Here is a 111,608-nt window from a genome sequence, read left to right as displayed (position 1 = left end):
CATGCCCCTGGTACGCATCGACATCAAAAGACACCCAGACCCCACTCACCTGCAAACCCTCGGCAAGGTGGTCTACGCTGCCCTGCGTCAAACCATCGATGTCCCGGAACACGACAACTTCCAGGTCCTGACCGAGCACGACGCCGACCGCCTGGTGAACGATCCCCAATACCTCGGCATCCAGCGCACCGATGGCCAGGTGTTCATCCAGATCACCCTCAGCGAAGGCCGCACCGTGGAGAAGAAGAAGGCGCTGTACCAGGCCATCGCCCAAGGGCTCGCCCGCGAGGCCGGGGTGCGCCCGGAAGATGTCTTCATCAACCTGGTCGAGGTGCGCAAGGAGAACTGGTCGTTCGGCAATGGGATCGCTCAATACGCGACCTGAGCCTGTCGCGGGGCACGGCGGTAGCAGGCAGGATCGACTACGCTTGAGCACCAGCAAGCACGGACTCACTGCCCGCCCGATGAGCATGCCAAATCGCCAATTCCTCGGCCTGCGTGGCCTGACCCTGATCTTCGTCCTACTGGCCGTGCTGGCCACGCTCGCCATCTGCCTGATCGTGGCCTACAGCGTGCAACGGGATGCCCTGATCAGTTCGACCCTGGAATCGAACCGGGTCTACGCCTCCAAGGTCGCTTCGAGCATTGGCGAGTTCCTGCGTTCGGCGCAGGATCGCCTGCAGTTCAGCAGCCAGCGCGTGGCCAGCCACTTCGACGAGCCGGCTGTGCTCAAGGACGAGGTCATACGTTTGCAGGCCCAGGACGCCGAACTCGATGTGGTGATGATCCTCGACCGTCAGGGCAAGGTCATGGCCATGAACCCCGAAGTACCCGGCATGGTCGGTAGCACGCTGATAGCGAGCGAGGTCAAGCAAGCACTGACACTGCATCAGCCCTTGGTGAGCCATGCCTACACCAGCGCAACAGGGCAACTGATCGTGTTCATCTCAAGGCCCGTAGTCGGCCCGGACGGGCAGTTTCTCGGATTGATGGGCGGGTCGGTCCATCTGCAGGAACACGGCGTGATGCACGGTTTGATCAGCGACCATGCGTACAACGACGGCACTTATGCCTTCATCGCCGACAGCAACCACCGCTTGCTGTATCACCCCGACCACGCACAAATCGGCCAGGTCATCACCAACAGCCCGACGATGAACACGGCACTGCAAGGGCAATCGGGCATGCTCGCCGCCCCCAACTACCAGGGCATCCCCATGCTTGCCGGCTATGCCTATGTACCCGAAGCCGGTTGGGCGGTGGTGGCCCAGCAGCCTGAGGCCCAGGCACTGGCACCGCTGCGCCGGCTGATGCGCGAGATGCTGCTCAAGATCGTGCCCGCGGGGGTGTTGGGCTTGCTGCTGATTCTGGCAGGCACCTTCCTGATCACCCGGCCGCTGCGTCAACTGGCCCGGATCGCCTCCGACCTTTCGGCACCGGAAACGCCAAGACAGCTGGCGGCAGTACGCGGCTGGTACGCCGAGGCTGGGGCGATTCGCCAGGCACTGCTCAAAGGTGTGCAACTGCTGCACAAACAGATGGGCCACCTCCATCAGGTGGCCCTGAGCGACCCGTTGACAGGCCTTGCCAATCGTCGGGCCATGGATGCGGCGCTGGCCGATTTCGAGCAGAGCGGCCAGCCGTATGCGGCCCTGGCACTGGATATCGACCATTTCAAGCGGGTCAACGATGTGCACGGCCATGATGCCGGCGACCGAGCTTTGCAACAGATCGCGCAGCTAATCCAGAACGCCTCCAGGGCTATCGACCTAGCCTGCCGCGCCGGCGGTGAGGAGTTCGTCCTGCTGTTGCCGGACACCGGCCTGGAAACCGCCACGCAAGTGGCCGAGCGCATACGGCAAAGCATCGCCAATACGCCGGTGGAAGGTGTCGGTGCCTTGACGATATCCATCGGTGTCGCCTGCAAGGATGCCGATACAGTCACCAGCGCGGACATGCTCAAACGTGCCGATGAGCGCCTGTACGTGGCAAAACAGACGGGCCGTAATCGGGTGGTGGCAGCGAGCCCGGCATAGGGTTTACTGCAACCCCACCTTGACTGCCGTGGGCAACTGGCGCGAATCCTGAGCATCGCGCGCCGCCTCGATCAACTGCAGGTTGCGGTTACGCAACGCGGTGTTGCGGCCCACGCGCAGGTTGGAGCGCGTAGCCAGCACCTGCGCCTGCTCGTACTGCCCCTGTTGCAGGCGCAGCACGCCCAGGTAATGCAAGGTAGCCGGATTGCTCGGCTGAATCTGCAATGCCCGTTCCAGCGTTGCGGCGGCCTGGTCCAGCTTGCCTTCTGCATACTGCTCGGAGGCCGTTTCAATCAACTGGGTCGAGGCGTTGTTGCTGTGTACCTGCACGGCCCGTTCTCGGGCGAAGGTCAGTGAACTCGTGGCAGCGCAGAGCAACAGGATAAGCGCCGGGAAACTACGCATGCTCGTCATCAGGTAAGCACTCGACCGATCCAGGACATGTCTGGTTTGAAGGAAGAGGCTATCGACCGCAAGTGCGTGGTGAAGTTCCCCGGCTGGGCATCAGGCTTGCGGGGCAGGATCCGCTTCGAGGGCGGCTTGCTCGGCCATTTTCAAGCGATCGGCCTTGCAGATGTACTTGGGTTTGCTGCGCGGCGCCAGTTTGGCACTGGCCTTCTTGGCATGGGCTTTGAGCAGCTGATTGATTTTCTTGCGGCGATTCATGGTGGGCTCGGTAAAAAAAGAGATACGCTTGCAGCCTACACTGTTAACGCTGGCTGTTGGAGCGCCCGCCGTGACTTATGCAAATGCCGCGACGTTCTTGCAGAGCCTGGACGACGAATGGGCACGCCACATCGCCGCCATCGGCCCGTGCCGCCATGAAACGAAACCGGCCCGTGAACCTTACGAGGCGCTGATTCGCGCCATTGCCTACCAGCAACTGCACGTCAAGGCGGGCGACGCGATCGTGGCGCGTTTTCTGGCGCTGTATCCGGGTCTGGCATTCCCGGCCCCTGAGCAATTGCTGGCCACGGACGCCGATCTGCAAAAGGCTTGCGGCTTCTCCGCGAACAAACTGGCGACCATCCGTGCCATCGCCCAGGCGCGCCTGGATGATGTGGTGCCCACCCTGGCTGACGCGAAGACCATGACTGATGCCGAACTCATCGAACGCCTGGTCTCGTTGCGCGGGGTGGGCCGCTGGACGGTGGAGATGTTCCTGATCTACAGCCTGGAGCGCGCGGATATCCTGCCGGTCGATGACCTTGGCGTGCGTGAGGGCTACCGCCGGCTGAAAGGGCTGGAAAAAGCGCCGACACCGCGACAGATGCGCGAGATCGGTGAGCGCTGGAGCCCTTATCGCACCACCGCGGCCTGGTACCTGTGGCGCGTGCCGCAATCCAGGTGAATTCAAGCGCAAGAACCGGAGTGCTTGCACTGGCAGGGGGTTTCTACACTGGCTCCACTTCGACCTTAGCGAGATCGCGCCATGAACCAGCTCAAGCCGTCGAGCGCTTGCTTCGGCACAGATGAACAACGCTGGGCTGCCGTGCAGGCCCGCGATCCCGCCGCGGATGGGCACTTCGTCTATGCCGTGCGTACTACTGGCGTGTACTGCCGGCCCAGTGCGTCGTCTCGCCGCCCCAAGCGCGAGAACGTGGTGTTCTTCGCCAGTGCGCAGCAGGCGGAGGCGGCCGGTTTTCGGCCTAGCCAACGTCCGTCACGGGACCAGACACGCGCCCGTGAACAGCGTGCAGCGCTGGTGGCCAAGGCCTGTCGCCTGATGGACAGCGCGCCCACACCGCCAACTCTCGACGAACTGGCCGCTCAACTGGGCCTGAGTGCCTTCCACTTCCACCGTGTGTTCAAGGCCGAAACGGGCCTGACGCCAAAGGCCTATGCCTCGGCCACCCGTGCCCACAAGCTGCGCGAGGAACTGGGCCAGGGCGACACCTCGGTGACGGACGCCATCTACGGCGCCGGCTTCAACTCCAACAGCCGCTTCTACGCCACTTCCGAGCAACTGCTGGGCATGCATCCCCGGGCCTATCGTGATGGTGGCGTGGGTAGCACGATACGCTTTGCCGTTGGCGAATGCTCCCTGGGGCCGATTCTGGTAGCCCAGAGCCAGCGTGGCATCTGCGCGATCCTTTTGGGGCAAGACCCCGATGCCTTGGTGACCGACTTGCAGGACCGGTTCCCCAAAGCCCAGCTCATCGGTGGCGATCGCTCGTTCGAAGCCTTGGTCGCCCAGGTGGTGGGTTTCATCGAAGCGCCCTCGTTGGGCCTGAACTTGCCCCTCGACGTCAGGGGCACCGCGTTTCAACAACGTGTCTGGCAGGCACTGCGGGAGATCCCCCCCGGCACGACGGCAAGCTACAGCGAAATCGCCGAGCGCATCGGCGCGCCAAAAGCCGTGCGGGCCGTGGCCCAGGCCTGCGCGGCCAACCACATCGCGGTGGCGATCCCCTGCCACCGGGTAGTGCGCCGCGATGGCGACATTTCGGGTTATCGCTGGGGTGTCGAGCGCAAGCGCGAGTTGCTCGAACGCGAATCCGGCAACTGAATGCCCCTCATGGCCAAGCAGCGAATCTGGATATTGCTGGGCAGCGACGGAAAGCGCCTGGCCAGCACCCAACCGGGCACCCTGGGCGGCCACCGACGCGGCAAGCGCTATGGCAGGCTCGATTGCCGGGCTGCACTGCAGGCCATTGCGCGCGGCGGGTATGTGAAAGACCGGGTGTTCTTTCTCGACGAGGCTTGCGCCGTTGCTGCAGGATATCGACCTTGCGCGGTCTGCATGCCTGAGGCGTATCGGCAGTTCAAGCGCGCCGCGAAGCAAACATCAGGGAAGGTAGACGATGCAGGCACTTAGCAACGAACGTTTGCTGGCGATCATTCAGGAGAACTCAATCAACCGGGCGTTATTGGCGATATTGCCGACCTTGCAGATACCCCACTGCATGCTGACGGCCGGCTGTCTTTTCCAGACCTTCTGGAATCATCGGTCGGGGCAACCGGCTGAGTGGGGCATCAAGGACTATGACATCGCCTACTTCGATGAAGACCTTTCCTGGGAGGCCGAAGACCGGATCATCGCCCGCGTTCACCAGGCCTGTGCTCATCTTGGGGCCAATATCGAAGTGCGCAATCAGGCCCGCGTCCACTTGTGGTACGAGGCGAAATTCGGTGCCCATTACCCGCCGTTGCAAAAGGTGACTGATGGCATAGATCGCTATCTCATCAGATCGACATGCTTGGGCGTTGATGTCGATACGGGTGAGCTGTACAGCACCCATGGGCTGGACGAACTTCAGAACGACCGCCTCAGGCTGAACGAGTTGAACCCGCAGCCTGAGTTGTTCAGGGTGAAGGCCGCCAGCTACCGAGCGCGCTGGCCCTGGTTGATTCTTGGCGAGTAAAATCGAGCAGGGTTTGCAATGCCAGTCTGGCGGCGTGGAAAAGCGCCTGTTCCAGAGCTTTCCCATTCATCATTCAGGTCCTTGCTGACAAGTGTGTTCAGCCGAGAAGATCGAGCATCCCCTCAGGGTGTTTTCCAGACGGGCTAATTCAATGCGCGTGCTATCGCTCGGGGTCGCCTGAACTGGGTAGCGACCGTCTGGAGACAAGGACAGTACTTTAATGTCGCTCATGAGTGTGCCTGCGCAAAGGGTCGAAAATGGTCACTGCAAAGCAATGGATTTGGCCATTTCCGCCGTTCCAGCCCAACCGCTTTGCTCATAGACCGGTTTGCCCGTCTCGGTAGCGTGCAGGACAGCGAATGTGATCCCTCGGCGAGCGAACTCGGCGTCAGCCGCTTGCATCAAGGCTGAAGCCAGGCCTCGGCGGCGGTAGGCCGGCTGGACGTACACATTCAACACGTACCCACGCTTGTCCAGGGTTGGGTGCGAGGGATGGGGAGGCCAATCAATGCTCATCAGACCAATGGCGGCAACCGGTTGCTCGCCATCCAGGAGTTTGAATCCGTAATACCGACCGTCCCCGAGCCGCTCCTCCAGCCATGGGCGAAAGTGTTCAGTCATGACGCGCAGTGCTTCAGGATTCCCACCCGCCTCAAGAAACATTTGCTCGCGATGCGAGCAGATCATTTCTGTGTCAGAGGGCCCAACTGGCCGGCACTCCAGATTGGAAAATCCTGCACATCCTTGTGATTCGATCATCGTTTCTCCAGCGTCAATAGCGTCGGCTAATAGAGAGGCATGGGATTCAGCTATCACAATCGATCGCTCAGTTCAAGCTGGGACGCACCGCATGCTCACCACTCTTGCCATCGGCAACTACCGCCCGATCAACCATCTTGTATTGCCGCTAGGCTAGCGTATTCGAGCACAGCGCAAGTGGACATGCTTCAATCGGTGGGCGTCGCCATTTCTGGTTGCTCATGCGCTGCCGAAATCTGGCTTTGCCCTGTGACCATCATAGTCGTTTCTGCCTGCGGCAACGCCAAGGCGGGCAGTACTGAAGGCAAATTCAACTGCCGCAATAGCGGCGTGTCATAGCCATAAATGTCGGGCTTGAACGTCACCCGCCCCTCGGTGCTCAAGTCGACTGTCCAGTAGGCCAACAACACCGGTACCTTGACCGGAAGCTTGATGTTCTTGGTCCTGCCATTGGCCAACTGCTTTTGAATCCCCTCGCTGTTCCAGCGCACCGGATCGTTGAACAACAACTCGACCAACTGCAGTGGATTCTCCACCCGAATACATCCGGAGCTGGTGGTGCGCACGGGCTTGGCGAACAACTCGCGATGCGGCGTGTCGTGCAGGTAAATCGCATAGTCGTTGGGGAAACGAATGACCACCTGCCCTAACGAGTTGGTAGGGCCGGCGTCCTGGCGCAGCCTGAGGCCGCGCGCGTTGTTCCAGTCGACGTTCGCTGGATCGAGTTCGTTGCCAGCACGATCAAGGACCCTGATCCGGCTGGCCGCAAGGTAACCCGGGTTCTGCTGAATCTTGGGCAGCATATCCTTGGCCAGAATCGTCGGCGGCACAGTCCAGGTGGGGTTGAAGGTGATGTAGGTGATCTCGGACTGAAACACCGGGGTGCTGCGCACAGGCTTGCCGACCTGCACCCGGGAACGCCAGATGGGTTCGCCGTCGCGGTAGAACGCCACTTTGTAGCCGGCGATATCGACTACGACAAAAGTGCCATGGAGTTTGTAGAGCAGCCAGCGCGCCCGTTCCATGTTCACCCGGACCTGATCAATCCGTGCCTCGACAGGCACATTCAGCGCCGCCAGCGTCGCCGGCCCAGCCACGCCATCCACGCCAAGATACTGATCGACCTGATACTTCTTCACCGCAGCAATGACTTTATCGTCGTAAGCACTGCGCTTGCCCTTATGCGGTTCCAGATAACCACCGGCCACCAGACGGGCACGCAACTGTGCGACCACAGCGCCGTCCATCCCCGGCTTGAGTGACTGCCCTTCGGCGACTTTCGGCCAACCACCGGCATCGCGAACCTGACGCAACTGCGCCAATGCCTCACGCATGCTGCTATAAACCGCCTCTTGCGGCGGCGCCTGGGCGAACGCACGGGCCACATCGTGAGCATCCAGGGCAGCAAAGAAACTGTTCACATCTTCACGGGGATCAACACCGATCGGGTCGAAGTTCCAATGAAAATCCAGCCGCGACGGATTGACCTTGCCGCGCCGCAATTGCAGGAGCGCAGTGATGTAGGTGCGAGTCAGCGCAATATCAAAAGCCGCCGTTTGCGCTGGCGTCGGCGCGGAGGCCTGCAGAAACGATTGAGCCGCGGCCAACTCGTCGCCCCGGAAGTCTGCGGGGTTCAGGCCGTCAGCGTGTATGTCATTCAGGCTCTTGAGCAACTGGGTGATATCGCGCCCGTCTGTCCAGGCGGCGCGATAGTTGCGATGGGAATAGAAATCGAGAACGACGCGATTGATGTCCGCGCGTTGATGCTTGCGAGAGGTAATCAAGGGAGGAAATGACGATACCAGGGGTTCAAGCGCGGCCTGGATCCCTTGTCCAACGATGTCGTCAGGCGCTGCAGTCGCCGGACTGACCTGCGCAGATACCGACAACACGATCTGCGACGTTTCACCCAGCGCAGTGCCGCTGATCAGAAAGACCATAAATAAAGCACGGCTTATGACGAATACCCTTGATGACTGCACCTTGGATAATCCTTAAATCTCTCGCAAATCAGAAAGCTAGCGTCCAAACCGCTGCTAGACTCGACATATTCTTGATGCGATCTACATAGGGCGCTACATAGCTTTGGCTTTCGACGTCGGCCTTCATACCCACAGCCTACGCCGATTCGCTTGAAGTTGCGCTTACCAAAGCTGCTCCCAATGCCAATGCCAAGGTCATCGCCCTGGCGGTTCGTGCCACCCAATGTATCGCGCCCAAGGCGCTGCTCCGGCACAGAGACTTGCAGTGATCGATTATTCCCTGCCCTCAACCGAACAACGGTTGTGGGTATTCGATCTGAAAATGCGCAGCCTCAGCATGCCGCCTTGTCGCGCACGCCCCTGAGCCCTCCCCCCAGGCAGGTAACGGCAAAGGCAACCACCAGCGCGCCCGTCCCCAACAGGAAGATCAGTTGCTGATTGGACCCCTCCACCAGCATGGCGATCAGCGCCGGCGTCACCGCCGCAGCGCCCATCAAGGTGATGCTCACCAGGGGGGTGAGCTTGCCCGTCGGGTCGTTGGTGGTGATCAGCGCCATGTAGTACGACAGCGACAGCACCCAGCCGAAGTTGATCAGCAGCAGCGCCACGAACAGCTGCATCGGCGTGCGGGTATGACCGGTGAGCATGGCGATGGAGATGAATACCGCGACCAACCCCACGGCGATCATCAGCTGGCGATTCACGCGCGCCCCCAGCAAGCTCGGCAGCCCTGCACCCGGCAGGCCGCCAAGGGCCGACAAGCCGAATGCCCAGCCGATATCGACCCCATCGATACCCTGGTCACGCGCCAACTGGTCGATGAAGCCCCAGACACAGTAGATGGCGATCTGCATGAACAGCATGCCCACCAGCGCGCTGCGCCCTGTACGCGCCGAGCCACCCTGGGCGGGCGAGCCCTCGCCGCTGGCCAGCAAGGCCGCCGGGCGACGTGGCAGCGCCAGGCTGGCACCGCAAATCAACAGGTACCACAGGCCGAACGAACACAGGGCAGTCACAGCCCCGCTCTGGGCGGCAAGCACTGGCAACGCGGCGGAAAACAACGAGTACTCCGGCGTCTGCAGCAACAGCATCAGCCCGAAAGAACGGTCCTGGTTGGGCATTCGGCCCAGGGTGGACACCGCGTAGGCATAGACCAGCCCGGCGCAGGTGCCAGCCGCCAGGCGCACGGCCAGCAACAGGGCGTGGGTCGTGGCGAAGGCGGTGGCAATGCTCAAGGCCACGCACAGCATGCCGACGAACAGGCACAGGCTACGCCCGCCATGGCGCTTCATCATTACCGGGCACAACAGGGTGCCCAGGGTCATGCCGATCATCTCGACCGAGACGACCCAGCCCTGCAGGTCGAGTGGCAGACTCAGTCGCTCGGTCAACAATCCCATGAAGATGGGTTGCACGCCACAGACAATGAATGACGTGCAGGCGATGAAAATGAGGGCGGCACGCAGTCGCTTGGAATCATTGATCATGAGTAGATCCCCGAACACAGCTGTTGTTTTTATTGTGGGTGGTGACCGTACCAGAAGCGCCGTGGCAGACAGCTTGCAGGCCCGGTAGCGAACACGGCCGGACCGTGTTCGCGCTCAATCCTGAGCCCTGCTCGAAGGCTTTGAAAGTTAAAAATCGGAATCAACTTCAGTGGGCTTTTTAATGCAGCCAACGTGGCGATGGCTGCATCCAGAAACGCACTGCGGTCGATCCTGATAATTAATTTGTGAGGCCCCTGCTTCTTCCCTACCGTGTAGCGCTACTAACAACCAGAAGGGCCATCGCTCGCCTGCGCGCGTCCTGTCGATCCGGCCCTGCTCCAGAAAGGCCTCCCATGAACGACCGTGAGTTCATCAATGCCATCGACGCCGATGGCCTGCCGCTGCACATCGCCGTGAAGAACGGGCGCATCAGCCACCTCCGCGCGCAACCTGCCCTCGAGGCGGCCCGCGAAACCATCGACCTCGAAGGCCTGCTGGTGCTGCCGGGGTTCGTCGACGGCCATATTCACCTGGACAAGAGCTTCGTCGGTGACCGTTGGCGCCCGCACCAGCCCGTGGCCACCTTGCGTGAACGCCTGGCCGTGGAAAAGCGTGAGCTGGCCAGCGCCCCGCCCATCGTCGAGCGCGCGCAAGCACTGATTCGCCAGGCCGCCTCGTTCGGCACCGTGGCCATGCGCTGCCATGTGGACGTGGACGCCACCACGGGCCTGGACAACCTGCGCGCCATCCTCGAAGCCCGGGAAGCCTGCAAGGACCTGGTCGACATCGAGCTGGTGGCCTTCCCCCAGGCCGGGGTGGTGACCTGCCCCGGCACCGCCGAGGTCATGGAAGCGGCGGTGCGCGAAGGCGTCCAGGTCGTCGGCGGCATCGACCCAACGACCCTGGATGGCGACGCCGAGGCCCAGCTCGACATCGTCTTCGGCATCGCCGACCGGCATGGCGTGAAGGTCGATATCCACCTGCACGAACCTGGTGACATCTGCATCGCCCAACTCGAACGCATCGCTGCACGTACCCAGGCGCTGGGCATGCAAGGCCTGGTGGCGGTCAGCCACGCCTACGGCCTGGGCGACGTGACCGACAGCGTGGTCGACCGCACGGCCCAGGTGCTGGCCAAGGCCGGCGTGTCGATCATGACCAATGCCCCCGGCGAGCATGCCTTCCCGCCGGTGCTGCGCCTGCGGGCCGGTGGCGTGCGGGTGTTCACCGGCAACGACAACATCCAGGACGCCTGGTGGCCGTACGGCAACGGCGACATGCTGCAACGGGCCATGCTGGTCAGCTACCGCTCGGGCTTCAACACCGACGAGGAACTGCGCGTGGCGTTGCACATGGCGACCGAGGCCAGTGCCGGGGTGATGGGTAAGCAGGACTACGGCTTGAAGGTCGGCAACGAAGCGAGTTTCGTCTTGTTCAAGGCGCCCAATGCAGCCGCGGCAGTGGCGGCAGCGCTCCATGAACGGGTGATCGTGCGCCGCGGCGCATTCTGGGGTGGGCCTGCGGTGCTGCAGTTGAAGGCTGCGCAGTTCGCCCACGAACTGCATCGCTGACAACCTGACGGGGGGCGCGTTGCCCCCCGCTTACTCAGCCTCTGCCCTGAGGATACCGATCAGGACATCGGCCAGCTCCTTGACCACCGGGTCTGCGGTGGGCCCATGGAAGATGGCCGCCTCGAACACCTTGATCGACTTGAACCCTTCCTTGGCCCCCAGTATCCGATGTTCCGGCGTCACCACGCGCAACGGCAGCAGGCTGACGCCCAACCCATTGGCCACCGCCTCCTGGATACCCGCCAGGCTGGAACTGGTGAAGCCGATGCGCCAGCTGCGGCCCATCGCCTCGATGGCGTTGATCATGTCGTCGCGGTACAAACCGCGCGGCGGGAAGGTCACCAGCGGGATCGGGTCCTGGGCGAAACACGGATACTGGGCGCTGTCGAACCACTCGATGCGTTCTGGCTGGCAGGCATTGGCTTCGCGGCTGTGGCGCCGCTGCTTGACCAGCACCAGGTCCAGTTCGCCACGGTCGTAGGCACTCATCAGGTCGCGGCTCAGGCCGCCGGTAATCTCCAGCTTGACCTTGGGGTTCCAGCGGTTGAAAGCCGCCAGCGCCTGCACCGTCTTGCCCGCGACAAAGTCATCGGGCAGCCCGATACGCACCGTGACCGTCACCCCACCCGACAATGCCTCGCTCAACTGGTTGCTCACCGCCAGCAGGTGCCGCGCATAGCCCAGCAGGGTCTCGCCGGCATCGGTCGGGTGCACTTCGCGGTTGCTGCGGTCGAGCAACTGGTGCCCGACCATTTCCTCAAGGCGACGGACCTTCTGGCTGACCGTTGACTGGGTCGAATGCAAGCGGGCGGCGGCGGCGGTGAAGCTGCCACAGTCGGCCACCATCACCACGGCCCGGAGCATGTCCAGGTCATAGATCGCGCGATTGGGTTTTGCACTGTCTGTCATGGTTCAGGCCGTCTGCCTGCGCATGGCGAGGATCCCCGCCGCAAACCCGATGAACGTTATCCCTACCCCCCGGTTCACCCAGCGGGACCACTCGGGCCGTAGCAGCATGCCCTTGGCACGCGAGGCCAGCGCGGCATACAGGCTCAGCGACGACACCGAGAGCGCCATGAAAATCGCGGTCAGGATCAAAAATTGAGGGAACAAGGCTGCGCCCTGATCGATGAACTGCGGGAACAGCGCGGTAAAGAACAGCGTCGCCTTAGGGTTGGAAAGCGCGGTGAAAAACGCCGACCTGTACAATTTGCGGCGCGTGGGCCTGCGGCTCTCGCCCTCCTGGATACTCTCGGCCAGCAGCGGCCGCTTGTTGAGCAACTGCTTCACGCCCAGGTAGAACAGGTAACCGGCACCCGCGAGCTTCACCAGGTTGAACAGCATTTCGGAGCTGGCCAGCAAAGCACCCAACCCCAGCATCGCTGCCGCCGAGAGACAGAACAGGCCACTGGCATTGCCCAGCGAGGACCAGATCGTGCTGCGTTGGCCATGGGCAAGGCTGTTGTTGATCGCCATCAGTGTCGCAGGCCCGGGGCTTGCGATGGCAATCGCTGCGACCAGGGTAAAAGCCAGCAAAGTATTCGGGTCCATGGTTCCGGGCTCGTTTCAGCGTTCGAAAAAGGGCTGACGCATGATGCCAGAAACGGGCTGCCATTGATGACTTGCGCTTTCATGCACGCACGTAGCGCAGGTGCGTGGCTTCTGGCGTATTGAGTACAGTGTCGATGCGAAACAGCGGCGCCGGATCGTGCAGGTTTTCGAACAGGCGCCGTCCACTGCCAAAGAGTACCGAGGCCAGGGCAATTTCCAGTTCGTCAATGGCGCCCAGATTCAAGTACTGCTGTATCACCTCCGCTCCACCCGAGATGCGAATGTCCCGGCTACCTGCAAGCGCCCGGGCTTTCTCTAGCGCTTTGGCTGGCCCATCGTTGAAGAAGTGGAACGTCGTCCCGCCCGGGCGCACCCACGGCTCGCGCTGCTCGTGGGTGAGTACCAACACCGGTGCATGAAAAGGTGCTTCTTCCGGCCAGCTTCGCTCGCCGGCGTCGAACATGCGCTTGCCCATGATGTAGGCCCCCGAACGCTCCATGGTGCTGCGCAGCCTATCGTTGACCGGGCCGGTCTCTCCTCCCGAACCGAACAGCAGGTTTTCACGGAAATACTGCTGCTTGAGAATCCAGCTCATCAGGGCGCCCCACTTGGCACCCCAATTGTTGTACTCGGGGTGGTCCCAATGCTCGATGCTCATGCCTTCCGGGGCCATGTAACCGTCAAGGCTAAGCCCGATGTTCACGAATACCTTGCTCATGATTGCCCCTCTGACACTGTGCGGTATCAAGGATAGACCGTGCCGGAAGAGCACAGAAGCTCCTGTGGGAGCCGGCTGCGCGGGCGCGGCGCGCTTGGCCAGCGAAGAACTGCGCTGCGAGGATGAATTGTTCCTGCCCCTGCACAGCGCCCCCTTCGTGCTGGCGATGCTCTGCAGGAAAAATTGTACAAAACAATTTTGCTGTATAGATTTATCCGGGCACCTGCACTATACCTTGTACAGTGACTAATTTTTGTACAGGTATTGTGCATGTCCACTTTCCTGCAACGCTTCGCCGACCGCTTTGCCACGCTGGATACACACAACCTCGCCCTGCTGGGCGACCTGTACAGCGCGGACGTAACGTTCCGCGACCCTCTGCACGAGATCAGCGGCCTCCCGGCGCTGCGCGCCTACTTCACGCAGTTGTATGCCAACGTGCCCGATGTTCACTATCGCTTCGAGGGCACAGACGAACTGGAGCCCGGCCACGGCTACATCCGCTGGACCCTGCACTACCGTCACCCGCGCCTGGCCCGTGGCGAGCTGATCAGCCTGCAGGGCTGCAGCCACCTGCGCTGGCACGAGCGGGTGCACTTCCACCAGGACTACTTCGACGCAGGCGCCCTGCTCTACGAGCATGTGCCGGTGATGGGCGGCGCGATCCGCTGGCTCAAGGGCTGGCGGGCATCGAGTTGCCGTTGGGGCCGCTGTACACCGGGCTGATCCTCGCGCCGATCTGGGCGCTGGTACTGCCGCTGGCCTTGCGCTTCGCGGCGAGATGTTGAGGATTCAAAGCGCTTTTGTCAGTGCCGGCCTCATCGCCGGCAAGCCGGCTCCCACAGGAGTATCACCAGCCTCCAGGCTTGCGCATTGCCAGTGGGAGCCGCGCTTGCCGGCGATGGGCCGCGAAGCGGCCCCACCCTTCAGATGCCTACTTTGGGTCGGTCACTGCCGTTCGACCGAAGCCGCAATCAGTCTCGAGCAATCTTGTCATTTCCCAAGGCTTGGGACAGGGTCTATACCACTGACATCCCTGCCAAAGGAACCACCCCATGTCAAAGCTATATCCCAGTATTGATCCTGAGGGGCTGGTCGAGTACTCGGTGGTCTACACCGACCGCTCGCTCAACCACATGTCGCAGTCATTCCAAAGCGTGATGAACAACATTTCCGCGACCCTGAAACAGGTCTACAACGCCCAGGCCGTTGCGGTAGTCCCGGGCAGCGGCACATTCGGCATGGAAGCGGTAGCGCGCCAGTTTGCCACCGACCAGCAATGCCTGGTGATACGAAACGGCTGGTTCAGTTATCGCTGGAGCCAGATCCTTGAGATGGGCAACATCCCGGCGGCCACCACGGTGCTGAAAGCCCGCCCGATCGACACGGGTCGCCAGGCTGCTTTCGCACCCCCCCCTCTGGACGAAGTGCTGGCAGCCATTGAGGCGCAGAAGCCGCAGATTGTCTTTGTCCCCCACGTTGAAACCTCATCAGGGATCATCCTGCCCGATGACTACCTGCGGGCCGTCGGCGACGCCGTGCATGCGGTGGGTGGCCTGTTCGTGCTGGACTGTATCGCTTCAGGCGCGCTTTGGGTTGATATGCACAAGTGCGCGGTCGACCTGCTGATCAGCGCGCCGCAGAAAGGCTGGAGCGCCTCCCCGTGTTGCGCCCTGGTGATGCTCAGTGCTTTGGCCCTGGAGCGCATCGAGCAGACGCAAAGCAGCAGCTTTGCCTGCGACCTGAAAAAGTGGCTTCAGATCATGCAGGCCTACGAACAGGGCGGACATGCCTACCATGCAACGATGCCCAGCGATTCCCTCGCGCGCTTCAACGAAGTGATGAAAGAGATGCAAGCCTACGGTTTCGAAAAGCTCCGCGGCGAACAACAGCGCTTGGGCGATCGGGTGCGTGCCATGTTGACCAGCAAAGGCTTCAAGAGCGTGGCCGCAGCCGGCTTTCAAGCCCCTGGCGTAGTGGTGAGCTACACCGATGATGCCGGCATCAGGAGCGGCAAGAAATTTGCCGAACACGGCCTGCAGATCGCCGCCGGCGTGCCGTTGCAATGCGACGAGCCGGCCGATTTCCAGACTTTCCGCATCGGTCTGTTCGGACTCGAAAAGCTGCACAATATCGAGCGCACGGTCAGCACCCTCGAGCAGGCTCTGGACGAGGTGATGGCAAAAAAAGTTTTGCCAACCTAGTGAAAGAGGCAGAAGGAACCCTGGACGTGGGAGCGGCTTTACGCCGCAAACGGCAAAAAGCGGCCCCGACGATAGCTGCATTCTCGCAGGCTTCGTGGAGCCGCTGCATAGCCTGTAGCGCCACAAGGCCGCTCCCGCAGAAGCACACGCGCATTCGCGGCAAGTGGTTTACCAGTTGTAGGTAACGGTCCCGTACACTGTACGCTGCTGCCCATATTGGCAACCCATGTTGCTGAAGCATCCGGCCACGTAGTCCTCGTCGAACAGGTTGGTGGCGTTCAGCGAGACCTCCATGCCGTCCAGCGACTTGTCCACCTTGCCCAGACTGTATGCAACCAGTGCGTCGACGACGCTGTAGCTGTCGACCTTGAAGCTGTTGGCCGTGTCGCCGTAGGTGCTGCCCACATAGCGGGCACCTGCGCCCAGGCGCAAGCCGTCCATCAGACCGCCCTGAAAGGTGTAGTCACCCCAGATCGAGGCCATGTGCTCGGGGGTGCGAAACGGCGTGTTGCCCTTGTTGCCAGCCTCCGACTTGGTCACCTCGACATCGTTCCAGGTGTAGCTGCCAATCACATTGAAGCCCTTGGCAATCTCGGTCTTGCCCTCCAGCTCCACGCCCCGGGAGCGTACCTCGCCTTCCTGGCGGGAGAAACCGTTGATGTTCTCGGTGGCGTTCTGCTTGGTCAGGTCGAACACCGCCACGGTGTACAGGCTGTTGGAACCTGGGGGTTCGTACTTCACACCCACTTCGTACTGCTTGCCGATCTCGGGGTCGAGTTGCGAATTGTCGGCCGTTACGCCCATGACCGGCAGGAACGACTCGCTGTAGCTGGCATACGGGGCGATGCCGTTGTCGAACAGATAGACGATACCGGCGCGGCCGCTGAACTTCTCGTCCTTCTGGGTCTGCGGCTCACGGTCGTCCTTCTGGTTGCTGGCCCAGTCATAGCGGCCCCCAAGCAGGAATACCCACTTGTCCACCTTCAGTTGATCCTGCAGGTACAGGCCGGTCTGCGACAGCTTCTGCTCGTAGCTGGCCTGGCTGAACGGGATGAAGCTCAGCGGCTGGTTGTTGTTGGGGTTGAACACATCGAAGGTACCGTTGATCAGGCTCAGCGCCTGGTCCTGATCGAACTTCCCATTGTTGTAGTCCACGCCGGTCAGCAACGTATGCTCCACAGCGCCGGTGGCGAAGTTTGCCTGCACCTGGTTGTCCATGGTGAACAGGCGGCCGTCGCCCTTGCGCTCGTCTGCATAGCGCATGTATTCGTCGCCCACCGGCATGAGCAGGGCGATTTCTGCGCTGGACTGGCGGTAGTCGCTGTAGCGCACGTTCTGGCGCAGGGTCCAGACCTCGTCCAGATTGTGCTCGAATACATAGCCCAGCGAGGTTTTCTCGTTGGTCATGTAGTCGAAGGCGGTGTCGCCGACGTAGGTGTCACGGTCGAGGCGGCCGCGTGGGTCATGGAATACTGTGCCTTGAGCCGGCAACGGGTTGGCGAAGTTGCCGGTCTGCTTCTGGTATTCGGCCAGCACGGTCAGCTCAGTGTCGGCGCTGGGCCGGAAGCTGATGGCCGGGGCCAGGTACTCGCGGCGGTTGGTGATGTGGTCGGCCTGTGCATCGGCCTCGCGGAACAGGCCGGTCAGACGGTAGCTCCACACACCCTCCTCGTCCAGCGCGTCACCCAGGTCGAAGGCTGCCTGTTGGTAGTCGTGGTTGCCCGCCTGCAGTTGCACCTGGCGCAGTGGCTCGGTGGTCGGCCGCTTGCTCACCAGGTTGATCTGGCCGCCAGGATCGGAGGCGCCGTACAGTACCGAACTGGCCCCGCGCAGCACTTCGATGCGCTCCAGCCCATAAGGCTCGGGGGCATCCCAACCGAGGAAGTCCGGCAGAAAGGTACGCGTGCCGTCGCGCAGCATTCGTCCGGTGCCCTGCTGGAAGCCGCGGATGGTCAACTGGTCGGTAACGAACTGTGGACCGGCCAGCTCGGCGTTGATGCCTGGGGTGTAGCGCAGGGCCTGGGCCACGGTCTTGGGCTGCTGGGCCTGGATCTGTTCACGGGTCACCACTGACACCGAATAGGGCGTCTCAAGTATCGGCGTGTCGGTCTTGGTGCCGGCCGAGGCACGCTTGGCCACGTAGCCGTCGTCCGGAGACACCGAACTGTAGGCCTGGCCAGAGATGCTGGTGCTCGGCAGCATCATCGCCGCGTCCCCCCCGCCGCTGCCCAGCAAAGTCACGTGGTTGCCTTCGATGCGATAGGCGATCGAGGTGCCCTGCAGCAGTTGGCGCAGGGCCTCCTCAGGCTCCATCTGTCCCGACACCCCGCGGCTGCGCAGACCCGACACGGTGTCCTGGCTGTAGATGATCTGCAGGTTGGCCTGGTTGCCAAGGTCGTTCAGCGCCGAGGCCAGAGGTTTGGTCGGGATGTCGATGCGCAGAGGCTCTGCCTTGGCCGGCAACGCTGCGGTAATGACCAGCCCCAAGGTGGCGGCGGCGATGGAACGGCGCAGCCGGTGTGCCGGTTGATTCAACAAGAAGGCGCTCATGATGCTCCTGATCATTAGGGTTATGTTGGCATGTTGATGGGGGGCTGACGCCTGGCCAGGCCAGCCCACGCAGCGCTGCAGGAGCAACGGCAGCGCTCGCGCAGGCAACGGAGTTGGGCAGCGAAGCGACGGGTCAGGGCACACCTGACCTGGGGCAGATCATGCAGGCTGGATGTTCGGGAAGTGCTCATCGTCGCGGGTTCCAGGCGGATGTTGCCTAGATGACGAATGAGGTTTTTTTTTGTTCAGAAGATTATCTGAGATTGCTGTTAGCGATATGGCGCTGAGCAGAAAAGGCCCACAGGGCGACGTTTCGAAGATAGCGCCATGATTGGTTTGCAGGGGCCCGTCGCAATCTAGGGTCTCAGCGCGATGAAATCATGATCACGCCATCACCTCGGCGCAGCTTCACCGGCAATACCCGTGGTAGGGCATCAACCAGCTGGGCAAGGTCGCGGGTGTCGTAGATGCCGCCGAAGCGCAACTCGCCGGCCGCGCTGCTGGCGTCCAGCTGAAGCGGCACATCAAGGTAGCGATTGATCTGCGGCAGGGCGTCGCGCAGGCTGATGTCGTCAAGTACCAGCTTGCCGTTGCGCCAGGCCTGTGCCCGGGACGGATCGGTGCGACCCAACTGCGGCATGCCCCCATGACGCACCGACGCCTGCATGCCGGCGGTGAGCTCAGCGCCCTGATTGTGCCCCTCGCCGTCGTCAATGCGAGACACCAGCACGGTGCCCTCGGTAACGGTCACGGTAGTCTGCGCCTGCGCGGTCCACACGTTGAAATGAGTGCCAGTGACCCGCACGCGGGCATTGTCGGTGCTGATCAGGAAGGGCTTGTCGAGGTCACGGCGCACGTCGAAGTAGGCCTCTCCATCGTGCAGCAGCACCTCGCGTTGGTCGCGGTAACCCAGGTACAACAAGCCAGTGCGGCGGTTCAGCTCCACCTCGCTATGGTCCGGCAACTGCACCTGGCGCCGGTTTTCCTCTGCCATGTAGTAACGCACGCTGCCCGGCAGCACACCCCAGGACCAGCCTGCGGACCAGGCACCTGCCACAGCCAGCAGTAACACTGCGGCCCTCGCAAGCCACGCAGTCGGCCGGCGCCGACGGCCAGACAATGCCACTGGCGTGGCGATACGCGCAGGCAACTGTTCGCTGACCTGCCACACGCGACACATCTTCCGGTACTCCTGGGCATGCACCGGGTCGGCATCATACCAGCGCAGGAACTCGGCGCGGTCGGCATCGGTGCACTCATCAAGATGCAAGCGCACGCACCAGTCGGCGGCCATTTCGGCGGGTGTGTGCGGGGCTTGGGAAGGGATTGGCATGTACGGCTGGAAGTGAAGAAAATTTCGTCAAGCTTACTCCATGTCACTGCCTTGTTGTGACCTGCTTGCCCAATTCTGCGATTTTTAAGAATGAGCCGGATGGCGTGTGTCGCTTCGCCTGCCAAGCCGACATCGCAGGCCCAGCGCTCATCTGATGTCCTGTCCTTGGCGGTTGACAGCTTCTAGCACTGATGCCCGAGGGCGATTCTTGATACGACGATGAGTGCGAAATAACTTCCGTAGACCCGCTTCTGTCCGTTTATGGATGCAGTGCGTGATAAGCGGAGAGTTGTTGCAAACAATTCTTAGTAATACTAAATTCTCCAGCCTTGCTACCAGACCTCACGAATGGATCAGGTGCCTCATGCAGAAACACGGTGCAGCCCAAAATGGGCCCACTTTGCTAGACGTGTTCTTTGAGCAGCGTTCGCGCCTGATCGGGCTTGCCGCGAAGATCATCGGCTGCCGCAGCCATGCCGAAGACATTGTTCACGAGGCGTTCATCAAAGTGGACGATGCTGCCGAAGCGGAGCAGATCCACTCCCAGGCGTCCTACCTGACGCGAGTGGTCCGCAACCTGTCGATCGACCATTACCGCCGGCGCCAGTTCGAGGAGCGGCTGATGCGCCAAGACGTCGACAGCTGCGAGTCGCCGGTCATGCTCGGTGAAAGCCCTGAGGCGCTTGTATCGGATCAGCAAGTGCTGGAACGCGTCTCCGGAGCCCTTGCCGACCTACCCGAGCGCACCCGCGACGCTTTCGAGATGTGCCGGATCCATGGAATGACGCAGCGGGAGATCGCCAAGATCCTCGGCGTGTCACCATCGCTGGTAAATGCAATGATTCGCGATGCACTGCAGCATTGCCGGGAGAAGGCGCTGTAGTCATCACAGTATCAAGCGCGAGCACGAGGGCCGCTCATGGAACCCTCACGGCCGGATGCTAGAAGGGAGAGCGCTGTACTTGGGGCGCTTGATGCCTGAGGCGTTTTTGACGCCACACCCGGACTCCGCCCACAATAATCAGTGGCCCTCCCAGTGCGAGCCAAGACACGACGTCGTACAGCCCATCCCCCAGCAACGCCGACAACAATCCTGACGATGCCAACAGGCCGATCAGCACCGGCCAGCGAAAGATCATCCATAGCCCGCGCCTCATGCCCTTGCCCCCTGCTCTACTGCCGGCTCCGCTCCCGGAACCTGACGGCGGCGCCCCCACCACAGGTAGACGCCGCTGCCCAGGACCACGATGGCGATCACATCGAGCACCGCCCATATGATCTTCAAGGGCAAGCGTCCGTAATCACCGAAATGCAGCGGTTGCGAGATCAGCAGCGCGCGCACATACAGCGGCATGTCACGCATGTCGGTCAGTTGCCCGGTCTGGGCGTCGATCAAAGCTGGCTTGAGCAGCTTCGAGCTCACCGGGGTCTTGCCACGCATGAACACCGCATAATGGTGCTGGCTGCTGAACAGGGTACCGGGAAAAGCGACGAACACCGGCTCCAGTTCAGGTGCCGCGGCCCGCGCCGTTTCTAGTGCCGCGTGCAGCGAGCCGAGTGTTTTCAGCGGCGGCGCGCTCTTGTAGGGAGCGGTCATCTCGGCCAACTGGCCGTTCTGCCACAGTCCAACGATGGGCAGCGCCAAAGTGTTGACCACCCCAGTGACGCCAACCACCATCACCCAAACCAGCGTCACCATGCCCAGTACATTGTGCAGATCGAGCCATTGCAGCCGGCGGCTGCGCCCGGTGCGCACGGTGGCGAACTCCAGCTTGCGCATGAACGGCGTGTAGACCACCACGCCCGACACCAGTGAAGCCACCAGGAACAGTCCCATCGTACCCAGCAGCAAGTAGCCGGGCAGGCCGATGAAAAGATCGGTGTGCAGGCGCAGAACCACGTCCATGAAGCCGGTCTGGGGCGGCTCGGGGGCAAACAGTTGGCCATTGCGCTTGTCGAACAGGTGCACATGACCGTCCAGCGGCGGCGGTACCAAGGTCTTGCCGGTGAATACCGCGCCGTAGGGATCGTCCGGCTCAAGGCCGACAAAGCGCACGACCTCATCCGGACGCGCAGCGAGTGCCCCGGCGATGACCTGGTCGTAATTGATTACCGGAGCATCGGCAGTCAGCGCCTTGGGCGCCGGATGCGGATCGAATAGCGATTCGATTTCCTCGTGGAAGATCAGCGGCAGGCCGGTCAAGCACAACAGGAGCAGGAACACGGTACAGACCAGGCTGGTCCATTTGTGCACTAGATACCAGTATTTGAGGGCTTGCCGGGTCATGTGAAGTGATCCTTCAACAATCCATACGCGTCAACGAAGTGCGCAGGGTACCTGCCCGTCCGCAAAGAGCGCCAGTCGATCTGGATGCAATCGGTGATTAAGCTATCTTCCACCAACGGCAACTCTGGGTCCGAAAGCAGTCAGTCGAGAGTGGCTGATTTCGATCCTTTGGGCCGATAGTGGTCGGTCGCAATTGACCGCATTCGAACTGAAGCGCATTCGAATCATCATTGGAGCCGTGTATGGCGCTAAGAACATACATTGGTACTCAAGATGCCCTGCCCCATGCCGATACGGGACTGACCCTCAGGGCACCACGATCTCATCGGGAAACGGATCGCCCGCCCGGCGACTCGGACGCACGCCCAGCACCTGACTTTCCAGGCTCTGTACTACGGTGTTTCCACCCTCGATTTGCAACCCGCTACGCCGATCCTGGGCTTGCGTATCCAGTGGCAGGCTGAACAGTAATTGCCCGTGATAACGGCTGACCTGGGTGTTGGCGGGGTAGTAAACAGGGCCGAAGTCGAAGGGATGATTCGAATAGCCCTCCCACGAGTCTCCCTCTCCGTAAGGCCGGTCAAGGATCATGATGAATTCGCGCAGTTCGATACCCTGTACCGTTACCGGCGTTTCGTCGGACCTGGCAACCCACCCAGCGCCGTTGGCGATTACCCTTACCGGCCCAGGCCAGGTGATGCCACCCAGCCCGGTGCCAGGCGCCAGCATGCATTGATCCAACCGCCACTGCGAATGCTTGAAGCGCGCGCCAAACGGAAACTCGTACACGACCTGACCTGGTTCGCAGTGCCAGCCTTCCAGTTCATGTGCCGCCAATGTCTTGACCGTCGCTGAGCCATCCCACAATTCAAGACTCCTTACCTCAAGCCCCTTGATGGTGCCAAGCGTGCGGTCGAAATCGGCGTGCTTGAGGCTCTGCAGGCCATATGGAACGGGCTCGCCGGCCAAGTCGTCGAAAGGTTCCAGGTATTGCAAATGGACCTTCGTACCTGCCGGTAGCACCAGGTCGCCCACCACTTGCTGCTCCTTCAGCCGAGGGTGGTGGGCTCGCCAATCCTGCCAGAGCCTAAGGGTGGACTCGACGTATGGCAGGCTGCCGGCAGCTAAAAACATCATCAAGAAGCCGAACTTCCACCGCCGCGCCAGCATGTAACGACGGCTTGGCGGAAACAGCATGGCGATCAGACCAGCGGTGAAAAGCCAGAGAAAAACCTCGGAAAAAATGTAGATCATGTAGCCCAGCAACATGAGCGGCATATCGACAGGAATCATGGACGTCCTTGTAAGTCCTGATGCAGTCCGCGCAGAATAAATCAGCTCGCAGTGATGCCCCAAGCTTCATCATGGAAGGAAATCCCCCGGCATGATGCCCGACGACTCTTTACGTTTTACCCGCTGGCTTGCAGGCCTCTCGATCACCACCGTGATCCTGGGCTTGGTTTTGGCGCTCTATGTGCTGCAGTCGCCAATCACTTCTCCCATCAACATTTCGGGTGTCCTAGCGCTCGGCGTTCTGGGACTCACCAACCTGATTTCTATGGCGTTGAACGCGGTTTACTGGTTTATCCGCAGGTGGCCGAAATGGCTTCTGGTGACGCTCGTCATTCAGGCCACGCTGGCAGTGGCTGGGTTGCTTCCCTTCATTTGGCCAACCTGATTTTGTGGGACGAAACCACATCTACAAGGGAATGTATGCCTGCAAAAATTCTGTTGTTTGTCATCGTGTTGTCACTAGGTGGCTGTTTCAGCACCATCGGTCACATGAGTGGGGAGCGCTGCATTTATTACGGTACTCGCACATCCTGGGCCTGGGCGAATCACCCCGATACGCTGAGCAGTTGGCCAATCCTGATCGATACGCCGTTCTCGTTTGCGCTGGACACCCTTTTGCTGCCTTACGACCTCACAGCGTTCTTGCCTGAAAGCATGGGTGGGGACCGTAGCGAGTGCGTGATCAAGGGAGGGTTGAGCGTCATCATGTGATCAGCCCGTGGTGACGTACAGCCGAACCAGGTCATGCTCTAGTTGATCAGGCATAATCGGCCATCCACCCAGGACAGAGCCTTATGAATCCCTACTTGCAAGAAGTCATTGACCTGCACGAACAGATCGAAGCGCTCTTCCGCGCAGGTGAGGCCCAGGTAGAAGCGATGGTCGAGCGGTTCCATCCGGACTTCTCCATGATCACGCCTTCCGGTGTCGAGGTCGGGCTGCAGGATGTAGCCGTCCTGTTCGCCCAACGTGCAGGCAGCCAGCCTGGATTGAGCATTGAGCTCACCGAGCTGCAGGCCTTGGCACAGTGGCCGGACGGTGCGCTGATTCGCTACCGGGAGACGCATCGACTGCCTGGCCAGGACGCAACGACACGGATCTCGACTGCACTTTTCAGCCTTCAAGGCGACCAGGTGCTCTGGCGTCATCTCCATGAAACCTGGGCGGCGTGAGCCTTCGCACAGGCGGCTCCTTCCCTGGCCTGATCTGCCTGGATCAGGCGAGTGCCTTGCAGGCCTCGCCTATTGCGCCTACACGACGAACACGATGCGCTCTGCGGTACTGCGCTGCCAGGCCGCTTCGACCTCGCTCAAGGGCACGGCCTGCGCCTCGACCTTCATCCCGGCCGGCTTGATCGCATTCAGCAGTTGCCCGACCACCTTCACCAAACCTTCGTTGGAGACACTGCCCAGGCCACTGCCGAGCATCTCAAGGCCGGTGCCGCGCAATACGCTGGGGTTCATCGGCAGGGTCGCGCCAGCAATCGCGCCAATATTGACGAAGCGCACACGGGGCGCGGCCTCTCGGCGGGTATGACCGCCTAATGCATCGAGGATGCAGGCAGCCGGATGCCCCCACAGGTAATCCAGCACGATGTCGCAGCGCGAGTTGGCAGGATGCCTGGGCACACATGGTCATGGCCAGTGTTGGTTACGACCAGGCCACTTGCCAACGCAACGGGGCCTCATGCTCATCATTACCCTCCCAGCGCAATGATCCCGAACATCAGTGCCGTACCCAGGATCGCAAACGCCAACCCCGTCGCCATGGGGTAGCCACCCGAGTGACGGGCCAATAGCCAGCCGCAGATGAAGAGCAGCGCCAAGGCCACCAGATTGGAGGCGCGCAAGGCCAATGCGGCGTCATTGGTGAGCAAGAACGGAATCACCACAGGGAAGGTGGCCAGCACCACCAGCGAGAACACGCCCAGGCTGCCAAGCACATCGACAGGCCCCAAGCGAGGGCGGACCGGCTGGTCGGCGTACTCGACCAGACGCTGGCGTAGCATTTCCAGCACCTGCGGGTTCGCTATCACAGCGATGCGGGACGGTAGCGCATCGGCGATCAGCGCTCGCCCTTCCTCTTCGCTGGCGTCGTGCTTCAAGTAGCTCACGAAGTTGCGGTTGCGCGTACGCTCGGTCCAGGTACGCAGCAAGTACATGACCGCGTCGGCGAGCCCCCAGGCCAGGTTGCAACCCAAGGCGGCGTACAGCATGGTCCGCACTTCTTCACGGCCTGCCGTGGCGACGCTCAGCGTACCCACGAACGTCATCGCCATGAGCAGGCCGAAGATCACTTCGGTCACCCGGTCGACGGGGTCGAGGATTCGATTTCGTTTGTCTTCTCTGGGCTTGGCCATAGTACCCTCGCTGCCGCTCGTCACACGAAAGCCCGACCTTTTGCACCACTACTGACAACGTGCCGAATCAAGGATAGTCGGCGTTACCCGCCGGTGTTCAGCGATGCTTGGCATTCTTCTTGGCAATGGCCTTCATGCGCGTAGCGGCGCGCTGTACGGTGGCCATCTTCTCCGGGCGTTTCATGCCACGCCATTTGCGGATTTCCTCGCGCGTGCGGCCACAGCTGACGCACAGCTCGCTGTTGAGTTGGCACAGTGAAACGCAGGGGTTGTCGATGTCTTTGGCCATGGGCTGCTCCGGTGCGGGGCGCGGATCATAACCCTTTATCGCCTGTTCCGGCCCAATCGCCGGAAAGCCGGCGATGCAGGCGCCACGCTGCAAGCCAGCGCCCACAGACTCAAGCCACCGCCACGGCGCGCCTGCGCCGCCAAGCCAGGCGTGCCACGGTGATCGACCAGTTGGCCAGGGCGATCACCAGCAGCAGTTGCAGCAACGCAGCCATCCCTGCCTCGACAATGACCTTACCCGCCAGCAGCGGAAAGCCGAATACACCGATGAAGTACGCCAGGCTGAACAACAGCAACGCCTGCGCGGTCTGCCCGGCCGGTGCTTCGTTTGCCGCCAAACCGTTGATCACCGAATAGGTCAACCCATAGCCGACCCCCAGCACGATCGCCGCCAGCAAGTACCCGCCAGGGCTCGCCACCCAGTACATGAACATCAGCACCGACAGCACGATCAGCGCCGTGAGCACACATGCCATCACGTAAGGGTCGCGCTTGACGATAAAGCCCGCGACCAGCAGGCGGCACGCGATGACCGCGGACATGAAGCCGATGAAGAACAGCGAGTAGTCCAGGTCCAGGAGCGCGGCATAAGAGGTCTGGAAACTGGACAGCCCACCAAAGATCGCACCGCCCAACCCGACCATCAGGATGGCGAAGGCGGCCTTGGACGACAGCACCGAACGCGCCGCCACCGGGGTGATTCGGCTCACGGCAACAGCGCGCTGATGCTGTTGTATACGCGGCGCCATCAGCAGGAACATCACCCCCCCCAGCACACTGGCGCCGGCCGCGACCACGAAGGCCGCTTCGACCGGATAGCCCAGCGCCTGCGCCACCCGCCCCAACAATGGCCCGGTGCCGATGCCCGTCATCATGCAGCCCGAGAGCAGGGCAAAGTACTTCACCCGTCGTTCAGGCTCGATCAGCATCGCCACGATGATCGGCCCGAGGGTATAGAACACACCCCAGCCAAAACCGAGCAGCAGGCCGAACAGCATCATGGCAACGCCCAGGCCTGGCAGCGCGGCAAAACCCAGGCAGGCCACAGCGAGAAACACCGCGCCAACGGCCACCGACCTGGCGGCGCCGAGGTGGTCGCTCAGGTGCCCTGAAAAGATCACGGCGAGAAAGGTACTGAGCATGGCCGTGGAGATCACCGAGCCGGCGTCGGCCTCGCTGGCGCCGTGCGCGCGCAGGGTCATCGCCAGGAGAAAGGTGGTGCCATAGGACAGGGACAGCAGGTAGCTGCTCAGGCAGAAGGTGCCAAACAGGCGATTGGAAGACATCGTTGTTCCTTGACGTGCAAGCGGCGCGGGGCCGGCTTTCCGAGCATTGTTGTTGGAGGTTCGAGAGACGTTCTATCACGGGCTTGCGCAGGCTTGGATATGAAATCGGCGGAGTGAAGCGTGGCAGGCTCATACCTATCGGCCTGCTGCATCGACCCCAGCGTGGCTGCAGTTTATGCTCGGGTCATTTCCCGGAGACCGCCCACGTGCACCCAGCCCCTGCCCTGCGCCGCGCCACCCCTGCCGACGTCGAAGCCATCCGCGCATTGGTCCACGCCGCCTATTCGCCCTATATCGCCAGGATCGGCAAAGCCCCGGCGCCGATGCTGGACGACTACCACCAGGTGATCGAGGACAACGACGTGTTCGTGGCACTGGAGGCCGGGCGCGTGGCCGGCGTGCTGGTGCTGCACCAGGAAGGCAGCGAGATGCTGCTGGTCAATGTCGCGGTGCTACCCGCCTGCAAAGGCAAGGGTCTGGGCAAGGCCCTGATGCAGTTCGGCGAAGAACACGCAAGACAGGCCGGGTGTCGCGCCATCCGCCTGTATACCCATGAGCGCATGCGCGAAAACATCGAGATCTACCAGAAACTCGGTTATGGGGAGACCCACAGGGCGCACGAGCACGGTTTCGCCCGGGTGTTCATGCGCAAGCCTCTTTGACGCGGCGCAGCCACCGCCCGTCCCTCCCCCTCTTGCAATCGGCCGGCTCGCAAAATACTGTATGAATAATCAGTGTAACGAGATCGGCCCATGCAACTTATCGCCAAGCTAGGCATCCTCGCCGACGCCGCCAAGTACGACGCCTCCTGCGCCAGCAGCGGCGCCCCCAAGCGCAGCTCGCGCGGCAGCGACAGCCTGGGCGCCACCGATGGCATGGGCATCTGCCACAGCTACACCCCGGACGGCCGTTGCGTGTCCTTGCTCAAGGTGCTGCTCACCAACTTCTGCCTGTACGACTGCCAGTACTGCGTCAACCGCCGCTCCAGCAACGTGCCCCGGGCGCGCTTCACGCCTGAGGAAGTGGTACACCTGACCCTCGACTTCTACCGGCGCAACTGCATCAGCGGGCTGTTTTTGAGCTCAGGCATCATCCGCTCGGCCGACTACACCATGGAGCAGCTGATCCGGGTCGCCCGCCTGCTACGTGAGGAACACAACTTCCGCGGCTACATCCACCTCAAGACCATCCCCGATGCCGACCCGCTGCTGATCGAAGAAGCCGGGCGCCTGGCCGATCGCCTCAGCGTCAACATCGAGCTGCCCACCGAAGCCAGCCTCAAGCGCCTGGCCCCGGAGAAGCACGCGCACACCATTCGCCAGGCCATGGGCGTGATCCACCAGGGACAACAGGCCGTGGCCAACGAGCCGAAGGCGCCGCGCTTCACCCCGGCCGGGCAAAGCACCCAGGTGATCGTCGGTGCCGACGCCACCGACGACAGCACCCTGCTGCGCAACGCCGAATCGCTGTACCAGGGCTACGGCCTCAAGCGCGTGTATTACTCAGCCTTCAGCCCGATCCCCGACAGCCCCGGCAGCGTGCCGCTGGCCGCCCCGCCGCTGCTGCGCGAGCACCGGCTGTACCAGGCCGATTTCCTCTTGCGCGGCTACGGCTATAGCGCTCGCGAGCTGCTGGGCCAGGGCAGCAACCTGGCGCTGGACATCGACCCCAAGCTGGCCTGGGCCTTGGCCAACCGCGAGGTGTTTCCGCTGGATGTGAACCGGGCCGAACCGGCCTTGCTGGCGCGTATCCCCGGCATCGGCCTGCGCAGCGTGCAGCGCCTGGTGGCATTGCGTCGCGAACGGCGCGTGCGTTACGACGACTTGATCCAGTTGCGTTGTGTCCTGGAAAAGGCCAGGCCGTTCATCGTCACCAGCGACTATCGCCCGGCCCAGGCGGAGCTGCGCAGCGGCCTGTTGCGTGCCCGCCTGCGCGAGCCGCAAGCCCCTGTGCAGATGGGGTTGTGGGGATGATCGCGCTCGATTGCGGTGAGCGTTTCGACACCTGGCGCGAGCAGGCGCGCAGGTTGCTCGGGCACGGCATCGACCCGGCCGCGGTGACCTGGGCACAAGGCCCGATCGCTGACCTGCTGGCCGTGCCGGCAGCGCTGCCCGAGGGCCCCGGCCTTTTTCGCGCCAAGGTGCCGGCAGCGCTGTTGACCCAGCTGGAACAGGCGGCCCGCTACCGAGGTGAGCAACGCTGGAACCTGCTCTACGAAGTGCTCTGGCGTGTGGCCCATGGCGACCGCACGGCCATGCTCGCCGGTGACCGCCTGGGCAGCGAGCTGCACCGGCGCATCAAGCAGGTCAGTCGCGAAGCGCACCACCTGCATGCGTTCGTGCGCTTCGTGCCGTTGCCTGCAGCACTGGCCGAGCAGTTGCAGCTGGACCTGGTGGCCTACCACGACCCCGCCCACGACATTCTGCAAAGTGCCAGCGCGCATTTCGCCGACCGCCTGGGGCGTCAGCGTTGGCTGATCGCTACCCCTGTGGATGGCATTCGCTTCGACGGCGAGAAGTTCGACTATCGCCGCCAGTGCCCGCAAGCGTGGCGGCAATGGGCACGCAACGCCGAAGACCCAGGTGCGGAACTGTGGCGCACCTACTATCGCCACACCTTCAACCCGGCACGGCTCAACCCCGATGCCCTGCGCCTGCACATGCCCGGGCGTTTCTGGCGCCATCTGCCGGAAGGCATGTTGATTCCCCAGCTGGAAGGCTTGGCGCGACAGGGCAAGCAACGTGATGGCCAAGCGCTGGAAATCGCGGGGCAACGGGGCAAGAAAATCCTCCCGGGCGAGTGACGCTTACTGCAAATGTGAAAAATTCGTGATTTTTTTGGCATACCACGCTTTCAAGGTGCGACGAATCCTGACACACTTATTGCTAATCGTTCTCATACACAATAGCAATAGCAGTAAGGAAGCCAACCCATGCCGTCGTACCTTGCGCCCACGCGCTCACTCCCCGCTCGCAGTCTGCTCGCCATGGCCGTGTGCATGGCCATTGTTACTCCGGCCATTGCCGAGGACGAAAAGCCCATCACCCTGGAACTGGGCGCCACCGAGATCAACTCCCAGCAGCTCGGCAGCACCACCGAAGGTTCGGCGTCCTACACCACCGGCTCCATGTCTACCGCGACCAAGCTGCCGATGAGCCTGCGTGAAACCCCACAGGCGGTGACGGTGATTACCCGCCAGCGCATGGACGATCAGGCCATGACCAGCATCAACGATGTGGTCGCCGCCACCCCGGGGCTGTACCTGGACTATTCCAGCGGCCCGGGCCGGCAAACCTACTCGGCACGTGGCTTCGACATCGACAACCTGATGTATGACGGCATCCCCAGCGGTTATCAGGGCTGGACTGTCGGCGCTCAACCGAACCTGGCGATGTTCGACCGGGTCGAGATCGTGCGCGGTGCCACAGGTCTGGTCACCGGCTCCGGCAACCCGTCGGCGGCTATCAACCTGGTGCGCAAACGCCCGCTGGCGGAGCAGAAGGTCACCCTCACTGGTGCCGCCGGCAGCTGGGACAACTACCGCGGCGAACTCGACGCCTCCAGCCCGCTCAACGACAGCGGCACCGTGCGCGGGCGCGTGGTGGCTTCTTACCGCGACGCCAACAGCTTCATCGATGACGTGGAAGAAGACCACGGTCTGTTCTACGCCGTGACCGAGGCCGACCTCACCGACGACACCACCCTGACTGTCGGTTTCTCGCACCAGAAGGACAAGACCAACTACTTCTGGGGCGCCATGCCCACGGCGCTGGACGGCCACCACATGGACTTCTCGCGCTCCTACAACCCAGGCACCGACTGGGAGAACAAGGACCAGGAGATCAACACCGTGTTCGCCGAGGTGCGCCAGCGCCTGGCCAATGACTGGTCGCTGCAGGTCAACGCCAACTATTCCGAACAGGATGCGGTATTCACTGGCTCCTACCAGTCGCGCTGGGCCGGCCTGCAAGCGCCCCTGTCGCGCACCGTCTACCAGTCCAAGCACCAGGAAAACCAGGCCGGCGTGGACGGTTTCCTCAGCGGCCCGTTCCAGGCCTTCGGCCGCACGCACGAGCTGGTGGTCGGCGCCAGCAAGCGTATCTATGACATGGACACGCGCAACTACAGCCCGTATGACATGAACTGGCCGTTGAACGGCGGCAAGCCCAACTTCGTGCACACCGACAACACCCGCGAAGTCACCACCCAGGAAGGCGTGTACCTGACCACCCGCCTGAGCCTGGCCGACCCGCTCAAGCTGATCCTCGGCGGGCGCCTGGACTGGTACGACTACGACAACAAGGAAAGCGCCACTGCCGACTACAAGGTCACGCGAAACGTCACCCGCTATGCCGGCCTGATCTACGACCTCGACGAGCATCACTCGGTCTACGTCAGCTACAGCGACATCTTCAACCCGCAAAGCTACAAGGACGCCTCGGGGAGCCCGATCAAGCCGATCGACGGCAAGAACTACGAAATCGGGGTCAAGGGTGAATACTTCGACGGCGCGCTCAATGCCAGCATCGCGCTGTTCCGCATCGACCAGGAAAACCGCGCCGTCGCGCAGACCGACTTGAGCGGCTGCAGCGACCCGACCAACTGCTACGTCGCCTCCGGCGAAGTGCGCAGCCAGGGTATCGACCTGGAATTGCAAGGTGCGCTGACGCCGAACTGGCAGGTCGGTGCCGGCTACACCTACGCCCGCGTGCACACCCTCAAGGACGCCGCCAACCCGGCCAACGAGAACCAGCGCTTCGACACCGACACGCCGGAGCACATGTTCAAGCTGTCGACCACCTACCGCCTGCAGGGCCCGCTGGAAAAAGCTCGCATTGGCGGCAACGTCACCTGGCAGAGCCGCATCTACAACGACTTCACCGTCGCCGACGGCAGCGAGTACCGCCTGGTCCAGGGCTCCTACGCGATCACCAACCTGATGGCCGGCTACCAGGTCAACCAGAACCTCGACCTGCAGCTGAACGCCAACAACGTGTTCGACCGCAAGTACTACTCCGCCGTCGCAGGCTCCGTGGACTACGCCGGCGACACCTGGGGCACCCCTCGCAACCTGATGCTGACCGCCAAGTACAGCTTCTGAGCACTATCGCTTGACCGAGCGCAGGGACGCGCTATTTCGTCATGGCACACTGATCGCCGGCCTTCGCCAATCAGTCATCCAACCCTGGAAGCCGCCATGCTCATCCGCCCCGAAACACCCGCCGACTGCCCCACCATCAGCCACCTGACCTTGCAGGCCTTCACCGACCACCCTCATCACGCCCCCGGCCAGGCGCCTACCGAGCACCTGATCATCGAACGCTTGCGCGCCAATGGCGCACTGACGCTGTCGCTGGTGGCGGAAGATGAGGGTGGGATCGTTGGGCAGGTCAGTGTTTCGCCTGTCAGGATCGATGGGCAAGACCTCGGCTGGTATGGCCTGGGGCCGATTGCTGTAGCGCCGGACAGGCAGGGGCAAGGGATCGGCGCGGCCTTGATGCGTGAGGCGCTGGACAGCATGCGCGAGCAAGGTGCCGCAGGACTGGTGTTGCTCGGCGAGCCGGACTATTACCAGCGCTTTGGTTTCAAGGCGTATGCGCAGTTGAGTTACCCCGGTGTGCCGCCGGAGTACTTCATGGCGTTGCCATTTGCAGGGGATGTTCCTGCTGGCAGCGTGGCGTACGACCCAGCCTTTGGCTGAGCCTTCACCGGCCCTATCGCCGGCAAGCCGGCTCCCACAGGGATCTCTGCAAATCTTGAAGGTTGCGCAGTACCTGTGGGAGCCGGCTTGCCGGCGATAGGGCCGGTAAGCCAGGCCACAAGATTCCGCACTGTACCGTACCATGCGGTACAGTACAGAATCAGCCAAACAACTTCGCCAGATACCCCAGCTTCTTCTTGTACGACCGCCGCGCCTCCAGCGCCTGCTCCATGCTCACCGGCAAGAACCGCGCCTGCTGGTTCGGCTGCATCTGCCCGACCAGGTCCAGGTCGGCACTGATCACCGTGCCGATCATGGCATAGCCCCCACCCGACACCGCATCGCGGTGCAGAATGATGGGCTCGAGCCCGGCCGGCACCTGGATCGAGCCAATCGGGTAGCAGCTGTCGACGATGTTCGACGGATCCGACCCGGCCCCAAACGGCTGCTCGCGCGGCTGAAAGCTCAGCGCATCGCCGCCCTTGTAGCGGTAACCGATGCGGTCGGCTTCGGACCCGACCGTCCAGGCATCAGTGAAGAAACTCTGCGCCGCCGCCTCGCTCAGGCGGTGGAAGTACAACCCCGGCACCACCCGCAATACCACCTCCCCACCCAGTGCCTGGCGCAGCGCCATGGGCAGGCTGGCCCCTGCGCGGGTCTTGCCGCTGGGCTGGCCAACCGGCAGCACGTCACCTGCCATCAGCTTGCGCCCGTGATAGCCACCGAGTGCGCCCAACGCATAGGTCGACCGGCTGCCCAGCACCTCGGGCACATCGATGCCGCCGGCCACCGCCAGGTACGCCCGCGCCCCCGCCTTGGGGAAGCCGAAACGCAGCACCTGCCCTGCCCTCACCGCAAACGCGGTGTACGGGTGCTGCTCACGCCCATCGAGCAGCACCGGCATCTGCGCACCACACACCGCCACCAGAGCATCGTGCTGAAACTCCAGCTCCGGCCCCACCAACGCGCATTCCAGACCGGCAGCGCCTGGCGCGTTGCCCACCAGATGGTTGGCGGCGCGCAGGGCATACTGATCGAGTGCGCCGGAAGGGGGAATGCCCAGGTGATAGAAGCCTTCGCGGCCAAGGTCCTGCACCGAGGTGGCCAGGCCAGGTTTGAGCACCTTGATCATGCCAACGCCTCCTGCAACGACTTGGGATAGCCGACGGGGTCGGCGAGAAACGCATCCAGGGAAAACTCCACCGGGCGGATACGCAGGTCGAAGCGCCCGTCCTCGACGTCTGTCACCGCCTGGTCGTAGGTCCGGCGGTCGATGGGTTTGAACTGCACGATATCGCCCGGGCGGAAGAACACCATGTGGTCCTTCAGGTAGGCCAGGGTCTGCTGCGGGTCGTAGATCGGTGCTGGGGTGACGCCGAACATCTGGTAACCGCCCGCGCCCCGCACCGAGTAGATGCAGCCGAAACAGCCGCCATGGCCCAGGGTCAGCTTGGGTGTGTCGGTACGCGGGCGCAGGTACTTGGGCACCTGCAACTGGCGCTCGCGCTCGACCATCTGGAACATGAACGGCAAACCGGCGACGAAGCCGACCATCGACACGAACCACGGCGCCCCGCTGTGCGCGGCAATGAACGCGTCGACATCGGCCAGGCCGTTGACCCGCGCGGCGTATTCCAGGTCGGTGCTCTGCGGGTCCTGATGGCGGTCCCGAAACCGCATCAGGGTTTCATGGGTCCAGGGGTCGTTGTACAGCACCGGGATCTCGATGATCCGCGTGCTCAGCGAACGCTCGGCCACCGCTTGCGCCTCGGCGCCGCGCACGGCTTCAAGCAGGGCTTCGGGGGCGATACGGTCAGGGTCGAAACGAATCTGGAACGAGGCGTTGGCCAGGCACACGTCGAGCACGCCCTCCAGCGCCAGGCGCTCGACTGCGCGGGTGACCGCCAGCCCCTTGAAGAAGGCTTCCAGCGACATGCTTTCGCTGACCTCGGCGAACAGGTGCTCGTCGGCACCGAAGCTGTAGCGGATCGGGGTTGTGGCAAGCGGCTCGGCCATGTCTGCTCCTTTTCTTGGAATCTTTATCGGTATGGCAGGCAAAAACAATGCGGTGCAGCGGATGTCGCCTAACGCGGCGTGCGCACCTTGATGCCAGCGTTGTCCAGCGCCGTGCGCGTGGCCTCGACCAGATCGAGGGCGCCTGGCGTGTCGCTGTGCAGGCAGATGGAATCGAACTCGATTGCCAGGTCCTGCCCTTCGACAGTACGCACCACGCCTTCCTGGCAGGCCCGCAGCACCCGCTCGGCGACCCGTTGCGGCTCGTAGCCACGCACGTTGCGGGTGAACACGATGGAGCCGCTCAGGTCGTACTCGCGGTCCGCGTAGAACTCGCGGACCACCGGCTGGCCAAGTTCCTGGGCGATACGGCAGATCACCGAGCCCGGCATGCAGTACAACAGCAGCTCCGGTTCGATCACTCGCAGGTTTTCCACCAGCAGCCGCGCGGCCTCTTCATCGCGGGCCAGGTGCATGTACAGCGCGCCGTGCGGCTTGATGTGCTGCAGGCTGACGCCCTGGGCACGGGCGATTTCCCGCAGCGCCCCCAGTTGGTAGAGCATGTCGTCGACCAGCTCCTGGGCCGGCGCGTTGATGTGCCGGCGGCCGAAGCCGACCAGGTCACGAAAGCCAGGGTGCGCACCCACCGCCACGCCAAGCGCCTTGGCCCGCTCGACCGTGCGGCGCATGGTGCCGGGGTCGCCGGCGTGGAAGCCGGTGGCGATGTTGGCCGAGCTGATGAAGGCCATCAGTTCGTTGTCGACGCCATCACCGATGGTCCACGGGCCGAAGCCCTCGCCCATGTCCGAATTGAAATCCACCGCCTGCATGTCTATCTCCTGGTGCTTGTGGCTGCATGAAGGTCACGTTAGATTCTCCCCACCCCCTTGGGAAGATCTATAAACAGATAGGGTGTCTTCGGAAAAACAGATACCCAGGAGTTGCCCGTGTCATTGACCTTGCGCCAGGTTCGCTACTTCGTCGCCACTGCCGAGATCGGCCAGATCTCCCAGGCGGCGATCCACCTCAATATCTCCCAGTCGGCGGTGACCACTGCGATCAAGGAACTGGAAGCGATGCTGGGCGTGCTGCTGTTCCAGCGCTCCCCGCAGGGCATGAACCTGACCGATGCCGGCCGGCACTTTCTCAATCGCGCCTACGTGATTCTGCGCAGCGTCGACGATGCGCTGAACAGCCCGCTGCCGGACGTGCGCGCCAGTGGCCTGCTGCGCCTGGCGGCCAGCTACACGGTGATCGGCTACTTCCTGCCGCACCATTTACAGCGCCTGGAGCACTGGCACCCCGATGTGACCTTGCAGGTGCACGAACAGGAGCGCAGCGCCATCGAACAAGGTCTGCTGGACGGCCGCTTCGACATGGCGGTGGTGCTCACCGCCAACCTCACCCACCCGGACATCGTCTCGGAAACCCTGTTCAACTCCGAACGCCGCCTGTGGCTGCCAAGCCATCACCCGCTGTGCGAACGCTCGGCCGTGAGCCTCGCCGATGTCGCCCGCGAGCCCTTCATCCTGCTCACCGTGGACGAGGCCGAGCAAAGCGCCATGCGCTACTGGGAGCAGGCCGGCCAACGCCCCAGCGTGCGCGTGCGCACCAGCTCGGTGGAAGCGGTGCGCAGCATGGTCGCCAATGGCAGCGGCGTGGCGATCCTCTCGGACCTGGTGCACCGACCCTGGTCGCTGGAAGGCAAGCGCATCGAGACCGTGACCATCAGCGACCCGGTGACGCCGATGAGCGTGGGCCTGGCCTGGCACCGCGAGCGGGCCTTCAGCCCGGCCATGCAGGCGCTGCGCAACTACTTCCATGATGCGTTCCTGGCGCCGCAGCAGCTTTCTGCTCGGCGCTGAACCGATCACGCAGCTGGCAGGCCAGTGACCCACGGCAGCCGAGCCTTTAGACTTGCCGCTTTTTTCCTGCAAGAGAGCCAGCCATGCGCATTACCAGCCCCCGTGCCGCCACCACCTGCGGCTTGGCGGCGATCCTGTTGTGGAGTACCGCCAGCGGCCTGATCCGCAGTGTCAGCGAGCACTTCGGCCCGATTGGCGGCGCCGCGCTGATCTACACCCTGGGCGCTGCCCTGTTGGTGATGCTGCTGGGCCGCCCGCGCCTGCGCCATGCCTCGCGCTTCTACCTGCTCAGTGGTTCGGCGCTGTTCATTGCCTACGAGATCTGCCTGTGCCTGGCCCTGGGTTACGCCGTGAGCCGTACGCAGGCGATCCAGCTGGTGGTGGTCAACTACTTGTGGCCAAGCCTGACGGTACTGTTGGCGATCTTCATGAACCGCCAGCCGGCGCGCTGGCTGATCGTGCCCGGCACCGCCATTGCCCTGCTGGGCATCCTGTGGGTGGTGAGCACCGATGGGCTTTCGCTGGACAGCATCGCCAGCAAGGTTGCCTCCAACCCGCTGAGCTACAGCCTGGCGGCGGCGTGTGCGATCACCTTCGCGTTGTACTGCAACGTGACTCGGCGCTATGCCAATGGGCAAAGCCATGTGGTGCTGTTCTTTCTGCTGACTGCTGGTGTGCTGTGGGTGAAATACCTGTTCAGCAGCGAAGCGCTGCCGCCCTTCTCTTTGCCCCACAGCCTGCAGTTGCTGGCGGCAGCGGTGGGCATGGCGGGTGGGTATGCGCTGTGGAACATCGGCATTCTGCGCGGCAATCTGACGTTGCTGGCGACTGCTTCGTATGCGGCACCGGTGTTGTCGTCGGCATTTGCGGCTGCGTGGCTTGGGGCGCAGCTGGGGTTGCAGTTCTGGCAGGGGGCGGTGTTGGTGACTGCGGGATCGTTGTTGTGCTGGCAGGCGACTCGGGGTTGAAGGCCTGTCACCACATTTTTGGCGTCCGTGAGATCGAGCGCCGCCCGCGCGGCGCATCGCGGATGAATCCGCTCCTACATTTGTTGCAACGTACCTATGCCTGATAGGCCATGGTTGCCTGCTTTGTGGGTACGACACGATATCTCGGGGGGCGCCAAAAGGCGGACAACCATGGCCTGACAGACCGTGGCACGTTGCAACAAATGTAGGAGCGGATTCATCCGCGATGCGCCGCGCGGGCGGCGCTCGATCTCATAGGCAATGCAAAACCCCCTTCCTATCACGACAAACTTCGCCCCCAACCGAACATTCCACCCCCCGCGCCGTCATAACTTGAGCCAATGCCGACCCGCAGCGAGGACGCGAGATGACCCAGCCCGACCCGTCATACGTCAAATGGCTCGAAGACCGCTCCATGCTCAAGGCTTCCCAGGAGCGGGCGCGCTTGTACTCCGGTCAGTCACGCCTGTGGCAGAACCCCTACGCCGAAGCCCAGCCACGCCGCGCCACGGAAATCGCCTCGGTGTGGCTGACCGTCTACCCCGACGCGATCATTGCGCCTGAAGGCGACTCGGTGCTGTCTGCCTTGGGTCACGAATCTTTGTGGAAACGCCTGTCGGACATCGGCGTGCAAGGCATCCACACCGGCCCGATCAAGCAGTCCGGCGGCGTGCGCGGGCGCGATTTCACCCCCAGCGTGGACGGCAACTTCGACCGCATCAGTTTCGACATCGACCCGCTCTACGGCAGCGAGCAGGACTTGGTGCAGATGAGCCGCATGGCCGCCGCGCACAATGCCGTGACCATCGACGACCTGATCCCCTCGCACACCGGCAAGGGCGCCGACTTCCGCCTGGCCGAACTGGCCCACGGCGCCTACCCCGGGCTCTATCACATGGTCGAGATCCGCGAGGAGGACTGGCCGTTGCTGCCCGACGTGCCCCCTGGGCGCGATGCGGTCAACCTGCTGCCGGCCCAGTGCGACCAACTCAAGGCCCACCACTACATCGTCGGCCAGCTGCAACGGGTGATCTTCTTCGAGCCGGGGGTCAAGGAAACGGACTGGAGCGTGACAGCGCCGATCACCGGAGTCGATGGCAAGACCCGGCGCTGGGTCTACCTGCATTACTTCAAGGAGGGCCAGCCGTCGCTCAACTGGCTCGACCCCAGCTTCGCCGCCCAGCAGATGATCATCGGCGACGCCTTGCACGCGCTGGACTGCCTGGGCGCGCGCGGTCTGCGCCTGGATGCCAATGGTTTTCTCGGGGTGGAAACCCGCGCCAGTGGCACCGCCTGGTCGGAGAGCCATCCGCTGTCGATCGTCGGCAACCAACTGATCGGCGGCATGATCCGCAAGGCCGGCGGCTTCAGTTTCCAGGAGCTGAACCTGACCCTGGACGACATCGCGCAGATGTCCAAGGGTGGCGCCGATCTGTCCTACGACTTCATCACCCGCCCGGCCTACCAGCATGCCCTGCTGACCGGCGACACCGAGTTCCTGCGCCTGATGCTCAAGGAAATGCACAACTTTGGCATCGACCCGGCATCGTTGATCCATGCCCTGCAGAACCACGACGAACTGACCGTCGAGCTGGTGCATTTCTGGACCCTGCATGCCCACGACATGTACCTGTACAAGGGCCAGACCCTGCCCGGCGGCATCCTGCGCGAGCACATTCGCGAAGAGATCTACGAGCGGCTGTCCGGCGAGCATGCGCCGTACAACCTGCGCTTCGTCACCAACGGCATCGCCTGCACGACCGCCAGCCTGATCACCGCAGCGCTGGGCATCCGCGACCTGGAGCAGATTGGCGCGGCCGAGATCGAGCAGATCCAGAAGGTGCACCTGCTGCTGGTGATGTACAACGCCATGCAGCCTGGCGTGGTGGCGCTGTCCGGGTGGGACCTGGTCGGTGCCCTGCCGCTGCCGGCCGAGGCGGTGGCCGAGCGCATGCTCGATGGCGATACCCGCTGGATCCACCGCGGCGGCTACGACCTGGCCGGGCTCGCGCCGCAGGCCTCTGAATCGGTGCGCGGCATGCCGCGTGCCCGTGCGCTGTACGGCAGCCTCGACAGCCAGCTGGAAAACCCCGATTCGTTCGCCAGCAAGGTGAAGAGGCTGCTTGCCGTGCGCCAGGCCTATGGCATCGCCACCAGCCGCCAGGTGCTGGTGCCCGAGGTCAGCAGTGCGGGGTTGCTGGTGATGGTGCATGAGCTGCCGGCCGGGCGCGGCATACAGATCAGTGCGCTGAACTTTGGGCAGGCGGTGATTGCCGAGGAACTGCTGCTGACCGGGTTTACGCCGGGGACGGTGGTGGACATGGTCAATGAGACGGTCGAGGGGGACCTGACTGAAGATGGGCGCCTGATGATCAACCTGGAGCCTTTCGAGGCGCTGTGTTTGAGGATCGTCAGCAGCAGTGGGCATGTCTGAGACTGTACTGGCCCTATCGCCGGCAAGCCGGCTCCCACAGGTTTTGCAGCGCCGTGGACACTGTGGGAGCCGGCTTGCCGGCGATAGGACCGGTACAGTCAACTTGCTTTTAAAGCCCCAGGGGCATAGCTTTCCGGGCATTCATTTCCGTGCCCAGGAGCAACCCATGTACACCGGCATCGTCCAGGCCGTGCGCCCTCTTCTCGCTGTGACCACTCACCCGGGCCACAACGAATTCACCGTCGACCTCACCCCCGAGCTGCTCGACCAACTGAAGGTCGGGGCCAGCGTCAGTGTCGAAGGCACCTGCCTGTCGGTCACCGAAATCGACGGCACCCAGGTGAAGTTCGACGCCATGACCGCCACCCTGGAGCGCACCAACCTGCGCTTCTTCGAGGCCGGCCAAGGCGTGAACATCGAGCGCTCGGCGAAGATGAACGCCGAAGTCGGTGGCCACCTGATGGCCGGCCACATCGCCACCACCGCCGAAATCTTCGAGCTGTCGATCAAGGAGACCGGCGCCTTCATCACCTTCCGCATGCCGCCGGAGTGGGCCAAGTACGTGTTCCCGCGCGGCTTCCTCGGGGTCAATGGCTGCAGCCTGACCGTCGCCGATGTCGACGACACGCTGATCACCATCAACCTGATCCCGGAAACCCTGCGCCAGACCACCTTCGCCCACTACAAGGCTGGCGAGTTGATCAACATCGAAGTGGACCACCAGACCATGGTGCTGGTCGATGTGGTCGAGCGCACCCTGAAAAACACCCTGGCCCGCGAAAAGTTGTTGTCCTGAAGGGCCCTATCGCCGGCAAGCCGGCTCCCACAGATTTTTGCAGCGACGCGGACACTGTGGGAGCCGGCTTGCCGGCGATAGGGCCAGTACAGTCAACCTCAAACGCTGCGGGTAATCCCACCGTCGACGCGGATGTTCTGCCCAGTGATATACGCCCCGCCCTCGCTTGCCAGGAAGGCCACGGTCGCGGCGATTTCCTCGGCAGTGCCATAGCGCTTGAGCGGCACGCTGTCGCGGCGTGCGTCGGTGGCCGGCAGGCTGTCGATCCAGCCCGGCAACACGTTGTTGATACGGATGTTGTCGCCGGCATAGGTGTCGGCGAAGATCTTGCTGAACGACGCCAGCCCCGCACGGAATACCGCCGAGGTGGGGAACATCTCGCTCGGCTCGAAGGCCCAGGCGGTGGAGATGTTGATCACCACCCCGCCCTGCTGGCGTTGCATGATCGGCGTGACCAGACGGGTCGGGCGAATGACATTGAGCAGGTAGGTCTCCATGCCCTGGTGCCAGTCCTCGTCGCTGATTTCCAGGATCGGTGCGCGCGGGCCGTGGCCGGCGCTGTTGACCAGCACGTCGATCCGGCCCCATTGGGCGACCACCGCATCGACCAGGCGCTTGATGTCCTCATTGGACTGGTTGCTGCCGGTCACACCGATGCCACCCAGCTCCTGGGCCAGTGCCTCGCCCTTGCCGGACGACGACAGAATGCCAACCTTGAAGCCGTCGGCCGCCAGACGCCGGGCGGCTGCCGCGCCCATACCGCTGCCACCGGCGATCACGATTGCTACTTTTTCAACTGCCATGGGGACCCCTTGTCGAGTTCGTCTGCGTGAGTGATGGGGTTCAGCCTAGCAGCAGGCTTGAGGCTGCAGAGAGCCAGGCAAGCTTCAATCAATCGATAGAAAATCTACTGCCTGCTTGATCAGCCAGTCACGAACGGTAGCCAACGCGGGCGGCTGGTAGGCGTTGCGCGGCCACACCAGGTAGAACGCCTGGTCCAGACGCAATTGGTGGTCGAACGCCAAGGCCAGGCGCCCGGCGGCCAGGTCGCTCTGCACGAAGTAATAGCTGGCCAGGGCCAGGCCCTGGCCCGCAATCGCCGCGTCGATCGCCAACGCCGTCTGGTTGAAGCGCACGTTTCGCGCTGCGGGCTGCAGCGGCTGCTGGAACACCTCGCCAATGAAGTCGGGCCAGAAGTTGTGCGCGTCGTGCAGCAAGGTGTAGCGCTGCAACTGCTGCAGGTCGGCCGGCGCGCCATGTGCCTGCAACAACGCCGGGCTGCCCACGGCCACGATGCGCTGGGGCAGAAACAGCTCGGTATTGAGCGCCGGCCCAAAGGGCGGGCGCCCGTAGCGCACGGCAAGGTCCACACCCTCCGGGCGAAACTGCGAAAGACGGTCGGTGGCCAATACCTGCAGGTCGATATCCTGGTGCTGCTCGGTGAAGGATGCCAACCGCGGGATCAGCCACTTGGCGGCGAAGGTGGGGGTCACGCTGACGGTGAGCTGTGCGCCATCCGGCCGCAGCGCCTGGGTGGCGCTGGCGATCAGGGCGAAGGTGCTGCGAATGTCGCCGCTGTAGCGCTGGCCGGCCCCCGTCAGGCTCAGCCCTCTGGGCAGGCGGTCGAACAGCTTGAGCCCCAGGTTCGCCTCTAGGGCGCGAATCTGCTGCGCCACCGCCGCCTGGGTCACGCCCAGCTCGTCGGCCGCCAGGCGGAAATTGAGATGCCGCGCCACCACCTCGAACACCCGCAGGGCATTGAGGGGTGGCAGCGCCGAAAAGCCATCGGCCATGAAGTTTATCTACTGAGTTCAGACCCTCACACCTTACTCGATCCGTGGGTGCTGCTGCACCAGCAGCTTGCGCTTGGCCTCGAGCTCGGCGATCTGGGTATCGATGTCCTCGATCTTCTGTTCGATGGTGTCGTGGTGCTCCTGCAGCAGTTCGCGGGCCTCTTCGATGTCCGACGCGGCTGGCGCGGCGCCGCGCAGGGGCTTGTTGGCGGTTTCCTTCATGGTCAGGCCGGTGATCAGGCCGATGGCGGCGATCACCATCAGGTAGTAGGCCGGCATGTACAGGTCACCGGTGGTTTCCACCAGCCAGGCAGCAAGGGTCGGGGTGAGGCCGGCGATCAGCACCGAGATGTTGAAGGCGCTGGCCAGGGCGCTGTAGCGGATATGGGTGGGGAACATCGCCGGCAGGGTCGAGGCCATGACGCCGATGAAGAAGTTCAGCAGCACGGCAATGATCAGCAGGCCGGCGAAAATCACCCCGAGCACGCCACTGTTGATCAGCATGAAGGCCGGAATCGCCAGGGCGAACAGGCCGACGCTGCCGACGATGATGAACGGCCGACGCCCCCACTTGTCGCTGAGCAGGCCGATCACCGGCTGCACGAACAGCATGCCGACCATGATCGCGATGATGATCAGCACGCCGTGGTCTTCGCTGTAGTGCAGGTTGTGCGACAGGTAGCTGGGCATGTACGTGAGCAGCATGTAATAGGTGACGTTGGTGGCAATCACCACCCCGACGCAGGTCACCAGGCTGCGCCAATGCTGGGTCGCAACCTCCTTGAACGACACCTTCGGCCCGGATGCCAGGCCCTCGCGGTCACCTTGTTCGAGCTTTTCGACGTGCTGCTGGAAGGCCGGCGTCTCTTCCAGCGCGTGGCGCAGGTACAGGCCAATGAGACCCAACGGCAAGGCCAGGAAGAACGGCAGGCGCCAACCCCATTCGAGGAATTTTTCCTCGCCAAGAATGGTGGAAATCAGCACCACCACCCCTGCCCCCAGCACGAACCCGGCAATCGAGCCGAAGTCCAGCCAACTGCCCAAGAACCCTCGCTTGCGGTCCGGGGCGTATTCGGCGACGAAGATCGAGGCGCCGGTATACTCCCCGCCCACCGAGAAGCCCTGGGCCATTTTCGCCAACAGCAGCAGTATCGGCGCCCAGATGCCGATCGAGGCATAGGACGGTATCAGGCCGATGGCAAAGGTGCTGAGCGACATGATCACGATGGTGGCGGCAAGGATCTTCTGCCGGCCGAAGCGGTCGCCCAGGGCGCCGAAGAACAGCCCGCCCAACGGGCGGATCAGGAAGGGTACCGAAAAGGTCGCCAGCGCAGCGATCATCTGCACGCTGGGGTCGGCATTGGGGAAGAACACCTTGCCCAAGGCATAGGCGACGAAGCCATAGACGCCGAAGTCGAACCATTCCATGGCGTTGCCCAGTGCGGCGGCGGTGATAGCCTTGCGCATCTTGGCGTCGTCTACGATGGTGATGTCTTGCAAGCCGATTGGCTTGACGGTTTTCTTGCGTGATTTCATCCCAGTGTCCCTGTGGCTGAGCCTCTCTGGCATCAGAACCGCAGGGACACTAAATAATTCCACGCTCAGCGTTTTCTCGCCGTCAGGGTCAGATGCCCTCGCGCGCCAGGTCCATGGCGAAGTAGGTGAGGATCAGGTCGGCACCGGCACGCTTGATCGCGCCAATGCTCTCGCGCACCACCCGTCCTTCGTCGATGGCGCCGGCCAGGCCGCCGAACTTGATCATCGCGTATTCGCCACTGACCTGGTACGCCGCCAGCGGCAGGCGCGAGGCAGCGCGGATGTCGGCGATCACGTCGAGGTAGGCGCCCGCTGGCTTGACCATCAGCACATCGGCCCCTTCCTGCTCGTCGAGCAGCGACTCGCGCACGGCTTCGCGGCGGTTCATCGGGTTCATCTGGTAGGCCTTGCGGTCGCCCTTGAGGGTGGTGCCGCCGGCTTCACGGAACGGGCCGTAGAGCGACGAGGCGAACTTGGTCGAATAGGCCATGATCGCGGTGTCGTGGAAGCCTGCGGCATCCAGGGCGCCACGGATGGCCTGGACCTGGCCGTCCATCGCCGCCGACGGGGCGATGAAGTCGGCACCGGCAGCGGCGGCGATTACCGCCTGCTTGCCGAGGTTGGCCAGGGTGGCGTCGTTGTCCACGCCATGGTCGTGCAGCACGCCGCAATGGCCGTGGCTGGTGTACTCGCAGAAGCAGGTGTCGGACATCACCACCATTTCCGGCACGCTGTCCTTGCAGATGCGCGCCATGCGGGCGACCAGGCCGTTTTCGTTCCAGGTGTCGCTGCCGGTGGCATCGAGGTTGTGGGAAACGCCAAAGGTCATCACCGACTTGATGCCGGCGCGGGCGTAACGCTCGATTTCCTGGGCGAGCATTTTCTCGGGGATGCGGTTGACCCCCGGCATGCTGGTGATCGGCACGAAGTCATCGATGCCTTCCTCGACGAAGATCGGCAGGATCAGGTCTTCGAGGCGGAATTCCGTCTCCTGGAAGATGGTGCGCAGCGATTCGTTCTGGCGCAGACGGCGGGGGCGGACGGACGGGAAACGGTTGGACATGACAGCTCCAGGGAATATGGACGGCGTACACCATATGCCTGTTGGGCGCCAGTGAAAAGGGTGGATGAGGAGATTGTCTGTTGCGCTGGGTGCAGTAGGGGTATTTTGCAGTGGCTGGGCTGGCCCTATCGCCGGCAAGCCGGCTCCCACAGTGTCCGCGTCGCTGCAAAAACCTGTGGGAGCCGGCTTGCCGGCGATAGGGCCCGTCAGGCCACCCTCACTCCACCAACCTCGGCGCCCCCACCTCAGCCGCCTGTCGGTCCAACCCATGGGCCTCGAGAATCCGCGCGATCTCGCCACTGCCATGCAACGCCTGGATATTGGCATCCAGCGCCTTGCCCAGCTCGACGTTGCTCAGCATGTACGGAATCGCCGTCTGCCCCGGCTGCTCGGTGGCCTTCACCCGGGGATCGGGCACCGACACCTTGATGCTCGCCCCCTGGTACGCGCCCTTCTGCTGCGACACCACCGCCACCGCATGGCTGTCGATGCCGGCCTCGATCCGCCCGGACGCCAGGTCCTGGGCCATGGCCACCGGGTTGGGGTACAGCACCAGGTTGTCACCCAGCACCCGCTTCAGGTCATTGACCCACAGGTAACCCTGCACGGTACCCACGCGTTTGCCCTCCAGCGCCGCGACCGTGGCATAGCCCTGGGGCGAGATGATGCCCATCACGTCCAGGTACAACGGTGCCGAAAGGCCCAGCACCTTGCCGCGCTCGACCGTGCGGTACCAGTCGCCGATCACCACGTCGGCGCGGCGGGTGACCACCGACTGGATCGCCGCCCCCGGGTCGAGCACGCTGGCCTTGATCTCCAGGCATTCGCGGGCGGCGATCTGCTTGATGATCTCGCCGTCCACCCCGCCCAGGGTCTTGTCCGGCCCGGGAATGGAATACGGTGGGAACACATAGGCCGCCACCGTCAGCACCCCGGGCGTGAGGGTTTCGAAACTGTGGGTAGGCTTGCACTCGGCCAGGGCCTGCGCACTGCCGACAAGCGCCACGCAGACAGCCAGGCAACGGGTAACGCGTTTGATTGGTTTCATCTGGATACCTATGCAATGTCAGGGTCAAGGATCAGGCAGCAGGGTGCTGGCCGGGCGCCAGTCTTCTTTCAAGGGCCGCGACGCCCAGGCTCGCCGGTGCGCACACGGCCGCGTACATCAACCCGGCCAGCACCAGCACGGGCATGTACTGGAAGGTCGAGGAGCCGATGGCCGAGGCGCGGCTGACGATTTCGGGCAAGGCGATGGTGAAACACAGCGACGAGGCCTGGAACATCATGATCGAGAAGCCCAGCAGCGACGGCAGCGCCACCCGCAGGGCCTGGGGCAGGATCACGTAGCGCAGGGCATCGACACGGTCCAGGCCGATCACTTCGGCGGCTTCGTGCTGGCCACGGGCGACCGCCTCCAGGCCACCCCGGATGATCTCGCTGGTGTAGGCCGCCGTGCAGTAGGCCAGGGCCAGCACTGCGGCCCAGAACGAACTCAGCGTGAGGCTCACCGAGGGCAGGCCGAAGTAGAAATACTGCAGCAGGATCAGCGCCGGTGCCCCGCGCCCCAGCTCCACGATCACCAGCGACGGATAGCGCAGCGCCCTGCCCTTGGCACTCACCCCCAAAGCCAGCAACAAGCCCAGGACCACGCCGAGGGCCAGGCTGATCGCCGTCACTTGCAACGACAGCACGAAGCCCTTCCACAACTCCGGAAACCATTCGGCCCAAAGGGCCAGCAATGCGTTCATTGGCTGATCCTCCGCTGCAAGGTCGCCGACAGCCAGCGCGAAGCCAGCGCCACCGGCACGCTCAGCACCAGGTACACCAGCGCTGCAGCGCTGTAGACGCCCAGCCCCTGGAAGGTCTGTTGCGACACCTGGTAGGCCTGGAAGCTGATATCCGACACCCCAAGGGTGGAGGCCACCGCCGAGTCCTTGAGCAGGCCGATGGCATAGGTGGCCGCGGTGGGGATGGAGATGCGCGTCAGCTGCGGCAGCACCACGTCGAAGAAGCGCTGCGACGCCGACAGGTTGAGCACGTGCGCCGCTTCGTACTGGCCATCGGGGATGGCCGCGAAGGCGCCGCGATAAACCTCCGCCATCTGCGCGGCGGTGATCAGCCCCAAGCCCACCACCGCCGCGACGAACGGCGACAAGGTGAGGTAGCCGCCACCGATGCCGAAGAAGATGAAGAACAGCCAGACAATCGGCGGAATCGAGCGCACGGTCATCACGATGGCCGCCCCCAGCGCCGCCAGCAGCGGCGTGCGGGCCATGCGCAGGGCACACAGCGGAAAGCCCAGCACCACCCCGGCGGCGAAGGCGCACAAGGTCACACCGAGGGTCCACGGCACGCCCGCCAGCAACATCGACAGAATGTCGTTCATCAGCGGTCCCTCACGGCCTGGAGGAATTTCGCCACCCGCTCATGGCGCGGCTGGCGCATCACCTGGGCGCTGGGGCCGTGCTCGATGATGCGCCCGTCGGCCATCACCACCACCCGGTCGGAGACGGTTTCGGCAAAGTGCATCTCATGGGTGACCACGATCATCGACATGCCCTCGGCGGCCAGCTCCTTCATGACCGCCAGCACCTCCAGGCCCAGCTCGGGGTCAAGCGCCGAGGTCGGTTCGTCGAACAGCATCAGCTCCGGCTCCAGAGCCAACGCCCGGGCAATGGCGATGCGCTGTTGCTGGCCACCGGAGCAGCGCGCCGGATAGTGCCCGGCCTTGGCGGCCAGGCCCACCCGCTCCAGCAGCTGCATGGACCGCGCATCGGCCTCGCGCTGGCTGCGCCCGAGGGTACGCACCTGGGCCAGGCTGACATTGCGCAGCACGGTCATGTGCGGGAACAGGTTGAACGACTGGAACACCATGCCAATGCGCCGGCGCAGTTTCAGCAACTCGGCTCGCGGCAACGGTACGGCGGCGTCGATGTCCAGTTCATCCAGGCGGATGCGCCCACGGGTCGGCGGCTCCAGCTGGTTGATGCAACGCAGCAGGGTGCTCTTGCCCGAGCCACTGGGGCCGATGATGGCCACCACCTCGCCCTTGCTCATCTCGAAATTGACGTCGTGCAGCACTTCATACGGGCCGAACTGCTTGTGGATCGACTCCAGGCGCAGGAAGGCCGGCTTGGGTGCGGCCAGCGGGGGCACCTGGCGCAGCGCAATGCTCTTCGGATTCATCGGCTGACCCTCCCTCAAGACTGTTGGTCATCGACCAGCGGCGTGCTCGACAGCTTGATCGCGCCATGGGCAGTGATCAGCACCTGTTCCTCCAGCTTCACGCCTTCGCGCCCGCCGCGTTCGCCGATGTAGCTTTCCACCGAGACAACCATGTTTTCCTGGAACAATCCGTCATAGCCCCACTCGGCGAAGTCCACCGCGTAGGCCACGCTGGGGTATTCGTCGACCAGGCCGACGCCGTGCAGCATCATCATGTAGCGGTTGTGCTCGTACTTGCCGGGCACCGGCCAGCAGCGTTCGGCGAACTCGCGAAACGACAGGCCCGGGCGCAGCAGGTCGAGGTTGTGGCTGATCTGCTGCGAGGCGACGTCGAGCAGTTGGCGCTGGGCGGCGGTCACCGGCTTGCCGGGGCAGACGAAGCTGCGCGAGATGTCCGACAGGTAGCCACCGGGGCCGACCATGTCGGTGTCGAAGCAGACCATTTCCCCGGCTTCGATGACCTTGTCGGTGGCGTCCTGGAACCAGGGATTGGTGCGCGACCCGGAACTGAGCAGGCGGCTCTCGGCCCATTCGCCGCCCTGGGCCACGTTGGTGCCGTGGAGGATGCTCCACAACTGGTTCTCGGTGATGCCCGGCCGCAGGCTGGCACGCATGCGGGCAATGGCCAGATCGCAGACGGCCATCGACACCTGGTGGCTGGCGACCTCCTCGGCCGACTTGATCAGCCGCGCCTGCTCCATCAGCGGCTGGGCGTCGAACAGTTCGATGCCCTTGGCCTTGAGCTTCTCGGCGCCCCACGGGTCGCAACGGTCGACCGCCAGACGGCGGTTGCCACCACTGTGGCGAACCATCAGCTCGGCCACTTCGGCGGCCCACAACGCGGCTTTTTCTTCGACCCGGGGGCCGGCGAGGAAGTACAGCCAGGGCAGCGCCGGGCGGATCTCGTCGATGGTTTCGACGTGTTCGCTGTTGTGCCGGCTGCTGGTGAATTCGAACAGCACCACCGGGCCTTCGGTGGGCACGAACACGTAGCGGCTGGGCGAGTGCATCACCCACAGGCCGAGGTTGTTGGTGTCGGTGGCATAGCGGATGTTGATCGGGTCGGCGAGCAGGATGCCACCATAGTCGTGGGCGCGCAGCTGCTGGCGGATACGGTCGAGGCGGTAGCGGCGCAGGGCCTTGCGGTCGATGGCGGCCTGGGCGGCGAGCAACTGGCTGTCTACCGGGGCCAGGGCATGGTCGGTAACACTGGAATCGTCACGAAACTGCAGGGATGGCGCAGGGCTCGGTTGGATACCGATGTGCATGGTTACACTCTCCACTGGATATCGTTGTCGTTGTTGGAGCCAGGGCAGTAACAGCAAAAGGTGGTGCTGGTTTTAGTTCTTCTGGGGTATCGCTGGGCGCTCAGAGGTCCTTCACCAGGCGCAAGGCGTCATAGATGGCGGCGTGGGTATTGCGCGAGGCCACCGCGTCGCCGATACGGAACAGCTGGAAGCGGCCATCGTCACGGCGGGCCACCGCCTGGGGGCGGCCGGCGATCAGGTCCATGTACTCGACCGCGCCTTCGTTGCTCGACAGCGGCACCAGCTGGAAGTACAGGTCGTCCAGCGGCCGGGTGCCGTGGTTGACCACCACCTGGTCGACCAGGCGGGTCTGGCGCAGCTCGCTGTAGTCGGTGCCGATGGTCGCCAGCAGGCCGTCTGCGGTCTTGCTCACCGCTTTCAGGCGCCAGGTCACGGTAAAGGTCGTGTCCAGCTGCTGCAGCGCACGCATGTAGGGCACCAGGTTCATGCCCATGACCTCGGGCGAGAAGGTGCGGTCGGGGGTCATGATCTCGGTACGCGCGCCACTCTGGGCGATGAACTCGGCCGCCTGCAGGGCGGCATGGTCGCCGGCGTCGTCATAGACCAGCACAGTGCGCCCCGGCTTGACGTCGCCGGAGATGATGTCCCAGCTCGAGACCACCAGTTCGTTGCCCTGCTCCAGCACCTCGGTGTGCGGCAGGCCGCCTGTGGCGACTATGACTACGTCAGCGGCTTCGTCGAGGATGATCTGGCTGTCGGCCCAGACGTTGTAGTGGAACTTCACCCCCAGCCGCTCGCACTGGGCCAGGCGCCAGTCGACGATGCTGATCATCTCCTTGCGCCGCTCCGATTGCGCGGTCAGGCGGATCTGCCCGCCGGCCTTGTCGGCCACCTCGTACACCACCACTTCATGGCCACGCTCGCCGGCCACCCGTGCCGCCTCCAGCCCCGCGGGGCCGGCACCGACGATGACCACCTTGCGCCGCTGCGCAGCCTTGGGAATCTCGTGCGGCATGGTGGTTTCGCGGCCGGTGGCGGCGTTGTGGATGCAGTAGGCGGCGCCGCCGTGGTAGATGCGGTCCAGGCAGTAGTTGGCACCGACGCAGGGGCGAATCTCGTCTTCGCGGCCTTCGATGATCTTGCGCACGATATGCGGGTCGGTCATGTGCGCGCGGGTCATGCCGACCATGTCCACCTTGCCGGCGGCAATGGCATGGCGGGCGGTGGCGACGTCCGGAATCTTCGCCGCGTGGAAGGTCGGGAAGCCGGTCAATGAGCGGATTTCGCCGGCGAAGTCCAGGTGCGGCGCGTTGCGCATGCCCTGGATCGGGATGATGTCGGTGAGGCCGGCGTCGGTGGCGATGTTGCCGCGGATCACGTTGAGGAAGTCGATCATGCCGCTGTTCTTCAGCAGCTGCGAAATCTGCAGGCCCTCTGCCTTGCTCAGCCCGCCGGCCAGCACTTCGTCGCCGGTGTAGCGGATGCCGACGATGAACTGCTCGCCCACCCGTTTGCGTATGGCCGCGAGCACTTCGAAGGTAAAGCGCAGGCGGTTTTCAAGGGAGCCGCCATAGACGTTTTCCAGCTCGTTGGTCAGCGGCGACCAGAACTGGTCCATCAAGTGGCCGTATGCCTGCAGCTCGATGCCGTCCAGGCCTGCCGCCTGCATGCGTTCGGCGGCATCGGCGTAGTCCTTGACGATGCGCTCGATGTCCCAGATTTCCAGGCGTTTGGGGAAGGCCCGGTGCGCCGGTTCCTGATTGTGCGAGGGCGACACCACCGGCAGCCAGTCGCCTTTGTCCCAGCGGGTGCGGCGGCCCAGGTGGGTGAGCTGGATCATTACCGCCGCGCCGTGTTCGTGGCATTCGTCGGTCAAGTCCTTCATCCAGCCGACTACTTCATCCTTGTAGGCCAGCACGTTGTTGAACACCGGAGGGCTGTCGCGCGAGATGGCGGCGGAACCTGCGGTCATGGTCATGGCCACGCCGGCCTTGGCCCGCTCCACGTGGTAGGCGCGGTACAGCTGCTTGGGCATGCCGTCTTCAGGGTAGGCGGGTTCGTGGGAGGTGGTGATGATGCGGTTGCGCAAGGTGAGGTGCTTGAGTTGGTACGGCTGAAGCAACGGATCATTGGACATGGTCGTTCTCGCGTTCAGGTCATCAGGCAAAATCGACATTAGCCGCCATGTACACAGGTGTCAATTAATTCGACAGTGGTGTACATTGAGCTTGTCAGGCCCCCATGGATACGGAACAATGCGCCTATGAACATGACGTCGAACAACCCGGAAATCACCGCCCGCGGCTCGATCGAGAGCTGGCTCAACGCAGCCTTCGAAACCCTCAAGGAATCGGGGGTGGACGCCGTGCGCGTGCTGCCGCTGGCGAAAAAACTCAACCTGGCCCGCACCAGTTTCTACTGGTACTTCGAGGACCGCGAAGCGCTGCTGGCGGCGCTGATCGAGCAGTGGAAGAACAAGAACACCCACAACCTGGTGGCCCAGTCACAGGCCTATGCGGCGTCGATCACCGAAGCGATCCTCAATGTGTTCGATTGCTGGCTCAACACAGAGCTGTTCGACTCGCAGTGCGAGTTCGCCATGCGCAGCTGGGCGCTGCAGTCAGAGCAGGTAGCAAAAGAAATCCAGCAGGCCGACAAGGTGCGCATGGATGCCCTGAAGCAGATGTTCGACCGTTTCGGCTTCAGCGAGGACGCCGCCACCACCCGCGCCCGCTCCATCTACTTCACCCAGATCGGCTACATCAGCATGAAGACGTCCGAGCCGCTGACCTACCGCATGCACTTCATCCCCGAGTACCTGCGCATCTTCACCGGCCAGGAGCCTGCAGCGCACGAACTGGAGCGTTTCTACCAGCGCAATGACTTCGTGCCGCCTGCGGCCTGATCAGCCCTCGGTGGGCTGCAGCGGCGTGGCCAGGATCTTCTGGTAGAAGGCAAGGTCCAGCCAACGGCCGAACTTGTAGGCCGCCTCGCGAATGACGCCTGCCGGCTCGAAGCCCAGGCGCTCGTGCAGGGCGATGGAAGCTTCGTTGGCGAGATCGATACCCCCGACCATTACATGCACGTCACGTTGGCTCGCCAGCTCGATCAGCTCGCTGAGCAGGCGCTTGCCCAGGCCCATGCCGCGGCAGTCGTGGTGCACGTAGACCGAGTGCTCGACGCTGTACTTGTTGGCCGGGCGGTCGCGGAATGGACCGTAACTGGCAAAGCCCAGCAGCGTGCCCTGCTCGTCCTCGTAGCCGATCACCGGCAAATCGTTGCGGCGCTTGTTGGCGAACCACTCGACCATGGATGCGGGCTCACGCGGCTTGTAGTCGTACAAGGCGGTCGAGTTGAGGATGGCGTGGTTGAAAATGGCGAGAATGGCCTCGGCATGGCGTTCTTCGCTGCAATGGATGAGGCGCATGATTGGTTGTCTACTCGGGTCGATCACTATGAGATACGTTTTGTATCAGATAGTGGATTACCTGAGAAGCGCCTCTGCCCACTTGAGTGATGATCAGAAGATGTCGAACGGATATTCGGTTATCACCCGCACCTGGTCCTGCGCGCCCCCGGTGCTGTCATCGCCACGGTTCCAGGCCAATCGAAGGCGTACGGACAGATCCTTGGCAGGCCCGGCCTGCACGACATAGCGCGCCTCGGCATCCGTTTCGAATTCCTCGTCACCTTGACCGTACTTGTGCGCATAGGCGCCTTGGGTGCTGTGGGTGCCGTCGATGTCACGACCCCGCAGGTGGCGCAGCATGAACGTCAGCCCCGGCACGCCATAGCCTGCCATGTTCAAGTCGTAGCGCAGCTGCCAGGACTTTTCCCCAGGCCCGTTGAAGTCGGAGTACTGCACGGAATTGGGCAGCAATATCGAACCGCCGCTGCGCCCCGTATCGCCGAAGCCGACATAGTCGAAGGGTTGGTCACCTTGTACCTGTTGATACGCGGCGGTGAACGTGTGCGAAGCAACCTTGTAGGCGACTTGCATACCGGCTGCGGTGGTATCGATCGTCCCCGCCTTGGCACTGCCGGTGTCGAGTGTGCGGTACAGGTTGAAGTCGAACGTCAGTGATTGCGCCGGGGACAGCGGCATCACGTAGTTGGCGTTGCCGTAGTACTGATGCCAGATGTCTTCGAAACGGCTGGCGTAAGCCGCGAGGGTCATGCCATCGGCCAGTGTGTAGCGGGCGCCGGCGTAGTCGACTGCTGGCGTGGTGACCAACGCGTAGGTAGCCCACAGTTCGCCATCCCGGTTGGTATTGACTTGGTCGGTCCCGGAGGTGAAATGGCCGGCTTCCACGGCGAGCTGGTCGATCTCCCGACTCAGCACGTGAAAGCCGGTGGCGGTTTGCGGCATCAGTCGGCTGACGCTTTGTGCAAAGACCGGGGCGCTGGGCGACATCTGGCCGTAGCGCAGGACAGTTTCGGAAATTCGCGCCTTGACCGAGCCGCCTGCCCGGCCGTATTCAGCATCCGGATCGCCGTCATCCCCGACCGGCAAATTGCCGGTACCGGTACGCCCGCTGCCGGCATCGAGCTTGAGCCCCCAATAGCCGAAGAGATCCGCACCGAAACCCACCGTCCCTTGGGTAAAGCCGGAATCGAACCGCGCAATAAACGCCTGACTCCAGTCTTTTTGATTACTGCGCCCCTCTGCCCGGTCTGTGTTGAAGTAGTAGTTCCTGGCCAGAATCGAAAATTTACTGTCTTCGACAAAGCCATTGTTCTCGGCACTGGCGTAGCTGCTCATCACTGTAGCCATCAGCGCAATGTTGACGGTGTTGATAGACAGTATCGCGTGCCGCTCAACGCGAGCAGGAGAGAAATAAAACATCGGCCACACCTTCCTGTTATTGAATTCATGACGCCCCCGTTGTGCACAGGTGACGGTGTTGGTTGGCAATAGAAAGAGGCTCGGGCAGCGGCGCGGCACACATGAATGCCGCACTGCCGAAGCCGGCGGTGAATAGTCGACTGATGGCGAATCACGGCTGAATCAGCGATTCGACGTCCTGTATCAACGTTTCGCCAAATGCGGGCGCGATGCACTGGATCTGGGCCCCGAAGCGGGGCTATTGCTGAAGGCCGGAGGCGGCACGGCAGCGCCATGGCGAACTTTTGATAGTAGTCGTCGGGTTCGCGGGACGTGGCTGGGGCGCTTTGCCCTTATTGTGTTTGCAAGCCCACGGAATCACGCCGATGAATAACAACAACACGTTTATAGATAGCCATGTTCACTTCTTTACCGAAGCGCATCTCGATGCACTTGGCACTGACCTTCCCTATGCACTTCCAGCACCGAATTCGCTTTCAGATTATTTGCTGAATCTCGACCTTGAAGGTATTTCACCGACCCTGCTCAATAATGTGCACCTGAGCATTCTCCCAGACTCCGAGCATGTATTTGCGTCGTTCAACGAGCTTGAACAGCTGCAACGAATGCACCCTGGAAAGTTCGACCATGTGCGCCTGGTCGGCACCCTCAAGGCAGACCCTGACTACGCAGACGAAGCACGCCTGAACCACCCGCAAGTCGTCGGTATTCGCATCGTCTTGCACGATGCGCCCGAGGACAGTGTGGCGGCCGATGCCTACAGCACCCCTGCCTGGCAGGCGTTGTTCGCACGGCTGGCGGCGCACCAGCATGTCCATGTCTATGCCCAGTCGGCCGCCACCCATCTGCGCGTGCTTCGGCAGATGCCTGAAACGGTGCGCGTCGTGCTTGACCACCTTGGCACCTGCCACGCCAGCCTGGGCGCCGAGCACCCTGCGTTCACCCGCCTGCTGGATGAAGCGCACAGGCGCGGCAATGTCTGGTTCAAGGGCCCCGGCTATCGCACTTCGACCGACATCGAAGTGCTGACACCGTTCGTGCAACGCATCGTCGAAGCGCTTGGCGCCGACAAGCTTCTGCTGCAAGCAACCGACGCACCCCATGTAGGTGCCGACCCGAGCGGCATCGCCTACTGCAACCTGTTCCATCCCGCCAGCGCGTTCGGTTTCGTTCGCCGGTTGGCCAACGCCGCAGCAGAACGTTGTGGCGTATCCGCTGATGCACTGCTCAATGGCGCGACTTCCAGTGTTTTTCCCACCCCAACAAGCCAACAGGCCCCAGGTGAAATAATGAGTAATGTTACCTCCCGCGAAATCAAGTTCGACGTCGACTTCGGCGGCGAGACGCTCAGCCTCAACGGTACGGTCTTCGAGCCGGCCGCGCTCGATCGCAACCTGCCTCCAGTGGTGTTCAACTCGGGCTTCACGGGCGGCGTTTCGATGTATGGCCAACTGTTTGGCCGTGCGCTGGCGGCTCGCGGCTACCGCGTGATGACCTACGATGTGGCGGGCTTCTTCACCAACAAGGCGGTGCGCAACACCTCGCTGGTCGACGGCAAGACCGTGACCAACGTCAGCCTGGAAGACCAGAAAGACGAAGTGCTCGGCGCCGTGACCTGGGCACGCAATGAATTCGGCCAGATGCCGCTGGTTGCCTCCTGGGCGATGGGTTCGGTGGCCAGTCTGGCAGCGATTGCGCAACTGGCGCGCAACAAGGCCGAGCAGGTGAAGTTCTGGGTGCCGATGAGCTATACCAGCATTGGTGCACTGCAAGCCCTGCGTGAGGACGCCAAGGCTGCCGATGCCAGCATCGCCGCGCTGAACGCCGACGCCGCGATCCCGCCGTTCGATACCGGTACCGAGGCCACCCGCCTGGGTTACTACCCCCTCGACCCGGCCACTCAGCAGTATGTCGACGAGCAGTTGGGCGCCTACACCGAAGCAGGTGGTGCGGACCGCTGGCCGGGTTGCGCCTGGGTCAGCGCCAAATCCTACACCTCCTACGTCGCCTTCGACCCGGAGCAAGGCATTGAAGGTGCGGCCGGTTTCCCCCCTGCCCTGATCATCCACGGCGCGAAGAACTCTCTGCACATGCCGGCCGAGTCCGAGCGCCTGTACCAACGCTACCCGGGCGACGCAGGGGATGGCGTGCTGGTCATCTCCGACATGCAGCACGGGCAGCAGAACGAGGCCGACCATCCGGTGTTCAAAACCATCATCGAGAACATCGACCAAGCCGTCCGCCAGCACCTTTGAAATCCCCCGCCTGCAGCGCCCTCGCCGGGCGCCTGCAGGCGCGGTCATCCTGCCCCCGCCTCATCTACCCGCCACCACCTCCCGCAGCCGCTCCAGTATGCTGACAACATTACGGGCCCTGTACGGGCCTTAGTCATCGAATGCTCTGCGGAGTTCTGCACATGGTGCACGCTGCTCAACCCAACGAAGGCTGCAAGCGGATCGGTCTGCTGATCTTGCCGCAGTTTTCCATGATGGCCCTGGCCGGCGCCAGCGAGCCCCTGCGCGCCGCCAATCGGCTGGCGGGCAGGACGCTCTATGAATGGCAACTGTTGTCGGAAACCGGGGGTACCGTCAGCTCCAGCAGCGGCGTCGAGATCAGCACGCGCGGATTGAGCGATGTGAACGAGCTGGACCGCGTTTTCGTCCTCGCCAGCCTGGATATAGAGCACTTGCGCCCGCCGCAGATGCTGCGCTTCCTGCAGCGGGCAGCGGCGCAGGGCAAAACGGTCGGCGCGTTCAGCACCGGCACTTTCATTCTGGCCCGGGCCGGTTTGCTGGACGGTCGCAAATGCACCCTGCACTGGGAGTCGATCAATGAGTTCGCCGAAGAGTTTCCGGCCATCGAAGTGACCCGTGAGCTCTACGTGAACCACGACAACCGCTGGACCTGCGCCGGCGGCACCGCCGCCATCGACCTGATGCTGGCGCAAATTTCCCTGGACTACGGCGGCAAACTGGCTGCCGCGGTGGCAGAGCAGTTCCTGCATGCCCGAATTCGCGGCCCGGAAGAACACCAGCGCATGTCCATCCAATGGCGCTTCGGCATCCATGACCGACGGATCACGGCGGCCATCGGGCACATGGAGGACAACTTCGAACACGTCATCAGCATCGAGGACGTGGCTGACCGCTGCAATGTGTCGCAGCGGCAACTGGAACGGCTGTGGCACCAGCACTTTGGCATGACGCCGCAGCGCTTCTACCTGGAGTTGCGCCTGGCCGAAGCACGGCGGCTTCTGCGCGAAAGCAGCAAATCCATCGCCTCGGTGGCGTACTCCTGCGGATTCGTCTCTGCCTCGCACCTGGGCAGCGCCTATCGAAAGACCTGGGGCTGCAGTCCTGGTGAAGAACGTCGAAAGTTTGATAGTGAAACGGCGACGCAGTGAAGGTTCGAGTGTTTGTTTATAAAAGCGTCCTCGGCTATAGCAAAAGGTACGCTTGGCCTGTGCTCACCTTTGCCCGTGATCGGGGACAAATCCCATACAGGACACGGAGTTAGTACTGATCAACTGATCGAGCAGCGGTGTCCAAGGCTTGCTGTAGCGAATCTGCCCCCGGCACGCCAGGTCACTTGCACCTTCACTCGGACCTCCCCTCCTCGACCGATGCTTTGTCGAACTTATGACAAAGGTCGTCGATCCTTGAACCCGAACTTCGGCTCCTTCGGCGTTAATGTTTTCCCATACCGGCATTCTCTCCCTGATGAACCGGCGAACAACAATTTTGCGGAGAAAAGGCACAAGAACAATGGAAACGATCAGTTTCATCACCTCCAACCTCGGCTTGATCGCTCACTTGCTTGGGCAACACCTCTCTATCGTCTTCATGGCGGTCGGATTGGCCATCCTCACGGGCGTTCCGCTGGGGATCTTCGTCTCGCAGCATCCTCGGCCGGGTCGCTGGGTCCTGACGTTCGCCGCCATGTTGATGACGATTCCCTCTGCGGCCCTGTTCGGCCTGATGATCCCTCTGCTTTCGATCTGGGGCCAGGGTATCGGCATGGTGCCGGCAATCATCGCGCTGTTCCTGTACTCGCAGCTTCCCATCATCCGCAACACCCATACGGCCATCTCCAATGTCGAGCCTTCGCTGCGTGAAGCGGCGCGTGGCATGGGCATGTCATCGTGGCAACGGCTGTGGAAAGTCGAATTGCCGCTGGCGATGCCGCTGATCATGGCCGGTGTGCGCGTGGCGACGGTGATCAATATCGGCATTGCCGCCATCGCCGCCTACATCGGTGCCGGTGGGCTGGGCAGCCTGATCGTGCGTGGCATCGCGCAGTCCGACACCCGGCAACTGATTGCAGGCGCGATCCTGATCAGCGTGATCGCGGTGATCGCCGACTACGCCCTGGCCCTTCTCCAGCGTGCGTTGACCCCCAAAGGGGTCATCAAGCTCAACAACCTCAGCATGAAGGAAGCTACATCGTGATCCAGATTGATAATTTGAATAAAAAATTCGGCTCTATCACGGCAGTGGAAAACGTCTCCTTCACCGTACCGGAAGGCAAGATCTGCGTGCTGCTTGGCCCCTCGGGCTGTGGCAAGACCACCACGCTGAAGATGATCAATCGCCTGATCCCCCCGACCTCTGGCCGGGTGTTGATCGGTGGGCGGGATACCGCCGAGCTGGACACGGTCACCCTGCGTCGTTCGATCGGCTATGTGATTCAGCAGGTCGGCCTGTTCCCCAACATGACCGTCGAAGACAACATCTGCGTGGTCCCCGACCTGCTGGGCTGGGACAAGGGCAAAAGCCGCAAGCGCGCGGCAGAGCTGCTGGAAGTGGTGGCGCTGGAGCCGTCGAAGTTCGCCAAGCGCTACCCGTGCGAACTCTCCGGTGGGCAGCAACAGCGTATCGGCGTCGCCCGCGCGCTGGCTGCCGACCCACCCGTCATGCTGATGGACGAACCCTTCGGCGCTATCGACCCGATCAACCGCGACGCGATCCAGGACGAGTTCATGCGCATCCAGCGTCAGGTCGGCAAGACGGTCCTGTTCGTCAGCCATGACATCGACGAAGCGGTGAAAATGGCCGATTGCGTGGCCCTGTTCAATGCCGGCCAGGTCGAGCAGTTCGGCACACCGGACGATTTGCTGGCCCGCCCGGTGAGCGATTTCGTGGCCAACTTCATGGGCGGCGACCGCATCATGAAACGCCTGCGCTTGCTGCAAGCGGCGGATATCGCCTGCCCGACCCCGCCCCAGGAACTGCTCCAGGTGGTCGGCGATCAGCCGGGTGCAGCGTCATGGAACGCCATCACCGTGCTGCCCAGCGATGACCTGCGCCAGGTGCTTTGCCAACTGCTCGGCCAAGGCCGCGAATGGGCGGTATGCAAGGACTCGCACGGCCAGTTCATCGGCTATGTGCATCAGCGCGACATCCTCGCGCGCCTCATCGACAACACTGCGGCGGTGGCGTGATGGCGGCCTTCAACACGATGATCGAATGGCTTCAGGCCTACTGGAACGAGGTGGTGTACCTGTCGCTTCAGCACCTGCAGATCGTGGCCGTGAGCAGTGCACTGGCGATCGTCATTGCCCTGCCGATCGGTATCTGGATGAGCCGCCCAAACAACCGCCGCCGCGCCATGGCGGTCATGCAGGTGCTCAACATCGGCCAGGCGGTACCGAAACTGGCCTTGCTGACGCTGGCCATGACCTTGGTCGGGGTCGGTGCGCCTGCCGCGATTTTCGCCTTGTGGGTCGCGACCATCCTGCCGATCACCGTCAATACCTACGAAGGCCTTCGCGCGGTGCCCCGGCATCTGCTCGAAGCTGCAGAGGCCATTGGCATGACGCCGCGTGAAATCCTCTTCAAGGTCGAGATCCCCAACGCGCTGATCGTGATTTTCGCTGGCCTGCGCACAGCCCTGGCGATCAATGTCGGCACGGCGCCTCTGGCCTTCCTGGTGGGCGGTGGGGGCCTTGGCGAGCTCATCTTCACCGGTATCGACCTCAACGACTACGGCATGATGCTGGCCGGCGCCATTGCCACCGCAGGCCTCGCCATGCTGGTGGACATGCTCTGCGGGCTGCTGCAGCGCGCTTCGGTTTCCCGCGGCCTGCAACTGGCGGCACGCTAGGTCACAACCCACAACGACAAGAACAGGTGCTGTATGTTCGCACGCGCAATCGTCTACGCCTTGATGACCGTTTTCACAGGCGCCAGCTTCGCCGCACAATCGCCTGTGGTGGTGGGCGGCAAGAAATTCACCGAACAGCAGCTGGTCTCGGAGATGACCAGCCAACTGCTCACAAGCCATGCATTCACCGTGGACAAACGCTCGGACCTGGGCTCGACGGTATTGAGGGCCGCCCAGGAAAATGGCCAGGTCGACATCTATTGGGAATACACCGGTACCTCGCTGATCATCTACAACAAGGTCAAAGAGAAACTCAATGCCGAGCAGACCTATGAGCGGGTCAAGCAACTGGACGCTGCCAAAGGGCTTACCTGGCTGCAGCCTTCCAGGGCCAACAACACTTATGCGTTTGCAATGAGAAAGACCGAGGCGCAGGCCAAGGGTATCGTCACGATGTCGGACCTGGCTGCACAGGTCAGCGCCGGCAAGCACCTGAAATTTGCCTCCAACGCCGAGTTCTATTCGCGCCCTGACGGCCTGCGACCGCTGCAGGACCGCTACGGCTTCACATTTCAGCGCAGCGACGTGATGCGCATGGACGGCGGGCTTACCTACCTTGCGCTTCGCCAGGGGCAGGCAGATGTTGCCCTGGTGTTGTCCACGGATGGTCGCGTTTCAGCATTTGGCTTCGTCATCCTGGAGGACGACAAAGCCTACTTCCCCAGCTACGCCCTGACACCGGTAGTCAGGACTGCGTTCCTCGATAAGCATCCCAAGGTAGCGTCCCTGCTCAACAGTCTTTCCGCCACGCTGGACAGCGAGACCATCGCTGCCCTCAATGCCCGAGTGGATGTGGGTAGAGAGTCGATCGAAAAAGTGGCTGCCGAGCACCTGGCCCGGCACCACCTGATTGCCAGGTAGGCGTTGAAAGCAGTGGTTTCCCTGTGGGAGCCGGCTTGCCGGCGATAGGGCCCGATCAGACAATCCAGGTTGCCTGCCCCGGCCTCATCGCCGGCAAGCCGGCTCCCACTCGGATGTTGCCAAGCGCACCGTCCATGTCCAAATGCCCAGATTCGCCGCACTCTTTTTCACGATAAGCCGTAAGCTGTGGGCCATTTAGTACCCAGCCCAGTGACTACCCATGACCACACTCGACCAAGCCATTGCCCATCGTCTCGCCCACCTGCGCGGCCAACAGCGCCTGAGCCTGGCCCAACTGGCGGAACGCTCGGGGGTGAGCAAGGCGATGATTTCCAAGATCGAGCGTCAGGACAGCAGCCCTACGGCTGCGGTGCTGGGGCGACTGGCGTCGGGGTTGGGGGTTTCCTTGAGCCAGTTGCTGGCCGAGGACAAGGCGGTTGGGGGATCCGCGCTGCGCCGCAAGGCTGAGCAGGACACCTGGCGTGACCCGGCCAGCGGCTATGTACGTCGTCAAGTGGCGGAACTGGACTCAGCCAGTGGCAGTGAACTTGTGGAAATTGACCTGCCTCCAGGGCAGCGCATCGACTATCCATGCTGGCACTCGCAAGCCTATCGGCAGCGGTTGTGGGTAGTGGCAGGCACCTTGGTAGTGACCTATGGCGAGGACCGACACGTGATGGAGGCTGGTGACCAGCTGGATTTTGCGGTGGACAGGCCAGTTAGCTACCTGGCCCAAGGGACAAGATCCTGTCGCTATTTGCTGAATATCCTGCACAGGTCGGCGCTGGCGTAATCATCTTGAAACTCACGATAACGCCGGTACCGAATCTCATTGATGACCCATTATGCCGCAACGGCAATAGCTGATTCCCAGCGCTGAATGGGTACCTCGGAAATCAGTTTCGAACCGGCCGCTTCAGGAGCGAAGGCCGCCATGGCGTCCACCAGATTGGCGAGGCTCGGTATGGCCGAAAATGCCATGGGCAATGCATCTGCCGCTGCAAGTGGTGCAAAGATGAAGTCATCAGCAGTGACCTGCGCGACCTCCAGCGAATCCAGATAGAGCAGCTTGACGGCACTGCTCTGCCCCGCAACCGTCACACCGTGTATCTGGGCAAACCCATTCATCTGGAAACGCTCTTCCTTGATGATCTGCAAATCCGCTTTCATTGGCGATATTGGACAAGTTCTGGGTTTTCAAGCTTGCAGCGACATAAGCCGCCAGCTGCGTGTTCCAACGCCGCGTGACTTGCGGTTCAACGGCCATGGACTTCAGTGTGTCAATGCCATTGACCGCTTCAACGAGGAACGCCTGGTTTTCGGCGCCGCGCTGAAAGCTCTGGTCGATACGCGCGCGCAGTAGCGGTGTGACGAATAGTGAAACAAGGAAGTAAAGGGCAAACACACTCGCCCGGAAAAGGGCTCATTCGAACTCACGCCTACCAATGGTCAGTTCCTGGCGCGTCTCTGAAACTGCTATTCACCCTCACAACCTCTGAATCTGAGTCCGCAGGAGTCCAGGTGCTTGGTTCGGCTGCTATTGGTCAGTAAAATCGATCTTAGCTGTTGCCAGTACTGGCCTCATCGCCGGCAAGCCGGCTCCCACAGGAACTGCGTCGACTTTTAGAAATTGAGCAAGACAGTTGCTCCCACAGGGATGGCGCAAGCATTTGAATCTTGAGCAGGACAACCTCTCAACTGAACAGTGCAGATGTTGTAGGAGCGGGTCACCCGAGAAGAGCCTTTGGATGCAATGGCTTCCCTGTGGGAGCCGGCTTGCCGGCGATAGGGCCCTGACAGGCTATCCAAGGTTGCCTGCACCGGCCTCATCGCCGGCAAGCCGGCTCCTACAAGGGGTGGTGCAAGCCTTGAGATCACTGCAACCAGGGCGGCGGCGGTTCCTCGCCCTTGACCGGGCCATGTTCAGCTTCCGCCAGCGCCGCCTGGCGCCGGGCCTCATCCCGCTGAGCCGCCTCGATCTCGCGCATCACCCCGAACACGTCGGCAGCATGCTCATCTTCGGCGAACTCGCCAGTGAGCGGGCTGTCAGGTCGCAGCTCGCCCGCCTCGTACAGCGCCCACATCTCCTGGGCATAGCGGGTGCCTTTCAACTCCGGGGCAAAGCGCCCGAAATAGTGCGCCATGTTCGCCACATCCCGCTGCAGCATGCTGAACGCGTGGTTGTTACCCGCCGCATCCACCGCCTGCGGCAGGTCGATGATCACCGGGCCATCAGGACCCAGCAACACGTTGAACTCGGACAAGTCGCCATGCACCAGCCCGGTACACAGCATCAGCACGATCTGACGAATGACGAAGGCATGGTGCTCCCTCGCCTCCTCTGCCTCCAGGTGCACATCGTTCAGGCGCGGTGCAGCATCGCCGTCGGCGTCGGTCACCAGCTCCATCAACAGCACGCCATCCTGGAAATCGAACGGCTTGGGCACGCGCACGCCGGCATTGGCCAGGCGGAACAGCGCCGCCACTTCGGCGTTCTGCCAGGCATCCTCGGCTTCCTTGCGCCCGTACTTGCTGCCCTTGGCCATGGCCCGGGCCTGGCGGCTGTTACGCACCTTGCGGCCTTCCTGGTACTCGGCGGCCTGGCGGAAGCTGCGCTTGTTGGCTTCCTTGTAGACCTTGGCGCAACGTACCTGGGTGCCGCAGCGCACTACATAAACGGCGGCTTCCTTACCGCTCATCAGAGGTCGCAATACTTCATCGACCAGGCCGTCTTCAATCAGCGGTTCGATTCGTTTTGGTGTCTTCATCAGGCTGCATTCGGGGTCCTGGCTGTGGTGGCGGACATCCTCTCACAGCCAGGCACTTCCTGCTCATTTGTCTGCGACGGCCTCAGGCTATCGCCTCGCGGCTGTACTGGCCATCGACCAGGCGCAGCAAGCCCAATGGATTGGCGGCCTTCAGCGCATCCGGCAGCAACGCGTCCGGGTAATTCTGGTAGCACACCGGGCGCAAGAAGCGATCAATGGCCAATGTCCCTACCGACGTACCCCGCGCATCGGACGTCGCCGGATACGGTCCGCCATGCACCATCGCATCGCTGACCTCGACTCCTGTCGGGTAACCGTTGACCAACAGACGCCCAGCCTTGCGCTCCAGCAACGGCACCAGTGCGGCAAAGTGCTCAAGGTCTGCCGGCTCGGCAATCAGGGTCGCGGTCAGTTGGCCATGCAAGCCCTCCACGGCACGGCGCAACTGCGCCTCGTCAGCCACTTCCACCACCACGGTGGTCGGGCCGAACACTTCTTCCTGCAACAGCTCGTCACCTTCGAACAACACGCTGGCGTCTGCTTCGAACAGCTGCGCGTAGGCCTGGTCGCCGTCAAGCTCCGCCCCCGCAAGGTGACGCACCTGCGGATGACGCAGCAGGCGCTGCACCCCACTGATGTAGCTGCGCAAGGTGCCGGCATTGAGCATCGTCTGACCCGGCTGGTCATCCATGCGTGCGCTCAGCTCGGCCTTGAAGGCAGTGAACGCCGGGCCGGCGATACCGATGACCAACCCGGGGTTGGTACAGAACTGGCCGCAGCCAAGTACCACCGACGCCGCCAGTTCGCTGGCCACTTGCTCGCCACGGGCCTGCAACGCAGCCGGCAGCACCAGCACCGGGTTGATGCTGCTCATTTCGGCAAATACCGGAATCGGCTGCGAGCGCGCCGCAGCCAGGTCGCACAGCGCTCGGCCGCCCTTGAGCGAACCGGTGAAGCCGACCGCCTGGATCGCCGGGTGCTTGACCAGCGGCTCGCCGACACCCGCGCCGTAGATCATGTTGAACACCCCGGCTGGCATACCGGTGGCCGTGGCCGCACGTTCGATGGCCTCGCCCACGTACTCGGCGGTGGCCATGTGGCCGCTGTGCGCCTTGACCACCACCGGGCAGCCGGCGGCCAATGCGGCAGCGGTATCACCGCCGGCCGTGGAGAACGCCAACGGGAAGTTGCTGGCACCGAACACCGCCACCGGGCCGACGCCGGTGCGGTACTGGCGCAGGTCCGGGCGTGGCAGCGGCTGGCGCTCGGGCTGCGCGCGGTCGATACGCGCGCCCAGGTAATCGCCCCGACGCAGCACCTGGGCGAACAGCCGCAGCTGATTGCTGGTACGGCTGCGCTCGCCCTGAATGCGCGCGGCAGGCAGTGCGGTTTCGCGGCAGACCGTGGCGATGAATGCCTCACCGAGGCCATCCAGTTGCTCGGCGATCGCGTCGAGGAACTGCGCCCGGCGCTCGGGCGCCAGGCAGTTGTAGCTGACGAATGCGTGTTCGGCGGCGCGCGCAGCGGCATCCACCTCGTCCGCCGTGGCCTGGCTGAAGACTACCGGCAGGGCCTCGCCAGTGCGTGCATCGAAGCTTTGCAGACGCACGTTGCCGGCGGCGCTACGGGCGCCGCCAATGAAGTTGCTTCCAGACATGCTTGACTCCTTCAATTGCGTTCAGAGGCTCTTGACCAGGCCAGGACGGACGTCCCGCGGGGCAGCGGCGATACCGTTGCGCAGCGGCTGGCCGAAGGCATCCAGGCTGACCTCGAAGGTATCGCCGGGCCGGGCCTGGACGCCGTCGGCGAACGACAGCGTGGCGGTGCCGAAGTAATGCACATGGACATCGCCCGGGCGCAGGAACTGGGTGTATTTGAAATGGTGGAACTCTAGGTTCTCGAAGCTGTGGCACATGTTCTGCTCGCCCGACAAAAACGGCTTGCTCCACAGCTCCTGGCCATCACGCAGGATGCGGCTGGTGCCCTCCAGGTGCGCCGGCAGCGCGCCCAGGCGCAGCTCGGGGCCGAAACTGCAGGCGCGCAGCTTGGAATGCGCCAGGTACAAGTAGTTGCGCCGCTCCATCACGTGGTCGGAGAACTCGTTGCCCAGGGCGTAGCCCAGGCGGAACGGCGTACCGTCCTCGCCGATCAGGTACAGCCCGACCAGCTCCGGCTCCTCGCCAGCATCCTCGGCGAACGCCGGCAGCGGCAGCTCGGCACCGGGGCGCACGACGATCCCGCCATCGCCCTTGTAGAACCATTCCGGTTGCGCGCCCTCCTCACCCGCTGGCGGCCGGCCACCCTGCAGGCCCCACTGGAACATGCGCATGCTGTCGGTGACCGCACCCTCGGCCTGCTGCTGGTGCATCTTGTCGCGGGTGGCGGCACTGCCCAGGTGGGTCAGGCCGGTGCCGGTGACCAGGCAGTGCGCCGGGTCTTCATGGTCCAGCGGTGGCAGCACCCGGCCTTCGGCCAACAGCGCCAGGTAGTCATGGCCCTCGCCCAAACCGGCCAGTTGTACCTGGCGGGCCAGGTCACGCCCGCCTGCGATGGCCTGCAAGGCCAGCTCGCGGGTGCTGGTGACGCCGCGGATTTCCAGGGCGCGCTCGCCCTCCACCACGCCGACCCGGCGCTGGCCGGCGGCGGTTTCGAATTGGATCAGTCGCATGCTTGTGCTCGCTTGTCGGTTGCGGATTTCAGCGGGAGGCATCTGCCACCTGCGTGTTTGCCAGGCGCTGGCGGCGCTCCAGGCGGTTGTAGACGACGCCGGTCAGCACCAGCCCGAACAGCATCACCAGGGCCAGGAAGTACAAACCTGACGAAAGCTGGCCGGTGTGTTCCTTGAGTGCACCGATACCGAACGGGCCCAGGTAGCCACCGAGGTTGCCGATCGAGTTGATCAGGGCGATACCGGCCGCCGCGCTGGCCCCGGAGAAGAACCGCCCAGGCAAGGTCCAGAAGATCGCCGTGCAGGAGAACAACGCAAAGGCCACCAGGCACAGCGCCCCCAGCTGCAGCACCGGCGCGCTCAGCCAGGCACTGAGGAACAGGCCCAAGGCACCCAGGGCGTAGAGGAAGCCAAGGTGGCCATAGCGGTCGTTGAGGCGGTCGGAGCTGCGCGGGATGATCAGCAGGCCGATGATGCCGAACAGGTACGGCACCGCCGAGACGAAACCGGTCGTGAGGTCGCTGCCACCGAACTGGTGGATCAAGGTCGGCAACCAAAGGCCCAGGCCATAAATGCTCAAGGTCACCGGCAGGTAGAACAGCGCCAGCAGCAGCACTCGGCTGTCCTTCAAGGCATGCAGCGGGTTGCCGTGGCGGGTCTGGCCGAATTCGCGCAGGTCGTTGGCCAACTGCTCCTTGAGCCAGCTGCGCTGTTCGTCACTGAGCCAACGCACCTTGTCCGGGCCATCTGGCAGCAGGCGCAGGGTCGGCCATGCCAGCAGGACCGCCGGGGTGCCGATGCAGATGAATAGCCATTGCCAGCCATGCAGTCCAAGGTTGCCGTCCAGCCCCAGCAGCGCCCCTGACAGCGGGCCGGTCACCAGCATCGCCAGCGGCTGGGAAAGAATGAAGAAGCCGAGGATCTTGCCGCGATGGCGCACGGGATACCACTGGGTGATGTAGTACAGCACACCAGGGAAGAACCCGGCTTCGGCCGCCCCCAGCAGGAAGCGCATCACATAGAAGCCAGTAGGCCCGGTGATGAACGCCATGCCGACGGTGATCGCACCCCAGGTCAGCAGGATGCGGGCGAACCAGCGGCGTGCACCGAAGCGATCGAGCATCAGGTTGCTGGGCACTTCGAAGAAGAAGTAACCGATGAAGAACAGCCCGGCACCCAGCCCGTAGGCAGCATCGCCCAGGCCGATATCGGCACCCATGTGCAGCTTGGCAAAGCCCACCGCCGAGCGGTCGACGTAGGCCACCAGGTAAAGCAGGACCAGAAAGGGGATGAGTTTCAGCGTGATCAGGCGGACGAGCCGCTGCTCCTGAATCATGGCGAGGTCTCCAATTGTTTTTGTAATGGGGACAGCACACAGCCGGGGTTTTAGGGGCAGACCTCCAGCGAGTAGAAGGATCATATAGTATTACTATTTAAAACGACAAGCCTTCACATGCCGCGTTTTTATCGGTAGAGTCGCCAACATAACGACAAATAGTATTACTAATGAGGTGCCCGCAATGTCTGATAGCAAACGCCCCCTGCGCTCGGCCCAATGGTTCGGCAGCGCCGACAAGAACGGCTTCATGTACCGCAGCTGGATGAAGAACCAGGGCATCCCCGACCACGAATTCCAGGGCAAGCCGATCATCGGCATCTGCAACACCTGGTCCGAGCTGACCCCGTGCAACGCCCACTTCCGCAAGATTGCCGAGCATGTGAAGAAGGGGGTACTGGAAGCCGGCGGCTTCCCGGTGGAGTTCCCGGTGTTTTCCAGTGGCGAGTCCAACCTGCGCCCGACCGCGATGCTCACTCGCAACCTGGCGAGCATGGACGTGGAAGAATCGATCCGTGGCAACCCGGTGGACGCCGTGGTGCTGCTCACCGGCTGCGACAAGACCACCCCCGCCCTGCTGATGGGCGCTGCCAGCTGTGACGTGCCGGCCATCGTGGTCACCGGTGGGCCGATGCTCAATGGCAAGCACAAAGGTCGCGACATTGGAGCCGGGACCATCGTCTGGCAGATGCACGAGCAGTACAAGGCGGGGCAGATCGACCTCAATGAATTCCTCTCGGCCGAGGCCGGCATGTCGCGCTCGGCGGGCACCTGCAACACCATGGGCACGGCGTCGACCATGGCCTGCATGGCCGAAGCCCTGGGCACCTCGCTGCCGCACAACGCGGCGATCCCGGCGGTGGACTCACGCCGCTACGTACTCGCCCACCTGTCGGGCATGCGCATCGTCGACATGGTGCACGAAGACCTGCGCCTGTCGAAGATCCTCACCCGCGAAGCGTTCGAGAACGCCATCCGCGTCAACGCCGCGATCGGCGGCTCGACCAACGCGGTGATTCACCTCAAGGCCATTGCCGGGCGCATCGGTGTCGACCTGCAACTCGAAGACTGGACCCGCATCGGCCGCGGCACGCCGACCCTGGTCGACCTGCAGCCGTCCGGACGCTTCCTGATGGAGGAGTTCTACTACGCCGGCGGCCTGCCTGCGGTGATCCGCCGCCTGGGCGAACACGCCCTGCTGCCCAACCCCGACGCGCTGACCGCCAATGGCAAGAGCCTGTGGGACAACTGCCAGGGCGCACCTTTGTATGACGATGAAGTCATCCGCCCGATCGACCGGCCCTTGGTGGCCGAGGGTGGTATCTGCATCCTGCGCGGCAACCTGGCACCCAAGGGCGCGGTACTCAAGCCGTCGGCCGCCACCCCGGCGCTGATGCGCCATCGCGGCCGCGCCGTGGTGTTCGAGAACTTCGAGGATTACAAGGCGCGCATCAACGACCCTGAGCTGGACGTGGATGCCAGCTCGATCCTGGTGATGAAACACTGTGGGCCCAAGGGTTACCCGGGCATGGCCGAGGTCGGCAACATGGGCCTGCCGGCCAAGCTGCTGGCCCAGGGCGTCACCGACATGGTGCGCATCTCCGATGCCCGCATGAGTGGCACCGCGTATGGCACCGTGGTCTTGCACGTGGCGCCGGAAGCAGCGGCTGGCGGGCCTTTGGCGGCGGTGCGCGAGGGGGACTGGATCGAACTTGACTGCCATGAGGGGCGCCTGCACCTGGATGTTTCCGACGACGAACTGGCGGGGCGACTGGCGGACCTGCAGGCACCGCAGCAGCTGATCAGCGGCGGGTATGCGCGGTTGTACCTCGACCATGTGATGCAGGCGGATGAAGGGTGCGACTTCGACTTCCTGGTCGGGTGCCGGGGAGCGGCGGTGCCCAAGCATTCGCATTGATTCGCCTTGGGCGTGATGGTGTTGCGTAGCTCGAGCGCCGCCCGCGCGGCGCTCGATCTCATGAACAACACTCACCCAAGCCAGTGCTATGATGCCCAGCCCCGCCCGATGGATCGCCCCCGCCCCACATGAACTACCGCCAGCCCACCTCGCGCAAGAGCATGCACGCCACCCTGGTCCAGGACCTGGGCCTGCAGATCGTTTCCGGCCAACTCGCGCCCGGGCAGAAGCTGCCCGCCGAGGCCAGCCTGTGCGAAGCCTACGCGATCAGCCGGCCGGTGTTCCGTGAAGCGATGCGCGCCCTCACCGCCAAGGGCCTGGTCGAAGCCCGCCCCCGCGTAGGCACCCTGGTGCGTCCGCGCCACGATTGGCACATGCTCGACCCCGACGTGCTGCACTGGCTGATGCAAGCCACGCCGCAGCAGGAATTCTTCAACACCCTGTCCAGCGTGCGCTGGGTCATCGAACCCGCGGCCGCCGCGCTGGCCGCCACCAACGCCACCCCCGCCGACGTCGCCTCGATCAGCGAGGCCTACCAGCGCATGGAAGCCGCCCGCAGCCACGAAGAACGGCTGCAGCCCGACCTCGACTTCCATTCGCGCATCGCCGACGCGACCCACAATGACCTGTTGGCCTACCTGTGCAACATGCTGTCGATGGCGCTGCGCGAATCGGTGCGCTACTCCAACCAGCGCGCCAACTTCGACGAACTGGCCCTGCCGCGGCACAAGGCGATTCTCACTGCCATCCAGAACGGCGACGCCCTGGGCGCCCGGCATGCTTCACTGGTGCAACTGGAAGACGCACGGGTGGCCTTGAGCAAGGTGCTGGGGCAGGACCCGATCGGCTAAGGCCGCTTCAAGCCGCCAGACGGCGCTGCAGCACGAAGTACCGAGCCCGGTCGAACGCCCAGTTGTACAGCACGGTGTAGGGCAGGATGACGACGAAGAAGCCCAACTCGACCATGAACGCCTGCCACAGCGAGATCTCCAGCATCCACGCCGCTACCGGCAAGCACCACACCACAAGCCCAGCTTCGAAACCCAGGCCATGGATGAACCGCGTGGTGGCCTTCCAGTGGATACGTTCGGTCTTCACCACACGGTCCACCAGCGCGTTGTAGAGCATGTTCCACAGCATCGCGATCACCGACAAGGTGATGGCCAAGGCACCGGCGGTGGCCAGCGACTTGCCCATCACCCAGGACAACAGCGGCGCACAGAGCAGCACAGCGAACACTTCATAGCCAACGGCATGGACCAGGCGCTCGGTGAAAGAAGTCTTTTTCATTGCAGATTCCATCATGTGAATACGTCGTGATTCACATTTTCTTTGATGGAACTGATACCCGCGACATAGCTCCTATCGATTTTATCTATACCTGCGCGCTGCGCGTCCGCAGCCGTGGCTGCTGATTGGTACGTGCGCGCAAACGCAACAACGGGTACACCCAACGACAAGTCAGCGTTCTCCTTCCCCCGTAGCCTGTCACCACAGGTCGCCAGCCGCGGCCTCACCCAAAAACACAAGAAAAACCTCGGTGACCTATGAATTCAGTTGACCCGATTACCCTGGCGGTCGTGCGGGGTGCGCTGGAGACGGCGCAGCGCGAGATGACCCTGACCCTCGAAAAGACTGGCCGCTCCAGCGTGTTCAACCTGGCGCACGATTACTCCAACTCGCTGTTCGACCACCTGCCGGAGATGATCCTGCAAGGCCAGGACATCCCGATTCACCTGGGCTCGCTGATTCCGGCGATGAAATGCGTGGCCGGGTTTTTCGGCGACGACATCGCGCAAGGCGATGTGATCTACCACAACGACCCGGCCTACAAAGGCAGCCACATCCTCGACTGCTGCATGTACAAACCGGTGTTCTACCAGGGCGAGCTGGTGTTCTGGACCGTGTGCAAAGGCCACCTGACCGATATCGGCGGCCCGGTGCCGGCCGGCTACAACCCCGATGCCAAGGAGATCTACGCCGAAGGCCTGCGCATCCCGCCGGTCAAGCTGTGGGAGCGGGGCAAACGGCGTGAGGACGTGATCAACTTCATGCTCACCAACATGCGCGCCCGCCCCTATCAGGAAGGCGACCTCAACGCCCAGTACGGCGCCTGCAAGGTCGGCGAGCGGCACTTGCTGGATCTGCTGGACAAATACGGTGTGGCGCAGGTGCGTGCGTGCATCGCCGAGTTGAAGAACATGGCCGACCGGCATATGCGCGCACTGCTGCGCGATGTACCCGACGGGCACTACAGCGGCACTGCGGTACTGGAAGATTCCGGGCATGGACTGGGCGAGCTGGCGATTACCGCACACGTGGAAATCCGCGGCGAAACGGCGCACGTGCGCATCGAAAGCCCGCCCCAGGTGCCCTACTTCATCAATTCCTACGAAGGCAACTCGGTCTCGGGCGTGTACCTGGGCCTGATGATGTTCGCCCAGGTCGCGCCGCCCTATAACGAAGGCTTGTACCGCTGCGTGAGCGTGGATGTCGGCGCCAAGGGCACGTTGTGCAACGCGGCCGAACCCGCGCCCCACGTCAACTGCACCACCACCCCGATGGAAACCCTGGCCGATGCCGTGCGCACCGCGCTGGAACAGGCCTCGCCGCAGCGGGTCACCGCCTCCTGGGGGCACACCAGCGGCATCAACATCGCCGGCCATGACCCTCGCCATGGCAACAGCGAGTACGTGACCATGGTGCTGGCCTCGATCATCTCCGGCGCAGGCGCCAACCAGGTGATGGATGGCTGGCATGCCTGCGGGCCGCTGTGCTGCTTCGGCGCCTTGATGAGCGGCGACATCGAGCTGCTCGAACACGCCTATCCGATCCTGATCCACCGCTACAGCCTGATGGCCGACAGCGGAGGCGCCGGCGAATACCGCGGCGGCTCCGGCACGCGCCTGGAGATCGAACCCCTGGACCACGCCATGACCGTGGTCGGCTTCGGCGAAGGCCGCCAACTGCCCACCGCAGGTGCCGCGGGAGCACGCAATGGCCTGCTGCAACCCAAGCTCGGCCGGCTGATCCACCGCCATGCCGACGGCCAGGAAGACCATTACCTGCAGAACCCGATGCTGACCCTGCAACCCGGCGAGCGAATCATCAACATCAACCCGGGCGGCGGCGGTTACGGCGACCCGCTGCGCCGGCCGGTGACCTCCGTACTCGAAGACCTGCGCAATGGCCTGGTGTCCCCCCAGGGCGCGGCCCTGGACTACCGCGTGATCGTCGACGCCGACGGCCACCTCGACGAAACCGCCACCCACGCTGCCCGCGGCCAGCTCTGACCGGAGATCCAACATGCGCAACCAATATCGCCTGGGCATCGACGCCGGCGGCACCTTCACCGACTTCATCCTGGCCGACCGTGACGGCGGCGTGCAATTGTTCAAGGCGCCCTCCACCCCGCACGATGGCACCCTGGCGATCCGCGCCGGGCTGGCGCAGATCGCCGACGCCACCGGGCACAGTCCGGCCGAAGTGATCGCCAATTGCGACCTGTGCATCAACGGCACCACCGTGGCCCTCAACGCGCTGATCGAACGCACCGGCGTCAAGGTCGGCCTGCTGTGCACCGAAGGCCATGAGGACAGCCTGGAAATCCGCCTTGGCCACAAGGAAGAAGGCCACCGCTACGACGCCCACTACCCGCCGGCGTTCATGCTGGCGCCACGGCACCTGCGCCGGCCCATCGGCGGGCGGATCCTGGGCGATGGCCGCGAGCACAGCCCGCTGGACGAACAGGCCGTGCACCAGGCCATCGCGTATTTCCGCGCCGAGGGCGTCGAAGCGGTGGCCATTTCGTTCCTGTGGTCCGTGCGCAACCCCAGCCACGAGCAACGCGCCGCCGAGCTGGTGCGCGCCGCGCTGCCTGGCGTGTTCGTCTGTACCGGTGTCGAAGTGTTCCCGCAGATCCGCGAATACACCCGCACCTCCACCACCGTGGTCAACGCCTACCTGAGCCCGGTGATGGCCCGCTATGTGGCACGCATCGACGCGCTGTTCGAGGAACTCGGCGCGCATCAACCGGTGCGCTACTTCCAGTCCAACGGCGGGCTGGCCCCCGGCCACCTGATGCGCGAACGGGCGGTCAACGCGATCAACTCAGGCCCGGCCTCGGCACCCCAGGCCGGCCTGTCGGTGGCCAGGCCGTTCGGCATCGACAATGTCATTACCGTGGACATGGGCGGCACCTCGTTCGACATCACCTTGACCAACGCCGGGCGTACCAACTTCAGCAAGGACGTGGATTTTTTGCGCCAACGCATCGGCGTACCGATGATCCAGGTGGAAACCCTCGGTGCCGGTGGCGGCTCCATCGCCTCGCTGGACACCCTGGGCATGCTCCAGGTCGGCCCGCGCAGCGCCGGCGCCACGCCGGGGCCGGTGTGCTACGGCAAAGGCGGCACGGAGCCGACGGTGACCGATGCCAACCTGGTCCTGGGCTACCTGCCGGACGGGGCACTGCTGGGCGGCAGCATCCGCCTGAACCGCCAGGCCGCGCTGGAGGCCATTCGCAGCAAGATCGCCGAACCGCTGGGGATCAGCGTGGAGCGTGCCGCCTTCGGCATTACCACCCTGGTCAACCTGAACATGGTCAATGGCATTCGCCGCGTCTCCATCGAACGGGGTCACGACCCGCGTGACTTCGCCCTGATCGGTGCCGGTGGCGCGGCCGGGATGCACGTGGTGCGGCTGGCCGAGGAAATCGGCATGCGTACCGTGCTGATCCCCAAGGTCGCGTCGGGTTTGTGCGCCTTTGGCCAGATTCTTTCCGATGTGCGCTACGACCAGCTCACCAGCCTGTCGATGCGCCTGGACGCGGCGCATGCCGACCTGCCGTTGCTCAACCGCACGCTGGCCGATCTGCGCCAGCAGGGTATGGCGAACCTGCGCGAAGACGGTTTCGGCGATCAGGCCAGCAGTTGCCACTACACCCTGGAGATGCGCTACGCGGGGCAGATCCACGAGTGCAGCGTGGAGTGGGAGGCTGACGCGCTGGACAGCACCGGCCTGGGCGCGCTGATCGAGGCGTTCCACCAGCGCCACCAGACGCTGTACTCCTACAGTGAGCCGGGTAGCCCGGTTGAGCTGGTCAACCTGGAATGCTCAGTGATCGGCCACCTGCCACGCCCGCCCCAACCGCTGCTGCAAGGCCCGGCCGAAGTACCTGTGGCAGTACCGGACAGCCAGCGCCCGATGCGCTTCAGCGCCGAGGGTGAGTGGCAAGCCACGCCGGTGTTCAATGGCAATCGCCTGTTACCGGGACAAAGGGTGCACGGCCCCTGCGTGATCGAAGAGGACACCACCAACATCGTCGTACCGCCGGGCTGGCAGGCCTGCCTGGAACCGTCGGCGACCTACCGGCTGACACCCGTCGCCTGATACAGTGGTCGGCGCACAAAGCCGCCCGGCAGCCTCGCGCTGCCGGGCGGCTTGCACAATAACAAGAGCTGCTTGAGTAGCTTGCCTGCAGTTCCTTTTTTCAATGCTGCCTTCTTTGAAAAAGGACCGATGATGCCGACAGAAATCTCGACCCACAGCTGGGCCCTGCCCGAGCGCCAGGCGCGCTGGGCCGAAGCCGTCAGTGACACCTACTTTCCCTTGAGCCTGGCGTTCGCCGCCGAGCAACCCTTCGATGGCCATCTGCAGCGCTGGAGCACGCCCAGCACACCCTGCAGCCTGTCGCGCCTGCGCTCGAGCCGGCTTGGCTATTCGCGCAGCAAGGCGCAGATCGGCCAGGACCGCGAGGCGTTCTACCTGGTCACCGTGCCCAGCCGCAGCGAGGTGCACTTCGAGCAGGACGGCCACCAGCTCAGCTGCCGCCCGGGCGGCTTCATCGTCGAGCGCGGCGATGCACCCTACCGTTTCCAGTACGGCGCGGAAAATGACCTGTGGGTGCTCAAGCTTCCCGAAAGTGCCCTCAAGGGCCACCTGCGCGGGCACCGGCGTTACACCCGCCATTGTTTCGATGCCACCCAGGGCCTGGGGCTTATCTTCGTCGAGCAACTGGACCTGTGTGCCCGGCACTTCGACGCCAACCCGCAGGTTGCCCGCCACCTGTTGCTGGAGCAGGCCATGGCCACCTTGCTGCTGGCGCTGCAGCAGGACGAACGCGTGCTCGGCAGTGAAGGGTCCAACCTCAGCACCCTGCACCTGACCCGGGTCGAGCACTACGTGCTGCAGAACCTCGCCGACCCTGAGCTGTCGCCGCAGGCCATCGCCAACGCCTGCGGGCTTTCACTGCGCTACCTGCACAAGCTGTTTTCCAGCACCGCCTATACCCTCGGCGAATGGATACGCCAGCAGCGCCTGGAGGCGGTGCACCGGCAGCTGCGCGACCCGCAATGCCACCTGCCGATCGGCGAACTGGCGTTTCGTTGCGGTTTTGCCGACCAGGCGCAGTTCACCCGGGCGTTTCGCCAGTACTTCGGCTGCACCGCCCGCGAGGTGCGCGCAGCCTCCAGACACTAACGGCGAAAGGAGGCGCCAGCGCCCATCGGGTGCTTCCCATTTTCTTTGATGGAACTGATACTCATGGCCTAGCTCCTATCGGTTTTATCCATACCTATGCGCTACTCGCCCGAAGCCCTCGTCGCCTTTGTCGAAGCCGCCGCCCTCGGCTCGTTTTCCGCCGCTGCCCGCAAGCTGCGCAAAAGTCAGTCGACCATCAGCATCGCCATCGCCAACTTCGAGGCCGACGTGGGTTGCCCCCTGTTCGACCGCGCCGGCCGCCACCCCACGCTGAATGCGGCCGGGCGCCAGGTGCTGGGGCACGTTGAAGCGATACTCGACGCCAGCGCCCGCCTCGATGCCCTGGCGGTGCGCCTGGCCGGGCAGGTCGAGCCTTTGGTGTCGGTGGTGATGTCGGACAGTTACAGCGTGACGTCCCAAGGGGCTGCGATGAGCCTTTTCGCGCAACTGTACCCCCACACCGAACTGCGCTGGGGGCCTTCCGAAGACGCCGATGTGGTCGAACTGGTCCAGCAGGGCCTGGCGCAAATCGGCATCCTGGCCGCACAGCAGCACTACCCCGCCGATGTCAGGGTGGCGCGTTTGCCTGAACAGGCCGAGTTCAAGCTCTACGTGAGCTGCGATCACCCCTTGGCGAAACGGCCGATGCTGCAAGCGGAGGATCTGCAAGCCGAGCGCCAGCTGTACATGAAGACCTACGCCCCCAGCCTGCACCATGGCCGTGGCCAGGCCTGGTCGGCGCCGGACTACCTGACCCTGCTGGAGTTCGCGGTACGTGGCTTTGGTTGGGCAGAACTGCCCACCGCGCTGGTGGCGCGCTTTGGCAGTGGCCTTGTGGAGCTGCCGGTGGCGGGCTACCCGAGGCGGGTCGCCATGGACGTGGCCTGGTCACGGCAACGTGCACTGGGGCCCGCCGGGCAGTGGCTTTTGGGGCAATTGCTGGGGCGCTAGCGCGGCTCAATCGTTGCCGTCCTGGTTCACCTCTTTCCAGCTGTCGTCCGGGTCGAAGCGCTTCATGGCCTTGGCCAGCTTGTCACCTTGCGGACCCAGGTCTTTCTCGAACACCTGGCCGTCATGACTGATCATGAAGCTCATCACCCCGGTGTCGTTGTACTTGGCCGGCCAGGCGACCAGGGCAAAACCCCGGCTCATCTGGTTGCCGATCAGGTAGCTGTAGGCCCCCCCCGGGGCCGAGGGGCCTTGGCCATCGAGGATGCGGAAGTGGTAGCCGTACCAGTCGTCCCCCACCACGTCCTGGCCGAACAGCGGGCCCAGCGGGCTGACCTGGCCATCCGCTTCGTCTTCCCAGAACAAGCCGTCGTGCTTGCCGGGGGTGCTGAAGATCTGCTGGGCATACTCCAGCGCGCCGTTGCCGTTACGGTCCTGCGAGGCGTAGTCCATTTGTGCATCGTGGTAGGCCAGCACCGATTGCAGCGCACCCAGTTCGTTGCGGCCAATGCGCCGCGCGCGGATCTCGGCACTGCCGGCCTTGAGGTCGAAGTGCCAACCGTTGGCGGCCTTGGCCAGTGGAATGGGCAAGGTCCAATGTTCGCTGCCCACCGCCAGGATGGCCTTGGTATCGCCTTGATTTTCTATCTGATGCTGTTGGTGGTACTGCTGCAGGAATTCATCCACATCGCTGCGCTGCACGCCTTCGCGTGGAATGTAGGTGCGCCAGTCTTCACCGAACAACTGCGCCAGACGGGCCTCGTCGGCCTTCTCCGTACCCAAGGCGGCGACCAGGGATTCCACGGCTTTTTCGGGTGTCGGAAACGCCTCCTGGGTAGCGGCCCAACACGGCCACGCCATCGCCATGGCCAACATCAATGGGGCGAGCATGCTCATGCGTTTCATCGACGGCCTCCTCCCCCACCACCGCGGCGCGCGGGCGCGCTGGGCCTAGAAATGGTATGCCCTGCTGCACGCGAGGTATTCGGCCGCTGGGCGAGCGTCTGGCTGGTGCGGCCGCGATTGGCCTGGGCGTGGGTCCGCGCAGGCGAGCGCACGCCGTCGAAGGCATTGTTGCGGGCACTGCCGGCGCTGCTTCTGGGGCGGTCTTGCAGCTTCTGGCGCGCCTGGCCGTCACCTTGTCGGCGCGGGTTGACCTGGGGATTCTGGTTCCTGGCCTGCACGTTCTCGCGGGTGGGTCGGGTGTTCTGCTGGCGGTCCGTCGCGCGCGGTCTTTCGGTCTGGGTCTCACGCACCCGGTCGCGGGCTTCGCGATTGCTCGTGGCCGGCCGCTCGATACCGGCCCGGTCCATCGACTCACGGGCGCGTTCGCGCGCGTCGTTGTTGGCCGTGGCCGGCCGCTCGATGCCGGCCCGGTCCATCGAGGCACGGGCGCGGTCGCGCGCCTCGCTGTTGGTCGTGGCCGGCCGCTCGATGCCTGCCTGGTCCATCGAAGTCCGGGCGCGGTCGCGCGCCTGGGCACGCTGGGCATCGTCGCCACGGAAGGCCGCGCGCTGGCTGGCGCCGTCGAGCTGGCGACCATATTGCTGGCGGCTGAGGTTGTCGCGGTAGGGCACGCCATCGCGGTGTACCGCGTTGTGCTGCCACTTGCCCTGGTTGTTGCCGATGCGGTTGTTGGCATTGATGTTGTTGTAGCGGTTCACGTCCACGTCGATGTCGTGGTCATCCCAGTCACAGTCGCCCCAGAGCGAGTTGACGATCGCAACGCCGGTGCCGAAGGCCAGCCCCGCCATCAGCGCGGTGCCGGCGGTATACAACGGTGACGGCGGGTAGTAGGCCGGCGGCGACGAGGGGTAGGCCCAGGTGCCGTAGGTCGTGGTGGGGTTGTAGCTGGGCACGTACACCACCTGTGGGTTGGCGGGCTCGATGATGATGGTCGATGAACTGCTGGCCGGGGCACTCGTCGAACTCGCGCCGCCGGATGCAGCAGGAGCGGATGCCGGCGCGGCTTGAACCGTAACGTTCTGGTACTGGTTGCTCTGCAGGTTGCCGGCCGCCTTCGCCTGTTGCCGCAGGCGCTGCACCGAAGCCATCACATCGTCGGGCTGCGCCAGGAACGCGTCGCCCATCCGTTGCACCCAGACCGGGTCCTGGCCGAGCAGTACCAGCACCTGCGGGAACGCCACCAATGATTGCACGCTCGGGTCCCAGGTCTGCTGCGCCACTTGCTTGACCGCCTCATCGCCCTGGGCCTTGGGGTTGGCCTTGGACCAGGCCACGGCTTCGGTCACTTCGCCAGGATAGGTGGACGCCATCAGCACCTGGGCCAACAGCGAATCGGGGTACAGGGCAATGGGTGCCATCATCTGGTCCAGTTGCTCCTGGTTGAACACGGTCTGCTTGGGCGCTGGCGCCTCGGCAGCCGGGGCCGGGGCGGGAGCTGGGGGTGTGACTGGAGCTGCAGCTGCAGCTGGGGCTGCGGTTGTTGCGGGTGCTACAGGTGTCGCAGGGTCTCGCGCCAGGAAGTAGCTGGCAACGACACCCAGGCCAAGCACACCCGCCACGACGTAGAGCAATGGCTTGCGCATCACAGTTCCCCTCGGGGCCTTACCGCGTGGAATTTAAGGTTAGCAAAGGCTGAGCTTTCCACACGACGGCCATCACAGTTGTCGAAAGCCTCGCAGGGTGCACTATCATGGCCCGGGCCGGACTGCGCTACGTCAGTCCCCCAGCCTGAGGTTGCCAATGATCGATCACCTGGACCATCTGGTGCTCACCACCTGCGACGTGGAAGCCTGCACCGACTTCTACACCCGGGTACTGGGCATGCAACTGGAAACCTTCGGTGCCGGGCGGCTGGCACTGCGTTACGGCAACCAGAAGATCAACATCCATGTCCGCGGCCAGGAGTTCGAACCCAAGGCCCACCTGCCCGTGCCTGGCGCACTCGATCTGTGCTTCATCGCCAGCGTCGGCCTGGAACAGGTGATCGCCCATCTGCAGCACGCTCAATGGCCGATCCTGCAGGGGCCGATACAACGCACCGGTGCGACCGGGCCGATCCTCTCCGTCTATGTGCGCGACCCGGACCTCAACCTGATCGAAATCGCCCAACCGCTGTGAGCCACACCCCGCGGTTTGCCCTGCCGGCCAACCCAGGTATGCTGGACTGCTCAAGTGCAAGCCTTCCAGGACGGTGACCATGACCAGGCCCCTGCTGTTGCTGAGTGCAGCCCTGCTCTTCAGCCCGGCGCTGCTGGCCCAACAGATCCAGCGTCAATTGGGCGACTTCGATTTCAAGCTCGGCACCACCGCTTCGCGCACCATGGCCCAAGGGCTGATCTCGCCGAGCGCAGTCGGCGCCTTCCACGGCGGCCTCGACCTCAGCCACCCAAGCGGCTGGTACTTCGGCCAGTACGCGCCGAGCATGGGCGTGACGCCCGATTCCACCCTGCGCCTGGACAGCTACCTGGGCTACAAGCATCACTTCGACAGCACCCTGGGCTACGAGATGGGCCTGATCCACTACAGCCAGCCGAACATCGCAGGCGCCGACAGCTATGCCCTGTACGGCGGCATCTCGGTCCTGGGCAGCCGCTTTGGCGGGGCCTTGCGCGACACCCCCGACCACCGCACCGGCACCCTGTTCGCCGACCTCGGCCAGCTGCCGCTGTTCGACGTCGACCTCACCGTCAAGATGGCCCACCATCGCCTGGGCACCCCATTCACCATCGGCGACGGCAGCCAGGTCAGCGGGTTTTCCGACTGGTCGCTGGAACTCTCGCGGCCTTGGCTGGGGCTTGACCTCAACCTGATCTACAGCAACTCCGACCTCGATGGCGGTGGCTGCGAGGCCTATGCGGGCATGAATACCTATTGCCAGAGCATGGTGACGTTCAAGGCCCAGCGCAGTTTCTTCTAGCGGCCCAAATGCGTTTCAGGCCTGCGGCATCAGGGTCGCGATCAACGCCCGCACCGTGCCGGGCAAAGCCTCCAGCTCCCGCACCAGAATGCTCCGTTCCCGTACTGCCCAAGGCTCATCGAGGCTGATGGTGACCAGGTCCATGGTCTGGCTGTGCCGCAGCGCCGCCGATTCGGGAATGATGCCGATCCCCACCCCCGCCTCCACCAGCCGGCAGATAGCCTCGAAGCTCGACAACTGGATGCGCAGCGACAGGGTCATGCCCATGCGCTCGACATGGTCGCGCAGGAAACTCAACAAGGTGCTGCCGTCGTGCAGGCCGATATGCTGGAAATCCAGGGTCTGCTTGAAGGACACCCGTTGGCGTGACGCCAGTTCGTGCCCTACCGGAACGATCAGCACCAGGCGGTCGGTGCTGAAGTGCATCACCTGCAGGCCACTGGCTTCCACAGGCCCGGCGATGATGCCCATGTCGGTGCTGCCATCGAGCACGCCGCGCACGATATCCCTCGACAGTCGCTCCTGCAGGTCGACCGTGACCCCCGGGCGTTGGGCGAGAAAGCCGGCCAGCACTTCGGGGAGGAATTCGGTCACCGCCGTGGTGTTGGCGAAGATGCGGATATGCCCGGCCGAATCGGTGCCGAACTGGGTGAACTCGGCTTTCAGGTAGTCCACCTGGCGCATGATCAGGCGCGCATGGGTCAACAGCTTGTGCCCGGCCGGGGTCAGCTCGACGCCACGGCTGTCACGGTACAGCAGGCGCGTGTCGAGCTGCGCCTCCAGCGCCTTGATCCGCGCACTGGCGGCGGCCGGCGACAGAAACGCCCGGCGTGCGCCCTGGGTCAGGCTGGGTGACTCGCCGATATGAATGAAAAGCCGCAGGTCTGCCAGGTCGAAATGCATTGGGGCTCCGGTTGTGGCCGATGAGGCCCGTACAGGCGAAAACGGCGTTCAGCATACACGAACGCTGCTTCACACAAATGTAAATTCACAGAATGCCAAACAGCTCGCATGATCCATGCATAACAACAAATGCAGAGGCCAATGGTTATGACTGCCACGCAATCACCCACGGATTACCGTGCCTGGCTCGGCCGCACGGAAGAAGCCGTCGATGAGCTCAGCCGCAACCTGATCAAGCGTATCGCCGCCACCTTCGGCGAGACCGCGCCCGCCGTCGGGCAACCGTTGCCACCGTTGTGGATGTGGTGCTTCTTCCAGGAACCGGTGGCCGAAGCGCAACTGGGCAGTGACGGCCACCCGGCCCGCGGCGGCTTCCTGCCCCCGGCCGACAACCGCAACCGCATGTGGGCCGGGGGCCGGGTCGAGTTCATCGCCCCGCTCAAGGTCGGTGCCGAGGCCCATCGCCTGTCGACCATCGTGCACATCGAGGAAAAGCACGGCCGCACCGGCGCCTTGCTGTTCGTCACCGTGCGCCATGACTATTCGCAGCACGGTCAGTTGTGCGTGCGCGAAGAGCAGGACATCGTCTACCGCGAACCCAACCCGCCCAAGCGCAGCAGCGCGCAAGCCGCTGAGCCGGCTGACTGGAACGAGGCCGTGGCGCCGACGCCAACCTTGCTGCTGCGCTACTCCGCCGTGACCTTCAACGGACACCGCATCCATTACGACCAGCCCTACGTCACCGCCACCGAAGGCTATCCCGGCCTGGTCGTGCACGGTCCCCTGATCGCCACCCTCAACCTGCGCGCCTTCATTCGCGCCAACCCCGGCAAACAGGTGCGGCACTTCGCCTATCGCGGCGTGCGCCCGCTGACCTTGCCCACCCCCTTCGAAGTGGCCGGGCGTATCAGCGCGCCGGGCCAGGCCCAGCTGTGGGCCGGCAATGCCGATGGCGTGGCACAGAGCGCCGAAGTGCTTTTCGACTGAAACCCGACAGAGACTGCCTGCATGCATAAGTACGACAGCGAAGACCTCACTGCCATCCGTGAAGGCGTGCGCGCCTTGTGCGCCGAATTCGACGCCAGCTACTGGCGCAAGATCGACGAAGAAAAGGGCTTCCCGGAAGCGTTCGTCAAAGCCATGACCGACGCCGGCTGGCTGTCGGCGATGATCCCTGAGCAATACGGCGGCTCCGGCCTGGGCCTGGCGGAGGCCTCGGTGATCCTTGAAGAAGTGAACGCCTGCGGTGGCAACTCGGGCACCGTGCACGGCCAGATGTACAACATGTTCACCTTGCTGCGCCACGGCAGCGAGGAACAGAAGCGCCATTACCTGCCCAAGCTCGCCAACGGCGAACTGCGCCTGCAGTCGATGGGCGTGACCGAGCCCACCACCGGCACCGACACCACCAAGATCAAGACCACTGCCGTGCGCCAGGGCGACACCTATGTGATCAACGGCCAGAAGGTGTGGATCTCGCGCATCCAGCACTCCGACCTGATGATCCTGCTGGCCCGCACCACGCCATTGGCCGAAGTGAAGAAAAAGTCCGAAGGCATGTCGATCTTCCTGGTCGACCTGCGCGCGGCCATCGGCAACGGCCTCACCGTGCAACCGATCGCCAACATGGTCAACCACGAAACCAACGAGCTGTTCTTCGACAACCTGCAGATTCCGGCCAGCAGCCTGATTGGCGAAGAAGGCAAAGGCTTCAAGTACATCCTCGACGGCCTCAACGCCGAACGCACGCTGATCGCCGCCGAATGCATCGGTGACGGCCGCTGGTTCATCGAAAAGGCCAGCGCCTACGCCCGCGATCGCGTGGTGTTTGGCCGCCCGATCGGGCAGAACCAGGGCGTGCAGTTCCCGATTGCCGAGGCCCATATCGAAATCGAGGCGGCCGACCTGATGCGCTGGCGCGCCTGTGCCGAGTACGACAGCGGGCAGAACGCCGGGGCCAGCGCCAACATGGCCAAGTACCTGGCCGCCAAGGCGTCGTGGGAGGCCGCCAACGCCTGCCTGCAGACCCACGGCGGCTTTGGCTTCGCCTGCGAGTACGACGTCGAGCGCAAGTTCCGCGAAACCCGCCTGTACCAGGTGGCGCCGATCTCCACCAACCTGATCCTGTCCTACGTGGCCGAGCACCTGCTCGAACTGCCGCGCAGCTTCTGAGGGCCTGAACATGCAACATACCCAAGCCCTGGCGGGCTTTCTCGCCGACCTGCGTTACGCGCACATTCCAGGCCACGTGCTGGACCGCACCGAAGACCTGTTCCTCGACTGGCTGGGCTCAGCCCTGGCCAGCCAAGGTGCGCACCCGATCCCGCTGTTCGAGCGCTATGCCGAACGCATGGGGCCGGCGCAAGGCAGCGCGCGGGTGCTGACCAGCGGGCGCACGTCTTCGCCCTACTTCGCCGCGCTGGTCAATGGCGCCGCCTCGCACCTGGTCGAACAGGACGACCTGCACAACAGCTCGGTGCTGCACCCCGCCACCGTGGTGTTCTCCGCCGTGCTGGCGGCCGCCCAGGACCTCGGCAAATCCGGTCAGGACCTGCTGCTGGCGGCGCTGGCCGGTTATGAGGCGGGGATCCGCATCGGTGAGTTCCTTGGCCGTTCGCACTACCGCATCTTCCACACCACCGCCACCGTCGGCACCCTGGCCGCCGCGGTGGGCGTGGGCAAGCTGCTGGACTTCAACCAGGAGCAGTTCATCAACCTGCTGGGCAGCGCCGGCACCCAGGCCGCCGGCTTGTGGGAGTTCTTGCGCGACGCCGCCGATTCCAAGCAGCTGCACACGGCCAAGGCGGCCGCCGATGGCCTGCTGGCCGCCTACCTGACCGCCGATGGCCTGAGCGGTGCGCGCAACATCCTCGAAGGCGAGCAAGGCCTGGCGGCCGGCATGTCCCGCGACGCCGACCCGGCGCGCCTGAGCGACCGCCTGGGTGCACGCTGGGCGCTGGTGGAAACCTCGTTCAAGTTCCACGCCTCGTGCCGCCACACCCACCCCGCCGCCGATGCCCTGTTGCAGCTGATGACCCGCGAAGGGCTGGGCCATGCCGAGATCGCCCAGGTGGTCACCCACGTGCACCAGGGCGCGATCGACGTGCTGGGCCGGGTCACCACGCCCACCACCGTGCACCAAGCCAAGTTCTCCATGGGCACCGTGCTCGGCCTGATCGCCGTGCATGGCAGTGCGCAGCTGCTGGAGTTTCGCGACCTGGCGCTGACCGATCCGCACGTGGCGGCGTTTCGCGACAAGGTGCTGATGAAACTGGACCCTGAAGTGGACGCCGCCTACCCGGCCCGCTGGCTGGGCCGCGTCGAGGTCACCTGCAACGACGGCCGCCGTTTCCACGCGGCCATCGACGAACCCAAGGGCGATTCCGGCAATACCCTGTCGCGCCCTGAGCTGGAGGCCAAGTTCCAGCGCCTGCTGGCGTACTCCGGCGCGCGCACTCCGGCCCAGGGCCAGGTTCTGATCGAGCGCGTGTGGCAACTGCGCGATGCCCGCTCCCTGGCCGATCTGCACTGAGGTGACCCCATGACTCAAGCAACCCCTCGCCCACTGGACGGCATCACCGTCGTCAGCCTGGAGCACGCCATCGCGGCGCCGTTCTGCACCCGCCAGCTGGCCGACCTCGGGGCCCGCGTTATCAAGGTCGAACGCCCCGGCAGCGGCGACTTCGCCCGGGGCTACGACCAGCGCGTCGACGGCCTGGCCTCGCATTTCGTGTGGACCAACCGTTCCAAGGAAAGCCTCACCCTCGACCTCAAGCAGGACGCCGCGAGCGACATCCTCGACGCCTTGCTGGCCAAGGCCGACGTGCTGGTGCAAAACCTCGCACCGGGCGCGGCCGCGCGCATGGGCCTGTCGTTCGACGCCTTGCACGCGCGCTTCCCACGGCTGATCGTGTGCGACATCTCCGGCTATGGCGAAGGCGGACCGTACGAAAAGAAAAAGGCCTACGACCTGCTGATCCAGAGCGAAGGCGGCTTCCTGTCGGTGACCGGCGGGCCCGGCGACAACGAGATGGCCAAGGCCGGCTGCTCGATCGCCGACATCGCAGCGGGCATGTACGCCTACACCGGCGTGTTGTCGGCGCTGATGCTGCGCGACAAGACCGGGGTCGGCAGCCGCATCGACGTGTCGATGCTGGAAAGCCTGGTGGAGTGGATGGGCTACCCGATGTACTACGCCTACGACGGCGCACCGCCCCCCCCGCGGGCCGGCGCTTCGCACTCGACCATCTATCCCTACGGGCCATTCCCCACTGGCGGTGGCGGCACCATCATGCTCGGCCTGCAGAACGAACGGGAGTGGGCGCTGTTCTGCGAAAAGGTGCTGCTCGACCCGGCGCTGGTCAGCGATGATCGCTTCAGCGCCAACTTCAAGCGCTCGGAAAACCGCGAGGTGCTGCGCCAGATCATCATCGATGGCTTTGCCGACCTGGCGCTGGACGAGGTGGTCGCACGCCTGGAGCAGGCGCAGATCGCCAACGCCCGGGTCAACGACATGCACGGGGTCTGGCAACATCCGCAGTTGCAGGCCCGCGACGGCTGGCGCGAGGTGGACAGCCCGGTCGGCAAGCTGCCGTCGCTGCTGCCTCCGGGGCGCAATGCGGCCTTCACCCCGCGCATGGATGCCGTACCCGCGCTGGGTCAGCACACCCAGGACATCCTCGCCGAGCTTGGCTTCAACGCGCACGAACAGGCCAGCCTGGCTGCCGGCGGTGCGGTATGAACAGCGTGCGCTCCGCCCTGTTCGTGCCGGGCAGTCGGCCCGAGCGTTTTGCCAAGGCCCTGGCGGCAGGTGCCGATGCGGTCATCGTCGATTTCGAGGATGCCGTGGAAGAACCATTGAAACAGCAGGCCCGCGAGCACCTGGCGGCGTTTCTGCAGGCCACGCCGCAGGCTGCCGTCTGGGTACGGGTCAATGCGCCGCACCATCCCCAACACAGCGCCGACCTTAGGTTCTGCGCGCAGCACGCGGGCGTTGTCGGGCTGCTGCTGCCCAAGGTCGAGAACGCTGCCCAGGTCGCAGTCGCCCGCCACATCGGCAAGCCGGTGTGGCCGATCATCGAGAGTGCCAAGGGACTGCTGGCCTTGCAGCAGATCGCCCAGGCCGAAGGTGTCGAGCGCTTGTCGTTCGGCAGCCTGGACCTGGCGCTGGACCTTGACCTGAATACCGAAAGCACGGCGGCCCGGCAGTTCCTCGATCAGGCGCGCATGGCCGTGCAGCTGCATTCGCGCGGCGCGGGCCTGTTGCCGCCGTTGGATGGGGTGTTTCCGGCCATTGACGATGCCGACGGTTTGCAGCGGGCGATGCGGCATGCCTACGACATGGGCTATGGCGGGGCGCTGTGCATTCATCCGAGGCAGGTGGCGGTGATTCATGCGGCCTTGGCGCCGAGTGCTGACGAGCTGGTCTGGGCGCGCAAGGTGCTGGCGGCGAGCGAGGCGGCCGGTGGCGCCGGGGCGTTTCAGCTGGATGGGCAGATGGTGGATGCGCCGGTGGTGTTGCGCGCGCAGCGGTTGTTGGCCCAAAGCAAGAACTGAAGAGCGACGCTGCAGTCCTGTAGGAGCGGCCTTGTGTCGCGAAAGGGCTGCGCAGCAGCCCCGGGATATCGGCGACACCGCATACATTGCTGGGGCCGCCATGCGGCCCTTTCGCGACACAAGGCCGCTCCTACAAAGATTGCGTGCGCATATACCACCCATACAAAGATTGCGTGCGAGTGTTCGGCCCAGCCGAACGCCGCCTTACACAAATGCTGATTCTCCACACGCAGGTGATTGGTTCATCGTGACGCTCAATCCTCCTACAACAATAAATCAGAGGTGACATCGATGTTGAAGCTGACCCACGCGCTGTTCTGCGCCGCTGCTGTGTCCATGGCGAGCCTGGCCCAGGCCGCCGACCCGATCATCATCAAGTTCGCCCACGTAGTGGCCGACAGCACGCCCAAAGGCCAAGGCGCGCTGATGTTCCAGAAGCTGGTCGCCGCCGACCCGCAACTCAAGGACAAGGTCAAAGTCGAGGTCTACCCCAACTCGTCGCTGTTCGGTGACGGCAAGGAAATGGAAGCCCTGCTGCTGGGCGATGTGCAGATGCTGGCGCCGTCGCTGGCCAAGTTCGAGCACTACAACAAACAGGTGCAGATCTTCGACCTGCCGTTCCTGTTCGACGACCTGGCCGCCGTCGACCGCTTCCAGCAGGGTCCGCAAGGCAAGGCGCTGCTGACCTCGATGGAAGACAAGGGTATCCGCGGCCTGGCCTACTGGCACAACGGCCTCAAGCAGTTGTCGGCGAACAAGAAGGTGCTGCTGCCCAAGGATGCCCGTGGCCTGAAATTCCGCGTTCAGGCCTCCAGCGTGCTCGAAGAGCAGTTCAAGGCCATCCGCGCCAACCCGCGCAAGATGAGCTTCGCCGAGGTCTACCAAGGCCTGCAGACCGGCACGGTCAACGGCACCGAGAACACCTGGTCGAACTACGAAAGCCAGAAGGTCAACGAGGTGCAGCCGTTCTTCACCGAGACCAACCATGGCCTGATCGACTACATGGTCATCACCAACGCCAAGTTCTGGAACACCCTGCCTGAAGACGTGCGTGGCGAACTGCAGGTGATCATGGACGAGGTCACCCTCGAGGTGAACAAACAGGCCGAAGCCCTCAACCAGACCTCCCGGCAGAAGATCCTCGACGCCAAGACCAGCGAGATCGACCCGCTGACCGCCGAGCAGCGTCAGCAATGGCGCGAGTCGATGCGCCCGGTGTGGGACAAGTTCTCCGACCAGATCGGCGCCGACCTGATCAAGGCCGCCGACGACGCCAACAAGGCGTCCTGACCCGTCCTGTGCCCTGCCCCGGCCACCTGCCCTCCAGGTGGCCCGCCCTCTCTTAGTCTGGAGAATCCTTATGCAATCGCTCAGGCGTGCCTGGGAGCACTTCGAGGAAGGCATGATCGCCTTTCTCCTGGCGGCCATGACCTTGGTGACCTTCATCTACGTGGCGCTGAACAACCTGTACACGATGTTCTACACGCTCAGTGACCACTGGGCCTTCGCCAGCGAGTTGTTGCTGAGCATCGGCGACCACCTGATGGACTACGCCCAGGAGATGACCTGGAGCATCGCCCTGACCAAGGCCCTGTTCGGCTGGCTGATCTTCTTCGGCATCGCCTACGGCGTGCGCACCGCAGGCCATCTGGGTGTCGACGTGCTGGTCCGGCGCTTTCGCAAGCCCGTGCAACGGGTGTTGGCGATGATCGCCTGTGCCTGCTGCCTGGCCTATGCCGGGCTGTTCCTGATGGCGAGCATCAAGTGGGTGAGCGCGGTGCTGGTCGCCGGCATCGGCGCCGAAGACCTCGACCGTTACGGCATCAAGGTCGGCCATATCGCGCTGATCGTGCCGTTCGGTTTTGCCCTGGTGATCGTCCGCTACCTGGAAATCCTCTACCGCCTGTTCACCCACCGCCAGTATGGCCTGGGCCTGGCCGACGAGGCCGCCGAAGCCAGCAAGCTGGCCAACGCCGGTGAGGAGCACCACTGATGACGGTTATCTGCCTGTTCCTGCTGCTGTTCGTGTTCATGTTCCTGGGCGTGCCGATCGCGATTTCGCTGGGCCTGTCGGGGGCGCTGTCGATCCTGCTGTTCAGCCAGGATTCCTTGAGCTCGCTGGCGATCAAGCTGTTCGAAACGTCCGACAGCTACACCTTCCTGGCCATCCCGTTCTTCCTGCTGTCGGGCGCGTTCATGACCACCGGCGGCGTGGCCCAGCGGCTGATCGACTTCGCCAATGCCTGCGTCGGTCACATTCGAGGCGGCCTGGCGATTGCCGCCGTGCTGGCGTGCATGCTGTTCGCCGCGCTGTCGGGGTCGTCGCCGGCCACGGTGGCGGCGGTCGGCTCGATCGCAGTGGCCGGCATGGTGCGCTCCGGCTACCCCCGTGAATTCGGCGCCGGGATCATCTGCAACGCCGGTACCCTGGGCATCCTGATTCCGCCGTCGATCGTCATGGTGGTGTACTCGGCAGCCACCGAAACCTCGGTCGGCAAGCTGTTCATGGCCGGTGTGATCCCGGGCATCCTGCTGGGCGTGGCGCTGATGGTGACGATCTACATCGTCGCCCGGATCAAGAAACTGCCCGCGCAACCACGGGCCAGTTTCGCCGAATGGCTGCGCACGGCCAGGCGCGCGTTCTGGGGGCTGTTGCTGCTGGTGATCATCCTCGGCGGGATCTACAGCGGCATGTTCACCCCCACCGAAGCGGCGGCCGTGGCGGCGGTGTATTCGGCGTTCATCGCGCTGTTCGTGTACAAGGACATGCGCCTGCGCGACTGCCCGAAAGTGCTGCTGGAGTCTGGCCGGCTGACCATCATGCTGCTGTTCATCATCGCCAACGCCATGCTCTTCGCCCATGTACTGACCACCGAGCAGATCCCCCAGCAGATCACCCAGTGGGTGCTGTCCGAAGGGCTGACGCCGATCGGCTTCTTGATCATGGTCAACGTGGTGTTGCTGGTGGCGGGCAGCTTCATGGAGCCGTCGGCGATCATCCTGATCCTGGCGCCGATCTTCTTCCCGATCGCGATGAAGCTTGGCATCGACCCGATTCACCTGGGCATCGTGATGGTGGTGAACATGGAGATCGGCCTGGTGCATCCACCGGTGGGGCTGAACCTGTTCGTGACTTCGGCGGTGACCGGGTTGACCTTGGGGCAGACGATTCGCGCGGCGCTGCCGTGGCTGTCGATCCTGCTGCTGTTCCTGGTGCTGGTGACTTATGTGCCGTTCGTTTCGCTGGCACTGCCGCAGTGGTTGGGGATTCCCTGAGCTCTGCAGAGGCCCTATCGCCGGCTAGCCGGCGATAGGGCCAGCACAGACATTAGATCCCACCACCGGCGAGCAACTCGCTCATCACCTCGGCCAACGCCTTGACCATCACATCCGCCGTCGGCCGATGGACAATGACGATCTCGTAGCTGTCCACCTCCGGCAACCCCTGCCCCTCCCCCAGCACCCGATGCTCGCCGGTCGCCGCCCGTGGCGGCAGCAGGCTGATGCCCATGCCATCGGCCACCGCCGCCTGGATGCCACTGAGGCTTGAACTGGTAAAGCTGATGCGCCAACGCCGCCCCATCCCTTCGATGGCACTGATCATGTCCTCACGGTACAACCCGCGCGGCGGAAAGGTCACCAACGGGATCGGGTCGAGTTCGAAGGACGGCATGCGCGCGCTGTCGATCCACTGCAAACGCTCCGGCCAGCACGCCACCCCCTCGCGGGTGTTGCGCCGCTGCTTGAGCAGCACCAGGTCGAGCTCACCGTTGTCGTAGGCCTGGCTGAGGTCGCGGCACAGCCCGCTGGTGACCTCCAGCTTGACCTGCGGATGCAATCGGCTGAACGCCGACAGCGCATTGGTGGTGCGGCCGCCGACGAAGTCCTCGGGTACGCCTAAACGCACGGTGACGCCGACCATGGCCCCGGCCAGGGCTTCGAGCATCTGGTCATTGAGCGCCAGCATATGCCGGGCGTAACCCAGCAAGGTCTGCCCGGCGTCGGTCGGCAGCACGTCACGGTTGCCGCGCACCAGCAAGCGGTGGCCGACCATGTCCTCCAGGCGGCGCACCTTCTGGCTGATGGTCGACTGGGTCGAATGCAGGCGCGTGGCGGCCGTGGTGAAGCTGCCGCAATCGGCCACCACGACGATGGCGCGCAGCAAGTCGAGGTCGAACAAGGCTCTATTCGATTTCACGCTGATGGACATCTTGGTATTCAACTTCTGAATGACAAGACTGACTTCTACCACGCCTAGTCGCCCAGCGCCACGCCTTCGCGCCGCGGGTCGGCGCCACCCGCCCAGCCGTCGGCCGTGCGCTGGATGATCTGCATGCCGCTGGTCATGGTCAGCGGCGTGACCTCATGGCCCCAGGCCGCCAGTTGCCGGATCAGCGCCGGGCTGGCCAGCCCCGCCTCCACTTCGGTGCCAGCGTTGCGGCTGCCAAAGTTAGGCAAGTTGGCGGCCTGCTGCGGGTCGAGCTGCCAGTCCAGCAGGCCGACCAGGGCTTTGTTCACGTAGCCGATGATCTGCGAGCCACCGGGTGAACCGAGGCTGGCCACCAGCTCACCGGAGTCGCGAGCGAACACCAGGGTCGGTGCCATGGCCGACAGCGGCCGCTTGCCGGGTTCGACGCGGTTGGCCACTGGCCTGCCGTTTTCCTGCGGGATGAATGAAAAATCGGTGAGCTGATTGTTCAGCAGGAAGCCCTTGACCATCAGGTGCGAACCAAACGCTGCCTCCACCGAGGTGGTCATGGCCAGGGCCTGGCCGCTGCCGTCCACGGCAGAAAGGTGCGAGGTGGAAATGCGCAGCGGCGAACGATCCGCAGCCAGTGCCAGGTTCGCGCCCTGCGGCGTGCCCGGGCGGGCGTACTTCATGCTGTACTCGCCGATCAGCGTGGCGCGCCCGGCCAGGTAAGCCGGGTCGGTCAACGCCTTGACCGGCACCGGCACATAGTCGCTGTCGGCCAGGTACTGGGCACGGTCGGCAAAGGCCAGGCGTTCGGCTTCGGCAACCAGGTGCACCGCCAGCGGGGTGGGTTCCAACCCCGCGGGGGAGGCAACCTTGCGTGGCAGCTGGGTGGCCAGGTCGCGTTGGGGTGAAGCACGCTGTACGGCTTCGAGGATGCCCAAGGTCTGCAGCACGCCTACGCCACCCGAAGAAGGTGGCGGCATGCCGCAGATCTGCCAGGCCTTGTACGGACCGCATACCGGCGTGCGCGCCTTGGCCTGGTACTGGCGCAAGTCCTGTAGCGACAGCTGTCCGGCATTGGCATGGCTGCGCACCTGGGCAACCATCGCCTCGGCGATCGGGCCGGTGTAGAAGGCCTCGACGCCCTGCTCTGCCAGTTGCTCGAAGGTTTGCGCAAGCTCGGGGTTGCGCAGCAAGGTCCCTACCGCCAGCGGTTTGCCCTGGTCGTCCAGAAAGTACCGGGCCATGGCGGGTGAGCTTTGGATGAAGGGGTCTTCGGCCACCAGCGTATGCAGGCGTTGGGAAATCGGAAAACCTTCGCGCGCCAGGGCAATGGCCGGTTTGAACAGCTCACCCCACGGCAGTTTGCCATGCTGCTCGTGGGCCATTTTCAATGCTCGCAGCACACCGGGGACAGCCACCGAGCGACCGCCGATCTGCGCGGCCCTGAACGGCATCGGGCTACCGTCGGGTTGCAGGAACAACGTTTCGGTCACGGCTGCCGGCGCCGTCTCGCGGCCATCGTAGGCGTTCACCTGCTGGCCATCCCAGTACAGGATGAACCCGCCACCGCCAATGCCGCTGGACTGCGGCTCGACCAGGGTCAGCACCATCTGCATGGCGATCGCCGCATCGATGGCGCTGCCGCCGGCCCGCAACATCGCTCGCCCGGCCTCGCTGGCCAGCGGGTTGGCAGCCGCCACCATGTGCCGGCTGGCGTGCACCGGTTGCAGGCCGCTGCGGTAGCCGGACTGCACCTCCGGGGGCGCGGGCAGCAGTTGGTCGGCCCAGGCCCAACTGCTGGTGGCAGCCAGGCACAGGGCGGCGATCGCTAGCGTCGGAAATTTCATCGGTAGGCTTCCTGCTTAAGCTATTCAGCAGGGCACTGTGGGTCATGCACATTCTTGACTTCAACCCCTGCCGTCGATTTTCTAGGATTGAGGCAGCCATTCAGGAGCCTTTGCCATGCGCTTGTCACTTACCGTTCTAGCCTTCGCCTTGTTCACCAGCCTTGCTTTCGCCGAGACGCCCGCCATGCACAACGCCGCCGCGCACAATGAGACCGCCACCTTGCAACGCCTGCTCAAGCAAGGTGCCGAAGTGGACAAGCGCGATGACCAGGGGCGTACCGCGCTGATGGTCGCCACCCACGCCAACCAGGTCGCGGCGGCGAAAGCGTTGATCGAGGCCGGTGCGGATGTGAACGCCAAGGACAACATCGACGACAGCCCCTACCTGTATGCCGGTGCGCGGGGCTTGAACGACATCCTGCGCTTGACCCTTGCCCATGGCGCCGACCTCAAGAGCACCAACCGCTATGGCGGTACCGCCTTGATCCCGGCCGCCGAACGCGGGCATGTGGAAACCGTGCAGTTGCTGATCGATGCCGGCGTGGACGTCAACCACCTGAACCGGCTGCACTGGACCGCGCTGCTGGAGGCCGTGATCCTCGGTGATGGCGGGCCCCGGCATGTGGAGATCGTCCGGCGCCTGCTGGCGGCGGGTGCGGATCGCCAGATCGCCGACAAGGACGGGGTGACCGCGCTGGAACATGCGCGCCAGCGTGGGTATCGGGAGATGGAGGCGTTGCTCGCCCAATAAGTGACGTCAAACCTGGCGCCGCACCTGCACTGTTATTGGGGGAGCGGGCTTTTGTGGGAGCGGGCTTGTCCCGCGAAGAGGCCAGCCCAGTCGCCGGAGCAATCTGGCACGGGCTTCGCCCATGTTCGCGGGACAAGCCCGCTCCCACAAAAAAAAACGATCTGCCGTCAGGCTACTTCTTCGAACGGCAAGCCCACATAGTTCTCGGCAATGTTCACCAGCCCCGCTGTCGATGACAGGAAATACTCGCGGTCCGCCTCCTGCATCTTCTGGTCCCAGGCATCCTTGTGCTCGCCGAAATCATGCAGCAGCTGGGTCATGAACCAGCTGAAGCGCTCGCCCTTCCACACCCGGCGCAGCGCCAGCGGCGAGTACTGCTGCAACAGGTCGGTACGCCCCTCGCGGTAGACCTTGACCAGGATGCGGTACAGGTAATTCACATCCGAAGCCGCCAGGTTGAGGCCTTTGGCACCGGTGGGCGGGACGATATGTGCGGCGTCGCCAACCAGGAACAGGTGGCCGTACTGCATGGGCTCGACCACCAGGCTGCGCAACGGCGCGATGCTCTTCTCCAGAGCCGGGCCGGTCACCAGGCGCGCCGCCACATCGTCCGGCAGGCGGGCCTTGAGCTCGTTCCAGAAACGCTGGTCGGACCAGTCCTCGACGCGCTCCTGCAGCGGCACTTGCAGGTAGTAGCGGCTGCGCGTCAGCGAACGCTGGCTGCATAGCACGAAACCACGCTCATGGTGGGCGTAGATCAGCTCATGGTTGACCGGCGGGGTATCGGACAACATGCCTAGCCAGCCGAAGGGATACACCCGCTCGTAGTGCTTGAGCACACCCTCCGGGATGCTCTGCCGGGAGACCCCGTGAAAGCCGTCGCAGCCGGCGATGTAGTCACAGTCCAGGCGCTGCTGCTGGCCATCGTGGTCGAAGGTCACGTAGGGCCGCTGGCCCTTGAGCTCATGGAGCTGGACATTACTGACCGAATACAGGATTGGCGCGCCGCTGGCCGAGCGGGCTTCCATCAGATCGCGGGTGACTTCGGTCTGGCCATAGACCATCACCGTCTTGCCGCCGGTCAACCCTTTGAGGTCCAGGCGCTGGCGACGACCACCGACCAGCAGCTCGACGCCGTCATGCACCAACCCTTCACGGTCCATGCGCTCGGCGACGCCCGCCTCGCGCAGCAGGTCGACGGTGCCCTGCTCGAGCACCCCGGCGCGGATGCGGCCGAGCACGTAGTCAGGGGTCTGGCGTTCGAGGATGACGGTATCGATGCCGGCCTTGTGCAGCAGCTGGCCCAGCAGCAGGCCAGACGGGCCAGCGCCGATGATTGCTACCTGAGTCTTCATTGTTGTTGTCTCGTGCTGTTTGGGTATGCACTTGCATTTTTACGGGCATCAGCCGCCAAATAAGTGTGCAATTCCATGTAAAAACTGCACTTTTACAAAAAACGTTCGATTAACGGACAGGCACCCACGCATGCAATCCACCCTCCCCGGCGTCCCGTTGTTCCAGCTCTACGGCGAAAACCAGGCCTGGCCTGGCACCGACCTGCTGCATTGCGAATCGATCCCGGCGCGCAGCCGCCTGCACCATTGGGAGATCAAGCCGCACCAGCACGCCGAGCTATTCCAGCTGCTGTATGTGCAGCGCGGCCAGGCCGAGTTGGAGATCGAGGGTGTGCGCAGCGCCATCGGCGAGGCGGCGATCCAGGTGGTGCCACCGCTGACGGTGCATGGCTTTCGCTTCAGCGCCGATATCCAGGGGCACGTACTGACCTTCGGTACAGCCCTGGTGGCGGACCTGGAACAACGCCTGGGTACACCGCTGGGGGTGCTGACCCAGGCGGCGTGCTACCCGTTGGGCAAGGACCGTGTGCGCCTGCGCAGCCTGATCGATACGCTGCAGCAGGAGTACCAGGGCAACGCCCCGGGGCGGGCGGCCTTGCTCGAAGCCCTGATGACGGCACTGCTGGTATGGATCAGCCGCTGCCAGCAACAGGGCCAGGCGCCGCGTAACCGCGATGAACGTGACCGGCAGTTGCTGGGGCAGTACCTGCGCCTTGTCGAGGCGCATTACCGCGAGCATCTGTCGGTGGAGGATTTTGCCGCACGCTTGAAGGTACCGAGCCTGCAGCTCAATCAGCTGTGCCGGGCGTTGTGCGGACAGAGCGCGCTGCAGGTGGTGCACCAAAGGCTGCTGCTGGAGGCGCGGCGCAATCTGGTCTACACGCGGATGAGCATCGGGCAGTTGTCGGATAGCCTGGGGTTCAGTGATCCGACTTACTTTGCGCGGTTCTTCAAGCGGTTGAGTGGGCAGACGCCCAATGGGTATCGGCGGTCGGTGCAGCCTGACTGACCTGCTTTTGTCTGTACTGGCCTCTTCGCGGGACAAGCCCGCTCCCACAGGTACAACCTGGTCTTCAAGCGCAGTGGAGTACTTGTGGGAGCGGGCTTGCCCCGCGAAGAGGCCAGCAAAACCGACACACACCCCCAGCCCTGCTTGACGTATACGTCAACCTGCCCTCAGGATACTGGCATACCCCACGCCGAGCCCTAGCATGAGCAGCCAGACCTACAGCATTTCCGACCTGTCCCGCGAACTGGACATCACCACCCGTGCCATCCGTTTCTATGAGGAACAGGGCCTGCTCAGCCCCGAGCGCCGTGGCCTGGAGCGCATCTATACAGCCCGTGACAAGGTCAGCCTGAAGCTCATCCTGCGCGGCAAGCGCATCGGTTTTTCGCTGGCCGAATGCCGCGAACTGATCGAGCTCTACGACCCCAGCAGCGGCAATCTCAAGCAGCTCAACAGCATGCTGGGGAAAATCGCCGAGCGACGCGCCCAGCTGGAACAGCAGATGCTCGACATCCACCAGATGCAACTGGAACTGGACACCGCCCAGGAGCGCTGCGAACAGGCCCTGGCCGCCACCTTGAACAATAACGACAACCGTTGACCTGCCACAGGAACCCCGCCATGTCCTTGCCCGAAAAAGTCCGCCTGGTCGAAGTCGGCCCCCGCGACGGCCTGCAGAACGAAGCCCAACCCATCAGCGTCGCCGACAAGGTGCGCCTGGTCGACGACCTCAGCGCGGCCGGGCTGGGCTATATCGAGGTGGGCAGTTTCGTCTCGCCCAAGTGGGTACCGCAGATGGCCGGGTCCGCCGAAGTGTTCGCCGCGATCGAGCAGCGCCCAGGCGTCACCTATGCCGCCCTGGCCCCCAACCTGCGCGGCTTCGAGGACGCCCTGGCGGCCGGGGTGAAGGAAGTGGCAGTGTTCGCCGCGGCCTCCGAGGCCTTTTCCCAGCGCAACATCAATTGCTCGATCAGCGAAAGCCTGACCCGTTTCGAACCGATCATGGACGCCGCGCGCAGCCACGGTGTGCGGGTGCGCGGTTACGTGTCCTGCGTGCTCGGTTGCCCCTATGAAGGCAAGGTCAGCGCCGCGCAGGTCGCCCCGGTGGCCAAGGCCCTGCATGAGATGGGCTGCTACGAGGTGTCGCTGGGCGACACCATCGGCACCGGCACTGCAGGCGATACCCGGCGCCTGTTCGACGTGGTCTCGGCCGTGGTGCCACGGGAACAGTTGGCCGGACACTTCCACGATACTTACGGTCAGGCCCTGGCCAATGTGTACGCCAGCCTGCTCGAAGGCATCAGTGTGTTCGACAGCTCGGTGGCGGGGCTTGGCGGCTGCCCATACGCCAAGGGCGCCACGGGCAACATCGCCAGCGAAGATGTGCTGTACCTGTTGCAGGGGCTGGGCATCGAAACCGGTATCGACCTCGACCGACTGATCACCGCCGGGCAACGCATCAGCCAGGTGCTGGGTCGGACCAATGGCTCGCGGGTGGCACGGGCGCGCAGTGCCCAGTGATTCACACGATTGTCACAAGAGTGTGGGCGGAGTGTTACCGCCCCCACGCAACTCAGCAAAAAATCGGGTAACAGGGAAACAAATCGACAGAATTTCAGGCTACCCGCTTTTGATGATTCTCTTCAAACCCTTGATTTTAAAGAGTTTTCAAAAGTTGGCACGGCACCTGCTATATGTTTGGTACAACAACAACAAAAATGCGATACCCAATAAAAACAACAGATAACGGCTCTGACATAACAAGAACAACACGGCAGAGGCGTAGCAAGCAGATTTTTTTGGAGTCGACACGCTTTTCAGGGGTTCGCCCCGCGATCTGACACAGAACAATAAAACTACCTCAAGGTAGCGGCAGTCAGGATCGGATCATCACGATGAAAGCAGGTCAGCGCTCAAAAAAATACGTTTGCTCTTGACCCCGCATGGGGGTCGCTCGCGACATCAAGGCAGGCTAACAAAAACAACAAATGGCCAGTCTTCAATAATAAGAAAAGAGCAGGCAACAACGCTTTGAGGGGAGCTTCGGCTCCCCTCAGTGCTTCCTGCCCTCCTCCTCTTCCTTCGTTTCATCCCCTTCCTTGCCTTTCGCTTCGCCTTCCCCCTCGATCTTGTCCACCACCAGCGGCATCGTCGCCAGCACCAGCAACGCCATCACGGTACTGATCAGCGCCGTGGCTTCGCGCCCCATGCCTGCAGCCGTGCCGATGGCGGCCGTCATCCACAGCCCGGCCGCCGTGGTCAGGCCTTTGACATGGCTGGCGTCCTGGCCATTGCCTTTGAGAATCGTACCCGCCCCCAGAAAACCGATACCGGCGACGATACCTTGGACCACCCGGCTCAGTGCTTGCTCGTCAGCGCCAGCCATGCTCGGTGCCAACACGAACAGCGCCGCGCCCATCGACACCAGCATGTGGGTACGCACGCCGGCGGCCTTGCCCTTGCTTTCGCGCTCGAAGCCCAGCACGGCGCCCAGGATCGCCGCCATCAGCAGGCGCAGGAGGATGCGGGTGACTTCTGCTTCGTCGGTGATATCGGCGAATTCTGCTTGCAGGGTTTGCCAGACAAGGTCCATCGAATATCTCCTCACAGGCTTTTAAAGCCATGGCCAGTGCGCTGGCCCTTGAGGGTTGACCTAGGCAACGCATGCAAAGTGCCCGCCCAGCGGACCAATGCAGCAACCCGTCCACCCCAGTGGTCACAACTGGTAACCGCACCCCGGAGGACCACCCCATGCCCGTCGAAATCGAAGAAAGCACCCGCCGCTGCACTCTGATCGGCGAAGACCTGCGCATCGAAGGCGAAGGCCCGGACATCGAGATCGTTACCGATGAGCAGATGCACATGTCGGTGGCGCTGTTGGCCGGCCAACGTGTTCCGATCACCGAAGCCGAAGCCGATGCACTGACTGTTGCAGGTGCGGTGGATAGCCGCAGGCACTTGAAAGCCAGCGTTCCAGGCTCGGTGATATAAGGCCTCGGAGGCTATTGGCAGCCATCTGATACGGTTTTTATCTTACAACCTGAGTCTGTGCTGAAAACAGCCAGGGAGCCATAGTGCTCAGGCCTGATCGAGGCCTGATGAGCACCGTAGCCATGTACGAGAAAATCGACGTCATCCAGATCGCTGCCAAGCGCCCCAGCGTCAGCGGCATCCATACCCGCAGCTTCACCGGGCTGTACCGCAACCTGCGCATTGGTTTCGCCGGTGTGCTGTTCGTGCTGTTCTTCGGCACGGCCTGGCTCGACTGGAACGGCCGCCAGGCGGTGCTGTGGGATTTGGCCAGCAGCAAATTCCACATCTTCGGCGCCACCTTCTGGCCCCAGGACTTCATCCTCCTTTGCGCCCTGCTGATCATCGCCGCCTTCGGCCTGTTCGCCATCACTGTGTATGCCGGCCGGGTCTGGTGCGGCTACAGCTGCCCGCAAAGCGTGTGGACCTGGCTGTTCATGTGGTGCGAGAAGGTCACCGAGGGTGACCGCAACCAGCGCATCAAGCTCGCCGCCGCGCCCTGGACCCTTGGCAAGCTCGCCCGCCGCACGCTCAAGCACGGTTTGTGGCTGGCCATCGGTGTGCTCACCGCGCTGACCTTCGTCGGCTACTTCACCCCGATCCGCCCCTTGGCCCAGGAACTGTTCACCCTGCAACTGGAGGGCGTGGCGCTGTTCTGGGTGCTGTTCTTCACCACCGCCACCTACCTCAACGCCGGCTGGCTGCGCGAAGCGGTGTGCCTGCACATGTGCCCATACGCGCGTTTTCAGAGCGTGATGTTCGATAAAGACACCCTGGCCGTGGCCTACGACCCACGCCGTGGCGAAGCACGCGGCCCGCGAAAGAAAGGCAGCGATGCCCGTGCGCAAGGCCTGGGCGATTGCATCGACTGCACCCTGTGCGTGCAGGTCTGCCCCACCGGCATCGACATCCGCGACGGCCTGCAGATGGCCTGCATCGGTTGCGCCGCCTGTATCGATGCATGCGACAACGTCATGACGAAAATGGGCTACCCCAACGGCCTGATCGGCTACAAGTCCGAGCACAGCCTGCAAGGCGGCACGACCCAATGGCTGCGCCCGCGCCTGCTGGGTTACGCCGCAGCCTTGCTGGTGATGATCGCGGCCTTGGTAGTGGCCTTGCAGCTGCGCCCGATGGTGTCGCTGGACGTGATCAAGGACCGTGGCCTGTTCCGCGAGAATGCCCAGGGTCAGATCGAGAACATCTACCTGCTCAAGGTCATCAACAAGACCGAGCACAGCCAGCGGTATCAGCTGCGCCTGCTGGATGCCGACGGTTTCGCCCTGCAGGGCCGCAACGAGCTGGTGATTCCCGCCGGAGAAATGGCCGAGCTGCCGGTATCGGTGGCCCTGCTGGCCGAACGCCCGGCCAGCAGTTCGCAGGAACTGGCCTTCGAAATCCAGGACAGTGACCAACCCGAGGTGCGCAGCGTGGCGCGCAGCCGCTTCGTGGCGCCGATCAATCGCTGATCCCTTACACTCAACTGTTCACCTTGCCTGCCGAGCCCCCATGAAACGTTACGAACGCTTTGCCGACGACATTGCCGAACTGATCCGCTCCGGGGTACTCGGCCCCGGCCAGCGCGTGCCTTCGGTGCGCTATGCCAGCCAGACCCACGGGGTCAGCCCGTCGACGGTGTTCCAGGCCTACTACCTGCTCGAACGCCGCGGGCTGATCCGCGCGCGGCCGCGTTCGGGCTACTTCGTCAATGCGCACGCGCCACGCCCGTTCAGTGAGCCGCAGGCCCTGGAACCGCAGAGCGAATCGACCGACGTGGATGTCAGCGCCCTGGTGTTCTCCATCCTCGAATCGATCAAGGACCCGAGCACGGTACCGTTCGGCTCGGCCTTCCCCAGCCCCGAACTGTTCCCGCTGCAGCGCCTGTCCCGCTCGCTGGCCAGTGCCAGTCGGGCGATGGACCCGCGCATGGTGGTCACCGACCTGTCGCCGGGCAACCCGCAGCTGCGTCGGCAGATTGCCCTGCGCTACATGGTCGGCGGGCTGATGCTGCCCATGGAAGAACTGCTGATCACCAACGGTGCGCTAGAGGCCTTGAACCTGTGCCTGCAGGCTGTCACCGAGCCCGGCGACCTGGTGGCCATCGAAGCGCCGGCCTTCTATGCCTGCCTGCAGGTGCTGGAGCGGCTCAAGCTCAAGGCCGTGGAAATCCCGGTGCATCCGCGCGAAGGCATGGACCTGGCCGTGCTGGCGCAAACCCTGGACAAACACCCGGTCAAGGCCGTGTGGTGCATGACCAACTTCCAGAACCCGGTGGGCGCCAGCATGCCCGAGGCGAAGAAGCAGGCACTGGTCGAACTGCTGAGCCGCCACCAGGTGCCGCTGATCGAGGACGATGTCTACGCCGAGCTGTACTACGCCCAGCAGGCGCCCAAGCCAGCCAAGGCCTTCGATACCCAGGGCCTGGTGATGCACTGCGGCTCGTTCGCCAAGAGCCTGGCACCGGGCTACCGCATCGGCTGGGTGGCGGCCGGGCGCTTTGCACAGAAGATCGAGCGGCTCAAGCTGATGACCTCGTTGTGTGCCTCGATGCCGGCCCAGGCGGCCATCGCCGACTACCTGCAGCACGGTGGCTATGACCGCCACCTGCGCAAGCTGCGCTATGCCCTGGAAGGCCAGCAGGCCAACATGCTCGCCGCCATCGCTCGGCATTTTCCGGCGCAGACGCGGGTCAGCCAGCCTGCTGGCGGCTACTTCCTGTGGCTTGAATTGCCCGAGCAGATGGACGCCCTGAAGCTGTTTCACATGGCCTTGGCGCAGGGCATCAGCATCGCCCCGGGGCCGATCTTCTCGCCCACCCGACGCTTCGGCAACTGCATCCGCTTGAACTACGGCAGCCCCTGGAATGCGACGGCGGAAAATGCCATGGAAACCCTGGGGCGGATCATCCGCTCCTTCTGAGGGCACCTTGCCTTCAGCTCGACTATAGTTGGGCGACCCGATACCGGATCGCCCGCATGCAGCCAGACCGCACCCCGCCCACCGTCGAACAGCTTCAGGCGAAGGTGGCCGAACTAGAAGCGCAATGTGCACAACGCGTCGACCAGGCCCAAGCCAACAACAAGCTGCTCGGTGAACTGGTCGATCACAGCGTGGCCAATGTGTTCGCTGCCGACCGCAGTCTCCGCCTGCTGGCGATCAACCGCACCGCACAGGAAACATTCAAGCGTTATCGCGGCTTCGTGCCGAAGGTCGGTGACTACATCCCGCAGTTCCTGGCGGGGCAGCCCGACATCATGGGTCGACTGGAACCTGTTTGGCCAAGGATCCTGGCGGGCGAGACGTTCGTCGACATCATCGCGCTGGGCACACCCGACGCACCGCGCCACTACGAAATCCACTACAACCCGCTGCGTGACGCGCAACAGAAAGTCCAGGGCGGCTACCTGTTCGCCTACGACATCACCGACCGTGTCGTCGAACAGGAACGCCTGCGCGAAACAGAAGAAGCCTTGCGTCAGTCGCAAAAGATGGAGGCGATCGGGCAACTGACCGGCGGCATCGCGCACGATTTCAACAACCTGCTGGGCAGTATCCTTGCCGCACTGGAGATGGCCGAGCAACGGCAGGCCGAAACACGCCTTCAGGACAGCAGGCAGTTGCTGGCAGTGGCCCGTCACAACACCCAGCGCGCCGCCACACTGGTGCAGCGCTTGCTGGCCTTCGCCCGCCAGCAGAAACTGGTGCCACAAGCCGTGGATGTGCAGCAACTGGTGGCCGGCATGCACGACCTCATCGGCAGTTCGATCGATTCGCACATCACCTTCGTCGATGAGACCCTGGCCAGCCAATGGCGGATCCGGGTCGATCCGCCACAACTGGAAAATGCCCTGCTCAACCTGTGCCTCAATGCCCGTGACGCCATGCCAATGGGCGGTACGCTGCGCATAGGTTGCGAGAACACCTCGCTCGATCAAGACGAGGCCCGCGCCCTTGATGTGCCGCCTGGTCAGTACCTGCAGATCACCATCAGTGACAACGGCACTGGCATGTCCGAACAGGTCGCACAGCGTGCCCTTGAACCGTTCTTCACCACCAAACCATTGGGCCAGGGGTCCGGGCTGGGGCTGTCGATCGTGTACGGGTTCATACGCCAGTCCGGTGGGCAGTTGCACATGATCAGCAGCCAGGGCCACGGCACCTGCATCCACCTCTACCTGCCCAGGGAAACCACTGACCTGCCCAGGCCTGCGGCGCGCCAGGAACCGGTAACGACCACCACCCGATCGAGCCCGCATCGGGTCATGCTGGTGGAAGACCAGGACACCTTGCGCCTGGTGATCGGCGAGGTACTCGAAGACTGCGGTCACCACGTGCATACCTTCGCCGACGGCAAGCACGCCCTGCAGGCACTGCACATGGGCCTACGGCCTGACTTGCTGATCACCGATATCGGACTGCCCGGTGGGGTCGATGGCCATCAGTTGGCAGCCGCCTGCCTGAAGATGTCCAAGGAGATCGCGGTGATGTTCATTACCGGCTATGGACAGGGCACCGACATGGCCAAGACCTGGCAGGGCAAGCGCATCGATATTCTCTACAAGCCGTTCGAACTGGCCGTGCTCAAGCAACATGTCGAGCGCCTGCTGGAAAATCTGCGGGCATTGCCCTGACCCGCTATGCACCCTGTGACTGGACAGGCTAAAGTCACGCCAGTCAGTTTTCTGTCGGAAGTCGGCATGCCATCCCGCGAACTACTCGCCCTGCGCCAGCAAATCGAAGCACTCGAGCAGCGCAACGCCCTGCTGGAATCGCGCCTGACGCGCTACCAGGATCAAGACCAGAACATCTACCGCTTTCTGTTCGACACCATGGACGAAGGCTTCTGCATCATCCAGTTCTTCGACGGCCCCCACGGCCCGCTCAGTGACTATGTGCACGTGCTGGCCAACGCCGCCTACGCCAAGCATGCCGGGATCCCCAACGTGGTCGGGCAGAAGCTGCGCGAAATGGTGCCCGACGAAGCCGACGACTGGGTGGCCCGCTACGGCGCAGTGCTGCGCACAGGCGAGCCCTTGCAGTTCGAGCAAGAGCTGGTTGCCACTGGCCATGTGCTGTCGGTGACCACCTTTCGCGTCGAACCGCCCGAGCGCCGCCAGGTGGCGGTGCTGTTCAAGGACGTGACCGCGCGGCGCAAGGCCGAACTGGCCCTGCAGCAGCTCAACGAAGAACTGGAGCAGCGGGTCAACGCTGCCCTGGCAGAACGGCGCCTGTTCGCCGAGCTGGTCGAGCACGCCGTGGTCAACGTCCATGTGATCGATACCCACATGCGGTGGCTGGCGGTCAACCGCCAGGCCAAGGAGGACTTCCACAGCCTCTACGGCCGCACGCCGGAAGTGGGCGAGCACATGCCGACCCTGATGGCCAATGCGCCCGCCGATAGCCAGCAGGCGTTGGCCTTGTGGCGCCGGGCACTGGGCGGTGAGCGCTTTACCGAGGTGGTCGCTTTTGGTCCGGAGCATGACCGGCGCCATTACGAACTGCGCTTCAATGCCCTGCGTGATCAGGACGGCACTCTGCAAGGCGCCTACCTGTTCGCCTACGAGATCAGCGAACGGATCAAGGAGCAACAGCGCCTGGCCAAGGCCGAACAAGCGTTGCGCCAGGCCCAGAAGATGGAAGCCGTGGGGCAGCTCAGCGGCGGCATCGCCCACGATTTCAACAACCTGCTGGGCAGCATCCTCAATGCCCAGGAGCTGATGCGCCAACGCCTGGAGCAAGCGCGTTACGGCGAACTGGCGCCGTTGCTCGAACTGTCCAGTGACTCCGCACAACGGGCCTCGTCGCTGGTGCACCGGTTGCTGGCTTTCTCGCGTCAGCAGACCTTGCAACCCTGCGCTACCCAGGTCACCACGTTGGTCACCGACATGGAAGAACTGCTGCGCCGCACCATTGGCCCGGGCATTACCCTGCGCAGCCACTTCGACACCCCGTTATGGCCAACCTTCATCGACCCGCCGCAACTGGAAAGCGCGCTGCTCAACCTCTGCATCAATGCCCGTGACGCCCTGCCAGCCGGGGGGGCGATCGATGTCCTGGGGGACAACATCACGCTCGACGCTGAACAGACGCGGCTGCTGGAACTGTCGAGCGGCGATTACGTGCGCCTGAGCGTGGTCGACAATGGCTGCGGCATGAGCACAGACGTGGCGGCGCGGGCGATGGACCCCTTCTTCTCCACTAAACCCATGGGCCAGGGCACCGGATTGGGGCTGTCGATGACCTATGGTTTCGTGCGCCAGTCAGGTGGCCAACTGCGCTTGGTGTCGACCCCGGGCGCTGGCACCCGGGTCGAGCTGTACCTGCCGCGCCATCATGCGCAACCCGAAACGCCTGTGGACAAGCCCAGCCCCTTGCCACTTCAAGATCAACCTGCAGGCGGCCAGCGCATCCTGCTGGTGGAGGACCAGGCAGCCCTGCGCCTGGTGATCGGCGAGGTGCTGGAAGAACTGGGTTACCAGGTCGAAGCCTTAGAAAACGGCCCCGCCGCGCTGGCTTACCTGCAGCACGCCGAGCGCCCGGACTTGCTGCTCAGCGACATTGGCCTGCCCGACGGCCTCAATGGCCGCCAGCTGGCCGAACGTTGCCGGCAGCAGTATCCCGACCTCAAGGTACTGTTCATCACCGGTTACGATGAGAGCGCGGCACTCAGCGACGGGCAACTGCTGCAAGGTACCAGCGTGCTGACCAAACCCTTCGAACTGCCGGCCTTGGCCGCGCGCGTGCGCCAGTTGCTGGAGGATGAGCGGCCCTGAGGGGCCGCTCTCAGCGCCCGCCGCCCAGGTCGATGAAACTGCCAGTGGAATAGGATGCCTTCTCCGACAACAGCCAGAGAATCGCCTCGGCCACTTCCTCCGGCTGGCCGCCACGCCCCATGGGCAGGCCGGCCTCCAGCTTGCTCACCCGGTCCGGGTCACCGGACAGGGCATGAAAACCGGTATGAATGTAGCCAGGGCGCACCCCGTTGACCCGCACGCCCTCGCCCGCGACTTCCTTGGCCAGGCCAACGGTGAAGGTGTCCAGTGCACCTTTGGAGGCGGCGTAGTCGACATACTCGTTGGGCGAGCCCAGGCGGGCGGCGACCGACGACACGTTGACGATGGCACCGCCCTGGCCGCCATGCCGGCGGGCCATGCGCAGCAAGGCGTGCTTGGCGCAGAGCATCGGGCCGACGACGTTGGTCTTCATCATCTTGAGCAGGCGAAACTCCGACATCTCCTCGACGCGGCTCTGCTGGCCGATGGTGCCCGCGTTGTTGACCAGTGCGGTAACCGGGCCGAGTTCCTGGTCGACGCGGTGGAACAGCTGGATCACCTCGTCCTCGACACTGGCATCGGCGCGCACGCTGATGGCCTCGGCGCCGAGTGAGCGCACCTGACCGAGCAGGCTTTCAGCGGCCTGGTCGTCGGTGAGGTAGTTGATGCAGATGCGATAGCCCTGTTGGGCGGCCATTAAGGCGGTGGCGGCGCCTATGCCACGGCTGGCGCCGGTGATGACGATGACTTTCTCCATGGAACTGCCGGTCGCTTGGGAAGGGAACATCGACAATAGGGGAAAAGCTATCGCATGGGAATAGATCGGCTTGGGGCAGATGAGGGCTCGGCTTGAGGGTTTGGGTGGGGTTGAGATCGAGCGCCGCGCGGGCGGCGCTCGATTTCTGCACCACCCCTACTCCCCAGGCGAGCCCTCAATGCCCCGCCGACGCCGGCCCCGCCTTGGCGGTGAAAGGCGGCTTGGCCAACCACACCAGCAGGATCAGCCCGGCAAACACCCAGGTCATCAGGGTGAAGTAATCCACGGTCGACATCATGTAGGCCTGCCGGTTGAGCATCTGCTCCAGCAACGCGTAGCTCTGCAGGTTGGCACCCCCCAATTGTTCCAAGGTATGCCGCGTCGCCGGCTCGAACTCACTGATGTGCTCGCTCAGGTAGGCGTGATGCTGGTCGGCCCGGCGAATCCAGATCCACGTGGTCAACGACGCGGCAAAACTGCCGCCCAGCGTGCGCAGGAAGGTCGCCAGCCCCGAACCGTCGGCGATCTGATGCGGCGGCAGGTCCGACAGCAGGATGCTCAAGGTCGGCATGAAGAACAGCGCCACGCCAATGCCCATGAACAACTGCACCAGGGCAATGTGCTGGAAGTCCACCTCACTGGTGAAGCCAGCCCGCATGTAACAGCTGCCGCCAATCGCCAGGAACGCCAGCCCCGCCAGCACCCGCAAGTCGAAGCGGTGGGCGTATTTGCCCACGAACGGCGACATCAGCACCGGCAGCAGGCCGATCGGTGCCACCGCCAGCCCGGCCCAGGTCGCGGTGTAGCCCATCTGCGTCTGCAACCACTGCGGCAGCATCAGGTTGATGCCGAAGAACCCCGCATAACCGCCCACCAACACCATCGTGCCGATGCGAAAGTTGCGGTGCACGAACAGCCGCAGGTTGACCACCGGATGGCGGTCGGTGAGCTCCCAGATGACGAAGATGGCCAGGAACACCACCGAAATCAGGCTGCCGATGATGATGAACGAAGACTCGAACCAATCCAGGTCATTGCCCTTGTCGAGCACCACCTGCAACGCGCCGACGCCGACGATCAACGTCAGCAGGCCGATATAATCCATCGGCTGGCGGCTGGTGACCACCGGCCGCGTGCGCATCTGCTGGCGCACCACGGCGGCGGCGAACAGGCCGATGGGCACGTTGATGAAGAAGATCCATGGCCAGCTGTAGCTGTCGGTGATCCAGCCGCCCAGGATCGGCCCGGCAATCGGCGCCACCACCGTGACCATCGCCAGCAAGGCCAGGGCCATGCCCCGCTTGGCGGGCGGGTAGACGGCGATCAGCAGGGTCTGGGTCATCGGGTACAACGGCCCGGCCACCACCCCCTGCAGCACACGAAAGCCCACCAGCTCCGGCATCGACTGGGCGATACCGCAAAGAAAGGAGGCCAGCACGAACAGCAGCGTGGCCCAGATGAACAGCTTGACCTCACCGAAGCGCCGGCTCAGCCAGCCGGTCAGCGGCAAGGCGATGGCGTTGCTCACCGCGAACGAGGTGATGACCCAGGTGCCCTGCTCGTAACTCACCCCCAGGTTGCCGGAAATGGTCGGCAGCGCCACGTTGGCGATGGTGGTGTCGAGCACCTGCATGAAGGTCGCCAGCGACAGGCCTATGGTGGTCAGCAACAGGCTCGGCGGGGTGAACTGGGCCGGGGCGTTGTCGCTCATCGCTGGGCCGTCTTGCCGGAAGCGCTGTTGGCGTGGATCAACCGGGCGATCAGCTCGTCGGCCTCGACCAACTGGCGGTCATACACCTGGGTGGTGTAGCTGGCTTGCTGCGGTGGCTGCTGGGCCAGGGCCGGGCCGCTCTGGTCATGCAGGTCGACCTCGACCACGGTGGACAGGCCGATCCGCAGCGGATGGTCCTTGAGCTGATCGGGGCTCAGGTGAATGCGCACCGGTACGCGCTGGACGATCTTGATCCAGTTGCCGGTGGCATTCTGTGCCGGCAGCAGGGCAAAGGCGCTGCCGGTTCCTGCGCCCAGGCTGTCGACCGTGCCGCTGTATTTGACCTCGCTGCCGTACAGGTCGGCGCTGATGTCCACCGGCTGGCCGATGCGCATGTTGCGCAGTTGGGTTTCCTTGAAGTTGGCGTCGATCCACACCTCATCCAGCGGGATCACGGCCATGGTCGCGGTGCCCGGCTGCAAGCGCTGGCCCAACTGCACGGTGCGCTTGGCAACGTAGCCGGTGACCGGCGCCACCAGGGTGGTGCGGGCATGGTCGAGGTAGGCCTGGCGCAGGTCGGCGGCGGCAGCCATGACCTCGGGGTGCGAGGACACCACGGTGTCGTCCACCAGTGCAGTGCTGGTATTGAGCTGCTGGCGGGCGCTGTTCACCGCCGCCTGGGCCACGGTCAGGTCATCCCGGGAATGCGAGATTTCTTCGGCGGCGATCGCACCGCTGTCGGCCAGCACCTTGCGCCGGTTGTAGTTCTGCTGGGCTTTCTGCAGCTCGGCCTGGCGGGTCTGCAACTGGGCCTTGAGCGAATCGACGTTGCTGTACAGGCCACGCACCTGGCGCACGCTGCGGGCCAGCTTGGCTTCGGCGGCCTGCAAGGCGACTTCGCTGTCGGCCGGATCGAACTGCAGCAGCACCTGGCCGGCGTGCACCAGGTCGCCATCGTCGGCACCGATACTGGTCACGGTGCCGGTCACCAACGGCGTGATCTCCACCACGTTGCCATTGACGTAGGCGTCGTCGGTGCTTTCGTGCCAGCGCCCGACCAGGCTGTACCAGCCCCAGGTGCCCGCGCCTGCGAGCAGCACCAGCAGGAGCAGGCCAAGCAGCCAGACCTTGCGCTTGCGCGACGGTTGCGGCGCTTCGGGGGGAGTTGAGGTGTCTGCGGGAGTGGCCATGGGTAATACCTTGGAAAAAGCGTAACAGGGTTCAACGATCGCCGAAGCGGCGAATCGTCAGGGGGTCGCCGGCGCCGAGCAGGACCTTGGCCAGCAGGCCTTCGAGGGTTTTCAGCTCGTCAGGCTGCAGCACGCTGACCAGCTCGTTCATCGCCGCCGCGCCGATCTCCGGCAAACGGTCGGCCAGGCGCTGGCCCTCGGCGGTGAGGGCCAGCCGGACCTGGCGGCGGTCATCGGGGCAGCGGTTGCGCAGCATCAGGCCCTTGTGCTCGAGGCGGTCGAGCATGCGGGTCATCGAACCGCTGTCCAGGCCCAGGTAGCGGCAGAGTTCGGCCGGGGTATCCACCTGGTACTGGGTGATGATGATCAGCACCTTGAACTGCGCGGCGGTGACGCCCTCGGATTCGAGGTGCCAGTCGAGAATGCGGTCCTTGAGGATCGCCGCACGGCCCAACAGCATGCCGATGGCGCAGGTCTGGAAGTTTTCCGGGGTGAAATGGGACATCGGCGTGGGCTCGGGCAATTGTTTAAAAATATTACTGCCTAGGCAGTGAATGTCAAAGCTTTGATTAGGGGGCTATGTAAAATTTCATGGGATGGGGGGCGCGGGAGGGGGTGATTTGAGATGTGGGGTGATGCGCAAATCGAGCGCCGCCCGCGCGGCGCATCGCGGATGAATCCGCTCCTACATTTGTTGCAACGTACCTATGCCTGATAGGCCATGGTTGCCTGCCTTGTGGGTACGACGTGATTTCTCGGCGGGCGCCAAAGGCGGACAACCATGGCCTGACAGACCGTGGCACGTTGCAACAAATGTAGGAGCGGATTCATCCGGAGGGTGTCAGAAATTTTGTGTTCGGGCATAACATGAGTAAGAGGTGCATGTATGCCAACCAAAAAGAAATCTGAACGCCAACCAGTGCGAGA

104 protein-coding genes and 3 pseudogenes are annotated in these 111,608 nt (G+C 63.7%); 58 read left to right on the top strand and 49 right to left on the bottom strand.

What is annotated here, in order from left to right; genetic code table 11:
• Position 1: 1 nt before the first annotated feature.
• Both ACIPZG_RS15165 and ACIPZG_RS15160 read left to right on the top strand, forming a co-directional pair.
• Positions 2–385 (top strand): tautomerase family protein, encoded by a 384-nt coding sequence (locus ACIPZG_RS15165; protein WP_008091421.1) that lies wholly within the window; start codon positions 2–4, stop codon positions 383–385.
• 79 nt (positions 386–464) lie between these two features.
• Positions 465–2,036, top strand: a complete 1,572-nt coding sequence (locus ACIPZG_RS15160) for a diguanylate cyclase (RefSeq protein ID WP_400715042.1) — start codon at positions 465–467, stop codon at positions 2,034–2,036.
• A 3-nt stretch (positions 2,037–2,039) separates the two neighbouring features.
• On the opposite strand, the gene ACIPZG_RS15155 is transcribed toward ACIPZG_RS15160, so the two are convergent.
• Positions 2,040–2,450: a tetratricopeptide repeat protein gene (locus ACIPZG_RS15155; protein WP_400715040.1), complete on the bottom strand. Its 411-nt coding sequence runs from the start codon at positions 2,448–2,450 to the stop codon at positions 2,040–2,042.
• 90 nt (positions 2,451–2,540) lie between these two features.
• Positions 2,541–2,702, bottom strand: coding sequence for a DUF2986 domain-containing protein (locus tag ACIPZG_RS15150; RefSeq protein WP_400715038.1), 162 nt, complete (start codon positions 2,700–2,702; stop codon positions 2,541–2,543).
• A 70-nt stretch (positions 2,703–2,772) separates the two neighbouring features.
• Here ACIPZG_RS15150 and ACIPZG_RS15145 point away from each other — a divergent pair, with 70 nt between their 5' ends.
• The 4 genes from ACIPZG_RS15145 to ACIPZG_RS15130 all read left to right on the top strand — a co-directional run bounded on the left by ACIPZG_RS15145 (position 2,773) and on the right by ACIPZG_RS15130 (position 5,401).
• Positions 2,773–3,387, top strand: a complete 615-nt coding sequence (locus tag ACIPZG_RS15145; RefSeq protein WP_400715036.1) for a DNA-3-methyladenine glycosylase family protein — start codon at positions 2,773–2,775, stop codon at positions 3,385–3,387.
• 81 nt (positions 3,388–3,468) lie between these two features.
• Complete coding sequence (gene ada, locus ACIPZG_RS15140) at positions 3,469–4,545, top strand: bifunctional DNA-binding transcriptional regulator/O6-methylguanine-DNA methyltransferase Ada (protein WP_400715034.1); 1,077 nt, start codon at positions 3,469–3,471, stop codon at positions 4,543–4,545.
• A gap of 9 nt (positions 4,546–4,554) precedes the next feature.
• Complete coding sequence (locus ACIPZG_RS15135) at positions 4,555–4,854, top strand: metal-binding protein (protein WP_400715355.1); 300 nt, start codon at positions 4,555–4,557, stop codon at positions 4,852–4,854.
• Positions 4,841–5,401 carry a nucleotidyltransferase family protein gene (locus ACIPZG_RS15130; protein ID WP_400715032.1) on the top strand — a complete coding sequence of 187 codons (561 nt, stop codon included), beginning with the start codon at positions 4,841–4,843 and terminating at the stop codon, positions 5,399–5,401. The genes ACIPZG_RS15135 and ACIPZG_RS15130 overlap by 14 nt, the downstream gene beginning before the upstream one ends.
• A 261-nt stretch (positions 5,402–5,662) precedes the next feature.
• On the opposite strand, the gene ACIPZG_RS15125 is transcribed toward ACIPZG_RS15130, so the two are convergent.
• On the bottom strand, positions 5,663–6,160 hold the full coding sequence (locus ACIPZG_RS15125) for a GNAT family N-acetyltransferase (RefSeq protein WP_400715031.1): 498 nt from the start codon (positions 6,158–6,160) through the stop codon (positions 5,663–5,665).
• 188 nt (positions 6,161–6,348) lie between these two features.
• Positions 6,349–8,100: a murein L,D-transpeptidase gene (locus tag ACIPZG_RS15120; RefSeq protein ID WP_400715029.1), complete on the bottom strand. Its 1,752-nt coding sequence runs from the start codon at positions 8,098–8,100 to the stop codon at positions 6,349–6,351.
• Positions 8,101–8,267: 167 nt separating this feature from the next.
• Between ACIPZG_RS15120 and ACIPZG_RS15115 the strand changes: the two are divergent.
• Positions 8,268–8,476: pseudogene (locus ACIPZG_RS15115) on the top strand (murein L,D-transpeptidase catalytic domain-containing protein); the annotation flags it as partial.
• On the opposite strand, the gene ACIPZG_RS15110 reads toward ACIPZG_RS15115, so the two are convergent.
• The gene (locus ACIPZG_RS15110) at positions 8,475–9,629 is read right to left on the bottom strand and encodes an MFS transporter (RefSeq protein ID WP_400715027.1); all 1,155 of its coding nucleotides are present in this window, start codon (positions 9,627–9,629) and stop codon (positions 8,475–8,477) included. The pseudogene ACIPZG_RS15115 and the gene ACIPZG_RS15110 overlap by 2 nt on opposite strands.
• 353 nt (positions 9,630–9,982) lie before the next feature.
• On the opposite strand from ACIPZG_RS15110, the gene ACIPZG_RS15105 reads away from it, so the two are divergent.
• On the top strand, positions 9,983–11,200 hold the full coding sequence (locus tag ACIPZG_RS15105; RefSeq protein ID WP_400715025.1) for an amidohydrolase family protein: 1,218 nt from the start codon (positions 9,983–9,985) through the stop codon (positions 11,198–11,200).
• Between the two features lie 30 nt (positions 11,201–11,230).
• Here ACIPZG_RS15105 and ACIPZG_RS15100 read toward each other — a convergent pair whose 3' ends face one another.
• The 3 genes from ACIPZG_RS15100 to ACIPZG_RS15090 form a co-directional block, all read right to left on the bottom strand.
• Positions 11,231–12,109: a LysR substrate-binding domain-containing protein gene (locus ACIPZG_RS15100; protein ID WP_400715023.1), complete on the bottom strand. Its 879-nt coding sequence runs from the start codon at positions 12,107–12,109 to the stop codon at positions 11,231–11,233.
• Between the two features lie 3 nt (positions 12,110–12,112).
• Positions 12,113–12,751, bottom strand: coding sequence for a LysE family translocator (locus tag ACIPZG_RS15095; protein ID WP_400715021.1), 639 nt, complete (start codon positions 12,749–12,751; stop codon positions 12,113–12,115).
• A 79-nt stretch (positions 12,752–12,830) separates the two neighbouring features.
• Positions 12,831–13,469, bottom strand: coding sequence for a dihydrofolate reductase family protein (locus tag ACIPZG_RS15090; protein WP_400715019.1), 639 nt, complete (start codon positions 13,467–13,469; stop codon positions 12,831–12,833).
• 73 nt (positions 13,470–13,542) lie between these two features.
• Here ACIPZG_RS15090 and ACIPZG_RS15085 point away from each other — a divergent pair.
• From ACIPZG_RS15085 to ACIPZG_RS15075, 3 genes and pseudogenes are all read left to right on the top strand, one after another.
• Positions 13,543–13,638: pseudogene (locus tag ACIPZG_RS15085) on the top strand (LysR family transcriptional regulator); the annotation flags it as partial.
• A 101-nt stretch (positions 13,639–13,739) separates the two neighbouring features.
• Positions 13,740–14,195: a nuclear transport factor 2 family protein gene (locus ACIPZG_RS15080; RefSeq protein WP_400715017.1), complete on the top strand. Its 456-nt coding sequence runs from the start codon at positions 13,740–13,742 to the stop codon at positions 14,193–14,195.
• A 329-nt stretch (positions 14,196–14,524) separates the two neighbouring features.
• Positions 14,525–15,673 (top strand): aminotransferase class V-fold PLP-dependent enzyme, encoded by a 1,149-nt coding sequence (locus ACIPZG_RS15075; RefSeq protein ID WP_400715016.1) that lies wholly within the window; start codon positions 14,525–14,527, stop codon positions 15,671–15,673.
• Between the two features lie 168 nt (positions 15,674–15,841).
• Here ACIPZG_RS15075 and ACIPZG_RS15070 read toward each other — a convergent pair whose 3' ends face one another.
• Both ACIPZG_RS15070 and ACIPZG_RS15065 read right to left on the bottom strand, forming a co-directional pair.
• Positions 15,842–18,223 carry a TonB-dependent siderophore receptor gene (locus tag ACIPZG_RS15070; RefSeq protein WP_400715014.1) on the bottom strand — a complete coding sequence of 794 codons (2,382 nt, stop codon included), beginning with the start codon at positions 18,221–18,223 and terminating at the stop codon, positions 15,842–15,844.
• A 364-nt stretch (positions 18,224–18,587) separates the two neighbouring features.
• The gene (locus ACIPZG_RS15065; protein ID WP_400715012.1) at positions 18,588–19,556 is read right to left on the bottom strand and encodes a FecR family protein; all 969 of its coding nucleotides are present in this window, start codon (positions 19,554–19,556) and stop codon (positions 18,588–18,590) included.
• A gap of 364 nt (positions 19,557–19,920) precedes the next feature.
• Here ACIPZG_RS15065 and ACIPZG_RS15060 point away from each other — a divergent pair, with 364 nt between their 5' ends.
• Positions 19,921–20,439 carry an RNA polymerase factor sigma-70 gene (locus ACIPZG_RS15060; protein ID WP_400715010.1) on the top strand — a complete coding sequence of 173 codons (519 nt, stop codon included), beginning with the start codon at positions 19,921–19,923 and terminating at the stop codon, positions 20,437–20,439.
• A 270-nt stretch (positions 20,440–20,709) separates the two neighbouring features.
• Here ACIPZG_RS15060 and ACIPZG_RS15055 read toward each other — a convergent pair whose 3' ends face one another.
• Both ACIPZG_RS15055 and ACIPZG_RS15050 read right to left on the bottom strand, forming a co-directional pair.
• A complete protein-coding gene (locus ACIPZG_RS15055) occupies positions 20,710–21,843 on the bottom strand; it encodes a PepSY-associated TM helix domain-containing protein (RefSeq protein ID WP_400715008.1) in 1,134 nt (377 codons plus the stop codon).
• A gap of 306 nt (positions 21,844–22,149) precedes the next feature.
• A complete protein-coding gene (locus ACIPZG_RS15050; RefSeq protein WP_400715006.1) occupies positions 22,150–23,136 on the bottom strand; it encodes a hypothetical protein in 987 nt (328 codons plus the stop codon).
• 91 nt (positions 23,137–23,227) lie between these two features.
• Between ACIPZG_RS15050 and ACIPZG_RS15045 the strand changes: the two genes are divergently transcribed.
• The 3 genes from ACIPZG_RS15045 to ACIPZG_RS15035 all read left to right on the top strand — a co-directional run bounded on the left by ACIPZG_RS15045 (position 23,228) and on the right by ACIPZG_RS15035 (position 24,308).
• Positions 23,228–23,521, top strand: a complete 294-nt coding sequence (locus tag ACIPZG_RS15045; protein WP_400715004.1) for a hypothetical protein — start codon at positions 23,228–23,230, stop codon at positions 23,519–23,521.
• A 35-nt stretch (positions 23,522–23,556) separates the two neighbouring features.
• A complete protein-coding gene (locus tag ACIPZG_RS15040; protein ID WP_400715002.1) occupies positions 23,557–23,847 on the top strand; it encodes a YceK/YidQ family lipoprotein in 291 nt (96 codons plus the stop codon).
• A gap of 83 nt (positions 23,848–23,930) precedes the next feature.
• The gene (locus ACIPZG_RS15035) at positions 23,931–24,308 is read left to right on the top strand and encodes a DUF4440 domain-containing protein (protein ID WP_400715000.1); all 378 of its coding nucleotides are present in this window, start codon (positions 23,931–23,933) and stop codon (positions 24,306–24,308) included.
• 78 nt (positions 24,309–24,386) lie between these two features.
• On the opposite strand, the gene ACIPZG_RS15030 is transcribed toward ACIPZG_RS15035, so the two are convergent.
• From ACIPZG_RS15030 to ACIPZG_RS15015, 4 genes are all read right to left on the bottom strand, one after another.
• Positions 24,387–24,764, bottom strand: coding sequence for a hypothetical protein (locus ACIPZG_RS15030; RefSeq protein WP_400714999.1), 378 nt, complete (start codon positions 24,762–24,764; stop codon positions 24,387–24,389).
• Positions 24,765–24,832: 68 nt separating this feature from the next.
• Positions 24,833–25,495: a hypothetical protein gene (locus ACIPZG_RS15025; protein ID WP_400714998.1), complete on the bottom strand. Its 663-nt coding sequence runs from the start codon at positions 25,493–25,495 to the stop codon at positions 24,833–24,835.
• A gap of 97 nt (positions 25,496–25,592) precedes the next feature.
• On the bottom strand, positions 25,593–25,784 hold the full coding sequence (locus ACIPZG_RS15020; RefSeq protein WP_016394824.1) for a DUF1289 domain-containing protein: 192 nt from the start codon (positions 25,782–25,784) through the stop codon (positions 25,593–25,595).
• A 109-nt stretch (positions 25,785–25,893) separates the two neighbouring features.
• Positions 25,894–27,069: an MFS transporter gene (locus ACIPZG_RS15015; RefSeq protein WP_400714996.1), complete on the bottom strand. Its 1,176-nt coding sequence runs from the start codon at positions 27,067–27,069 to the stop codon at positions 25,894–25,896.
• A gap of 206 nt (positions 27,070–27,275) precedes the next feature.
• Between ACIPZG_RS15015 and ACIPZG_RS15010 the strand changes: the two genes are divergently transcribed.
• From ACIPZG_RS15010 to ACIPZG_RS14990, 5 genes are all read left to right on the top strand, one after another.
• Complete coding sequence (locus tag ACIPZG_RS15010; RefSeq protein ID WP_400714994.1) at positions 27,276–27,731, top strand: GNAT family N-acetyltransferase; 456 nt, start codon at positions 27,276–27,278, stop codon at positions 27,729–27,731.
• Positions 27,732–27,821: 90 nt separating this feature from the next.
• The gene (locus ACIPZG_RS15005) at positions 27,822–29,042 is read left to right on the top strand and encodes a putative DNA modification/repair radical SAM protein (RefSeq protein WP_400714992.1); all 1,221 of its coding nucleotides are present in this window, start codon (positions 27,822–27,824) and stop codon (positions 29,040–29,042) included.
• Positions 29,033–29,872 (top strand): TIGR03915 family putative DNA repair protein, encoded by an 840-nt coding sequence (locus tag ACIPZG_RS15000; protein WP_400714990.1) that lies wholly within the window; start codon positions 29,033–29,035, stop codon positions 29,870–29,872. The genes ACIPZG_RS15005 and ACIPZG_RS15000 overlap by 10 nt, the downstream gene beginning before the upstream one ends.
• 129 nt (positions 29,873–30,001) lie before the next feature.
• Complete coding sequence (locus tag ACIPZG_RS14995) at positions 30,002–32,170, top strand: TonB-dependent siderophore receptor (RefSeq protein WP_400714988.1); 2,169 nt, start codon at positions 30,002–30,004, stop codon at positions 32,168–32,170.
• A 96-nt stretch (positions 32,171–32,266) separates the two neighbouring features.
• Positions 32,267–32,770 carry a GNAT family N-acetyltransferase gene (locus ACIPZG_RS14990; RefSeq protein WP_400714986.1) on the top strand — a complete coding sequence of 168 codons (504 nt, stop codon included), beginning with the start codon at positions 32,267–32,269 and terminating at the stop codon, positions 32,768–32,770.
• 160 nt (positions 32,771–32,930) lie between these two features.
• Here the strand turns inward: ACIPZG_RS14990 and ACIPZG_RS14985 are convergent, their stop codons facing one another.
• The 3 genes from ACIPZG_RS14985 to ACIPZG_RS14975 all read right to left on the bottom strand — a co-directional run bounded on the left by ACIPZG_RS14985 (position 32,931) and on the right by ACIPZG_RS14975 (position 35,613).
• The gene (locus ACIPZG_RS14985; RefSeq protein ID WP_008098451.1) at positions 32,931–33,902 is read right to left on the bottom strand and encodes a biotin-dependent carboxyltransferase family protein; all 972 of its coding nucleotides are present in this window, start codon (positions 33,900–33,902) and stop codon (positions 32,931–32,933) included.
• Positions 33,899–34,786: an allophanate hydrolase subunit 1 gene (locus tag ACIPZG_RS14980; RefSeq protein ID WP_400714984.1), complete on the bottom strand. Its 888-nt coding sequence runs from the start codon at positions 34,784–34,786 to the stop codon at positions 33,899–33,901. The genes ACIPZG_RS14985 and ACIPZG_RS14980 overlap by 4 nt, the downstream gene beginning before the upstream one ends.
• Before the next feature lie 68 nt (positions 34,787–34,854).
• Entirely contained in the window at positions 34,855–35,613 is a 759-nt protein-coding gene (locus tag ACIPZG_RS14975; RefSeq protein WP_400641125.1) for a 5-oxoprolinase subunit PxpA, read from the bottom strand.
• Positions 35,614–35,730: 117 nt separating this feature from the next.
• Here ACIPZG_RS14975 and ACIPZG_RS14970 point away from each other — a divergent pair, with 117 nt between their 5' ends.
• From ACIPZG_RS14970 to ACIPZG_RS14955, 4 genes are all read left to right on the top strand, one after another.
• Positions 35,731–36,648 (top strand): LysR family transcriptional regulator, encoded by a 918-nt coding sequence (locus tag ACIPZG_RS14970; RefSeq protein WP_008098457.1) that lies wholly within the window; start codon positions 35,731–35,733, stop codon positions 36,646–36,648.
• An 83-nt stretch (positions 36,649–36,731) separates the two neighbouring features.
• Complete coding sequence (gene yddG / locus ACIPZG_RS14965) at positions 36,732–37,616, top strand: aromatic amino acid DMT transporter YddG (protein WP_400714982.1); 885 nt, start codon at positions 36,732–36,734, stop codon at positions 37,614–37,616.
• Between the two features lie 367 nt (positions 37,617–37,983).
• Entirely contained in the window at positions 37,984–40,050 is a 2,067-nt protein-coding gene (gene treS, locus ACIPZG_RS14960; RefSeq protein ID WP_400714980.1) for a maltose alpha-D-glucosyltransferase, read from the top strand.
• 166 nt (positions 40,051–40,216) lie between these two features.
• A complete protein-coding gene (locus ACIPZG_RS14955) occupies positions 40,217–40,846 on the top strand; it encodes a riboflavin synthase subunit alpha (protein WP_400714978.1) in 630 nt (209 codons plus the stop codon).
• Positions 40,847–40,944: 98 nt separating this feature from the next.
• On the opposite strand, the gene ACIPZG_RS14950 is transcribed toward ACIPZG_RS14955, so the two are convergent.
• The 10 genes from ACIPZG_RS14950 to ACIPZG_RS14905 all read right to left on the bottom strand — a co-directional run bounded on the left by ACIPZG_RS14950 (position 40,945) and on the right by ACIPZG_RS14905 (position 51,868).
• On the bottom strand, positions 40,945–41,649 hold the full coding sequence (locus tag ACIPZG_RS14950) for an SDR family oxidoreductase (protein ID WP_400714976.1): 705 nt from the start codon (positions 41,647–41,649) through the stop codon (positions 40,945–40,947).
• A gap of 84 nt (positions 41,650–41,733) precedes the next feature.
• Positions 41,734–42,639 carry a LysR substrate-binding domain-containing protein gene (locus ACIPZG_RS14945; RefSeq protein ID WP_400714974.1) on the bottom strand — a complete coding sequence of 302 codons (906 nt, stop codon included), beginning with the start codon at positions 42,637–42,639 and terminating at the stop codon, positions 41,734–41,736.
• Between the two features lie 33 nt (positions 42,640–42,672).
• Entirely contained in the window at positions 42,673–44,175 is a 1,503-nt protein-coding gene (proP, locus tag ACIPZG_RS14940; protein ID WP_400714972.1) for a glycine betaine/L-proline transporter ProP, read from the bottom strand.
• Positions 44,176–44,263: 88 nt separating this feature from the next.
• On the bottom strand, positions 44,264–45,238 hold the full coding sequence (hemB, locus tag ACIPZG_RS14935; RefSeq protein WP_008100121.1) for a porphobilinogen synthase: 975 nt from the start codon (positions 45,236–45,238) through the stop codon (positions 44,264–44,266).
• Positions 45,239–45,455: 217 nt separating this feature from the next.
• Positions 45,456–46,286, bottom strand: a complete 831-nt coding sequence (locus tag ACIPZG_RS14930; RefSeq protein WP_400714970.1) for a substrate-binding periplasmic protein — start codon at positions 46,284–46,286, stop codon at positions 45,456–45,458.
• Between the two features lie 31 nt (positions 46,287–46,317).
• Positions 46,318–46,986 carry an amino acid ABC transporter permease gene (locus ACIPZG_RS14925; RefSeq protein WP_400714968.1) on the bottom strand — a complete coding sequence of 223 codons (669 nt, stop codon included), beginning with the start codon at positions 46,984–46,986 and terminating at the stop codon, positions 46,318–46,320.
• Positions 46,983–47,624: an amino acid ABC transporter permease gene (locus tag ACIPZG_RS14920; protein ID WP_400714966.1), complete on the bottom strand. Its 642-nt coding sequence runs from the start codon at positions 47,622–47,624 to the stop codon at positions 46,983–46,985. The genes ACIPZG_RS14925 and ACIPZG_RS14920 overlap by 4 nt, the downstream gene beginning before the upstream one ends.
• Positions 47,624–48,424 carry an amino acid ABC transporter ATP-binding protein gene (locus ACIPZG_RS14915; RefSeq protein ID WP_008099168.1) on the bottom strand — a complete coding sequence of 267 codons (801 nt, stop codon included), beginning with the start codon at positions 48,422–48,424 and terminating at the stop codon, positions 47,624–47,626. Before ACIPZG_RS14915 ends, ACIPZG_RS14920 begins: the two co-directional genes overlap by 1 nt.
• A 14-nt stretch (positions 48,425–48,438) precedes the next feature.
• Positions 48,439–49,731 (bottom strand): M24 family metallopeptidase, encoded by a 1,293-nt coding sequence (locus tag ACIPZG_RS14910; RefSeq protein WP_400714964.1) that lies wholly within the window; start codon positions 49,729–49,731, stop codon positions 48,439–48,441.
• A 100-nt stretch (positions 49,732–49,831) separates the two neighbouring features.
• Complete coding sequence (locus ACIPZG_RS14905; protein WP_400714962.1) at positions 49,832–51,868, bottom strand: FAD-dependent oxidoreductase; 2,037 nt, start codon at positions 51,866–51,868, stop codon at positions 49,832–49,834.
• A gap of 126 nt (positions 51,869–51,994) precedes the next feature.
• Between ACIPZG_RS14905 and ACIPZG_RS14900 the strand changes: the two genes are divergently transcribed.
• The gene (locus ACIPZG_RS14900; protein ID WP_400714960.1) at positions 51,995–52,636 is read left to right on the top strand and encodes a TetR/AcrR family transcriptional regulator; all 642 of its coding nucleotides are present in this window, start codon (positions 51,995–51,997) and stop codon (positions 52,634–52,636) included.
• On the opposite strand, the gene ACIPZG_RS14895 is transcribed toward ACIPZG_RS14900, so the two are convergent.
• Together ACIPZG_RS14895 and ACIPZG_RS14890 are read right to left on the bottom strand one after the other, a co-directional pair.
• Positions 52,637–53,158 (bottom strand): GNAT family N-acetyltransferase, encoded by a 522-nt coding sequence (locus tag ACIPZG_RS14895; protein WP_400641155.1) that lies wholly within the window; start codon positions 53,156–53,158, stop codon positions 52,637–52,639.
• Between the two features lie 93 nt (positions 53,159–53,251).
• Positions 53,252–54,577, bottom strand: coding sequence for an OprD family porin (locus ACIPZG_RS14890; protein WP_400714957.1), 1,326 nt, complete (start codon positions 54,575–54,577; stop codon positions 53,252–53,254).
• Between the two features lie 365 nt (positions 54,578–54,942).
• Here ACIPZG_RS14890 and ACIPZG_RS14885 point away from each other — a divergent pair, with 365 nt between their 5' ends.
• From ACIPZG_RS14885 to ACIPZG_RS14855, 7 genes are all read left to right on the top strand, one after another.
• Positions 54,943–56,832: an amidohydrolase family protein gene (locus ACIPZG_RS14885; protein WP_400714954.1), complete on the top strand. Its 1,890-nt coding sequence runs from the start codon at positions 54,943–54,945 to the stop codon at positions 56,830–56,832.
• Positions 56,833–56,993: 161 nt separating this feature from the next.
• Positions 56,994–57,980 carry a GlxA family transcriptional regulator gene (locus tag ACIPZG_RS14880; RefSeq protein WP_400714951.1) on the top strand — a complete coding sequence of 329 codons (987 nt, stop codon included), beginning with the start codon at positions 56,994–56,996 and terminating at the stop codon, positions 57,978–57,980.
• 361 nt (positions 57,981–58,341) lie between these two features.
• Positions 58,342–59,025, top strand: a complete 684-nt coding sequence (locus ACIPZG_RS14875) for an ABC transporter permease (protein ID WP_400714948.1) — start codon at positions 58,342–58,344, stop codon at positions 59,023–59,025.
• A complete protein-coding gene (locus tag ACIPZG_RS14870; RefSeq protein WP_400714945.1) occupies positions 59,022–60,017 on the top strand; it encodes an ABC transporter ATP-binding protein in 996 nt (331 codons plus the stop codon). The genes ACIPZG_RS14875 and ACIPZG_RS14870 overlap by 4 nt, the downstream gene beginning before the upstream one ends.
• Entirely contained in the window at positions 60,017–60,679 is a 663-nt protein-coding gene (locus ACIPZG_RS14865; RefSeq protein WP_400714942.1) for an ABC transporter permease, read from the top strand. The genes ACIPZG_RS14870 and ACIPZG_RS14865 overlap by 1 nt, the downstream gene beginning before the upstream one ends.
• Before the next feature lie 33 nt (positions 60,680–60,712).
• The gene (locus ACIPZG_RS14860; protein WP_400714939.1) at positions 60,713–61,600 is read left to right on the top strand and encodes a glycine betaine ABC transporter substrate-binding protein; all 888 of its coding nucleotides are present in this window, start codon (positions 60,713–60,715) and stop codon (positions 61,598–61,600) included.
• A gap of 220 nt (positions 61,601–61,820) precedes the next feature.
• Positions 61,821–62,393, top strand: coding sequence for a helix-turn-helix domain-containing protein (locus ACIPZG_RS14855; RefSeq protein WP_400714936.1), 573 nt, complete (start codon positions 61,821–61,823; stop codon positions 62,391–62,393).
• Positions 62,394–62,443: 50 nt separating this feature from the next.
• Here ACIPZG_RS14855 and ACIPZG_RS14850 read toward each other — a convergent pair whose 3' ends face one another.
• Both ACIPZG_RS14850 and ACIPZG_RS14845 read right to left on the bottom strand, forming a co-directional pair.
• Positions 62,444–62,758, bottom strand: a complete 315-nt coding sequence (locus ACIPZG_RS14850; protein ID WP_400715369.1) for a hypothetical protein — start codon at positions 62,756–62,758, stop codon at positions 62,444–62,446.
• A 4-nt stretch (positions 62,759–62,762) separates the two neighbouring features.
• A pseudogene (locus ACIPZG_RS14845) lies at positions 62,763–62,996 on the bottom strand (ABC transporter transmembrane domain-containing protein); the annotation flags it as partial.
• Here ACIPZG_RS14845 and ACIPZG_RS14840 point away from each other — a divergent pair.
• Positions 62,978–63,151, top strand: a complete 174-nt coding sequence (locus ACIPZG_RS14840; RefSeq protein WP_400714933.1) for an NMCC_0638 family (lipo)protein — start codon at positions 62,978–62,980, stop codon at positions 63,149–63,151. The pseudogene ACIPZG_RS14845 and the gene ACIPZG_RS14840 overlap by 19 nt on opposite strands.
• A gap of 323 nt (positions 63,152–63,474) precedes the next feature.
• On the opposite strand, the gene ACIPZG_RS14835 is transcribed toward ACIPZG_RS14840, so the two are convergent.
• From ACIPZG_RS14835 to ACIPZG_RS14820, 4 genes are all read right to left on the bottom strand, one after another.
• Entirely contained in the window at positions 63,475–64,368 is an 894-nt protein-coding gene (locus ACIPZG_RS14835; protein WP_400714930.1) for a PA4780 family RIO1-like protein kinase, read from the bottom strand.
• A gap of 82 nt (positions 64,369–64,450) precedes the next feature.
• Entirely contained in the window at positions 64,451–66,025 is a 1,575-nt protein-coding gene (locus tag ACIPZG_RS14830; RefSeq protein ID WP_400714927.1) for an aldehyde dehydrogenase (NADP(+)), read from the bottom strand.
• Between the two features lie 21 nt (positions 66,026–66,046).
• A complete protein-coding gene (araD1, locus tag ACIPZG_RS14825; protein ID WP_400641165.1) occupies positions 66,047–67,036 on the bottom strand; it encodes an AraD1 family protein in 990 nt (329 codons plus the stop codon).
• Between the two features lie 28 nt (positions 67,037–67,064).
• Entirely contained in the window at positions 67,065–68,372 is a 1,308-nt protein-coding gene (locus tag ACIPZG_RS14820) for an MFS transporter (protein ID WP_400714924.1), read from the bottom strand.
• 184 nt (positions 68,373–68,556) lie between these two features.
• Between ACIPZG_RS14820 and ACIPZG_RS14815 the strand changes: the two genes are divergently transcribed.
• Positions 68,557–70,290, top strand: coding sequence for an IlvD/Edd family dehydratase (locus ACIPZG_RS14815; protein WP_400714921.1), 1,734 nt, complete (start codon positions 68,557–68,559; stop codon positions 70,288–70,290).
• A 128-nt stretch (positions 70,291–70,418) separates the two neighbouring features.
• Positions 70,419–71,141 (top strand): FadR/GntR family transcriptional regulator, encoded by a 723-nt coding sequence (locus ACIPZG_RS14810; RefSeq protein ID WP_400714918.1) that lies wholly within the window; start codon positions 70,419–70,421, stop codon positions 71,139–71,141.
• A gap of 7 nt (positions 71,142–71,148) precedes the next feature.
• Here the strand turns inward: ACIPZG_RS14810 and ACIPZG_RS14805 are convergent, their stop codons facing one another.
• On the bottom strand, positions 71,149–71,580 hold the full coding sequence (locus ACIPZG_RS14805; RefSeq protein ID WP_400714915.1) for a multidrug/biocide efflux PACE transporter: 432 nt from the start codon (positions 71,578–71,580) through the stop codon (positions 71,149–71,151).
• Between the two features lie 257 nt (positions 71,581–71,837).
• On the opposite strand from ACIPZG_RS14805, the gene ACIPZG_RS14800 reads away from it, so the two are divergent.
• The 4 genes from ACIPZG_RS14800 to ACIPZG_RS14785 all read left to right on the top strand — a co-directional run bounded on the left by ACIPZG_RS14800 (position 71,838) and on the right by ACIPZG_RS14785 (position 77,721).
• The gene (locus ACIPZG_RS14800) at positions 71,838–73,583 is read left to right on the top strand and encodes a hydantoinase B/oxoprolinase family protein (RefSeq protein WP_400714913.1); all 1,746 of its coding nucleotides are present in this window, start codon (positions 71,838–71,840) and stop codon (positions 73,581–73,583) included.
• 13 nt (positions 73,584–73,596) lie between these two features.
• A complete protein-coding gene (locus ACIPZG_RS14795) occupies positions 73,597–75,681 on the top strand; it encodes a hydantoinase/oxoprolinase family protein (protein WP_400714910.1) in 2,085 nt (694 codons plus the stop codon).
• A gap of 132 nt (positions 75,682–75,813) precedes the next feature.
• Positions 75,814–76,770, top strand: coding sequence for an AraC family transcriptional regulator (locus tag ACIPZG_RS14790; RefSeq protein ID WP_400714907.1), 957 nt, complete (start codon positions 75,814–75,816; stop codon positions 76,768–76,770).
• Positions 76,771–76,866: 96 nt separating this feature from the next.
• Complete coding sequence (locus ACIPZG_RS14785) at positions 76,867–77,721, top strand: LysR family transcriptional regulator (RefSeq protein ID WP_008093549.1); 855 nt, start codon at positions 76,867–76,869, stop codon at positions 77,719–77,721.
• A 6-nt stretch (positions 77,722–77,727) separates the two neighbouring features.
• On the opposite strand, the gene ACIPZG_RS14780 is transcribed toward ACIPZG_RS14785, so the two are convergent.
• Together ACIPZG_RS14780 and ACIPZG_RS14775 are read right to left on the bottom strand one after the other, a co-directional pair.
• Complete coding sequence (locus tag ACIPZG_RS14780) at positions 77,728–78,624, bottom strand: DUF2950 domain-containing protein (protein ID WP_400714904.1); 897 nt, start codon at positions 78,622–78,624, stop codon at positions 77,728–77,730.
• Positions 78,621–80,267 carry a DUF3300 domain-containing protein gene (locus tag ACIPZG_RS14775; protein WP_400714901.1) on the bottom strand — a complete coding sequence of 549 codons (1,647 nt, stop codon included), beginning with the start codon at positions 80,265–80,267 and terminating at the stop codon, positions 78,621–78,623. Before ACIPZG_RS14775 ends, ACIPZG_RS14780 begins: the two co-directional genes overlap by 4 nt.
• Positions 80,268–80,424: 157 nt before the next feature.
• Here ACIPZG_RS14775 and ACIPZG_RS14770 point away from each other — a divergent pair, with 157 nt between their 5' ends.
• Complete coding sequence (locus tag ACIPZG_RS14770; RefSeq protein WP_400714898.1) at positions 80,425–80,802, top strand: VOC family protein; 378 nt, start codon at positions 80,425–80,427, stop codon at positions 80,800–80,802.
• A 79-nt stretch (positions 80,803–80,881) separates the two neighbouring features.
• Complete coding sequence (locus ACIPZG_RS14765; RefSeq protein WP_400714895.1) at positions 80,882–81,601, top strand: TorF family putative porin; 720 nt, start codon at positions 80,882–80,884, stop codon at positions 81,599–81,601.
• 15 nt (positions 81,602–81,616) lie between these two features.
• Here the strand turns inward: ACIPZG_RS14765 and ACIPZG_RS14760 are convergent, their stop codons facing one another.
• The gene (locus tag ACIPZG_RS14760) at positions 81,617–82,504 is read right to left on the bottom strand and encodes a LysR family transcriptional regulator (protein WP_400714892.1); all 888 of its coding nucleotides are present in this window, start codon (positions 82,502–82,504) and stop codon (positions 81,617–81,619) included.
• Between the two features lie 147 nt (positions 82,505–82,651).
• Here ACIPZG_RS14760 and ACIPZG_RS14755 point away from each other — a divergent pair, with 147 nt between their 5' ends.
• The 8 genes from ACIPZG_RS14755 (at position 82,652) to dctM (ending at position 91,336) form a co-directional block, all read left to right on the top strand.
• On the top strand, positions 82,652–83,491 hold the full coding sequence (locus ACIPZG_RS14755; RefSeq protein WP_400714889.1) for a MaoC family dehydratase N-terminal domain-containing protein: 840 nt from the start codon (positions 82,652–82,654) through the stop codon (positions 83,489–83,491).
• A gap of 21 nt (positions 83,492–83,512) precedes the next feature.
• A complete protein-coding gene (locus ACIPZG_RS14750) occupies positions 83,513–84,676 on the top strand; it encodes an acyl-CoA dehydrogenase family protein (RefSeq protein ID WP_400714886.1) in 1,164 nt (387 codons plus the stop codon).
• A gap of 10 nt (positions 84,677–84,686) precedes the next feature.
• The gene (locus ACIPZG_RS14745) at positions 84,687–86,036 is read left to right on the top strand and encodes an MmgE/PrpD family protein (RefSeq protein ID WP_400714883.1); all 1,350 of its coding nucleotides are present in this window, start codon (positions 84,687–84,689) and stop codon (positions 86,034–86,036) included.
• Positions 86,037–86,045: 9 nt separating this feature from the next.
• On the top strand, positions 86,046–87,245 hold the full coding sequence (locus tag ACIPZG_RS14740; protein ID WP_400714880.1) for a CaiB/BaiF CoA transferase family protein: 1,200 nt from the start codon (positions 86,046–86,048) through the stop codon (positions 87,243–87,245).
• On the top strand, positions 87,242–88,060 hold the full coding sequence (locus ACIPZG_RS14735) for an HpcH/HpaI aldolase/citrate lyase family protein (RefSeq protein ID WP_400714877.1): 819 nt from the start codon (positions 87,242–87,244) through the stop codon (positions 88,058–88,060). Before ACIPZG_RS14740 ends, ACIPZG_RS14735 begins: the two co-directional genes overlap by 4 nt.
• Positions 88,061–88,351: 291 nt before the next feature.
• Positions 88,352–89,350, top strand: a complete 999-nt coding sequence (locus ACIPZG_RS14730) for a TRAP transporter substrate-binding protein (RefSeq protein WP_400714874.1) — start codon at positions 88,352–88,354, stop codon at positions 89,348–89,350.
• 70 nt (positions 89,351–89,420) lie between these two features.
• Entirely contained in the window at positions 89,421–90,053 is a 633-nt protein-coding gene (locus ACIPZG_RS14725; RefSeq protein WP_400714871.1) for a TRAP transporter small permease, read from the top strand.
• Positions 90,053–91,336 (top strand): C4-dicarboxylate TRAP transporter large permease protein DctM, encoded by a 1,284-nt coding sequence (dctM, locus tag ACIPZG_RS14720; RefSeq protein WP_400714868.1) that lies wholly within the window; start codon positions 90,053–90,055, stop codon positions 91,334–91,336. The genes ACIPZG_RS14725 and dctM overlap by 1 nt, the downstream gene beginning before the upstream one ends.
• A 52-nt stretch (positions 91,337–91,388) precedes the next feature.
• Here the strand turns inward: dctM and ACIPZG_RS14715 are convergent, their stop codons facing one another.
• On the bottom strand, positions 91,389–92,270 hold the full coding sequence (locus ACIPZG_RS14715; RefSeq protein WP_400714865.1) for a LysR substrate-binding domain-containing protein: 882 nt from the start codon (positions 92,268–92,270) through the stop codon (positions 91,389–91,391).
• 44 nt (positions 92,271–92,314) lie between these two features.
• A complete protein-coding gene (gene ggt / locus ACIPZG_RS14710; RefSeq protein WP_400714863.1) occupies positions 92,315–94,105 on the bottom strand; it encodes a gamma-glutamyltransferase in 1,791 nt (596 codons plus the stop codon).
• A 115-nt stretch (positions 94,106–94,220) separates the two neighbouring features.
• Between ggt and ACIPZG_RS14705 the strand changes: the two genes are divergently transcribed.
• Entirely contained in the window at positions 94,221–94,856 is a 636-nt protein-coding gene (locus ACIPZG_RS14705) for an ankyrin repeat domain-containing protein (RefSeq protein WP_400714860.1), read from the top strand.
• 167 nt (positions 94,857–95,023) lie between these two features.
• Here the strand turns inward: ACIPZG_RS14705 and pobA are convergent, their stop codons facing one another.
• The gene (pobA, locus tag ACIPZG_RS14700) at positions 95,024–96,211 is read right to left on the bottom strand and encodes a 4-hydroxybenzoate 3-monooxygenase (protein ID WP_400714857.1); all 1,188 of its coding nucleotides are present in this window, start codon (positions 96,209–96,211) and stop codon (positions 95,024–95,026) included.
• A gap of 130 nt (positions 96,212–96,341) precedes the next feature.
• On the opposite strand from pobA, the gene ACIPZG_RS14695 reads away from it, so the two are divergent.
• From ACIPZG_RS14695 to ACIPZG_RS14685, 3 genes are all read left to right on the top strand, one after another.
• Positions 96,342–97,220: a helix-turn-helix domain-containing protein gene (locus tag ACIPZG_RS14695; RefSeq protein ID WP_400714855.1), complete on the top strand. Its 879-nt coding sequence runs from the start codon at positions 96,342–96,344 to the stop codon at positions 97,218–97,220.
• A gap of 202 nt (positions 97,221–97,422) precedes the next feature.
• A complete protein-coding gene (locus tag ACIPZG_RS14690; protein WP_008095733.1) occupies positions 97,423–97,821 on the top strand; it encodes a MerR family DNA-binding transcriptional regulator in 399 nt (132 codons plus the stop codon).
• 20 nt (positions 97,822–97,841) lie between these two features.
• Positions 97,842–98,741, top strand: a complete 900-nt coding sequence (locus tag ACIPZG_RS14685) for a hydroxymethylglutaryl-CoA lyase (RefSeq protein WP_400714852.1) — start codon at positions 97,842–97,844, stop codon at positions 98,739–98,741.
• A 532-nt stretch (positions 98,742–99,273) separates the two neighbouring features.
• On the opposite strand, the gene ACIPZG_RS14680 is transcribed toward ACIPZG_RS14685, so the two are convergent.
• On the bottom strand, positions 99,274–99,813 hold the full coding sequence (locus ACIPZG_RS14680) for an MgtC/SapB family protein (RefSeq protein ID WP_400714849.1): 540 nt from the start codon (positions 99,811–99,813) through the stop codon (positions 99,274–99,276).
• Between the two features lie 158 nt (positions 99,814–99,971).
• Between ACIPZG_RS14680 and ACIPZG_RS14675 the strand changes: the two genes are divergently transcribed.
• The 5 genes from ACIPZG_RS14675 to ACIPZG_RS14655 all read left to right on the top strand — a co-directional run bounded on the left by ACIPZG_RS14675 (position 99,972) and on the right by ACIPZG_RS14655 (position 107,023).
• The gene (locus tag ACIPZG_RS14675) at positions 99,972–100,211 is read left to right on the top strand and encodes a DUF3203 family protein (RefSeq protein WP_008095740.1); all 240 of its coding nucleotides are present in this window, start codon (positions 99,972–99,974) and stop codon (positions 100,209–100,211) included.
• 122 nt (positions 100,212–100,333) lie between these two features.
• Entirely contained in the window at positions 100,334–101,719 is a 1,386-nt protein-coding gene (ccoG, locus tag ACIPZG_RS14670) for a cytochrome c oxidase accessory protein CcoG (protein WP_400715353.1), read from the top strand.
• A gap of 40 nt (positions 101,720–101,759) precedes the next feature.
• The gene (gene mapR, locus ACIPZG_RS14665; RefSeq protein WP_400641225.1) at positions 101,760–103,169 is read left to right on the top strand and encodes a GntR family transcriptional regulator MpaR; all 1,410 of its coding nucleotides are present in this window, start codon (positions 101,760–101,762) and stop codon (positions 103,167–103,169) included.
• A gap of 56 nt (positions 103,170–103,225) precedes the next feature.
• Positions 103,226–104,881, top strand: a complete 1,656-nt coding sequence (locus tag ACIPZG_RS14660) for an ATP-binding protein (RefSeq protein ID WP_400714846.1) — start codon at positions 103,226–103,228, stop codon at positions 104,879–104,881.
• Positions 104,882–104,947: 66 nt separating this feature from the next.
• On the top strand, positions 104,948–107,023 hold the full coding sequence (locus tag ACIPZG_RS14655) for a PAS domain-containing protein (protein WP_400714843.1): 2,076 nt from the start codon (positions 104,948–104,950) through the stop codon (positions 107,021–107,023).
• A 10-nt stretch (positions 107,024–107,033) separates the two neighbouring features.
• Here ACIPZG_RS14655 and ACIPZG_RS14650 read toward each other — a convergent pair whose 3' ends face one another.
• The 4 genes from ACIPZG_RS14650 to ACIPZG_RS14635 form a co-directional block, all read right to left on the bottom strand.
• Positions 107,034–107,780 (bottom strand): SDR family oxidoreductase, encoded by a 747-nt coding sequence (locus ACIPZG_RS14650; protein ID WP_400714840.1) that lies wholly within the window; start codon positions 107,778–107,780, stop codon positions 107,034–107,036.
• Positions 107,781–107,955: 175 nt separating this feature from the next.
• Positions 107,956–109,491: a DHA2 family efflux MFS transporter permease subunit gene (locus tag ACIPZG_RS14645; RefSeq protein ID WP_400641232.1), complete on the bottom strand. Its 1,536-nt coding sequence runs from the start codon at positions 109,489–109,491 to the stop codon at positions 107,956–107,958.
• Positions 109,488–110,681, bottom strand: coding sequence for an HlyD family efflux transporter periplasmic adaptor subunit (locus tag ACIPZG_RS14640; RefSeq protein WP_400714837.1), 1,194 nt, complete (start codon positions 110,679–110,681; stop codon positions 109,488–109,490). The genes ACIPZG_RS14645 and ACIPZG_RS14640 overlap by 4 nt, the downstream gene beginning before the upstream one ends.
• A gap of 31 nt (positions 110,682–110,712) precedes the next feature.
• On the bottom strand, positions 110,713–111,186 hold the full coding sequence (locus ACIPZG_RS14635) for a MarR family winged helix-turn-helix transcriptional regulator (protein WP_400714834.1): 474 nt from the start codon (positions 111,184–111,186) through the stop codon (positions 110,713–110,715).
• Positions 111,187–111,608: the final 422 nt, after the last annotated feature.

The sequence above is a fragment of the Pseudomonas sp. NPDC089395 genome, from assembly GCF_044749525.1.
Classification (GTDB): Bacteria; Pseudomonadota; Gammaproteobacteria; order Pseudomonadales; family Pseudomonadaceae; genus Aquipseudomonas.
Note: the sequence above shows the minus strand (reverse complement) of the source record. Positions and strands in the feature narration are given on the sequence as shown.

What these genes read in the sequence shown, in the direction of transcription:
- ACIPZG_RS15165 (WP_008091421.1), top strand. Translation starts at nt 2, where the DNA reads ATGCCCCTGGTACGCATCGACATCAAAAGACACCCAGACCCCACTCAC.
- ACIPZG_RS15160 (WP_400715042.1), top strand. Translation starts at nt 465, where the DNA reads ATGAGCATGCCAAATCGCCAATTCCTCGGCCTGCGTGGCCTGACCCTG.
- ACIPZG_RS15155 (WP_400715040.1), bottom strand. Translation starts at nt 2,450, where the DNA reads ATGACGAGCATGCGTAGTTTCCCGGCGCTTATCCTGTTGCTCTGCGCT.
- ACIPZG_RS15150 (WP_400715038.1), bottom strand. Translation starts at nt 2,702, where the DNA reads ATGAATCGCCGCAAGAAAATCAATCAGCTGCTCAAAGCCCATGCCAAG.
- ada (WP_400715034.1), top strand. Translation starts at nt 3,469, where the DNA reads ATGAACCAGCTCAAGCCGTCGAGCGCTTGCTTCGGCACAGATGAACAA.
- ACIPZG_RS15135 (WP_400715355.1), top strand. Translation starts at nt 4,555, where the DNA reads ATGGCCAAGCAGCGAATCTGGATATTGCTGGGCAGCGACGGAAAGCGC.
- ACIPZG_RS15130 (WP_400715032.1), top strand. Translation starts at nt 4,841, where the DNA reads ATGCAGGCACTTAGCAACGAACGTTTGCTGGCGATCATTCAGGAGAAC.
- ACIPZG_RS15125 (WP_400715031.1), bottom strand. Translation starts at nt 6,160, where the DNA reads ATGATCGAATCACAAGGATGTGCAGGATTTTCCAATCTGGAGTGCCGG.
- ACIPZG_RS15120 (WP_400715029.1), bottom strand. Translation starts at nt 8,100, where the DNA reads ATGGTCTTTCTGATCAGCGGCACTGCGCTGGGTGAAACGTCGCAGATC.
- ACIPZG_RS15110 (WP_400715027.1), bottom strand. Translation starts at nt 9,629, where the DNA reads ATGATCAATGATTCCAAGCGACTGCGTGCCGCCCTCATTTTCATCGCC.
- ACIPZG_RS15105 (WP_400715025.1), top strand. Translation starts at nt 9,983, where the DNA reads ATGAACGACCGTGAGTTCATCAATGCCATCGACGCCGATGGCCTGCCG.
- ACIPZG_RS15100 (WP_400715023.1), bottom strand. Translation starts at nt 12,109, where the DNA reads ATGACAGACAGTGCAAAACCCAATCGCGCGATCTATGACCTGGACATG.
- ACIPZG_RS15095 (WP_400715021.1), bottom strand. Translation starts at nt 12,751, where the DNA reads ATGGACCCGAATACTTTGCTGGCTTTTACCCTGGTCGCAGCGATTGCC.
- ACIPZG_RS15090 (WP_400715019.1), bottom strand. Translation starts at nt 13,469, where the DNA reads ATGAGCAAGGTATTCGTGAACATCGGGCTTAGCCTTGACGGTTACATG.
- ACIPZG_RS15080 (WP_400715017.1), top strand. Translation starts at nt 13,740, where the DNA reads ATGTCCACTTTCCTGCAACGCTTCGCCGACCGCTTTGCCACGCTGGAT.
- ACIPZG_RS15075 (WP_400715016.1), top strand. Translation starts at nt 14,525, where the DNA reads ATGTCAAAGCTATATCCCAGTATTGATCCTGAGGGGCTGGTCGAGTAC.
- ACIPZG_RS15070 (WP_400715014.1), bottom strand. Translation starts at nt 18,223, where the DNA reads ATGAGCGCCTTCTTGTTGAATCAACCGGCACACCGGCTGCGCCGTTCC.
- ACIPZG_RS15065 (WP_400715012.1), bottom strand. Translation starts at nt 19,556, where the DNA reads ATGCCAATCCCTTCCCAAGCCCCGCACACACCCGCCGAAATGGCCGCC.
- ACIPZG_RS15060 (WP_400715010.1), top strand. Translation starts at nt 19,921, where the DNA reads ATGCAGAAACACGGTGCAGCCCAAAATGGGCCCACTTTGCTAGACGTG.
- ACIPZG_RS15055 (WP_400715008.1), bottom strand. Translation starts at nt 21,843, where the DNA reads ATGACCCGGCAAGCCCTCAAATACTGGTATCTAGTGCACAAATGGACC.
- ACIPZG_RS15050 (WP_400715006.1), bottom strand. Translation starts at nt 23,136, where the DNA reads ATGATTCCTGTCGATATGCCGCTCATGTTGCTGGGCTACATGATCTAC.
- ACIPZG_RS15045 (WP_400715004.1), top strand. Translation starts at nt 23,228, where the DNA reads ATGATGCCCGACGACTCTTTACGTTTTACCCGCTGGCTTGCAGGCCTC.
- ACIPZG_RS15040 (WP_400715002.1), top strand. Translation starts at nt 23,557, where the DNA reads ATGCCTGCAAAAATTCTGTTGTTTGTCATCGTGTTGTCACTAGGTGGC.
- ACIPZG_RS15035 (WP_400715000.1), top strand. Translation starts at nt 23,931, where the DNA reads ATGAATCCCTACTTGCAAGAAGTCATTGACCTGCACGAACAGATCGAA.
- ACIPZG_RS15025 (WP_400714998.1), bottom strand. Translation starts at nt 25,495, where the DNA reads ATGGCCAAGCCCAGAGAAGACAAACGAAATCGAATCCTCGACCCCGTC.
- ACIPZG_RS15020 (WP_016394824.1), bottom strand. Translation starts at nt 25,784, where the DNA reads ATGGCCAAAGACATCGACAACCCCTGCGTTTCACTGTGCCAACTCAAC.
- ACIPZG_RS15015 (WP_400714996.1), bottom strand. Translation starts at nt 27,069, where the DNA reads ATGTCTTCCAATCGCCTGTTTGGCACCTTCTGCCTGAGCAGCTACCTG.
- ACIPZG_RS15005 (WP_400714992.1), top strand. Translation starts at nt 27,822, where the DNA reads ATGCAACTTATCGCCAAGCTAGGCATCCTCGCCGACGCCGCCAAGTAC.
- ACIPZG_RS14995 (WP_400714988.1), top strand. Translation starts at nt 30,002, where the DNA reads ATGCCGTCGTACCTTGCGCCCACGCGCTCACTCCCCGCTCGCAGTCTG.
- ACIPZG_RS14990 (WP_400714986.1), top strand. Translation starts at nt 32,267, where the DNA reads ATGCTCATCCGCCCCGAAACACCCGCCGACTGCCCCACCATCAGCCAC.
- ACIPZG_RS14985 (WP_008098451.1), bottom strand. Translation starts at nt 33,902, where the DNA reads ATGATCAAGGTGCTCAAACCTGGCCTGGCCACCTCGGTGCAGGACCTT.
- ACIPZG_RS14980 (WP_400714984.1), bottom strand. Translation starts at nt 34,786, where the DNA reads ATGGCCGAGCCGCTTGCCACAACCCCGATCCGCTACAGCTTCGGTGCC.
- ACIPZG_RS14975 (WP_400641125.1), bottom strand. Translation starts at nt 35,613, where the DNA reads ATGCAGGCGGTGGATTTCAATTCGGACATGGGCGAGGGCTTCGGCCCG.
- yddG (WP_400714982.1), top strand. Translation starts at nt 36,732, where the DNA reads ATGCGCATTACCAGCCCCCGTGCCGCCACCACCTGCGGCTTGGCGGCG.
- treS (WP_400714980.1), top strand. Translation starts at nt 37,984, where the DNA reads ATGACCCAGCCCGACCCGTCATACGTCAAATGGCTCGAAGACCGCTCC.
- ACIPZG_RS14955 (WP_400714978.1), top strand. Translation starts at nt 40,217, where the DNA reads ATGTACACCGGCATCGTCCAGGCCGTGCGCCCTCTTCTCGCTGTGACC.
- ACIPZG_RS14950 (WP_400714976.1), bottom strand. Translation starts at nt 41,649, where the DNA reads ATGGCAGTTGAAAAAGTAGCAATCGTGATCGCCGGTGGCAGCGGTATG.
- ACIPZG_RS14945 (WP_400714974.1), bottom strand. Translation starts at nt 42,639, where the DNA reads ATGGCCGATGGCTTTTCGGCGCTGCCACCCCTCAATGCCCTGCGGGTG.
- proP (WP_400714972.1), bottom strand. Translation starts at nt 44,175, where the DNA reads ATGAAATCACGCAAGAAAACCGTCAAGCCAATCGGCTTGCAAGACATC.
- hemB (WP_008100121.1), bottom strand. Translation starts at nt 45,238, where the DNA reads ATGTCCAACCGTTTCCCGTCCGTCCGCCCCCGCCGTCTGCGCCAGAAC.
- ACIPZG_RS14930 (WP_400714970.1), bottom strand. Translation starts at nt 46,286, where the DNA reads ATGAAACCAATCAAACGCGTTACCCGTTGCCTGGCTGTCTGCGTGGCG.
- ACIPZG_RS14925 (WP_400714968.1), bottom strand. Translation starts at nt 46,986, where the DNA reads ATGAACGCATTGCTGGCCCTTTGGGCCGAATGGTTTCCGGAGTTGTGG.
- ACIPZG_RS14920 (WP_400714966.1), bottom strand. Translation starts at nt 47,624, where the DNA reads ATGAACGACATTCTGTCGATGTTGCTGGCGGGCGTGCCGTGGACCCTC.
- ACIPZG_RS14915 (WP_008099168.1), bottom strand. Translation starts at nt 48,424, where the DNA reads ATGAATCCGAAGAGCATTGCGCTGCGCCAGGTGCCCCCGCTGGCCGCA.
- ACIPZG_RS14910 (WP_400714964.1), bottom strand. Translation starts at nt 49,731, where the DNA reads ATGCACATCGGTATCCAACCGAGCCCTGCGCCATCCCTGCAGTTTCGT.
- ACIPZG_RS14905 (WP_400714962.1), bottom strand. Translation starts at nt 51,868, where the DNA reads ATGTCCAATGATCCGTTGCTTCAGCCGTACCAACTCAAGCACCTCACC.
- ACIPZG_RS14900 (WP_400714960.1), top strand. Translation starts at nt 51,995, where the DNA reads ATGAACATGACGTCGAACAACCCGGAAATCACCGCCCGCGGCTCGATC.
- ACIPZG_RS14895 (WP_400641155.1), bottom strand. Translation starts at nt 53,158, where the DNA reads ATGCGCCTCATCCATTGCAGCGAAGAACGCCATGCCGAGGCCATTCTC.
- ACIPZG_RS14890 (WP_400714957.1), bottom strand. Translation starts at nt 54,577, where the DNA reads ATGTTTTATTTCTCTCCTGCTCGCGTTGAGCGGCACGCGATACTGTCT.
- ACIPZG_RS14885 (WP_400714954.1), top strand. Translation starts at nt 54,943, where the DNA reads ATGAATAACAACAACACGTTTATAGATAGCCATGTTCACTTCTTTACC.
- ACIPZG_RS14880 (WP_400714951.1), top strand. Translation starts at nt 56,994, where the DNA reads ATGGTGCACGCTGCTCAACCCAACGAAGGCTGCAAGCGGATCGGTCTG.
- ACIPZG_RS14875 (WP_400714948.1), top strand. Translation starts at nt 58,342, where the DNA reads ATGGAAACGATCAGTTTCATCACCTCCAACCTCGGCTTGATCGCTCAC.
- ACIPZG_RS14865 (WP_400714942.1), top strand. Translation starts at nt 60,017, where the DNA reads ATGGCGGCCTTCAACACGATGATCGAATGGCTTCAGGCCTACTGGAAC.
- ACIPZG_RS14860 (WP_400714939.1), top strand. Translation starts at nt 60,713, where the DNA reads ATGTTCGCACGCGCAATCGTCTACGCCTTGATGACCGTTTTCACAGGC.
- ACIPZG_RS14855 (WP_400714936.1), top strand. Translation starts at nt 61,821, where the DNA reads ATGACCACACTCGACCAAGCCATTGCCCATCGTCTCGCCCACCTGCGC.
- ACIPZG_RS14835 (WP_400714930.1), bottom strand. Translation starts at nt 64,368, where the DNA reads ATGAAGACACCAAAACGAATCGAACCGCTGATTGAAGACGGCCTGGTC.
- ACIPZG_RS14830 (WP_400714927.1), bottom strand. Translation starts at nt 66,025, where the DNA reads ATGTCTGGAAGCAACTTCATTGGCGGCGCCCGTAGCGCCGCCGGCAAC.
- araD1 (WP_400641165.1), bottom strand. Translation starts at nt 67,036, where the DNA reads ATGCGACTGATCCAATTCGAAACCGCCGCCGGCCAGCGCCGGGTCGGC.
- ACIPZG_RS14820 (WP_400714924.1), bottom strand. Translation starts at nt 68,372, where the DNA reads ATGATTCAGGAGCAGCGGCTCGTCCGCCTGATCACGCTGAAACTCATC.
- ACIPZG_RS14815 (WP_400714921.1), top strand. Translation starts at nt 68,557, where the DNA reads ATGTCTGATAGCAAACGCCCCCTGCGCTCGGCCCAATGGTTCGGCAGC.
- ACIPZG_RS14810 (WP_400714918.1), top strand. Translation starts at nt 70,419, where the DNA reads ATGAACTACCGCCAGCCCACCTCGCGCAAGAGCATGCACGCCACCCTG.
- ACIPZG_RS14805 (WP_400714915.1), bottom strand. Translation starts at nt 71,580, where the DNA reads ATGAAAAAGACTTCTTTCACCGAGCGCCTGGTCCATGCCGTTGGCTAT.
- ACIPZG_RS14800 (WP_400714913.1), top strand. Translation starts at nt 71,838, where the DNA reads ATGAATTCAGTTGACCCGATTACCCTGGCGGTCGTGCGGGGTGCGCTG.
- ACIPZG_RS14795 (WP_400714910.1), top strand. Translation starts at nt 73,597, where the DNA reads ATGCGCAACCAATATCGCCTGGGCATCGACGCCGGCGGCACCTTCACC.
- ACIPZG_RS14790 (WP_400714907.1), top strand. Translation starts at nt 75,814, where the DNA reads ATGCCGACAGAAATCTCGACCCACAGCTGGGCCCTGCCCGAGCGCCAG.
- ACIPZG_RS14785 (WP_008093549.1), top strand. Translation starts at nt 76,867, where the DNA reads ATGCGCTACTCGCCCGAAGCCCTCGTCGCCTTTGTCGAAGCCGCCGCC.
- ACIPZG_RS14780 (WP_400714904.1), bottom strand. Translation starts at nt 78,624, where the DNA reads ATGAAACGCATGAGCATGCTCGCCCCATTGATGTTGGCCATGGCGATG.
- ACIPZG_RS14775 (WP_400714901.1), bottom strand. Translation starts at nt 80,267, where the DNA reads ATGCGCAAGCCATTGCTCTACGTCGTGGCGGGTGTGCTTGGCCTGGGT.
- ACIPZG_RS14770 (WP_400714898.1), top strand. Translation starts at nt 80,425, where the DNA reads ATGATCGATCACCTGGACCATCTGGTGCTCACCACCTGCGACGTGGAA.
- ACIPZG_RS14765 (WP_400714895.1), top strand. Translation starts at nt 80,882, where the DNA reads ATGACCAGGCCCCTGCTGTTGCTGAGTGCAGCCCTGCTCTTCAGCCCG.
- ACIPZG_RS14760 (WP_400714892.1), bottom strand. Translation starts at nt 82,504, where the DNA reads ATGCATTTCGACCTGGCAGACCTGCGGCTTTTCATTCATATCGGCGAG.
- ACIPZG_RS14755 (WP_400714889.1), top strand. Translation starts at nt 82,652, where the DNA reads ATGACTGCCACGCAATCACCCACGGATTACCGTGCCTGGCTCGGCCGC.
- ACIPZG_RS14750 (WP_400714886.1), top strand. Translation starts at nt 83,513, where the DNA reads ATGCATAAGTACGACAGCGAAGACCTCACTGCCATCCGTGAAGGCGTG.
- ACIPZG_RS14745 (WP_400714883.1), top strand. Translation starts at nt 84,687, where the DNA reads ATGCAACATACCCAAGCCCTGGCGGGCTTTCTCGCCGACCTGCGTTAC.
- ACIPZG_RS14740 (WP_400714880.1), top strand. Translation starts at nt 86,046, where the DNA reads ATGACTCAAGCAACCCCTCGCCCACTGGACGGCATCACCGTCGTCAGC.
- ACIPZG_RS14735 (WP_400714877.1), top strand. Translation starts at nt 87,242, where the DNA reads ATGAACAGCGTGCGCTCCGCCCTGTTCGTGCCGGGCAGTCGGCCCGAG.
- ACIPZG_RS14730 (WP_400714874.1), top strand. Translation starts at nt 88,352, where the DNA reads ATGTTGAAGCTGACCCACGCGCTGTTCTGCGCCGCTGCTGTGTCCATG.
- ACIPZG_RS14725 (WP_400714871.1), top strand. Translation starts at nt 89,421, where the DNA reads ATGCAATCGCTCAGGCGTGCCTGGGAGCACTTCGAGGAAGGCATGATC.
- dctM (WP_400714868.1), top strand. Translation starts at nt 90,053, where the DNA reads ATGACGGTTATCTGCCTGTTCCTGCTGCTGTTCGTGTTCATGTTCCTG.
- ACIPZG_RS14715 (WP_400714865.1), bottom strand. Translation starts at nt 92,270, where the DNA reads ATGTCCATCAGCGTGAAATCGAATAGAGCCTTGTTCGACCTCGACTTG.
- ggt (WP_400714863.1), bottom strand. Translation starts at nt 94,105, where the DNA reads ATGAAATTTCCGACGCTAGCGATCGCCGCCCTGTGCCTGGCTGCCACC.
- ACIPZG_RS14705 (WP_400714860.1), top strand. Translation starts at nt 94,221, where the DNA reads ATGCGCTTGTCACTTACCGTTCTAGCCTTCGCCTTGTTCACCAGCCTT.
- pobA (WP_400714857.1), bottom strand. Translation starts at nt 96,211, where the DNA reads ATGAAGACTCAGGTAGCAATCATCGGCGCTGGCCCGTCTGGCCTGCTG.
- ACIPZG_RS14695 (WP_400714855.1), top strand. Translation starts at nt 96,342, where the DNA reads ATGCAATCCACCCTCCCCGGCGTCCCGTTGTTCCAGCTCTACGGCGAA.
- ACIPZG_RS14690 (WP_008095733.1), top strand. Translation starts at nt 97,423, where the DNA reads ATGAGCAGCCAGACCTACAGCATTTCCGACCTGTCCCGCGAACTGGAC.
- ACIPZG_RS14685 (WP_400714852.1), top strand. Translation starts at nt 97,842, where the DNA reads ATGTCCTTGCCCGAAAAAGTCCGCCTGGTCGAAGTCGGCCCCCGCGAC.
- ACIPZG_RS14680 (WP_400714849.1), bottom strand. Translation starts at nt 99,813, where the DNA reads ATGGACCTTGTCTGGCAAACCCTGCAAGCAGAATTCGCCGATATCACC.
- ACIPZG_RS14675 (WP_008095740.1), top strand. Translation starts at nt 99,972, where the DNA reads ATGCCCGTCGAAATCGAAGAAAGCACCCGCCGCTGCACTCTGATCGGC.
- ccoG (WP_400715353.1), top strand. Translation starts at nt 100,334, where the DNA reads ATGTACGAGAAAATCGACGTCATCCAGATCGCTGCCAAGCGCCCCAGC.
- mapR (WP_400641225.1), top strand. Translation starts at nt 101,760, where the DNA reads ATGAAACGTTACGAACGCTTTGCCGACGACATTGCCGAACTGATCCGC.
- ACIPZG_RS14660 (WP_400714846.1), top strand. Translation starts at nt 103,226, where the DNA reads ATGCAGCCAGACCGCACCCCGCCCACCGTCGAACAGCTTCAGGCGAAG.
- ACIPZG_RS14655 (WP_400714843.1), top strand. Translation starts at nt 104,948, where the DNA reads ATGCCATCCCGCGAACTACTCGCCCTGCGCCAGCAAATCGAAGCACTC.
- ACIPZG_RS14650 (WP_400714840.1), bottom strand. Translation starts at nt 107,780, where the DNA reads ATGGAGAAAGTCATCGTCATCACCGGCGCCAGCCGTGGCATAGGCGCC.
- ACIPZG_RS14645 (WP_400641232.1), bottom strand. Translation starts at nt 109,491, where the DNA reads ATGAGCGACAACGCCCCGGCCCAGTTCACCCCGCCGAGCCTGTTGCTG.
- ACIPZG_RS14640 (WP_400714837.1), bottom strand. Translation starts at nt 110,681, where the DNA reads ATGGCCACTCCCGCAGACACCTCAACTCCCCCCGAAGCGCCGCAACCG.
- ACIPZG_RS14635 (WP_400714834.1), bottom strand. Translation starts at nt 111,186, where the DNA reads ATGTCCCATTTCACCCCGGAAAACTTCCAGACCTGCGCCATCGGCATG.